This is a genomic window from Streptomyces sp. NPDC001406 (assembly GCF_042895285.1).
In the GTDB taxonomy this organism is placed as follows: Bacteria; Actinomycetota; Actinomycetes; order Streptomycetales; family Streptomycetaceae; genus Streptomyces.
On sequence record NZ_JBIAWG010000025.1, the window covers coordinates 26,980 to 109,605 of the forward strand.

Sequence of the window (82,626 nt, forward strand, 5' to 3'; positions counted from 1 at the left end):
GTCACGGCGCTCGAAGGAACGGCCACCACGGTCGTCACGGCGCTCGAAACCACCGCGCTCGCCACCACGGTCCGGACGACGCTCGTCACGGCGGAAGCCGCCACGGTCGTCACGGCGCTCGAAGGAACGGCCACCACGGTCGTCACGGCGCTCGAAACCACCGCGCTCGCCACCACGGTCCGGACGACGCTCGTCACGGCGGAAACCACCGCGGTCGTCACGACGCTCGAAACCACGGTCACGGTCGCGGTCCCGGTCGAAGGGGCGGCGCTCGTCACGGCGGAAGCCGCCACGGTCGTCACGACGCTCGAAGGAACGGCCACCGCGGTCACCGCGGTCACCGCGGTCGAAGCCACGCTCGTCACGCCGCTCCCGGCGCTCGTACGGCGCGGAGGCCGCCGGGCGCTCGGTGCGGTCGACGTCCTGCGCGACCGGGTGCTCCGGGACGGACGCCTCGATCACGGCCACCGCCTCGGCCGCCGACGCCTGGGCCTCGGCCACCGCGGCCTCGGGGTCCTCGCCCCGCTCGCGGGCGACCCGGGCGACCAGCCGGTCGGCCTCGTCGCGCAGCTCGACGGCGCGCCGCGTGGCCCGCTCCAGCTGCTTGGTGAGCTGGGCGACCTCGCGCTCGGCATGCTGGGCGGCGTTGCCCGCGGACTCGGCCTGGACCTCGGTCATGGAGCGGGCGCCGGTGATCTCGGCGACCTCCGGGTCGAAGGCGGCACCGCCCTGGATGATGTGGCGCCCGGCGTCGACGCCGGCGTCCTCCATGAGGCGGAAGATCTGGCGGCGCTGGTGCGGCAGGGACAGGGAAACGACCGTGCCGGTGCGGCCGGCGCGGGCCGTGCGGCCGGCGCGGTGCAGGTAGTCCTTGTGGTCGCCGGCCGGGTCCACGTTCAGGACCAGGTCGATGCCGTCGACGTGGATACCGCGGGCCGCGACGTCGGTGGCGACCAGGACGTTGACGTAACCGTCCTTGAAGTCCGCCAGCGTGCGGGTGCGCGCGCCCTGGGTCATGCCGCCGTGCAGCGCGTCCGCCTTCACGCCCGCGTCACGCAACTGCTCGGCAACACGGTCGGCGCCCAGCTGGGTGCGGACGAAGATGATGGTGCGGCCCTTGCGGGAGGCGATCGCGGCAGTGACCGGCGCCTTGTCCTTGGGCTTCACGATCAGGATGTGGTGCGACATCGTCGTGACCGCGCCCTGGGCCGCGTCCACCTCGTGCGAGACGGGGGACTGCAGGTAGCGGTCGACGAGGGTCTGGATCTCGTTCTCCATCGTCGCGGAGAACAGCATCCGCTGGCCGCCCGCCGGAACCTGGTCGAGCAGCTCGGTGACCTCGGGCAGGAAGCCCAGGTCGGACATCTGGTCGGCCTCGTCGAGAACGGCGATCTGCACGTCCTCCAGGGAGCAGGCACCGCGGTTGATGATGTCGCGGAGGCGGCCCGGGGTGGCGACGAGGATGTCGACGCCCCGCTCCAGGGCGTAGATCTGGTTGCCCATCGACGTGCCGCCGCAGACGACCTTCATCTTCAGGCCGAGGACGTCGCCGTACGGCTGGAGGGCGTCCGCCACCTGCATGGCCAGCTCACGCGTCGGCGTGAGGATGACGGCGCGCGGGCGCTTCTTCTCCGTGCGGCCACCGGCCAGCGTGGCCAGCGTCGGCAGACCGAAGGAGAGGGTTTTGCCGGAGCCGGTGCGGCCACGGCCGAGGATGTCCTTGCCGACCAGGGCGTCCGGGATGGTCGCGGCCTGGATCGGGAACGGGACGGTCACGCCGTTCTGCGCGAGCTTGCGCACCACGCCCTCGGGGAGACCGAGGTCGGCGAAAGTGATCTGAGGGGTGTCAGCGGTCTCGGTGACCTCGGTCGACTCGTCGTTCTCGAACTCGTTCTCGGACACGACGATGTGATCTGTGCTGGACACGGACATGCGAATGCGAAACCTTCCGGAGTCTCTTCGGCACGCGCCCGTCAACTCCGTGATTCGCAATACGACCGCCTCAATGCGGTCCGCCACGGCAAAGGAGAGTACGCGCCACACGGCGCGCTCTGCGTTGGCGCCGGGCAAATGGGATCAAACGATCTACCACCATACGCACCCACCGCCCCCCAAGGCAAACTCAACCCACGAGACGCTGGTCACGTACCCACACCAGCCCGTACCGACTACGCCGGAGACCCCGCCTCGGGCGCCGGCTCCCGATCCCCCAGCTGCGGCCCCGCCTCCTCGTGCGCCGAGGACGACGGCTCGGCCGTCGGCGGGGTCGACACGGGCGGCGGCGGGGTCGACGCCGGAGGCTCCGGCTCGGGAGGCGTCGGCGTGGGGGTCGGCGGCGCCTGGGTCGGCGCCGGAACCCCCGGCTTCTGACTGCCGCCCGGCCCGGCCGGCGACACGGAGGAACCGCCCGCCCGCGTCGGCGCCGCCGACGCCGACTCATGCTTCCCGTGCTTCGCCTTCCGCCCGCGCTTGTGCTTCTCGCCCTCGGCCCCGTCGTACCCCACACCACCCCCCGACACCACCGACCCCCCGTCGGCACCATCACCGCCCCGACGCCCCGACGAGTGCGAGGGGGTCGCCCGGCCGCCGTCCTCGCCCACGCTCACACAGCCGGCGGCAGCCGTCACGGCCAGCACCGCGGCGGCCAGACGGACGGGTACGTACTTGGGGCGCACGGCGGCCACCTCCGGGGGAGGATGAAGGAGTCGCCGTGCCCAACTCCCGCCGGACTCAAGAAGACACGCGCCCGGCCCTCACCCGTACCCGAGCGCATGCAGCCGCTCGTCGTCGATCCCGAAATGGTGGGCGATTTCGTGCACCACGGTGACCTCGGTCTCCGCGACGACGTCCTCCCGCGTGTCGCACATCCGCAGCGTCGGCCCCCGGTAGACCGTGATCCGGTCGGGCAGCACACCCGCGTACCACTCGCCGCGATCGGTCAGCGGCGTCCCCTCGTAGAGCCCGAGCAGCTCGGGATCGTCCGCCGGGGGCTCGTCCTCCACGAACACCGCGACGTTGTCCATCAGCCGCGTCAGCTCCGGCGGAATCCGGTCGAGCGCCTCGGCGACCAGTTCCTCGAACTCCTCGCGCGTCATCTCCAGCACACGGACATTGTCCGGTACGGGACGGCCACAGGAGCGTCGCGAACCGACGGACACGTCGGCCGCCAACACCCGCATATCCACTGCCGGGCTTGGGCATACGCGACCAATGGCCCGCGTCCCCGTCGCAGCCCGCAACCGGATCATCTGCACGCTCACCCGGCGTCGCCCGAACCGCCACGCCCCGGAACTCGCCGCCCAGCCACACCCCTGGAAGCGCGCCCTCGGCATGACGGTCGTCGTCCTCGTCGGCGCCTGGCTCGGCCTGCTGATCGTCGGCAACGTCAGAACCCAGGTCGGCCCGATGAACACGACGATGGCCCTGCGCCCGTCCCTCAGCGGCGGCACGAAGATCAACGTCTCACCGCTGGGCGCACTGACACTCGACAGCCATGTCGCACCCGTCCGCCTGGACGTGAACGTCGACCAACTCGACCCCGTCCGCTCACAGGCCCTGGTCGACCACCCCGAGCGCCTCGCCGGCCTCCAGGACGAGGTCGCCCGGGACGTCGAGCACGGCACGCTCGACCTGGCCCTACGGTCCTGCGTCGCCGTCGTCTCCGGCGCGACCGCACTCGGCCTGGCCGTCTACCGCCGCCCCCGCCGCGCCCTCGCGGCCGGCGGACTCGCCCTCACCCTGCTCGCCGCCTCGGGAGCGACGGCGTACGCCACCTGGAACCCCAAGTCGGTCCTGGAGCCGAAGTTCTCCGGCCTGCTCTCCTCCGCGCCCTCCCTGGTCGGCAACGCGCGCAGCATCGTCACCGAATTCGACGTCTACCAGAAGGAGTTGGCGCGCCTGGTGACGAACGTGACGAAGCTCTACGACGTCACCTCCACGCTCCCGGCCTACCGGCCCGACCCGAGCACGATCCGGGTCCTGCACGTCTCCGACATCCATCTGAACCCGGCGAGCTGGAAGATCATCGCGTCGCTCGTGACCGAGTACAAGGTGAACGTGATCGTCGACTCCGGCGACACGATGGACCACGGCACGGCGGCGGAGAACGGCTTCCTCGACCCCATCGCGGACCTGGGCGCGCCGTATGTATGGGTCCGGGGCAACCACGACTCACTTCTCACCCAGAGCTACCTGGAGCGGATGAAGAACGTGCGCGTCCTGGACGACGGACGGGCACAGACGATCGCGGGGCTGCGGTTCGCGGGCATCGGCGACCCCCAGTTCACCCCCGACCGCTCGGGCCGGCCGGGCGGCAACGCGGCGGAGGAACTGGCCGGGGACCGGCTGGCCACGGCCCTGCGCGACCAGCGGGCGGCGGGCACGCCGGTGGACGTGGCCGTGGCCCACGAGCCCTCCGCCGCCCGGCGCACGGACGGCGAGGTGCCCCTGGTGCTGGCGGGCCACCTCCACCACGAGCAGACGGAGGTCATGAAGCGGGGGACCCGGCTGCGGCTGGAGGGCTCGACGGGAGGCAGCGGGCTGCGTGCGGTGGAGGGCAAGTACCCCGATCCGGTCGAGGCGTCGATCCTCTACTTCGACCGGGCCACCCGGCGGCTCCAGGCCTGGGACGAGATCAGGCTGGGCGGCCTGGGTCTGACGACGGCCGAGGTCAGCCGTCATCTCCCGGAGGAGAACCGGCCTGGCGCGAATCCCACGCCGAGCGCCCCCACCACCCCATCGGGGACGGCCTCGCCCACGGGGCCGTAAACCGTTTTGGCGATACTCCCCGCCATCCCATATGCTTCTCACGTCCCCGACGCGCTGAGAAGCGCCCAGGCGGGCCGATAGCCCTCATCGTCTAGCGGCCTAGGACGCCGCCCTTTCAAGGCGGTAGCACGGGTTCGAATCCCGTTGGGGGCACGCAAGATCGTGTGCGACACTGTTGCACGCAAGCTTGGTCCTGTGGAGCAGTTTGGAGTGCTCGCCACCCTGTCAAGGTGGAGGCCGCGGGTTCAAATCCCGTCAGGACCGCTGAGGCTTCCTCGGAAGCTTCGTGGCTGGGTAGCTCAGTTGGTACGAGCGTCCGCCTGAAAAGCGGAAGGTCGCCGGTTCGACCCCGGCCCCAGCCACAACCGCCCTACCAGGGCATACACCCCCTCCAGGAAGTCCCGGAGGGGGTGTCTTCGTATCGGGCACGCCAAGCGGTACGTCTACGGATACGCCTACCGGTCCCTCGAATCGCCGGGCGCCGACGCGAGCTCGATGCCGCGGATTCTGCGCAGCCAGCCGACGAACAGCCGGAGCGCGACTCCGCAGCCGGCACACCAACCCCAGCCCTCGGTGACAAGGGCATGCAGCCCGTCCTCGTACTGGATGAACACCACCTGCGCACCGACGCCGAACGCGATCGTTCCGCGCGTGCGCGACTCGACCGACAGCAGCCAGTCGACAGGCACCCACAGCGGAGCAACGAGGTCACGAACCCGCATGCGGACCGCCGCCCAGAGGAAGCCGATGGCGTAGCGCATCCTGCGGCGCGGCGAAAGGACGATCCCGCTGTCAGGATCACCGGCAAGAACCGCGGCCCACTCCTCTCGCAGATCTGCCCTACGGCCGCCGACCACGAAGGAAGCCAGGCCGAGAGTCCCACGCGCAGCCCTGCCGATCCGGTGCCCCCTCCCCCCTGAGGCCTCGGGCTCCTCCTCCGCGGCCTCCGGAGAGGGCCGGTTGCGCAGGGCGGTGAGCAGCAGCCCGACGGCGGCGACGAGAATCGCGGCCGCGGTGACGACCCCGAACACCCACCCTGACGTGATCATGGTCTGGGCAAGCGCCTGCTGGGGATCGAGTATCCGCAGGATGTAACCCACGAGCAGGAAGATCGCTGCCAGCATGCCGGCCAGCACTGGTGCCAGCACCGCGACAACAGCCACGGCGCCGGCGGCCTCGACGCGCCGCTCATCCGCACTCACGCCGTGCCCCCTTCAGCCGCCGTGCGCAGCCCGAAGAATCGGGGCTTCCGTCGCCTGGCCTCCTGGGCGGCCTGCTGACCCGCGGCGGTGAGCTCGTAGTAGTACCGCTTGGGCCGCCCGGGATGCTCACCCTTCTCCTCGTACCTGGTGACCCAACCGGCGTCGACCAGGCGTTCCAGAATGGGGTAGACCGTGCCGGACCCGAGATCGGCTTCCTCGCAGATCTTCAGCCCCCAGGCCGGATTGTCGGCAGTGGACGCCAGCAACACCTTGATCACCTCAAGTGTTGGGCGCGTAAGGCGAATTGATGCCATGTCACGAGTGAAGCACTCGGCCGACCGTATGTCGAGAACGACAATCGGGCGGGCCGCCGGTGAGGCCCCGGAACCGGAGCAGAACGCGGCCGTCGACATCACTTGGCAGAAGCCCTGGGCGGCGCTACGTTCTGCCTGGTCGGCGTGGTGATGTGCGACCCGGGGGGGGCGGGGACGATGAGCCGGGACGAGTCGAGAGCCATTCGGGATACCGAGCTGGAGAAGGACCGGGCGCGGTACGGGCTGCTTGCCGTGGTCATCAGTAATCTCGCCATCGCGGGGGTCGCGATCTTCGGGGTGTGGCAGCTCGGCGGTGACAAGGCGGTGATCGTCGGTGTGCTGACGGCCGCGTTCACCGCGGTCAGCAGCATGACCACGGCCTACCTGGGGATCAAGGCCGTCTCCAACACCGCCAGGTCCATCGCCCTGGGCGACGGCTCCCGCGGGCGCGAGCCGCAGTCGGCTCCTCCGGTGCAGCGCACCCCCTGAAAACACCGTGGTGCAAAAGCGTTCGCCACGGATTTCCCCGGGGTGAGATCCTGGGCGGCGTATGTCTACGCATCCCGCCCCCGCCCTCGGCGCCCTCGCCCCCCGCCTGACCGAGCTGTCGCTGCGCGACGCGCACCGGCTCGGGCGCAGGCTGGAGGGTGCGCGCAAGATCCGTAAGCCCGAGGCCCGTGCCGCTGTTCTCGCCGAGATCGAGACCGAGGTCGCGAAGGCCGAGGCACGGATGGGCGAGCGGCGTGCCCGGGTGCCCGCGGTCGGCTACCCCGAGCAGCTGCCCGTCAGCCAGAAGAAGGACGTGATCGCGGCCGCCATCCGTGATCACCAGGTCGTGATCGTCGCCGGTGAGACCGGGTCCGGCAAGACGACCCAGATCCCCAAGATCTGTCTTGAGCTCGGGCGCGGGGTCAGGGGCATGATCGGGCACACCCAGCCCCGTCGTATCGCGGCCCGTACGGTCGCCGAGCGCGTGGCCGAGGAGCTGGACACCCCGCTCGGCGAGTCCGTCGGCTGGAAGGTGCGGTTCACCGACCAGGTGAACCCGGACGCCACCTTCATCAAGCTGATGACGGACGGCATCCTGCTCGCCGAGATCCAGACGGACCGCGAACTGCGCGCCTACGACACGATCATCATCGACGAGGCCCACGAGCGGTCCCTCAACATCGACTTCCTGCTCGGCTATCTGGCCCAGCTGCTGCCGAAGCGGCCGGACCTCAAGGTCGTCATCACCTCCGCGACGATCGACCCCGAGCGTTTCTCCCGGCACTTCGGCGACGCGCCGATCGTCGAGGTCAGCGGCCGGACGTATCCGGTGGAGGTGCGGTACCGACCGCTGCTGGAGGAGGACTCCGAGGACGCGGACCGGGACCAGATCACCGCGATCACCGACGCCGTCGAGGAGCTGATGGGGGAGGGCCGGGGCGACATCCTCGTGTTCCTCTCCGGTGAACGGGAGATCCGGGACACCGCGGACGCGCTGGAGAAGAAGAAGTACCGCTTCACGGAGGTGCTCCCTCTCTATGCCCGGCTCTCGCACGCCGAGCAGCACCGCGTGTTCCAGCCCCACAGTGGCCGCAGGATCGTTCTGGCGACGAACGTCGCCGAGACATCGCTCACCGTCCCGGGCATCAAGTACGTCATCGACCCCGGCTTCGCCCGTATCTCGCGCTACAGCCACCGCACCAAGGTGCAGCGCCTCCCCATCGAGGCGGTCTCGCAGGCCAGCGCCAACCAGCGCAAGGGCCGCTGCGGCCGTACGTCCGACGGCGTCTGCATCCGGCTGTACAGCGAGGACGACTTCAACGGGCGGCCGGAGTTCACCGACGCCGAGATCCTCCGTACGAACCTCGCCTCCGTCATTCTGCAGATGACCGCCGCCGGCCTCGGCGACATCGAGAAGTTCCCCTTCATCGACCCGCCGGACCACCGCAACATCCGTGACGGCGTGCAGTTGCTGCAGGAGCTGGGCGCCCTCGATCCGACGCAGAAGGACGTGCGCAAGCGGCTCACGGACACCGGCCGCAAGCTCGCCCAGCTGCCCGTCGACCCGCGGCTGGCCCGTATGGTCCTGGAGGCCGACAAGAACGACTGTGTCCGCGAGGTCATGGTGATCGCCGCCGCGCTGTCCATCCAGGACCCGCGCGAGCGCCCGGCCGACAAGCAGACCCAGGCCGATCAGCAGCACGCCCGCTTCAGGGACGAGACGAGCGACTTCCTCGCCTATCTCAACCTCTGGCGCTACCTCCGCGAGCAGCAGAAGGAGCGGGGCTCGTCCGCGTTCCGGCGCATGTGCAAGCAGGAGTACCTCAACTTCCTGCGCATCCGCGAATGGCAGGACATCTACACCCAGCTGCGCACGGTCGCCAAGCAGATGGGCATCCACCTCAGCGAGCAGGACGCCCCCGACGACCGCGTACACGTCTCCCTCCTGGCCGGGTTGCTCTCGCACATCGGCATGAAGGACGTGAAGGACGGCGCGAAGAACGAGTACTTGGGCGCCCGGAACGCCAAGTTCGCGATCTTCCCGGGCTCGGCCCTGTTCAAGAAGACCCCGCGCTTCGTGATGTCGGCGGAGCTGGTGGAGACGAGCCGGCTGTGGGCCCGGGTCAACGCGAAGATCGAGCCGGAGTGGGTCGAGCCGCTCGCCGGGCACCTCCTCAAGCGGACGTACAGCGAGCCGCACTGGGAGAAGGACCAGGCGGCGGTGATGGCGTTCGAGAAGGTCACGCTGTACGGCGTACCGATCGTCGCCCAGCGGAAGGTCAACTACGGCCGCATCGATCCGGAGGCCTCGCGCGAGCTTTTCATCCGCAACGCCCTGGTCGAGGGCGACTGGCGCACGCACCACAAGTTCTTCGCCGACAACCGCAAACTCCTCAGCGAGGTCGAGGAACTGGAGCACCGCGCCCGTCGCCGGGACATCGTCGTCGACGACGAGACGCTCTTCGACTTCTACGACCAGCGGGTCCCCGACCATGTCGTCTCCGGCGCCCACTTCGACTCCTGGTGGAAGCGCAAGCGGCACGAGCAGCCCGACTTCCTGGACTTCGAGCGGGAGATGCTCATCCGGGAGTCGGCGGAGGCGGTCACCAAGGCCGACTACCCCGACTCGTGGCGGCAGGGGCAGCTGAAGTTCCGGGTGACCTACCAGTTCGAGCCGGGCGCGGATGCCGACGGCGTCACCGTCCACATCCCGCTCCAGGTCCTCAACCAGGTCACGGACGAGGGCTTCGACTGGCAGATCCCGGGGCTGCGGGAGGAGGTGGTGACGGAGCTGATCCGCTCCCTGCCGAAGCCGATCCGCCGCCACTACGTGCCCGCTCCGAACTATGCGAAGGCGTTCCTGGAGAGGGCGGTGCCCTTGCAGGAGCCGCTGACGGTCACCATGGCCCGCGAGCTGAAGCGCACGGTCGGTGTGCCCTTCGAGGCCGACGACTTCGACTGGGCACGGGTCCCGGACCATCTGCGGATCACCTTCCGGATCGTCGACGAGCGGCGCCGCAAGCTCGCCGAGGACAAGGACCTGGAGGCGTTGAAGCTGCGGCTGAAGCCGAAGGCGCGCCAGGCCCTGTCCCAGGCCGCGGCGGCCACGGCCGAACGCCGGGGCGGGGAGTCCCTGGAGCGCAAGGGCCTCACGGACTGGACGATCGGCTCGCTCACCCGGGTCTTCGAGACCCGCCGGGCCGGCCAGCCGGTGAAGGCGTACCCGGCGCTGGTCGACGACGGGGACACGGTGTCGGTCCGGCTCTTCGACACGGAGGCGGAGCAGGCCGAGGCGATGTGGAAGGGCACCCGGCGCCTGATCCTGCGCAACATCCCGGTCAACCCGGCGAAATTCGCGAGCGATCGCCTGACGAACGCGCAGAAGCTGGCGCTGTCCGCGAATCCGCACGGTTCGATACAGGCCCTGTTCGACGACTGCGCGATGGCGGCGGCGGACAGGCTGATCGCCGACTTCGGCGGGCCGGTGTGGGACGAGGAGTCGTACCGGAAGCTGTACGACAAGGTGCGCGCGGAGATCGTCGACACGACGGTGCGTGCGGTCACGCAGGTGCAGCAGGTCCTCGCCGCGTGGCAGGCCTGTGAGCGCCGTCTGAAGGCCGTACGCAGCCCCGTCCTCCTACCCAACCTCACGGACGTACGCACCCAGCTGGACGCCCTCGTGAAGCCCGGCTTCGTGACGTGGGCGGGCATACGGCGGCTGCCGGACCTGATGCGCTATCTGGTGGCCGTGGACCGTCGTCTCCAGCAGATGCCGACGGGCGTCCAGCGGGACACCACCCGCATGGAGAAGGTCCACGAGATGCAGGACGAGTACGCCTGGCTCCTGGAGCAGCTTCCGCAGGGCCGTCCCGTACCGTCGTCCGTCCTGGACATCCGCTGGATGATCGAGGAGCTCCGGGTCAGCTATTTCGCGCATGCGCTCGGCACGGCGTACCCGGTCTCCGACAAGCGGATCGTGAAGGCGATCGACGCCGCGGTCTCGTAATCGCCCCTGCACGCAGGGTGAGTTCGACCGGCGGGCTCACCCTCCTGTACAGTCTCTTCTCGCAGCGCAACGCACAAAAGCGCCGCGAAACCTGGTCCTGTGGAGCAGTTTGGAGTGCTCGCCACCCTGTCAAGGTGGAGGCCGCGGGTTCAAATCCCGTCAGGACCGCAACGATGAAGGCCCGCACCGATACGGATGCGGGCCTTCGCCGTATCCCCACCCACTCACCACCCTGTCGAGGTGGAGGCCGCGCCCGCGGCGGAGCCGCAATCGGACAGGGCAAATCCCGTCAGGACCGCAACGATGAAGGCCCGCACCGACACGGATGCGGGCCTTCGCCGTATCCCCACCCGCTCACCACCCTGTCAAGGTGGAGGCCGCGCCCGCGGCGGAGCCGCAATCGGACAGGGCAAATCCCGTCAGGACCGCAACGATGAAGGCCCGCACCGACACGGATGCGGGCCTTCGCCGTATCCCCACCCGCTCACCGCCCACTCACCACCCTGTCGAGGTGGAGGCCGCGCCCGCGGCGGAGCCGCAATCGGACAGGGCAAATCCCGTCAGAACCGCGGCAACGAAGGCTCGCGCCGTTCACGGATGCGGGCCTTCGGCATACCCCCACCTCTCAGCGCCGGCCGGCACCGATCAGCCCGTCCGGCGTTTGAGGACGAGGCCGTTCAGGCCGAAGCGGGGGTCTGGGGGCGGCAGCCCCCAGCAGAGGCCCGCACCAACACCGGCGCCAAGAACAAGCACCGGCACCCGGAACAGCGGCCCACCCGGCGGAGCCCCCCGCTCTTGACGGCGTCACATTCCGTCGGTACCCAGAAAGCAGGCCCCGCTCTCGTGCGGCCCCCGGAGGTGGCGTATGGCGGCATCTGTCAGGCACGAGACGCGAGCCCTGCTCCGCGCGCACCTGTCGGCCGCCTCCTCCTACCGGCACCTCACCCGCCACTGTCCGATCTGCCACCGCCTGCTGCGGCTGGCGATGGACTCCGCCCCGCCGGGCGTTCAGGCCCCGGGGGGCGCCGTAGGGGACGAGGCCGCCCCGACGGCGTAGCGCTCGCGCACTCCCAACAACCGTGCCACAGTGGGATGCTGGAGCCCGTGCCTCCTCTAGCGCACATGGACCACCGGCAACAAGCCACCCGGCATGTGACGGGTGTCACCACATGATTTTCTGAAACCCCGGTACTTACTCCCGTCCTACAACGGGTCAATTTAATATGTGCAATTGCACCGCTCCCAGGGAACATCCACAGCGGATCCGACACCCCTCCCCAGACTCCGACAAGCCCGCGCACAGACCCTCCGCACCAGGGCTTTCGGCGCACAAAAAAGATCGCGCTGGACCCGGCGGAGTCCAGCGCGATCTACGACGCACCCTGTGTCACTTGCCTGAGAAGTTCCCGTTGGCCTGGGCGAGGGTCCTGTTGGGGCAGGTCCCGCGTCGCTTGGAGCTAGGGTCCGGGCACCTCGGCGAGTTGGGGGACCAGCCGTTTTGCCCGGTTATGCAGTTGTTCAGGCCTCGCTGCGCTGCTGCGGGATGCCCGCGAGAAGAGCGCGGACCTCGGCCTCGCGGTAGCGGCGGTGTCCGCCGAGCGTACGGATGGAAGTGAGCTTGCCGGCCTTCGCCCACCGCGTGACCGTCTTGGGGTCGACGCGGAACATCGTGGCGACCTCAGCCGGGGTCAGCAGCGGCTCGGCATCAGGGGTGCGAGCGGTCATGAGCGGCCTCCTCGGGAGAACCGAACCTTCTCGGTTCTTTCCTCTAAATTCTGCACCTTGACCCGCGTTGCCCGAAATGGTGGACGCGAGTCGAGTCGGTTATAGGACGAACGGCTTGTCCTCGGCACTACAACTACACCATCTGTCCAGCCGCGTCGGCCAAACCGATGGAATTGCCCTCCCAGGTAGTCATCAGCCGCGGAAGCCGATGGACCATGCCATAGCGGACAGTCACGCCACTGTGACGATCAGTCACAGGACGATCGGGAGGCACCAGACCCCCCAAAGCATTGCAATGCTGAGATTCCGCCCAGAACGGAGCTTAGTTGGGCGGACGGAGCCTTCCCCGGACTCCTTGTCCTATTTTGGCATGAGGAGCGGCAAGAGGCGCAAGGGCCGCGTAAGTGCGGTCCGTCACCCTTGACACAAAAGCCCGGATCGGAACCAACGCCCCGTCAGGCGACCTAAGTGGCGTAGACCGTACGTCGTCCGGGGCGGTTCGGGCCGTGACGTACGTCACTCAGTTCGCGGACCGCCGGTCCCGTACCGTCCGCCACCGCTCCACGAGCCGCCCGTACGCCTCCCCCGCCGCGGCCCCGTCGCCCCTGCGCAGCGCGTCGATGCCCTCGGCCACGTCCGCCGCCGAGTGGTCCCCCTCCAGCTCGCCGGCCGGCACCACATGCGCCAGGCCGCCGTAGTCCAGCTCCACCAGCGAGCGCGGGTGGAACTCCTCCAGCCATCGCCCCACGTCCACCAGGCCGTCGATCAGCGGCCCTTCCTCGATGGCGTCCTTGAGTGTCCGCAGTCCCCGGGCCACGCGCCGCCTGGCCTGCACCATGGGCGTGCGGTAACGCAGCAGGGGAGCCTCCTCGGCACTCCCCTTGGCGTACTCCCGCTCCTCGTCGGAGACCAGCACGAACCAGTTCAGCGGCACCTGCCAGGTGGCGGTGCGGATCCAGGGGCGGGCATCGGGGTTGCGGGTGAGCCAGCGCTCGTAGTCCTGGGCGGCCTGCCGGCGCACGACCGGCGGCAGCGCCGCGTCCAGGACGGACGGCGGGAACTCCTCGGGCAGCTCGCCCAGGGCCTGCCAGCCGCGCAGCCGGGTGCGCCAGGGGCAGACACAGACCACCCCGTCGACGTCCAGCACGAAGGCGTCGCCGCTCTCGTGCACCGGCACCGGGACCGGCGGGGTGGGCAGCAGATCGGCCAGGGAGCGGCGCAGCTCGTCCTGGTAGGAGGGGCGCTCGGGACGGCGGGCGTAGCGCGCCCAGTGAGCGCGCTCCGGCTCCGGGAAGGCGGCCAACGGCTCGTACACGCGTAGATACGCCGCGTAGGGGACGATCACCGAGGACACCTTGGGCACGCCTGCTCCCTCCCCACCGGATAGGGCTCGAAACCCGCACGGGACCTGTACGGGATCCGTACGAGGCGTCCCGAAACGGGCGGGAAACCACTGCAAATCGTGCCACGCGCACGCGTGCGCGCACGGCGCGAGAGAGTGATCCTGAACACTGCGCGGATGGTGGGTGGGCACAGGCTCTACGCTCATGCCACAGCACCCGCCACCCGCACGGGAGCTGGTCTTTCGACCGCCGCAACTTACCCGGGAGTCACCACCGTGACCGACGTAACCGGCGCACCTGCTGATGTACTGCACACCCTGTTCCACTCGGACCAGGGCGGTCATGAGCAAGTAGTGCTCTGTCAGGACCGCGCGACCGGACTCAAGGCCGTGATCGCCATCCACTCCACCGCTCTCGGCCCCGCGCTGGGCGGTACGCGCTTCTATCCGTACGCGAACGAGGCGGAGGCCATCGCCGACGCCCTCAACCTCGCGCGCGGGATGTCGTACAAGAACGCCATGGCCGGGCTCGACCACGGCGGCGGCAAGGCCGTGATCATCGGCGATCCGGAGCGCATCAAGACCGAAGAGCTGCTGCTCGCCTACGGGCGGTTCGTGGCCTCGCTCGGCGGTCGCTACGTCACCGCGTGCGACGTCGGCACGTATGTCGCCGACATGGACGTCGTGGCCCGAGAGTGCCGCTGGACCACCGGGCGCTCCCCGGAGAACGGCGGCGCGGGCGACTCCTCGGTCCTCACCGCCTTCGGTGTCTACCAGGGCATGCGCGCCTCCGCCCAGCACGTGTGGGGCGACCCCTCGCTGCGCGGCCGCCGGGTCGGCATCGCCGGTGTCGGCAAGGTCGGCCACCACCTGGTCCGGCATCTGCTGGACGAGGGCGCCGAGGTCGTGATCACGGACGTGCGCGAGGACGCCGTACGGCGGATTCTCGACCAGCACCCGGGCGTCACGGCGGTCGCCGACACCGACGCGCTGATCCGCGTCGAGGGCCTGGACATCTACGCCCCCTGTGCGCTGGGTGGCGCGCTGAACGACGACTCCGTGGCGGTGCTCACGGCCAAGGTCGTGTGCGGCGCGGCCAACAACCAGCTCGCCCACCCGGGTGTGGAGAAGGACCTCGCGGACCGCGGGATCCTCTACGCTCCGGACTACGTGGTGAACGCCGGCGGTGTGATCCAGGTCGCCGACGAGCTGCACGGGTTCGACTTCGACCGGTGCAAGGCGAAGGCGGCGAAGATCTTCGACACCACGCTGGCCATCTTCGCACGTGCGAAGGAAGACGGGATTCCGCCGGCCGCCGCGGCCGACCGGATCGCCGAGCAGCGGATGCACGAGGCCGCCGCGGCACGCTGACGCCGCGGTTCCGCGAGGTTTGCCGGTACCCGTCGGCGGACAGTTAGAGAGAACTCTCACGTTCGTCGGCGGGTCGGCCGCCGATAAGTGGTTAAAATCGCGGTTGACCAGCGAGGACGGGGCGCCTCGCGGGTTCTGGGCCGAGGCACGTGCTGCGGGCGACGTACCGTATGGGCGCGGGCTCAGGTACCGTGGAAGCCCTACGGACCGGTCTCTCCACGGAGAGCCCGTTCCAGATCATGAACGCGTGTCAAGACTCTGGGGCCGTCGAGCCCCGTCACCGAGGGGGTCGAGCCATGGGGCGCGGCCGGGCCAAGGCCAAGCAGACGAAGGTCGCCCGCCAGCTGAAGTACAACAGCGGCGGGACTGACCTGTCGCGTCTGGCCAGCGAGCTGGGCGCTTCGACTTCGAGCCAGCCGCCGAACGGCGAGCCGTTCGAGGACGACGAGGAAGAAGACGACCCGTACGCCCAGTACGCGGATCTCTACAACGACGACGACGAGGACGAGGACGACGAGTCCGGTCCCGCGTCGCATCGTCGCGGCGCTTGACGTAGCGCGCTTCGCGGTCTCAGCGTCTCAGCAGCGACTGCACTTCACCCGGTCCGGGGCCTCAGCGCCGGACCGGGTTTCGTGCTGCCTCCCGGGGCGCCGGGCCCGGAACTGCCGGGCCCTGACGGTCGCGGGGCCGTGCGGCCCGCGACCGTCAGGCGCAGTCACCGGGACCGTCAGGCGTAGTCACCGATCAGGGCCGCGCCCGAGTCGTGCTCGCCCCGGTCCGTGATCTCACCGGCGACCCAGGCGTCGACCCCGCGGTCGGCCAGTGTCGCCAGGGCCACGTCCACCGAGGCCTCGGGCACGATCGCGATCATGCCGACGCCCATGTTGAGGGTCTTCTCCAGCTCCAGGCGCTCGACGTCGCCGGTCCTGCCGACGAGGTCGAAGATCGCGCCCGGGGTCCAGGTGGAGCGGTCGACGACGGCGTGCAGCTGGTCCGGGATCACCCGGGCCAGGTTGGCCGCGAGGCCGCCGCCGGTGACATGGCTGAAGGCGTGGACCTCGGTGGTGCGGATGAGGGCCAGACAGTCCAGTGAGTAGATCTTGGTGGGCTCCAGGAGCTCCTCGCCGAGCGTGCGGCCGAGTTCCTCGATGTGCGCGTCGAGCGCCAGGCCCGCCTGGTTCAGCAGGACGTGACGGACCAGGGAGTACCCGTTCGAGTGAAGCCCGGAGGACGCCATGGCGATCACCGCGTCACCCTTACGGATACGATCCGCGCCGAGCAGCCGGTCGGCCTCCACGACGCCCGTACCGGCGCCGGCGACGTCGAAGTCGTCCGCACCCAGCAGGCCCGGGTGTTCGGCCGTCTCACCGCCCACCAGGGCGCAGCCGGCCAGCACACAGCCCTCGGCGATGCCCTTCACGATGGCGGCGACGCGCTCGGGGTGGACCTTGCCGACGCAGATGTAGTCCGTCATGAACAGGGGCTCGGCACCGCACACCACGATGTCGTCCATGACCATGGCGACCAGGTCGTGCCCGATGCTGTCGTAGACGCCCATCTGTCGCGCGATGTCGACCTTGGTGCCGACGCCGTCCGTGGCGGAGGCGAGGAGCGGACGCTCGTAGCGCTTGAGGGCGGAGGCGTCGAAGAGGCCGGCGAAGCCGCCGAGGCCGCCGAGTACCTCGGGGCGCTGGGTCTTCTTCACCCACTCCTTCATCAGCTCGACGGCGCGGTCGCCCGCCTCGATGTCGACTCCGGCAGCCGCGTAGGAAGCACCGGCGGAAGGGCCCGTCGCCGACGGCGACTGATCAGACACAGCAGACATTGTCTGGGATCTTTCGGGTTGGTTTCTACGGGGCTTACGGGCGACGGATCGCGTCGGCCGCGGCCGTGGCGGCGGGCCCTGCGGCCAGCTCGGTCTCCAGGAGCTGCTTGCCGAGCAGTTCGGGGTCCGGGAGCTCCATCGGGTACTCGCCGTCGAAGCAGGCGCGGCACAGGTTCGGCTTGGCGATCGTGGTCGCCTCGATCATGCCGTCGATGGAGATGTAGGCCAGGGAGTCGGCGCCGAGCGAGGTGCCGATCTCCTCGATCGTCATGCCGTTGGCGATGAGCTCGGCGCGGGTGGCGAAGTCGATGCCGAAGAAGCAGGGCCACTTCACGGGCGGCGAGGAGATCCGGATGTGGACCTCGGCGGCGCCGGCCTCGCGGAGCATGCGCACCAGGGCACGCTGGGTGTTGCCGCGCACGATCGAGTCGTCGACGACGACCAGGCGCTTGCCCCTGATGACTTCCTTCAGCGGGTTCAGCTTCAGCCGGATGCCGAGCTGGCGGATGGTCTGCGAGGGCTGGATGAAGGTCCGGCCGACGTAGGCGTTCTTCACCAGACCGGCGCCGAACGGGATGCCGGAGGCCTCCGCGTAGCCGATGGCTGCCGGGGTGCCGGACTCCGGGGTCGCTATCACCAGGTCGGCCTCGACAGGGGCCTCCTTGGCGAGGCGGCGGCCCATCTCGACGCGCGAGAGATAGACGTTCCGCCCGGCGATGTCGGTGTCGGGGCGGGCGAGATACACGTACTCGAAGACACAGCCCTTGGGCTTCGCTTCCGCGAATCGGGAGGTGCGCAGACCGTTCTCGTCGATCGCGACGAACTCGCCCGGCTCTATCTCGCGGACGAAGCTGGCGCCGCAGATGTCGAGGGCGGCGGACTCGGAGGCGACGACCCAGCCGCGCTCCAGGCGGCCGAGGACCAGCGGGCGGATGCCCTGCGGGTCACGGGCCGCGTAGAGGGTGTGCTCGTCCATGAACACGAGCGAGAAGGCGCCCTTGACCTGCGGGAGGATCGCGTGCGCGGCCTCCTCGATGGTCAGCGGCTTGCCGTCCTCGTCGACCTGGGCCGCGAGGAGCGCGGTCAGCAGGTCGGTGTCGTTGGTGGCCGCCACCCGGGTGGACCGGCCGTTGTTGTCCTTGGGGAGGCCCGCGACCATCTCGGCGAGCTGCGCCGTGTTGACCAGGTTGCCGTTGTGGCCGAGCGCGATGGAGCCGTGCGCGGTGGCGCGGAACGTCGGCTGGGCGTTCTCCCACACGGACGCGCCGGTGGTCGAGTAGCGGGCGTGACCGACCGCGATATGACCCTGGAGCGAACCGAGAGAGGTCTCGTCGAAGACCTGGGAGACCAGGCCCATGTCCTTGAAGACGAGGATCTGGGAGCCGTTGCTGACCGCGATTCCCGCGGATTCCTGACCCCGGTGCTGGAGGGCGTAGAGCCCGAAGTACGTGAGCTTTGCGACCTCTTCACCCGGAGCCCAGACACCGAAGACGCCACACGCGTCCTGGGGGCCTTTCTCGCCGGGGAGCAGATCGTGATTGAGTCGACCGTCACCACGTGGCACGGCACCGAGTGTAGGCGAGATCGACCACTGGTCCGAATTGGCCAATGCGCCGAAGTTATGCGTTCTCAACCGGTCACTCGTCGGCCACGGCGGTCACGGTCTCTCCGTTTTCGCTGGTCAGCGTGAGGTTTCGATGATCCAATCGGTAGCTGACGGTGCCGTCGAAGAGCCGCAGCAGACTCTTTTCCGTATGCATGAGTGAGGCGTCGCACATCATTCGGGTCGTCGCGGGAGAGCCCAGGGTGATACGGGTGTCGCTGACCGTGGCGCGCGCGGTGACGTGATTGCAGCCCAGGCGGCCGCTGACCTTTCCGCTCCTGCGGTCGAAGGTGAGATGGGCGTCGGCGCCCTTCGGCAGGGAGCTGACGGTGTCGCCACCGGCACCGAGTGCCGTGATCGTCCACTTGGTGCCGTAGAGCGGGGCGTCCTCCTCCTTGGTCAGCCGGACGGTGTCGCCCCCGGTGGTGGTGAGGGTCAGCCGGTCGCCGTTCACCCGGGTGGTGAGGGGGCCGGCGGCGAGGGTGCGGGCGAGGGTCCGCTCGAAGGCCATGGGCCGTGCCTCGCACGCCATCTCGGTCGCCGTGGTGTCGCTGAGCCGGACGCGGTCGCCCTCGAACGCGGCCCGCGCGGTGAAGTGGTTGCAGCCGTAGTTGCCCTCGGTCCTGCCGCTGTCGTCGATCGTCACGTTGGCGCCCGCCGGGGCACTGCGTGTCGTGCCGTCCACGGTGACGCTGTCGACGATCCAGTGGACGCCGGTCACCGGCTCCTGGGCTCCGGCGGATCCGCTGCCCGGGTGCCCGCTGCCACAGGCCGCCGCGAGCGGAACGACGAGCACGACGGCGGCGGCCGCCAGGATCAGACGCTCTTTGTGCCTGCGCATGTCGATTCGACGGACGGACCCGGAAGATCGGTTCCCTCCGCACGCGCCTCCTAGGACATCAGCGGCAACAGGGCCGCGAGATCCGCCCGCTCCCCGCTCGCGCTCACCTTCGCCGCCTCGATGGCGTCCTTCCAGAGCAGCCGCCCGGTGGCGAGCCGGATCCAGGTGAGCGGGTCGGTCTCGACGACGTTGGGCGGGGTGCCGCGCGTGTGCCGGGGCCCCTCGACGCACTGCACGACGGCGTACGGCGGGATGCGGACCTCGGTGGAGCCGCCGGGGGCCTTCACGGCGAGCGCGTCGGCGAGCAGGCGGGTGGTCGCGGCGAGGGCCTGGCGGTCGTAGGGCACGTCGAGGCCCGGTACGGCCGCGTTCAGGTCGTCGGTGTGGACGACGAGTTCCACGGTGCGGGTGACGAGGTAGTCGTCCAGGGGCAGGGCACCCGCGCTGGTCGCCAGCAGCCGGCTGCCGGGATGCTCGTCGAGAAGCCCGCGCAGGCTCCGGTCGACGTCGGCGAGATAGGCGTCGAGGTCGGGGTGCCGCTCGACCAGGCGCCGGGTGAAGTCGGCGATGGCGGAGGCATTGACGGCGGTGGCGAAGGGCCACTCGACGACGGTGACGTCCTGCCGGGGCGGCGCGGGCTCGTCGAGCGCCCGGTGGACGGCGGTGACGGCCATCCCGATGTGCGCGATCAGCTCCCGTACGGTCCAGTCCGCCAGCCGGGTCGGCAGCGCGAGTTGCTCGGAAGTGAGGGTGCGGACGGCCTTGCGCACGTTCCCGAACTGGGCCTGCACAGCGTCGCGGATCCTGGCGGGGTCGTACGTCCGTGCGCGCTTCTTGGGCGTGGGCATGGCGGTGAGCCTAGGGCCAAGCGGTGGTCACGCGCCCGCGCCCCGTAACGCGGTGCCGGTTATGTTAGAGTCCGTTCTAGTAGAAACTAGAATTTTCGTTTCTATTATCACCCATGTTTTCACTTTCGGTGGCAGCGGCCGCGCCGGAAAGGACCTCCCTTGCTCAGCGATGACGGCGTACGCAACCGGCTGGGCGAGGACTTCGACGAGACCGAGGCACAGCACATCCTCGACGGCATACTCATCCGTCTCGACTCGGCCCTCAAGAACGAGGCAGCCCATGTCCCCGCAGATACCATCTGAGTCAGCCAGGACGGTTGAGTCGGGCAGCACGGCCAGGGCAGCCGGGCCCCGTTCCGCCCCGGTCCGGCGCCGACGGCGCGGCCAGTGGGTTCCTCCGCAGCACGGCGCCTGGGCCTTGCTGCTGGTCCCCTACCTGGCCGGACTGATCGAGGTCGGCTTCTCCTGGGTGCAGATCCCGCTACTCCTGGGCTGGGTGGGCGGCTATCTGCTGTCCTACTTCGGCCTGCTGGCCGTCAAGACCCGTCGCCCCTCCCGGGTCCGCACACAACTCCTCGTCTACGGAAGCATCACGCTGACCGCCGGCGTCACGGTTCTGCTCGTCCGGCCACAGATCCTCCTCTTCGCCCCGGTCTTCGCGGCGGTACTCGCGGTCAACGGCTTCTTCGCCAAGGCCCGCCGTGACCGCGCCCTGGCCAACGGACTGGTCTCGGTCGTGGCGGCGACGCTGATCCTGCCGGTCGTGGCTGTGGCCGGCGAAGCGTCCCCCTGGCAGGTAACCGGCACATCCCTGGTGACGCTCCTCTACTTCACCGGCTCCCTGCTCTTCGTCAGAACGACGATCCGGGCCCGGGGCGACCGCGGGATGATGACCACGTCGCTCGCCTTCCACGCCGCGGCGCTCCTGGCGGCGGCCTGGCTGGCCCTCCCCTACGCGCTGCCCTTCACCGGCTACCTCCTCCGCGCGGCCACCCTGCCCCGACGCGGTCTCACGCCCAAGCAGATCGGCATCGTGGAGATCTTCAGCTCGCTCGCCCTCCTGGCGACGGTGATCTGGGTGGCGGTCTGACACAGCGGTGACGGCGCAGCATGAAGGCCCCGCTCAACGATGAGCGGGGCCTTCATGCTGCCGCGGGACGGTCCCGAAAGGAGATCACGCCCCAGGGACGGGGATCACGCCAGCAGCGCCGGGATCGTGCCCTCGTGGGCCTCGCGCAGCTCGGCCAGGGAGAGTGCGAACTCGCCCTGGACCTCCACCGCGTCGCCGTCGACGACGCCGATGCGGGTGGCCGGGAGGCCGCGCGCGCCGCACATGTCGTTGAAGCGGACCTCTTCCGAGCGCGGCACGGCGACGATCGCGCGGCCCGCCGACTCGGAGAGCAGGAAGGTGAACGCGTCGAGCCCGTCCGGTACGACCAGACGCGCGCCCTTGCCGCTGAGCAGCGCCGACTCCACGACCGCCTGGATCAGACCGCCGTCGGACAGGTCGTGCGCGGAGTCGATCATGCCGTCCCGGGAGGCGGAGATCAGGATCTCGCCGAGCAGACGCTCCCGCTCCAGGTCGACCTTCGGGGGCAGGCCGCCGAGGTGGTCGTGGACGACCTGGGACCAGGCCGAGCCGCCGAACTCCTCACGCGTGTCGCCGAGGAGGTAGAGCAGCTGGCCCTCTTCCTGGAAGGCGACCGGCGTGCGACGCGCGACGTCGTCGATGACGCCGAGGACCGCGACGACCGGGGTCGGGTGGATGGCCGCTTCGCCCGTCTGGTTGTAGAGGGAGACGTTGCCGCCGGTCACCGGGGTGCCGAGCTGCTGGCAGGCGTCCGCCAGACCGCGCACGGCCTCCGCGAACTGCCACATGACCGCCGGGTCCTCGGGCGAGCCGAAGTTCAGGCAGTCGGAGACGGCGAGCGGCTTGGCGCCTGTCGTCGCCACGTTGCGGTAGGCCTCGGCGAGAGCCAGCTGCGCGCCCGCGTACGGGTCGAGCTTGGCATACCGGCCGTTGCCGTCCGTGGCGATCGCGACGCCGAGGCCGGTCTCCTCGTCGACGCGGATCATGCCGGAGTCCTCGGGCTGGGCGAGGACGGTGTTGCCCTGCACGAAGTGGTCGTACTGCGAGGTGATCCACTTCTTGGAGGCCTGGTTGGGCGAGCCCACCAGCTTCAGGACCTGGTCCTTCAGCTCCTCGGAGGTCGCCGGGCGCGGCAGCTTGTTCGCGTCGTCCGCCTGGAGCTCGTCCTGCCAGGACGGGCGGGCGTACGGGCGCTCGTACACCGGGCCCTCGTGGGCCACGGTCCGCGGGTCGACGTCGACGATCTTGCCGCCGTGCCAGTAGATCTCCAGGCGGTCGCCGTCGGTCACCTCACCGATGACGGTGGCGATGACGTCCCACTTCTCGCAGATCTCGAGGAACCGGTCGACCTTCTCCGGTTCCACGACCGCGCACATGCGTTCCTGCGACTCGCTCATGAGGATCTCCTCGGGCGAGAGCGTGGAGTCGCGCAGCGGCACGTCGTCCAGCGTGACGCGCATACCGCCGGAGCCGTTGGAGGCGAGCTCGGACGTGGCGCAGGACAGGCCGGCCGCGCCGAGGTCCTGGATGCCGACGACCAGCTTCTCCTGGAAGGCCTCCAGGGTGCACTCGATGAGGAGCTTCTCCTGGAAGGGGTCGCCCACCTGGACGGCCGGACGCTTGGAGGGCTTGGCGTCGTCGAAGGTCTCGGACGCGAGGATCGACGCGCCGCCGATGCCGTCGCCGCCGGTGCGGGCGCCGTACAGGACGACCTTGTTGCCCGCGCCGGACGCCTTCGCGAGGTGGATGTCCTCGTGCCGCATGACGCCGATGGCACCGGCGTTGACCAGCGGGTTGCCCTGGTAGCAGGCGTCGAAGACAACCTCGCCGCCGATGTTGGGCAGGCCCAGGCAGTTGCCGTAGCCGCCGATACCGGCGACCACGCCCGGCAGGACGCGCTTGGTGTCGGGGTGGTCGGCCGCGCCGAAGCGCAGCGGGTCCACGACCGCGACCGGGCGGGCGCCCATCGCGATGATGTCGCGGACGATGCCGCCGACACCGGTGGCCGCGCCCTGGTAGGGCTCGACGTACGACGGGTGGTTGTGCGACTCGACCTTGAAGGTGACCGCGTAGCCCTGGCCGACGTCGACGACGCCCGCGTTCTCACCGATGCCCACCAGCATCGCGTCGCTCTGCGGGGCCTTCTCGCCGAACTGGCGCAGATGGACCTTGGAGGACTTGTACGAGCAGTGCTCGGACCACATGACCGAGTACATGGCGAGCTCGGCGCCGGTCGGGCGGCGGCCCAGGATCTCGACGACCCGCTCGTACTCGTCCTTCTTCAGACCGAGTTCGGCCCAGGGCAGCTCGACGTCGGGGGTCGCGGCCGCGTGCTCGACCGTGTCCAGAGGCGTCCGGCTCATGCGCCCACCAGCTTCTTGAGGATCGAGGTGAAGAACGGGAGGCCGTCGGTACGGCCCGTACCGATCAGCGGCTCGACGGCGTGCTCGGGGTGCGGCATCAGGCCGACGACGTTGCCGGCCTCGTTGGTGATGCCGGCGATGTCGCGGAGCGAGCCGTTCGGGTTGAAGTCCAGGTACCGAAAGGCGACCCGCCCCTCGGCCTCCAGCTTGTCGAGCGTGTACTCGTCGGCGACGTACCGGCCGTCCATGTTCTTCAGCGGGATGTGGATCTCCTGGCCGGCGCTGTAGTCGCTCGTCCAGGCGGTCTCCGCGTTCTCCACCCGCAGCTTCTGGTCGCGGCAGATGAAGTGGAGGTGGTTGTTGCCGAGCATCCCGCCCGGGAGAAGGTGGGCTTCCGTGAGGATCTGGAAGCCGTTGCAGATACCGAGGACGGGAAGTCCGGCCTTCGCCTGCTCGATGACGGACTCCATCACCGGTGAGAAGCGGGAGATGGCTCCGGCCCGCAGATAGTCGCCGTAGGAGAAACCGCCGGGCAGCACCACGGCATCGACCTGCTTGAGGTCCTTGTCCTTGTGCCAGAGGGCGACCGGTTCGGCACCCGCGTGGCGGATCGCGCGCCGGGTGTCGCGGTCGTCGAGACTTCCGGGGAAAGTGACGACGCCAATACGAGCGGTCACTTCGCGGCCTCCGCGACTTCCTCCACCTTGACGGTGAAGTCCTCGATCACGGTGTTGGCGAGGAAGGATTCCGCAAGATCGTGGATGCGGGCGAGCGCGGCCTCGTCGACCGGGCCGTCAACTTGAAGTTCGAATCGCTTTCCCTGACGTACGTCGGAGATGCCTTCGAAACCCAGTCGCGGCAGTGCGCGCTGCACCGCCTGGCCCTGGGGGTCGAGGATCTCCGGCTTGAGCATGACGTCGACTACGACGCGTGCCACTGGCACTCCCGGTGTGTGGTGCTGAGCAGGTTCCTTCAGACTACCCGCACAAAATTTCTACGCGAGTAGATTGTAGGAAACTACGTGACGGGCATCACGATCAGGTGTCGAACGGGTGCCCTCACCAAAAAATCTGGGAAAGTTCGGCGGTCCACCCGTGGCAGCTATTGCGCTCGGACACGCGGGCGGATTTAGTCGGGCTTCACTTTGCATTGCCGGGCACTGTACAAATGAATTGGCAATAGCCGATACTTTCCCCGTTAACAGGCGGACAGTCGACATCTCCCGGGCGTCTTGGCACGTCACCGCAGAGGGGGTGTCGCACGAAGGGACCGATATTCGTGGCGCAGAAGGTCGTGGTCACTCTCTTTGACGACATCGACGGCTCGGAAGCGGCGGAAACGATCGCCTTCGGACTCGACGGCAAGTCGTACGAGATCGACCTCAATCAAGCCAATGCCAAGAAACTGCGTAAGGCTCTTGAGCCGTACGTGGCGGCCGGCCGCAAGAGGGCGAAGTCGGGCAAGACCTACCGGCAGACCGAGGTCGCTCCCGATCCCGCGGCCGTCCGCGCCTGGGCCCAGGCGAACAAGATGGACGTGCCCGCGCGCGGCCGGATCCCCAAGAAGGTCTACGAGGCGTTCAGCGCCGCCCAGTGACGCCCGCGAGGGGTGAGTCCTCAGGGTCCGTCACCGGGCCCTGAGGACAGCCGACTTGGAAGCCGTCAGCAGCCGACTTGCGCTACCCCCCTGCTGATCAGCTAATGTCTGGAGCACGCCGAGGGGCGAGGCCGAAAGGCCGGATCCCACGGACTACATGCGGGTGTAGTTCAGTAGTAGAACATCCCCCTTCCAGGGGGAAGGCGCAGTGTGCGATTCCTGTCACCCGCTCTGGCACCACTACCGTCACAAGGACTCTTGTGGATCGGGTAGGCTGGTGCTCGCACCGATCGGTGGGAGCCGGTCGGGAGCAGTGCGGACGTAGCTCAGTTGGTAGAGCGCAACCTTGCCAAGGTTGAGGTCGCGAGTTCGAGCCTCGTCGTCCGCTCCAGAGAAGCCCCGGTCTTCGCGACCGGGGCTTTTTTATGTGCCGTCCGTCTGACATTTGTCATGCCGAGTGATGACACCGCGCACTGCTGCCAGGCCCCGCCCGCCGGGACGCTGAGGTCATGGACATCAACGAGCACGAGCACGTGATCGAGGTCACCGACCTCCGGCGTGTCTACGGGGGCGGGTTCGAGGCGGTGCGCGGAATCAATTTCTCCGTGGCCCGCGGCGAGATCTTCGCGCTGCTGGGCACCAACGGCGCGGGCAAGACATCGACGGTCGAGTTGCTGGAGGGCCTCACGCCGCCGGCGGGCGGACAGGTGCGGGTCCTCGGCCACGACCCCTACCTGGAGCGGGCCGCCGTACGGCCGCGCACCGGTGTGATGCTCCAGGAGGGCGGCTTCCCGTCCGAGCTGACCGTCGCCGAGACGGCGCGGATGTGGGCCGGCTGCACCAGCGGGGCCCGGCCGGAAGGCGAAGCACTGGCGCTGGTCGGGCTGGCCGGGAAGGCCGGTGTGCGGGTGAAGCAGCTGTCGGGAGGTGAGCGGCGGCGCCTGGATCTGGCGCTCGCGCTGCTCGGCGAGCCCGAGGTGCTGTTCCTCGACGAGCCGACGACCGGGCTCGACGTCGAAGGGCGCCGGGACACCTGGGAGTTGGTACGGGCCCTGCGCGACACCGGCACCACCGTGCTGCTCACCACGCACTACCTGGAGGAGGCGGAAGGCCTCGCCGACCGGCTCGCGATCCTGCACGAGGGCCGCATCGCCGCCTCCGGCACGCCCGCCGAGGTGACCGCGGGCCGGCCCTCCCGCATCTCCTTCGAACTGCCCCAGGGGTACTTCCTCGGCGACCTGCCGTCGCTCGCCGAGCTGGCGGTGTGCGGGCACGAGGTGGCGGGCAGGACCGTACGGCTGCGCACCCGGGAACTCCAGCGGACGGCCACCGGGCTGCTGGTGTGGGCCGAGCGGGCCGGGGTCGAACTGCGCGGCCTCGACATGCGGTCGGCCTCGCTGGAGGAGGCGTTCCTCGGCATCGCGCGGGAGCAGGAGCCCACGGCAGGAGCAGCGGCATGAGCACGCTCGCACACGCACCGGTGGCCCGGCGGCTGCGCGCCCTGGCCCGGGCCGAACTCACCCTGCTCGGCCGCAACCGCAGTGCCGTCCTCACGGCACTGCTCGTACCGCTCGCGCTGCCGTTCACCGTGCGGCCCGCGGTCGAGCAGATCGACCTCAAGGCCGAGGGGCTGACCGTCGGCACGGTGATGCTGACGGCCTCGATCGGCTTCTCCTTCCTCTTCTGCGTGTACACCGCCCTGGTGGGCTCCTTCGTCACCCGCCGCGAGGAACTCGTCCTCAAGCGGCTGCGCACCGGCGAACTCGGGGACCTGGAGATCCTCGTCGGCACGTCCCTGCCCGCGGTCTGCGTGGGACTCGCCCAGGCGCTGGTGCTGTCCGTGGGCTGCGCGGTGCTCCTCGACGCGGGGGCGCCCAGGGCGCCGCAGCTGGCCGTGCTCGGCGTCCTGTCGGGCCTGGTGCTGAGCGCCGCGTTCGCCGCCCTCACCTCGGCCTTCACCAGGACCACCGAGAGCGCCCAGGTCACCGCACTGCCCCTGGTGCTCGTGTCGATGATCGGCTCGGGCGTCGCGATCCCCACCGAGGTGCTGCCCGACCGCCTCTCCTCCGTCTGCGACCTCCTCCCGCTCTCCCCCGCCCTCCGGCTGGTCCGCGCGGGCTGGACCGGCCACCTCGGCGCGAACGAGGTGCTGGGCGCCGTACTGACCACGCTGGCCTGGACCGTTCTGGCGGTGTTTGCTGTACGGCGGTGGTTCCGGTGGGAGCCGCGGCGCTGAGTTCCGGGGAGCACATGGTGGGGCGGATACGGCGGTTGCACCAGCGTCACTGGCGGGAGCGCAGCAAGGCGGAGCGCGTCGAGCTGCAGAGCGTGGTCACCTGGTACGCCACCATCTGGGTACTTCCGTTCAGCTGGCTGATGCTGCCGCTGGTGGGCGGGCTCGACCGGCGGCCCGTGCCGATGGTGCTCGGCGGGCTGCTGGTCGCCGTGGACCTGCTGCAGTGCGCCGCCGCGGGCCGGCTCGTCCGGCCCGCGCTCGACCACTACCTGGGGCGCGCCGAACTGCCGCCCCGCTCCCAGCGCGCCGCCGCCGTCCTGCTCGGCCTGGCGCTCGCCCTGATCATGGCACTCGCCGCGGTCGACGGGACCGATCCGCTCACGGCCCGGCTGGCGATCGCGGCGGTGCTCGTGCCGTTCGGACTGCCCTACGCGCTCACTGTGTCCGTCCCGGTGTTCCTGCGCCGATCCGCGGTCCTCACGGCGCTGATCGTGGGCGCCCTCTCGATCGTGCGCCTGGACGGTCTCGGTGTCCTCGCCACGACGGTGGTGTGCGGCTTCGCCACCGGCTTCGCCCTGACGGCCGCGCGCTGCGGCGCCTGGACCCTGTCCGTGCTCTGGGAGGCGGAACGCGCCCGCGAGATCGAGGCCCGGCTCGCCGTCGCCGAGGAGCGGCTGCGGTTCGGACGGGATCTGCACGACGTCCTGGGGCGGAACCTGTCCGTGATCGCCCTCAAGAGCGAGCTGGCCGTGCAACTGGCCCGGCGGGGGCGGCCGGAGGCCGTGCAGCAGATGATCGAGGTACAGCGCATCGCACAGGAGTCGCAGCGGGAGGTGCGCGATGTCGTACGGGGCTATCGGGAGGCCGACCTCGATGTCGAACTCATCGGCGCGCAGGGCGTGTTGACGGCGGCCGGGATCGACTGCGACATCACCGGTGCCGCCGACGGGCTGCCCGCCGACGTGCAGTCCGCGCTCGGCTGGGTCGTGCGGGAGGCCACCACCAATGTGCTGCGGCACGGGGACGCCCGGCGATGTGCCGTGAGTCTGCGGGTGCTGGAGGGGCGTGTGGTGCTGACGGTGGAGAACGACGGAGCGTCCGCGGCCCCCGACGGGGGAGGGGGTTCCGGGCTCGCGGGGCTGCGGGAGCGGCTGGCCGTGGTGGACGGGACCCTGACGGCGGGCGGCGTCGGGGAGGACGGGTTCAGGCTGGTGGCAGAGGTGCCCGTGGCGAGTGTGAGTGGAGTTGCGTCATGAGTTCCCCGGTACGGCTGTTGCTCGCCGACGACGAGCATCTGATCCGCGGGGCGCTGGCCGCGCTGCTCTCCCTGGAGGACGACCTCGTCGTGGTCGCCGAGGCGGCGACCGGGCCCGAGGCGCTCGCCATGGCGCGGGCCCATGAACCGGACGTGGCGGTCCTGGATCTTCAGATGCCGGGCGCCGACGGTGTGAAGGTCGCCACATCCCTGCGGGCCGAACTGCCCGGCTGCCAGGTGCTGATCGTCACCGGTCACGGGCGGCCCGGCCATCTGAAACGGGCCCTTGCGGCAGGTGTGCGCGGGTTCGTCCCGAAGACCGTCAGCGCCCAGCGGCTCGCGGAGATCATCCGTACCGTGCACGCCGGAAACCGCTACGTCGACCCGGAGTTGGCCGCCGACGCGATCTCCGCCGGGGACTCGCCGCTGACCGCGCGCGAGGCCGAGGTCCTGGAGCTGGCCGCCGACGGGGCACCGGTCGCGGAGATCGCCGAGCGGGCCGCGCTGTCGCCGGGGACCGTGCGGAACTACCTCTCCTCGGCCGTGACGAAACTCGGGGCCGAGAACCGCCATACGGCGGTGCGTCTCGCACGAGAGCGAGGTTGGGTATAGTTGCTCTCGCGCAGCAGCGCAATGCGGACGTAGCTCAGTTGGTAGAGCGCAACCTTGCCAAGGTTGAGGTCGCGAGTTCGAGCCTCGTCGTCCGCTCCAGCAAGGCCCCCGGTCTCCCGGGGGCCTTTTGCGTTACGCCCATTGCGTTACGCCCAGCTCAGGCCCGTCAGGCGCTCGTAGGCCTCGATGTACTTCGCCCGCGTGGCGTCCACGACCTGCTGGGGCAGCGGCGGCGGGGGCTGCTCGCTCTTGCGGTCCCAGCCGGACTCGGCGGAGGTCAGCCAGTCGCGCACGAACTGCTTGTCGTACGACGGCTGCGCGCGGCCCGGCTGCCATTGGTCGGCCGGCCAGAAGCGGGAGGAGTCCGGGGTGAGGACCTCGTCGGCGAGGACGAGGGTGTCTGACTCGAAGCCGAACTCGAACTTGGTGTCCGCGAGGATGATCCCGCGGTCACGGGCGATGTCCCGGGCCCGGTTGTAGACGGCGAGGGTGGTCTGCCGCAGTTGGGCGGCAGTGTCCGCGCCGACCTGCCGGGCGACCTCCTCGTACGACACGTTCTCGTCGTGCTCGCCGACCTCGGCCTTGGTGGCCGGGGTGAAGATCGGGGCGGGCAGCTCGGAGCCGTCGACGAGACCCTCGGGCAGGGCGAGGCCGCAGACCGTACGGGACTCCTGGTACTCGGCGAGGCCCGAGCCGGTGAGATAGCCGCGGGCCACGGCCTCGACCGGGATCATTCGCAGGGACTTGCAGACCAGGGTGCGGCCCGCCCAGTCGGCGGGCGCGCCCGCGGGCAGCTCGGTGCTCAGGACGTGGTTGGGGACCAGGTCGGCGAGCTGGTCGAACCACCACAGGGAGAGCTGGGTGAGGACGCGGCCCTTGTCGGGGATCTCGGTCGGCAGCACCCAGTCGTAGGCGGACATGCGGTCGCTGGCGACCATCACGAGGTCGCCCGCCTCGTTCTGGTACAGCTCGCGCACCTTGCCGGTGTGCAGATGCACCAGACCCGGAACCTGGATCGGCTCGGGCTTTTCTACGAATCCGGACACGGTTCCTCCCCGTGGTTCTGTCCAATGGCTCGATTGTCCCGTATCGGACATGGACCACCGACAGGGGGTCAGTCTCGCTTGCAGATTCGGTCCAACAGGTTGGCGGTGGCCCGCTGGATACGGGGGTCCACGTGTCCCGGCCGGTCCAGGGCCGGTGACCAGGCGAAGGTCCCCGACGCGAAGACCAGGGCGCCGGAGGGCGCGCGGTACAGGGAGGTCTCCTGGTGGCGCTGGACGCCGTCGTTGTCGGTGTAGGGGGAGTGGGCGAGGAGGATGCGCTCCTCGTGGTCGGGGAGCGGGGTGCGCGGGAAGTAGCGGTCGGCCTCGCCGGCCACCAGGCCCGCCAGTTCGTCGCCCTCGCCGGCTCCGGTCGCCTCCCACAGCCAGTGGCCGGCGTTGCGGACGACCAGCGGATGGGGCTCGGGGACCCGGCCCGCGTACTGGATGCCGACCAGCTGCTGTTCGGGGCGGTCGATCTCGCGCCAGAGCACCGGCCTGCCCGGCCCCTTGCGCTTTCGGCAGGTGAGCAGGCGGTCCGGCACGCCGGAGGGGGCGGGGCCCAGCTCCACCTGCCAGTACATGGTGTTGGCGGAGAGGAAGACGAGCGAGGTGCCGCTCTCGCGGGCGATCTCCACCGTGCGGCGCATCTGGGTCGACCAGTACTCGTCGTGGCCGGGGAAGACCAGGCCCCGGTATCGGGTGGGGTCGACGCGTCCGGCGTGCAGATCGCGGGCGTCGGCGTAGGCGAGGTCGTAGCCGTACCGTTCCGCCCAGCGGATGAAGTCGTAGGCGTGGCCGACGTGCAGGGGCAGGCCCGCGCCCGCGTACGGGCGGTCGAAGGAGACCGTGGTCGCGGCGTCGGCCTCGCCGAGCAGCCGGCCCTTCTCGTCCCAGGCGTGGTAGAGGCTGGCGCCGGTGTGGCCGTCCTCCGGGTAGAGGTTGTAGGCCTGCCAGGTGATGTCGGGGAGCAGTAGGAGCAGATCCGCGGGGTGTTTGTCGCGAACCGTGAACGGCACGTGGGAGCGGTAGCCGTCGGCGGTGGTGAGGACGGCCACGTAAGCGCCGTTGCTCCAGTACGACGGGATCTGCAGCCGCCAGGACAGCCACCAGTGGTGGCAGGAGACCGTGCGGTCGGCGGTCAGCGGCGGGGGCTGGACGATGCCGGAGAGCCGGGGGCTGGTGGTGATCTTGGCGGCGCCGTCGCCGCCGTAGTGGCCGATGCGGTAGATGTCGACGCCGAACTGCTGGGGCGGGTCGACGGTGATGTGGAAGTCGACCGCCTCGCCGGGCGCGACCGCGCCGGTGGAGGTGAAGCCCTTGATCTGGCGGTGGACGTCGTCCGCCGAGCGGGGGCCGCCGGAGGGGCGCGGAGCCGGCACTCGCGGCCTGCCGGTGCCCGTCGGGGGCGCGTGCTGCTGGGTCGCGTCCACGTACCAGGGGACGACATGGCCGGTGTCGTCGAAGTAGGTCTCGCTGCCGCGCAGCCAGGGAACCGGTCCCAGGCCGAAGGGGTCCGTGACGGCGTGTGCGAGTGCCCCCGACTCCCAGCGGCGGATCTGCTCGGATCCCATGATCGCTCCCCTCCCTCGGGCCCCCGTGCTGTGCGTGCGATGCGGCTGTCGTATGTCGTAAGCCCTTGCCATGTGCGCGATCGGTCCCAGCACATCACATAACGCACGCGCACGGTCACTATTCGTTGCGAATTGACCTGAAATGGAAGAAGGCGCTCCGCTACGACGGACCATCGTCCGAGGTCAGACGAGCCGTACCGGCTTCTCCGGGCGTATCCCCGACTCGATCAGCCAGGCTCGAAGCGGGTCCGGATCGCCTTCCTCGGTCAGGCTGAGCACCCGGGAGGTCAGATCCGCGGCCCGCTCGCCGTTGATGAGGAGGGACGGGCCGTCGAGCCAGTCCAGGCCCGGGACCGCGCCCGCCGTGTCCATCGCGGCGCAGCACACCATCGCCGTGACGTGGTCGGCGAGCAGCTCGCGGGCGGTGCGCGGGGGCTGGAGGGGGAACAGGGGCAGGGCGCCGTCGTCCCACAGGCCGGTGTCGGGGCCCTGGCCGGGGCGGGCCGGGCCGGTCGGCGGTGCGGAGGCGCAGGCGGAGGCCTCCTCACGGGCCAGTTCCGCGCTGAGCCGCGCGGCGAGGGCGGCACCGTGCTGGTTCTCGGAGTCGCCGTCGGGCTCGTCGTCGTATGCGGCGGTGCCGGGGAAGGCCCGGTCGTACCCGGCGTCTTCGCCGGCTTCTTCGGCGCCCACGCCCTCGGGCGTCTTGTCCTCGTCCTCCGCGGCAATCGCGTCTCCCTCGCCGCACGCACCGGCCGGAGAGGGGTCACCGTCGGCCTCGTCCGGTGGATCCGACAGGTGGTCGAGGACGCGGGACAGGGTCGGGCCGTCGGGGGCCGGGGCGGTGGGGTCGGGGGTGGCGCGGACACCGAGGGAGTCCAGCACGCGGTGGAGACGGGCCGCGTCGGTGCGCCACTTCCGGTCCACGACCTCGTCCGGATACTCCTGCCAGTCCACCGGGGACCAGTCCGGGCCCTGCTCCGCGGGGCCGCCGTGGAAGAGGCGGGCGGCGAGCAGGGAGGCGGCCTCGTCCACAAGGCCGGGCTCTTCCAGCAGGTCGCAGGCGGGACGCTCGCCGAGCCGGGAGGCGAAGCCCTCGGCCAGGCGATCCCGCCGGGACAGCTCGGTCAGCGCCGCCACCACGCCCGCGTCCAGCCGGGAGGGCCAGCGGCCCATCCGCCAGGCCGGCAGCGCGACCCGGGTCAGCAGCCGGTCCCAGCCCGCGTACGCCAGCCCCACCTGTTCCTGGGCGACGATCCGCAGGCCGTAATCCACAGCCTGTGCACGCTCGGCGGCCGCGGCGGCCACGCCTCGCTCCATCTCGGCCGCGTGCTCCCGGCAGCCGCGCAGCATCAGTCGCGCCACCCAGCCGACGCCGGCCAGCACGGAGCGGGCGAGCGGGCCACGGCCGGGTGCGGAGGTCACGGCGACCGCCGCGTCCAGCCCCCGGACGAAACGCCGGGCGGCCGCTATGTCCGGGTGCGCCGAGGGGCCCGTACCGGCGACGACCGGAGCGAGCACCGCACGCAGCTCGCCGACCCGCATCCACCACAGGAACGGGGAGCCGATGACGAGGACGGGCGCGGCCGCCGTGCGGCGCTGGGCGCGTCGGCCCGGGTCCGCCAGCTCGTCGTGGTGCTCGGGCGGGGGCGGGCCGTGCGCGGGGTGGGTGCGGTCCTCCAGCCAGCTGTCGCAGTCCGGGGTGAGCGCTATGGCGGAGGGCGCGGGCACGTCGAGCCGGTCGGCGAGGTCACGCACCATCCGGTACAGGTCGGGGGCGGACTCCTCCGGGATCGCGACCGTCGGGCTCACGGCCGGGCGGGAGCGGGCCACGATCAGCGCGATGCCCGCGGCGGCCAGCAGCACCAGCAGGGCGACCCCGCTCATGGTCCAGCGGGCGAGGTCCCAGCCGCGGCCGGGCAGATGGCCCGTGGAACCGCCGGCCAGCAGGATCACGGCGGCGGCCGCGGGCAGCAGGGCCACGGCCAGCGCCCGGCCGCGGATCCGCAGCACGGCGAGGGCCCGGGACCGCGCCGCCTGCGCGCCCGCCTCCACACCCATTCCGGTCACGACCGGAGGTCACCCCCTCGCTGATGCCGCTGATGCCCTGGTGCTGTCCTGGCGTTGCTCACTCCCCCACTGTGGCACCCGCCGGAGACATCGCAATGCCGGTGGGCCAAGTGCCGGAACGCTTGCGCCGCACCCTAGTTGGGGCCTCGGCCCCCGTCAGCCGGATGGGGCATTGCTCACTCGATGGAATGGCTTTGGTCAGAGGTGTACGACAGACAGCAATGATCAGGCCCCGGATTTCTCCGGGGCCCGAGGCATGGCACGAGGACGGTGGCCGTCCAGCGTTTTGATCCAGCGTTCGTACGGCGGCTGCTCGGCGTTTGCCCGGCAGTCGTACGGCGTTTGTACGGCGGCTACGCGCCCGCCGCCGCCTTCGCGGCGATGTCCGTGCGGTGCTGCGAACCGTCGAGGCCGATGCGCTCCACGGCCGCGTACGCCCGCTCGCGGGCCTTGGTGAGGTCCTTGCCGGTCGCCGTGACGGACAGGACGCGGCCACCGGCGCTGACGACCGCCTCGCCCTCGCGCCGGGTGCCCGCGTGCAGCACGTACGCGTGCGGGGCGTCCTCGGCGGCGACCCGGTCGAGACCGGTGATCGGGTCGCCGGTGCGCGGGGTGCCGGGGTAGTTGTGCGAGGCGACGACGACGGTGACCGCCGCGTCCTCGCTCCAGCGCAGCGGGGCCAGGTCGTCGAGGGCGCCGTTCGCCGCGGCGAGCAGGACGCCGGCCAGCGGGGTCTTCAGGCGCGCCAGGACCACCTGGGTCTCCGGGTCGCCGAAGCGGGCGTTGAACTCGATGACCCGTACACCGCGCGAGGTGATCGCGAGACCGGCGTAGAGCAGCCCGGAGAACGGGGTGCCGCGCCGGCGCATCTCGTCCACCGTGGGCTGCAGAACGGACTGCAGGACCTCTTCCACCAGCTTGGGCTCGGCCCAGGGAAGCGGGGAGTACGCGCCCATGCCGCCGGTGTTCGGGCCCTCGTCGTTGTCGAGGGCCCGCTTGAAGTCCTGCGCCGGCTGGAGCGGGACGACGGTCTCGCCGTCGGTGATCGCGAAGAGGGACACCTCGGGGCCGTCGAGGAACTCCTCGATGACGACGCGCTCGCATTCCGCCGCGTGCGCCTTGGCGGCCTCGATGTCGTGGGTGACGACCACGCCCTTGCCGGCGGCCAGCCCGTCGTCCTTGACCACGTAGGGGGCGCCGAAGGCGTCGAGGGCCGCGGCCACCTCCTCCGCGGTCGTGCAGACGTAGGACCGGGCGGTGGGTACGCCGGCGGCCGCCATCACGTCCTTGGCGAAGGCCTTGGACCCCTCGATCTGCGCGGCCTCCTTGGAGGGGCCGAACACCGGGATGCCCGCCTCGCGCACGGCGTCGGCGACCCCGGCGACCAAGGGGGCCTCCGGGCCGACGACCACGAGGTCGGCCTCGACCTCTGTGGCCAGCGCGGACACGGCCTTGCCGTCCAGGGCGTCCACCTGGTGCAGCTCGGCGACCTCGGCGATGCCGGCGTTGCCGGGGGCGCAGTGCAGCGCGGTGACGTCGGGGTCGAGGGACAGGGAGCGGCACAGGGCGTGTTCGCGGGCGCCGCTGCCGATGACGAGGACCTTCACGGGGTCAGCCTATCCGGCGCGGGCCGGGGTGTTTGTACGGGCTTCCGAAGGCCGGGGGCGGAGACCGCTGTACGTTCCTCCGAACGACGGGCTCCGCGGAGCCGGTCCCGACCCCGCCCCTCCTATTCGTTCTATTCGTTTTCGTTCTATTCGTTCTATTCGTTCGAGAACTCCTCGACCACCGTCGCTCCCAGCTCCCGCACGATGAGGTCATGGCCGGAGAGGGCCGATTCGTCGAGGTCCGGGTCGTCGTCCTCCGGGATGTCGTCCTCGGGGGCCACCGGGGGCGGCTCCGGGGCGGCCGTCGGCCGGGGTGCCGGGGCCGGGGTGGGGGCAGCCTGGGCCGGGGGCTGGGCCTGGGGGGCCGGGGACGACTGGGGCGCGGCGGGGCGTTGCGCGGGGGCGCCCTGGTTGCCGTAGCCACTGGCGCTCTGATTGCCGTAGCCACCGCCTCCGCCGTAACCCGGGGAGCCGCCGGGCGGCGGGGGCGCCGAACCGCCCGACGGGTCGACGATCGCCTCGACCTTCCACTGCACGTTGAACTGCTCGGCCAGCGCCTGTCGCAGCACGTCCTCGCTGCCGCTGCTCGCGAAGTTGTCGCGGGCGCCGGCGTTGACGAAGCCGAGCTGGAGGGTGGTGCCGTCGAACCCGGCCACCTGGGCGTTCTGGCTGAGCAGGATCCAGGTGAAGCGACGACGGTTCTTGACCGCCTCCAGGATGTTCGGCCAGAGCATGCGGGGGTCGAGGCCGCCGGGGGCGGGGACCGCGGGGGTGACGGGTGCCGCGGGAGCGGCGGGCGCCGCCGGGGGCGCGGAGGCCGCGGGGCCGGGGGCGGCCGGAGTCTGGGACGACGGCCGGCCGCTGCCCGCCGGGGCAGCCGTCGGCCAGCCGCCGGGACGTCGGCCGGCGCCGGTGGGTGCGGCGGTGGGCCAGGCACCGGCGGCCGGGGCCTGGGCGGCGGGGGCGGGAGCGGGAGCGGATGGCTGCGGGGCGGATGGCTGCGGGGCGGATGGCTGCGGGGCGGATGGCTGCGGAGCGGCTGCCGCCGGGGGAGCCTGCGCCGGAGCCGGGTGCTGGACGCCCTGTTCACCACCGGAGTCCGAACCGCCGCCGGTGGCCCGCACGGCAGCCCTGGCCGCCGCCATGCCACCGCCCGGCGGAACGGGCATCGCACCGGCGGCCGGTCCCGCACCCATGTGCGCCTCGGGACCGGGAACGTACCCCGCCGCGGGCGCACCACCGCCGCCGGAGAAGTTGACGCCCCGCTCGATGCGGTCGAGGCGGGCCATCACCGAGCGCTCGTCGCCGTAGGCGGCGGGCAGCAGCACGCGCGCGCAGATGAGTTCGAGCTGGAGGCGGGGCGAGGTGGCGCCGCGCATCTCGGTGAGGCCCTCGTTGACGAGGTCGGCGGCGCGGCTGAGCTCGGCCGCGCCGAAGATGCCGGCCTGAGCCTGCATACGCTCGATGACATCCGCCGGGGCGTCCATGAGCCCCTTCTCCACGGCGTCCGGAACGGCGGCGAGGATCACCAGGTCCCGGAGGCGCTCCAGCAGGTCGGCGACGAACCGTCGGGGATCGTTGCCGCCCTCGATGACACGGTCGACGACCTCGAAGGCCGCGGCCCCGTCCCCGGTGGCGAACGCCTCGACGACGGAGTCCAGCAGCGACCCCTCCGTGTACCCGAGGAGGGAGGTCGCCATGGCATACGTCACACCGTCCGCGCCCGCACCGGCGAGCAGCTGGTCCATGACGGACATGGAGTCACGCACGGAGCCCGCGCCCGCACGCACCACCAACGGGAGCACACCGTCCTCGACGGGGATGTTCTCCTTCTGGCACACCTCGCCGAGGTAGTCCCGCAGGGTGCCCGGCGGGACGAGCCGGAACGGATAGTGATGGGTGCGCGAGCGAATGGTCCCGATGACCTTCTCGGGCTCGGTGGTCGCGAAGATGAACTTGAGGTGCTCGGGCGGCTCCTCGACGACCTTGAGCAGCGCGTTGAAGCCGGCCGACGTGACCATGTGGGCCTCGTCGATGATGTAGATCTTGTACCGGCTGCTCGCGGGGCCGAAGAAGGCCTTTTCGCGCAGCTCACGGGCATCGTCCACACCACCGTGCGAAGCGGCGTCGATCTCGATCACGTCGATCGATCCCGGGCCGTTCCTGGCCAGGTCCTGGCAGGACTGGCACTCACCGCACGGGGTCGGCGTGGGCCCCTGCTCGCAGTTCAGGCACCTGGCGAGGATCCGCGCGCTGGTCGTCTTGCCACACCCGCGCGGCCCGCTGAACAGGTACGCGTGATTGACCCGGTTGTTCCGCAGCGCCTGCTGCAACGGGGCGGTGACATGCTCCTGCCCGATGACCTCGGCGAAGGACTCCGGGCGATAGCGGCGGTACAGCGCGAGAGACGACACGCATACGAGGTTATAGGCGCCCACTGACAACCATCCCCGCCCGCAAACACAGACGCCCCCCACGCACCCGCCAGAGCCGACCTACCCTTGCTGCCTTCCGGCCCTGGGGGAGTTCAGTCAGATAGCGCCGCGTGAGGGGCTGCGCAAAGAGTACCCGATCCCGGCCAGCAGGAACGAGTTCGCGAGCACTCCCCTCGGTCATGTAATGTTTCCGGCGGAGGATTCGCCTAGAGGCCTAGGGCGCACGCTTGGAAAGCGTGTTGGGGGCAACCCCTCACGAGTTCGAATCTCGTATCCTCCGCCAGCCCAGAGGGCCGGACCAGGAAAGTGGTCCGGCCCTCTGGCGTTTGCCCCGTGCACGTGTGTCAAGGCTCACCGGACAGTGATCGTCACCGACGTGCGGTGGTGCGGCGGCGGGCGGTCTGTCGCCCGCCGGCCTCGCTGCTCACCGATTGCAGGTGATAGTCAGCATCGGCGTGGCGCCGGCGGAATCCAGCGCCCATGTCGTGCCGTTCCAGATGACGTGGGGATTCGCGGCGGCGCCCGCCCCGCTCGCCGAGCTGAAGTTCTGACCGGTGACGAAATTGCAGATGGCAATCGCTTCGGGAACCGCGAGCCGGACGTCGAGACCGTTGATCTTTGGCCCGTTGCACGTTGACAAGGACGTGGACGTGGACGTGCTCGCACAAGTAAGCGTCGCGCCGCGCACGATCTGGGTCGCGAGGAACTGGCCGAAGACCGGTTCGGGAACTGCCGGTCCCTGGGCGCCCTGAGCACCTTGAGCACCCTGAGCGCCTTGAGCACCCTGAGCGCCTTGAGCACCCTGAGCGCCCTGAGCACCCTGAGCACCCTGAGCACCCTGAGCACCCTGAGCACCCTGAGCACCCTGAGCACCCTGAGCGCCCTGAGCACCCTGCGCGCCCTGCGCGCCCTGCGCGCCCTGCGCGCCCTGCGCGCCCTGCGCGCCCTGCGGACCGATTACACCCTGCGGGCCGATGGCGCCCTGCGAGCCCTGCGGGCCGGTTGCACCCTGTGCGCCCTGCGCACCCTGCGCACCCGTCTGTCCGGGGTCGCCCTGCGAGCCCTGGGGTCCTTGCGGGCCGGTGTCGCCCTGTGGACCTTGCGGTCCCTGCGGGCCGGTTGCACCCTGTGCGCCCTGCGGCCCCCGCGGCCCCCGCGGCCCCCGCGGACCGGGAGGTCCGACCTTGCACTTGTCGTGCTTTCCGCGGCACTCGTCACCGCCGGTGGCATGTACCGAGCTCGTGGGCGCCGACAGTGTGCTCATCGGGGCCGCAAGCGCGGGTTCGGCGAAACCGAGCACCACGACGGCCAACGACGCCGCGGCACCGCCGACGCGCCATCTGCCCTGGCTGGGCAGCGGCCCCATGCCGGACCCGGGGCGGTTCTCAGCACTCATGCTCAATTACTCCTCAGAGAAGCGCGCGAATGGACGGGAGGTCCCGCCTTCGAGCACCCTCCGGCACCTTTTCGCCGGGCCGGGCGGCCTGGCGGCGGACGCGCCGAACGATCAAACGATCGGTCTAGCGGAGCGCTACCGCACGATCCGTACCGGCTTCGACACCGTCACCTGGTCCAGGTCCGACGCCCGCACGGTGACCTTCATCGTCCAGGTGCCGGGGATCGGCAGATTGAGGGAGTCGGTGGCCCAGTAGCCGCCCCTGTCGGCGACCTTGGCGTCGAGCGGGCCGATCTTCTGGGTGGCCAGGGTGAAGGAGAGGCGGAGTTCGGGGACGGTGGCCAGGCCGCCGTCGGGGCCGAAGACCACGGCCTCCACGGAGTTCCGGCCCACCCGGCCGGGGTCCAGGGTGATCTGCACCTTGCCGCCGTGGTTGCCGACCCGGAACGGCACCATCGTGACGGAGGCGGTCGGAATGCCGGTCGCCGCCGTGCCCGGGTCCGCCGCCTCGGCCGCCGCCCGGCCCGGCAGGGTGCCCGTCAGGAAGGTCGTGATCACCAGCACCGCGACGCCGACCGTCACCTCCGCGAGCACGGAGCGGCGCAGGCCCCGACGGTCGGGGTCCGGGTCGTCGGAGGACGTTGCGTCAGGCAGGCCCGGCTGTGCCGGCGGTGTCCCGGGCGGGCCTCCGACCGGCTCCGGTACGCGTTCCCGTACGGCCCCTGTCACCCGCGCGGCCACCAGCCGCGCCGTCCACCGGCGCGACCAACCCGCCGCCGCCAGCAGCAGCGTCACCGCGCCCAGCTTGGCGATCAGGAGGCGGCCGTACGACGTGTCCGTGAGCGCGTTCCAGGAGCCCAGGCCGCGCCAGGACTGGTAGACGCCGGTGACGACCAGGACGGTCACGGAGGTGAAGGCGAGGCGGGAGAAGCGGGTGACCACGGCGGGCGGCACCGGTTCGGCGGCGCGGTGCAGCATCGTGAGCAGAGCCGTGAGGCCGCCCAGCCAGACCGCCATCGCCAGCAGGTGCAGAACGGACGACGCCATCGCCACCGGCACCTGGATGCCCGCCGAGGCGTGCTCGGCGGCCGCCCAGGTCAGGGCCAGGCCGACGGAGAGGGCGCCCGCCGCGGTGAGGGCCGGACGGGACCAGCGCCGCACGCGCAGCAGCAGGGCGGCCGCGACGAGCAGCAGCGCCAGGCGGGCCAGCAGGGCCAGTCCCGGGCGGCCGGTCGCCGTACGGGCCAGGGCGGACAGGTCCAAGGCCGTCGCCGGGGCCGTGCCCTCCTCGTACGGGGCTCGGAGCACCAGCAGGATCACACTGGCCCCGAACACGGTCCACCAGCCCGTCACGACCGGCCTGCGCAGCGGGCCGGACTCCGGCGGGCGGCACAGGGCCAGGAACGCGAGCGTGCCGATGAGCAGGGCGACGGCGCCGTACGCGACGTAGCGCACGATGTTGTAGAGGCCGACGGTCGTGGGGTCCTCGGTGGCGCCGTCGGTCACGGTCGCCGTGGTCGGGGAGGGCTTGCCCACGGAGAAGGTGAACGCGCCGGAGACCGGGTGGCTGTCCGCCGAGACGACTCGCCAGGCCACGGTGAACGTGCCGGTGCCGAGCTTGCCGGGCAGGCTGACCCGGGCGGTGTCGGAGCTGCCGGGAGCGTGCCGTGCCTCGCCCGCGCGGACCCGGTGGTTGGCGGGGTCGTACACCCGGAAGGAGTCGTCGAGCAGGGCGACGGACTCGGTGAAGGTCAGGGTGACGTACTCGGGTGCGGACTTGAGGACGCTTCCGTCCGCGGGGTCGGTGGACCGGAGGGCGGCGTGCGCCGAGGCGGTGCCGGCTCCGCCGAGGAGGAGCAGGACCAGCATGGTGCCCAGCAGCACCAGCGCTTGAAGTCGCCGGTTTCCGCTGAAGACACCGCTACGCCAGAAGGCACCGCTACGCCCTTCGCCCACGTCCACCGCTCCGTCTTCACACTCGTGCTCTCGGATACGTACGGACGAACCACCCGCCCCGCTCACCAGGTGGGCCGCGCGAACACCCCGCAGCCCACCACCAGGTCGTCAGGCGTCACCGGGGAAGGCTACCTCCCGGGTGAGGAAGGCCAGTTGGGCGTGTTTTTCCGGCAGGTACACGTCCGGGATGTCGATTTCCGGCAGGACGACCGCCGGACCCTTCTCGAAGCCCTGCCGCACGAAACGGGCGATGGCCTTCTCGTTGCGCACGTCCGGGTCGACCACGATCCGGCGCCGGTCCAGGCCGAGCAGGCAGTACGCGGCGAAGGAGGTCAGCAGCGCCGAGGTCCAGCCGGGCCGCGGGCCGTTCTGCCCGGCGGGTGCGACGAGCAGATGCAGGCCGATGTCGCCGGGCCGGACCTCGTAGCACTCGCCGACCCGGTCGGCCTCCGGGTCGTAGGTCTGCAGCAGCGCGGCCGGTGTGCCGTCCACGACCGCCAGGAAGGCGTGGTGGGCGGCGAGCGTGTCCATGTGGGCGTAGATCTCCCGGATCCGCGCACGGCTCAGGCCGTTCATGCCCCAGAAGGCGGCCCGCTCCTCGCTGACCCAGGCGTGCAGGACGTCGGCGTCGGCCTGCGGGTCGAGGGGCAGGATGCGGACGGTCCCGAAGCCGTCGATCGGCCGCTCGTGCACGGCCTCGCGGGCAGGGGCGGCGTACGGGTCAGACATCGGTGTCCCTTTCGAGGCGGTCCCAGTCGGTGACGACCGGGGCGAGTTCTCCCCCGAGCCACAGGGGGAGTTGGTCACGGTGGTGCGGTGAGCCGGGGACCCCGCAGGCACCGAAGGGCACCACCCAGCGGCTGTCCTCGCGGCGGGCCAGGTCCCAGACGTAGCGGGCGGCCGGGCCGCGGGCGGCGAGGTCGGTGAGTCCGGGCACGGCGGAGGTGCACAGCACACAGTCGTGGTCGCCGGACAGACCGGGTTCGCGGGACGGGGAGTTCGGGGCGTACGGCTCCTCGGGCAACGCCCGCCAGGGGGCGAGGCGGTGGGTGTCGGCCCAGGTGCCCGTCGGCCGGCCGGCGGTGACCTCTTCGAGGGCGGCGCGGACCGTGGCGGGGCGGTCGATGCCGTACAGCTCCTCGGCGCTCAGCAGGTGTTCGAGAGCGAAGCCGACGCGGGGGACGAGGGCCAGCCAGGGGAGCAGGACCTCCGGGTACGCGGGTACCTCGGTCAGCGCGGCGAACGCCGGGTGGGCGGCGAGACGGCGTACGACCGCGCTGCGCACCGCCGCGAACACCGCCGCGCCGGCGCTGTCCGCGTCCATCCGGCGGTTCCAGGCCAGGAGGCGGTCCCGGAGCCGTGCGGCCTCGGGGGTGAGGTCGTCGAGGGCGGCCAGGTGGTCCAGCAGGGGCGCGGCGGAGCCGAGATGGGTGTCCGTGTGGATCGCGGGCATGTCGGCGGCGGACCAGGTGCGGCGCTCGTCGAGGAGGGCGCGGATGCGGTCGGCGCGGTGGGGCGGGGCGAACTCGGTGCCGAGGGGGGTGGCCGGGCCGCGCTGGTTCGCCATCACCGCGATGCCGTAGGTCAGCCCGGCGCGGGGCGTCTCGTGCCAGCCGGTCCACTCGTGGCCGGGCACCCAGGCCGGCACCAGCCGCGTCCGGTTGGCCACCGCCCGCACCGGCACCCGCCCGGCGACACGGTGCAGCAGACCGCCCTCGGTGTCGGCGGCCTGCACGACGTTGACCGGCTCGGCCCAGCCGTCGAGGGCCCGGTCGACGTCGGCGACGACACGGGCACGCAGGAGGGGGAGGAGGGCACTGAAGCCGAGGTCCTCGGTGACCCGGGGCGGATAGCGGAGGGCGAGGGCTGTGGGGATGGCGGGGACCGCGTACGGGGCGGCGGGGTCACCGCCGTACGGGTCGGCGCCGTCCAGCCCCTCCGGTCCCCCGGCGATCACCGGGCCCCGCTCCGTCTCGATCACCTCGATTTCGATCGGTGTCTCCCCGGCGACCTCCACGGTCTCCGTGTGCCGGGCCGCGCGCCCCCAGGTGCCGTCGGGACCGAGGGCCTCGACCCCGGCGCCGGTGCGGCGCAGGCGCTCCCGGTAGAGGTCCTGGTAGTCGGCCATGGCGTTGGTGATGGCCCAGGCGACCGTGCCGGTGTGGCCGAAGTGGGCGATGCCGGGGACGCCGGGGACGGCGAGGCCGACGACGTCGAACTCGGGGCAGGCCAGGCGGATCTGCTGGTAGACACCGGGGTCCTCGATGAAGCGGTGCGGATCGCCCGCGATGACGGCCAGCCCGGTGACCGTGCGCTCGCCGCTCACCAGCCAGCCGTTGCTGCCGGAGCTGCCGGGACCGTCGGCGGCGAACAGGGCGACCGCTTCCGGTCCGAGGTGCCGTGCGACCTGCTCCCGCCACAGCTTGGCCGGGAAGCCCGCGAACAGGATGTGGGTGCCGAGCCAGACGCCGAGCGGGGTCCAGGGGTGCCAGCGGCCAGGGGCGAGGCCGGTCCCGGCGAACTCGGGGCTGCGGCGGGCGCCTTCGGCCAGGCCCTCGTTGACGCCGTCGACGTACGCCCGTATCCAGTCCGCCGTCTCCGGGTCCCGGCCCTCCAGGGCCGCGAAGCAGCGCCGGGCGGTGTCGTCCAGGCGGGCGCGGCGGGCGAACACGTCCCAGGCCAGGGCCGAGGTGCCGAGGAAGGACGCCGAGGTGCCCTGGGACCGGTGCCGCTCGACCTCCAGCTGCCAGGCGCGGTCGAGGGCGGTGACCCGGCCCTGGGCGCGGGCGAGTTCGCGGGCACTGCCGGCGCGCACGTGCGGGATGCCCCAGGCGTCGCGGTAGATCTCGGTCGTCACCCCTGCGACACTCCTTTACTTTAGGTTAGCCTTACCTAACTTACCTGGTCGGGAATCGTATGCGGAGGGTGCCGCAGATGGTGCACGCGGCCGGTGCGTCGCCGACGGCACTGCCGCGCGACCCGAGCCCGCACGGGGGATCATCGACCCATGGACGTCACCCTGCACCTCGCCCAGGACCCCGAGGCCGACCGGCTTCTCGGCCGCAGTCCGCTCGCCGCGCTGACCGGCATGCTGCTGGACCAGCAGGTCCCGATGGAGTGGGCGTTCAAGGGCCCGGCGACCATCGCGGGACGGCTCGGCGCCGACGACCTGGACGCGCACGAGATCGCGGCGCAGGACCCGGAGGCGTTCGCCGCACTGCTCTCGCAGAAGCCCGCCGTGCACCGCTACCCGGGGTCGATGGCCCAGCGCATCCAGCAGCTGTGCCAGTACCTCGTCGAGCACTACGACGGGGACACCGAGGCCGTCTGGCGGGGCGTCGACAGCGGCCAGGAACTGCTGAAGCGGCTTCAGGACCTGCCCGGCTTCGGCAAGCAGAAGGCACAGATCTTCCTGGCGCTGCTCGGCAAGCAACTGGGAGTCCGGCCGGAGGGGTGGCGGGAGGCCGCGGGGGCGTACGGCGAGCCGGAGTCCTTCCGGTCCGTCGCCGACATCACGGGACCCGAGTCGCTGGCCAAGGTGCGGGCGCACAAGCAGGAGATGAAGGCGGCGGCCAAAGCGGCGAAGACGGCCAAGTCCGGGGGCAGGTCCGCGGGCAAGTGACCTCGCGGGCGCGGTGCGTCAGCCGGGTGGACTGTCCAAAGTGGCGCGGGCTCCGAGCCCGTTCACAGCATGGAGCATGACCGAGCCACCGAGCAGCGGCTCCCCCGAGGGCCGGGAGTACGACGACCGCAAGGTCCACTCCACCCAGCACACCCAGCACACCCCGCGCGGCCACCGCGAACCCGAGCCGCCCTTCGAAGGGCCGCTGCACGCCCTGTCCCAGGCCGCCTGGCAGATCGTCCTGCTCACCGGCGTCGCATCCCTCGTCCTGGGCGTCCTGGTGCTGATCTGGCCGGGGCCCTCCCTGCTCGCGGCCGGCATCCTCTTCGGCGTCTACCTCCTCGTCAGCGGCGTGTTCCAGCTGGTCTCCGCCTTCGGCACGCACAAGACGACCTCACTGCGGGTCCTGGCGTTCATCAGCGGCGCCCTGTCGATCCTGCTGGGCCTGTTCTGCTTCCGCGGCCCCATGCAGTCGATCCTGCTGCTCGCCCTGTGGATCGGCATCGGCTGGCTGATCCGCGGCATCACACAGACGCTGGCCGCGGCCTCCGACAGCGGCGTCCCGGCCCGGGGCTGGCAGATCTTCCTCGGGATCGTGACCTTCGTCGCCGGAATCGTGTTGATCGTCTCGCCGTTCCAGTCCATCGCCGTGCTCACCCTGATCGGCGGCATCTGGCTGATCGCGGTCGGCATCGTCGAGATCATCACGTCGATCCGGATCCGCAGCCACGCCGAGCAGGTTCCGCTCGCGCTGTGACCCGGCTCCGTACGCCGTGCGGGCGGAACTCGGCGCCGCCGCGATGAACGCCCTACATCCTGCGGGGAGATGACGTTCCATGAGCACCACGCGAAGCCTCCCGCGCGGCCGTGCCTGGCCGCGGGCGCTCGTGCTGCTGCTCGTCCTGCTGGTGCCGGGCGCCCGCGCCGAGATGCACACGGCGCCGGTCGTGGCCGTCGACTTCGCGGACCACGACGTCCTGGACACGGCCCTGCGGCCACCGTCCCGCACCGCTCCCCGTCCCGTCGAACCAGCGCGTACCGCGCCCGCACCCGACGCGGCGCCCGGCGTCTCGGAGGGCGGCTCGCCGTTCGCCGCGCCGTGGCCGCCGGCCGCCCTGCCCGCCCTGTGCTCCGTGGTCCTGCGCTGCTGACAGACCCCTGCCCCCAGCAAGGTCAGTCAGTACGACGCAAGGAGCACAGCCATGCCCTCAGATCCGTATGCGGTCCTGCGTGCCCTGCTGCGCGCGGAGGCCGTGCGCAGCACGCCCAAACCGGAGGCGAAGAAGACGCAGGCGCAGCAGCCCCGGAAGGACGGGGACCGCTGACCGGCCGGCGGAGGCGGGCCTACCGCCTCCGCCGGGCCGTACCGAAGAGCGAACGGGTGACCTCACGGCCGAGCTGGGTGCCGATCGACCGCGCCAGGGACTGGAACATCCCGCTCCCGATGACCTGTTCGACGACCGACGGCTTCTCCTCGCCCCCGGCCCTCTTCCCGGTCCTTGCTGCCGCGGTCATCTCGTCGAGTCCCTCGGCGCCACGCCCGGCCTGCGTCAGCTCGTCCGGCCCCTTGGCCCCGCGCCCGGCCTCCGTCAGCTTCTCGTACGCCGACTCGCGGTCCACAGCCTGTGCATAACGCTCGTGAAGCGGGGACTGCCGTACCGCCGCGTCCAGGACGGCCGCGCCGACCGGGCCCATCAGGGACTCCGGTGCGCGCAGCCGGGTCGCGGCGACCGGGGTGGGGGCGCCCTTCTCGCTCAGGACCGTCACGACGGCCTCGCCGGTGCCGAGCCCGGTGAGCAGTTCCTCCAGGTCGTACGCCGAGTTGGGGAAGGTCTTCACCGTGGCCCGCAGAGCCTTCTGGTCGTCGGGGGTGAAGGCGCGCAGGGCGTGCTGGACGCGGTTGCCGAGCTGGGCGAGGACGTCCGACGGCACGTCGTTCGGCGTCTGTGTGACGAAGAAGACGCCGACCCCTTTCGAGCGAATGAGGCGCACGGTCTGGGCGATCGAGTCGAGGAACTCCTTGGAGGCGCCGTCGAACAGCAGATGCGCCTCGTCGAAGAAGAAGACCAGCTTCGGCCTGTCGGCGTCACCGACCTCCGGAAGGTCGTGGAAGAGGTCGGCCAGCAGCCACATCAGGAACGTCGAGAACAGCTGCGGCCTGTCCTGTACGGCGGGGAGTTCGAGGACGGAGACGATGCCGCGCCCGTCCGGTGCCGTACGCAGGAACTCGCCCGTGTCGAACTCCGGCTCCCCGAAGAAGTCCGCCATGCCCTGTGCCTCGAAGGCGGTCAGGGAGCGCAGGATCACCCCGGCCGTGGCGCTGGACAGGCCGCCGATGTTCTTCAGCTCGGCCCGGCCCTCGTCGGAGGTGAGGAAGGCGACGACGGCCCTGAGGTCCTTGAGGTCGATCAGCTCCAGGCCCTTGGTGTCCGCGTAGTGGAAGATCAGCCCGAGGGACTGCTCCTGGGTCCGGTTGAGCCGGAGCACCTTGGACAGCAGCAGCGGGCCGAAGCTGGTGATCGTGGCCCGCAGCGGGGTGCCCCGGCCGATGCCGCCCAGGGCGAAGAACTCGGCGGGGAAACCGGCCGGAGCCCACTCCTGGTGGACGTCCGCCGCACGGCCCCGCACCGGCTCGTTCGGCTGCCCGGGTGCCGAGATCCCGGACAGGTCGCCCTTCATGTCCGCGAGGAAGACCGGCACGCCCTGCGCCGAGAGCTGCTCGGCGATCAGCTGAAGCGTCTTGGTCTTGCCGGTGCCGGTGGCGCCCGCGACCAGGCCGTGGCGGTTCAGCATGGCGAGGGGGATGCGGATCTGTGCGTCGGGCAGGCACACGCCGTCCCAGACCAGGGCGCCCAGATCCAGCGCGGGACCGGTGAAGGCATAGCCGGACGCGATCTTCAGGGCCTCCTGCGGGAGGGCGGGAGCGCTGCCCGGTGCCTGGGGAACGGTGGCGGGAGGCACGGTCTCGCTGTCACTCATCTCGGACCCCTGTTCCCGGTTTGCCCTGCTTCGTTGCGTCTTTTCCAGCGTCGCACTCGCTCGCCATGGCTGCGCCCGGAAGGTCTTGACCGGTAGGCTTTCCGTGTGATCTTCAAGCGCATCGGAAACGGCCGGCCGTACCCCGACCACGGCCGGGAGAGCACCCGGCAGTGGGCGGACGTCGCACCGCGCCCGGTCCGCCTCGATCAGCTCGTGACGACCAAGGGGCAGCTCGACCTGGAAACCCTCCTCGCCGAGGACTCGACGTTCTACGGCGACCTCTTCGCGCATGTCGTGAAGTGGCAGGGCGACCTGTATCTGGAGGACGGCCTCCACCGCGCGGTCCGCGCGGCCCTGCAGCAGCGCCAGGTGCTGCACGCGCGCGTGCTCGAACTGGACTGAGACCCCTCGGGCAGGTCCCCCGGACGGTCCCCTCAGGACACCCGTACGGACACGCCCCGGTAACAGGTTGGCCCTTTCGGGTTCTCCGGTACGGCGTCGAATGATCATCTAGTAGGAATCGTCGCCGGTCCGCACTACGCTGCGCCCATGAGCATGCTGACTCCCCCTGGCATGGGTGGCCAGTACCGGATCACGGGGGACAAGTACCCGCGGATGCGCCCTCCCCGGCGGCGCGGCAGGCTTGTGTTCGGGCTGGTGTCCTCCGTCGCTGTGCTCGGCCTGGTCGGCTGGGGAACCCTGCAGCTCATCGACGTGTTCACGGGCGGTGGCAAGAAGGCCGCGGCGGCCGGTTCCAAGGCGGACTGCGCGACCAAGGCGAGCCCCTCGGCCACGCCCGCGGTCGCCCTGCCCGAGCCGGGCGGGATCACCGTCAACGTCTACAACGCGACGAAGCGCTCCGGGCTCGCCAAGTCGACCGCCGACGAGCTCAAGAAGCGCGGCTTCCGCATCGGCGAGGTGGGCAACGCCTCGGCGCAGCTCGACGGAAAGATCAAGGGCACCGGGCTACTGATCGGTCCCGCGTCCGCCGTGAACAGCTCACTGCCCGTGCTCGCCACCCAGCTCGCCTCGGCGGAGCGACGCATGGACGCCGGCCGCAAGGGCACGGACCTCGACTTCGTCATCGGCACGGACTTCAAGAGCCTCACGAAGCAGACGGACGCCGACAAGGCCCTGACCAAACTGACCACGCCCCGCACGACGTCCGCCGCATCGAAGAAGAACTGCTAGAGAAACCACCGACAGGCCACCGGCCGCAAGCGCCACCGAGCGGGTCGCACAGCCTGCTCTGCCGCCCCCGCACCTCGGCCTCGTCATCGGCGCGGACTTCAGGGGCCGCGCGCGGCAAGCAGATGCCGGACCGCCAGGAGACCCGCCGGAAGGTCGCCGGAAGCGCTGCCGAACGGGCCGCACAGCCAACACAGCCACCCCGAACCTCGGCCTCTCCATCGGCACGGACTTCAGAGGCCCCGCGAGGCAAGCACATGCCGGACCGCCAGGAGACCCGCCGGAAGGTCGCCGGAAGCGCTGCCGAACGGGCCGCACAGCCAACACGGCCACCCCGGACCTCGGCCTCTCCATCGGCACGGACTTCAGAGGCCCCGCGAGGCAAGCACATGCCGGACCGCCAGGAGACCCGCCAGAAGGTCGCCGGAAGCGCTGCCGAACGGGCCGCACGGCCTGTTCGGGCGTGCCGTACAAGCGGTCGGCCTACTCGGCCGCCCCGTACAGCCGGTCGCCCGCGTCTCCCAGGCCGGGGACGATGTAGCCGTGGTCGTTGAGGTGGTCGTCGACGGCCGCTGTCACGACCGTGACCGGCGTGCCCGCGAGTTCGCGCTCCATGAGTTCGACGCCCTCGGGGGCGGCGAGCAGTACGACCGCGGTCACGTCGTCGGCGCCGCGCTTGATCAGCTCCTGGATCGCCGCGACCAGCGTGCCGCCGGTGGCCAGCATGGGGTCAAGGACGTACACCTGGCGGCCGGAGAGGTCCTCGGGCATGCGCGAGGCGTACGTGGAGGCCTGCAGCGTCTCCTCGTTGCGGATCATGCCCAGGAAGCCCACCTCGGCGGTCGGCAGCAGCCGGACCATGCCGTCCAGCATGCCGAGCCCGGCGCGCAGGATCGGCACCACCAGCGGACGCGGGTAGGAGAGCTTGACGCCGGTGGTGGGGGAGACCGGGGTGCGGATGTCGACGGCCTCGGTACGTACGTCCCGCGTGGCCTCGTAGGCGAGCAGGGTGACCAGTTCGTCGGCGAGCCGCCGGAAGGTCGCGGAGTCGGTGCGCTGGTCGCGCAGGGTGGTGAGCTTGTGGGCGACCAGGGGGTGGTCGACGACGTGGAGACGCATGCCCATAACAGTAACCGCGCCGCGCCACACCTGGCTCTGGCATCAAACCGCCCGACCGGGGGAAAGTGGGAGGGACCGACTGGGGTGGTGAGCCGATGCCTGACCTGCCTGACCGCGACTCCGAGGCCTCCGGCGAGACCGGTGCGGGTGTGTCGCCGCCGGAGACGGACGCCGAACGCCGACGGCGCCGCGCGCGGTTCCTGCACGAGCTCGCCGAAGCCCGACAGCTCCGTGACCGCGTCCAGCCACGCCGCGCCAAGGCCGCCCGGCTCCGGCACGCGATGCGCATGCGGACCTTCCGCTGGTAGGAATCCGGTAGGGAAGATCGGGTGTTGGTGAGACGTTCCCGGTAAGGCCGTGCGTGAGCGACACCCAAAGCCGCGTACGATCCGCAGGTGGCGGCAACAAGTGCGCCGGTGATACCTGCACGGACGCACGGGTTGGTCCTTTTGCGTCGTGCGATCAAAACTGCCGGACACAGGGAGCCGAAGACGTCCCCTGAACGCCTTGTTTCTGCCACGATTCCGAGTGGGTGGGGCTCGGAGCACAGCTCTCCCCGCCCAAGAACCTCCGCCGGGGGGACCCCCAACCGGCACGCCTATGACCAGTGGGAGAGTCACGGTGTACTTCGCCGCACTGCTCGCGCGCACCGAAGACGGGTGGGAAGCGAGCGACACAGAGCTCGACGATGTGGAAACCCTGTCGGATCTGGCCGACCTGGCCCGGGAAGCCAATCCCGATGAGGACACGGTGCTCGTCCTGATCGAGCAGGAGGACGCCTGGTTCGGTGTCGTCCGCGTGGACGGCGAGGACGACCCTCGCATCTACGTCTCGGACGCCGCCGCCGCCGCCCGCAGCGCGTACGGCGAGCTGCTGCTCACGGACGAACTGCTGGGCCGCGAGCCCGGCTCCGACGGCCCCGACCTGGACGCCCTGGACCTCGACGGCACCGAGGACGGTGAGTCCGAGGACGGGGACGACGAGGACGGCACCTCCGCCGACGCGGTGCCGCACAGCCCGGTGGGCGACAGCGAGATCCTCGACGACCTGGGCGTGAGCGAGAAGGAGCTGCGCGCCCTGGACGCGGAGGACGCGCTGGGAGCGATCGCCGAGGCCCTGGGCGCCTCGGAGGTGCTGGAGACCGTCCGCTGACCGCCCCGGAGCCGGGCGGGGCCCCGGACCCGGTACGCGACCGCTGGCGGGCCGCGATGCGGCTCGCCCTGGACGAGGCCGGGCAGGCCGTCCGGGGCGGGGACGTCCCCGTCGGTGCCGTCGTGCTGTCCCCGGACGGTACGACGGTGCTCGCGACCGGCCACAACGAGCGCGAGGCCACCGGTGACCCCACGGCCCACGCGGAGATCCTCGCGATCCGGCGGGCCGCCGCACGGCTGGGAGAGTGGCGGCTGACCGGGTGCACCCTCGTGGTCACCCTGGAGCCCTGCACGATGTGCGCGGGAGCGCTGGTCCAGTCCCGGGTGGACCGTGTCGTCTACGGCGCCCGCGACGAGAAGGCGGGCGCGGCCGGCTCCCTGTGGGACGTCGTACGGGACCGTCGGCTCAACCACCGTCCCGAGGTGATCGAGGGCGTGCTGGCGGCGGACTCGGCCCGGCTGCTCACGGAGTTCTTCCGGGATCGGTGAAGCCCGCTTCCGGGGAGCCGGGAAACGGATTTCGGACCATGGCCCACCGTGCTGTAAGGTCTCCCTCGGTAGCGTGTCCGAGCGGCCGAAGGAGCTCGCCTCGAAAGCGAGTGTGGCGCAAGTCACCGAGGGTTCAAATCCCTCCGCTACCGCTGAAGATGGGCCCCGTCGGAAGACGGGGCCCATCGTGCATTCGGCAGAAAAACAAAGAACGTTACACTCACCGCCGGCGACAAGGGGCCCAAAGGCCCCGGCGAGCAGCAGAGACAGGGGAGGCCGCGGTGGCGGTGAACGGCAAGAAGATCGCCGTGTACGTGCTCGTGGTCTTCGTGCTCTATGTGATCATCACAGACCCGGCCAAGGCCGCGGACTACGTCCAGATAGGCTTCGAGGGCATTTCGGACGCCGCCAAGGCCATCGGCGACTTCTTCACATGGATCGTCGACGGAGCAAAGAGCTGAAGAGCTGAAAGAGCTGAGGGAAGGGCCCATGATCCGGCACCTGGTGCTGTTCAAGCTCAACGAGGGCGTCGAGCGCGACGACCCGAGGGTCGTGGCGGGCGTCGAGGCCTTCCGGGCGCTCGGCGGGCAGATCGAGGAGCTGCGCTTCTGGGAGTGCGCCTGGAACATCAGCGACCGGCCCATCGCGTACGACTTCGCGATCAACTCGGCGGTCGAGGACCGGGACGCCCTCAAGCGCTACCTGGAGCACCCGGCCCACCAGGCGGGCGTCGCGCTGTGGCGGGAGTTCGCCACGTGGGTGATCGCCGACTACGAATTCTGAGCCGTACACCCCAGTGGCCCTCCGCCGGAACGGCGGGGGGTCTTTATGCGTCTTTAGTCCCAACTTGCCCTCAACACGGCGTTATGCGGTGCTTGCACACAGTGCACATGTCTTGTGATGCTATGACCGCTTTTGACGGATGATTGACCGATGAAGAGGTGGCGTTGACCGTGTCGGCCAGTACTGCGCCGCCCCAGGAAGAGGCGCCCGTCCCCGCCCCCGCATCCACGCCCACCTCCACCTCCACGCCCACGTCCACGTTCGCCTCCACGCCCACGCCCACGTCCACCTCGGCCACCACACCCGCGCCCGCACCCGCACCCGAGAAGCGCCGCGGCGCCGACACCCGCGCGCTCACCCAGGTACTCTTCGCACAGCTCAAGGACCTCCAGTCGGGCACGCCGGAGCACAACCGGGTGCGAGGGGCGCTCATCGAGGCCAATCTGCCGCTCGTGCGCTACGCGGCCGCCCGGTTCCGCTCCCGCAACGAGCCCATGGAGGACGTGGTCCAGGTCGGCACGATCGGCCTCATCAACGCCATCGACCGCTTCGACCCGGACCGGGGCGTGCAGTTCCCGACCTTCGCCATGCCGACGGTGGTGGGCGAGATCAAGCGGTACTTCCGGGACAACGTCCGCACGGTCCACGTACCGCGCCGGCTGCACGAGCTGTGGGTCCAGGTCAACAGCGCGACGGAGGACCTGACGACCGCCTTCGGACGCTCCCCCACGACCGCCGAGATCGCCGAGCGGCTGCGCATCAGCGAGGAGGAGGTGCTGTCCTGCATCGAGGCCGGACGCTCGTACCACGCGACCTCCCTGGAGGCCGCCCAGGAGGGCGACGGGCTGCCGGGCCTGCTGGACCGCATCGGCTACGAGGACCCGGCCCTGGACGGCGTGGAGCACCGCGATCTGGTCCGCCACCTCCTGGTCCAACTCCCCGAACGCGAACAGAGAATCCTTCTCCTGCGCTACTACAGCAATCTCACCCAGTCTCAGATCAGCGCGGAACTCGGCGTGTCGCAGATGCACGTCTCACGGCTACTCGCGCGTAGCTTCCAGCGGCTGCGGTCGGCGAACCGGATCGACGCGTAACCGCAAACACGATCGAGCCATCACCGGCGTGAGCGATTCGCTCACCAGGGCCGTTCCCGACAGTTGTGCGTCGAAAAACCGTCAGACCCCCTTTTTCCAGGGCTGATTCGTAACTCACATGTCGACATGTCACTACAGCGTGTTGCCGACATGTGACATTCTGCGGGAAGCGCGTTTGCCGTGGCTCCGGCTCCGGTATTCAGGTGAGGGCTGCGTTCCTCGAAAGGATCGCCGCCGCGACCGTCCCGCGACCCAAAGGGGGTGGCATGTCCGCAGACCAGGGCAGCTCGAAGGTGCTCACGCCCACGAAAAGCGAGGCAGCGCCCAAGGAGCTCGACGCTATCGACGTGCTCGACGACGTCACGGCCCTCCAGGCCCCTCCGGCCCCGGAGCTCCCGGCCGCCGCAGATGTCCAGGCCTTGCCGGCCTCGGCGGACATCGACACCCGCACCCTGTCCCGCTCCCTGTTCCTGCGGCTCGCCGCACTCGACGAACACAGCCCCGAGCGTGTCTACGTCCGGGACACGCTGATCGAGCTCAACCTCCCGCTCGTGCGCTACGCGGCGGCCCGCTTCCGCAGCCGCAACGAGCCGATGGAGGACATCGTCCAGGTCGGCACCATCGGCCTCATCAAGGCGATCGACCGCTTCGACTGCGAACGCGGCGTGGAGTTCCCGACGTTCGCGATGCCGACGGTCGTGGGCGAGATCAAGCGCTTCTTCCGCGACACGTCCTGGTCGGTCCGCGTCCCGCGCCGGCTCCAGGAGCTGCGGCTGGCCCTCACCAAGGCCAGCGACGAACTCTCCCAGAAGCTGGACCGCTCCCCCACGGTCGCCGAACTGGCCGCCGTACTGGGCGTGTCCGAGGAGGACGTGGTCGACGGCCTGGCGGTCGGCAACGCCTACACGGCCTCCTCACTGGACTCCCCGGCCCCCGAGGACGACGGCGGCGAGGGCTCGCTCGCGGACCGCCTCGGCTACGAGGACACCGCCCTGGAGGGCGTGGAGTACCGCGAGTCGCTGAAGCCGCTGCTGGCCAAACTCCCGCCCCGCGAACGGCGGATCATCATGCTCCGCTTCTTCGCCAACATGACCCAGTCCCAGATCGGCGAGGAGGTCGGCATCTCCCAGATGCACGTCTCGCGTCTTCTGACCCGCACCCTGGCCCAGCTGCGCGAGGGACTCATCTCCGACTGATCCGATCGACGATCGATCCGACCGATCCGCACGGAAGCCCCGCACGGAGCTTCCTATTTGACGGAGTGTCAGCCACCATGGCGCGATGCTCCGGACGACATGGGCTCCATGGACGAGTGGCCGCCGAGGCGCCGTTACGGCAGCGTCGGCGGCCGTCGTCTGTCTGGGCGGACTGCTCGCGTCCTGCGCGGGCGGCAGCGGCGCCGGCGGCTACACGGCGGTGGGCCCGGCAGGCACGTCACCCCGGACGGCGGTGAGTCCGACCGGAAGGGTGACACTGACGCCGCTCGACGGAGTGACGGACGGCGGACACAACGCGCCGTCCACGCCCGGGACTTCCGAAGCGGCCCCGTCAGTAGCCCCGTCCCAGGCGCCCACCCTCGGTGAGACTCCCGGCGGCGACATCCCCGGCTCCCCGGGCACGGCCGGGACGCCACCCGGCCGCGGGACGGGTCGGCAGACATCGCCTCGCCCGTCGACGCCCGCTCCAGCTCCTGATCCGACCGAGGCACCCCCGTCGCCGGCGGCCCTCACCTGGGACCCGCCGTCCCGCGAGGCGACGGACCGGCGCTGGTGCGAGAAGGTGACGGTCACCTTTCACAACTCGGGCGGAACCGCGGTCCGTTCGGGCGAGGTGACCTTCGGCACCCACATCATCGGCGCCCTCGGCATCGACTGGGCCACGATCGAGTCGACGGAGGACCTCCCGGCCCCGATCGAGGCGGTCGCGCAGAAGAAGCACACGTGGACGGTGTGCGTCGACGCCTGGCGCGTACCGCTGGGGATGCACATCGAGACGCGGGACGTGGCCGTCGACTGGAAGTAGCCGCGCTACTTCAGCGCCAGCCAGGCAACCGCCGCCACGACCGCCACCGCGACGATGACGCCGATGATCAGTCCGATGCGCGGGCCCGCCGGGGCGGAAGCCTGCTGCCTGCCCCCCTGAGGGGACTCGTCGACGAACGCGCGGAACATCTGAGTGCTGCCTGCGGGGTCGTAGTTGCCCTGGGGGCCCTGGGTGTTAGCCATGGCCCGAGACACTAGCGAATCCGGGGATGCGGCCCAAGTGGGGGGCCACCCGCATATACGGGCCATCCGCACCCACTCCCACCAGCGCATTTACGTTCGCAATACTTGTCTTTGCCAAGTTTTTGTCCCCGGCCACCCCGATTTGTTTGCCTGCAGCAACCAAACATCCCTTACAGTTGCCTCAAGCAACGAATCTGGGAGGTGTGATGGCGGAGCAGGCGCAGTTCGAGGAGCTGGCGCGTCAGCTCAGCGCCGTCGGAGCGGTCAAACGGGACCTGGGGCGGATCCTTCCGCACGACTGCCCGGCCGGATCCGCAGCCGTACTGACGCTGCTCGGCGGTCACGGGGACATGCGCATGAGCAAGCTCGCCGAGCTGCTGGCCGTGGACATGTCCGTGACCAGCCGGCATGTCGCGCATGTCGCCGAGCGGGGCTGGATCGAGCGGTCCCCCGACCCCGCCGACAAGCGCTCGCGCATCCTGCGCCTCACCCCCGCGGGCAGGGCCACCCTCGTCGAACTGTCCCGGCGCACTGCCGAACTGCTGGCAGAGCGCCTGAGCGACTGGACCGACGAGGAGGTCGCCCAGCTGATCCGGCTGATGACCCGGCTGCGGGCGAGCTTCGGCGACTGCCGGTCCGCCCATCCCCGCCTGACCGCCCTCGCACCCGTACTCGACACGACCACCCGTACACCCGCATAACCACGTAAGAGAAGGAAACCCATGGCAACGACCACACCGGCCGGTGTGCGGGCCCACGCCAAGCACGGGGGAGGCCACGGCCACGGCCCCGGCCACGCCCCCATGTCGCACCGGCAGATCATGGAGGCGCTCTCCGGGCTGCTGCTCGGCATGTTCGCCGCGATCCTGTCGTCCACGATCGTCTCCAACGCCCTGCCCGAGATCATCAAGGACCTCGGCGGCGGCCAGAGCGCCTACACCTGGGTCGTCACGGCCGCGTTGCTGGCGATGACCGCCTCCACCCCGCTCTGGGGCAAGCTCGCCGACCTGGTCAGCAAGAAGGCGCTCGTCCAGATAGCCCTGGTCATCTATATCGCGGGCTCGGTCGTCGCCGGTCTGGCGCAGAACCCGGGCATGCTCATCGGCGCCCGTGTCATCCAGGGTCTGGGCGCCGGCGGTCTGACCGCGCTGGCCCAGATCATCATGGCCGCGATGATCTCGCCGCGGGAGCGGGGCCGCTACAGCGGTTACCTGGGTGCCACCTTCGCGGTCGCCACCGTCGGCGGCCCGCTCGTCGGCGGCGTCATCACCGACACCGACTGGCTCGGCTGGCGCTGGTGCCTCTACGTCGGAGTGCCCTTCGCGCTGATCGCGCTGGTCGTGCTGCAGAAGACGCTGCACCTGCCCGAGCACAAGCGTGCGGTCAAGGTCGACTGGGCCGGTGCCTTCTTCATCACCGCCGCCGTCAGCCTGCTGCTGATCTGGGTCACCTTCGCCGACGACAAGTACGACTGGCTGTCCTGGCAGACCTACACGATGGTCGGCGGCGCGCTTGTCCTGGCGCTGATCTTCCTCCTCATCGAGACGAAGGCCGACGAGCCGATCATCCCGCTGCGCCTGTTCCGGAACCGCACCATCACGCTGGCCTCGCTCGCCTCCCTGTTCGTCGGCATCGCGATGTTCGCCGGCACCGTCTTCTTCAGCCAGTACTTCCAGCTGGCGCGCGACAAGTCCCCGACGATGTCGGGCGTCATGACGATCCCGATGATCGCCGGTCTGTTCGTCTCCTCCACCGTCTCCGGCCAGATCATCACCAAGACCGGCAAGTGGAAGGCGTGGCTGGTCACGGGCGGTGTACTGCTGACGGCCGGCCTGGGCCTGCTGAGCAGCATGCGCTACGACACCGACTACTGGAAGATCGCGATCTTCATGGCGGTCATGGGCCTGGGCCTCGGCATGATGATGCAGAACCTGGTCCTGTCCACCCAGAACCAGGTCGCCCCGCACGAACTCGGCGCCGCCAGCTCGGTCGTCACCTTCTTCCGGTCCCTCGGCGGTGCGATGGGCGTCTCGGCGCTCGGCTCCGTGATGGCCACCCGCATCACCCACTACGCCACGGACACGATCGGCCGGCTGAAGCCCAAGGAGCAGCTGGCTGCCGCCAAGGCCACGGGCACCGGTCAGCTGCCGGACATGGACCTGCTGCCCCCGCACATCCGCACCTGGCTGGAGGGCGCGTACGGGCACGGCATCGCCGACATCTTCCTGTACGTCACGCCGGTCGCCCTCCTCGCCTTCCTGGTCACCCTGTTCATCAAGGAGGTCCCGCTGCGGACCGCGGGCGCCCTGGCCCAGGCCGCCGAGGCCAAGGCCGAGGCCGAGACCCCGGCCGCCGTCGCCGTCGCCGCCGAGGCCCCCGCCGAGGAGACTCCCACCGAGGCGCAGGTGCCCAGCTGGGCCACCCCGGTCGTGGACCCGGAGGCCGACACCGAGGCGGCCGGCACCCGGCAGCTCACCGCCGTCGCCACCGTGCCCGTCCCCCGGCAGCCCGAGCAGGGCGGTGTCCCGGTCCACGGCTTCGTCCGCGGTGCCGAGAGCGCCCCGGTCGCGCAGGCCGCGGTCACCCTGATCTCCCTCTCCGGCCGCCAGCTGGGCCGCGCGGTCGCCCAGGCCGACGGTTCCTACGGGGTGGAAGCGCCGGGCGCGGGCTCGTACGTCCTGATCGCCTCCGCGGACGGCTACCAGCCGCAGGCGTCCACGGTCGTCGTGGGGGACGACCCGGTGTCGTACGACATCCTGCTCAGCGGCACCAGCGGCCTGAGCGGCACCGTCCGGGCCGCCGGGAGCGCGCTGCCGGTCAAGGACGCGATGGTGATCGTCACCGATGTGCGCGGGGACCTGCTGGCCACCGGGATCACCGGTGAGCAGGGCGAGTTCGGCTTCGCCGAGCTGGTGCCGGGTGCGGTGACCGTGGCGGTGAACGCGGCCGGGTTCCGGCCCCGCGCGCTGCCGGTCGAGATCGGCGCCACCGGTGTCACCCGGATCGCGGTCGACCTGGACGCCGGCGCCCAGCTCCAGGGCGTCGTACGGGCCCCGCACGGCCCGCTGGCCGACGCCCGGGTGACCCTCGTGGACGCGGCGGGCAACGTGGTCGGCTCGGCCACGACCGGGACGGACGGGGCGTATGCCTTCGCCGACCTGAACAGCGGCGAGTACACCGTCATCGCGACGGGCTACCCGCCGGTGGCCACGGCCCTCACGGTGAACGGCACCGGAGTCGACGGCCACGACATCGAACTCGCCCACCCCGGCGAGTAGTTCGGCCCCGGCCCGGGCCGGGCGCGCTCCGAGCGGAGGCGCGTCCGGCACGGGCCGGTCGCATAATGACCAGTTTCTTATGTTTTGGGGAGAAAACGGGATGGCACTGACCGCGAGGATCCGTACCCGGGACGGATGGGCCGTGTCGCACGCGGTCGTCACGGTGGCCGATGGGACGGGCAGGCAGGTACTGCGCGCCGAGGCCGACCCGGAGGGGGCCGTACGGGACACGACCGAGCTCGCGCCGGGGGCGTACACGGTGATCGTCACGGCCGTCGGGTACGCGCCCGCCGCCGCCGGCGCGATCGTCACCGCGAGCGGGCGGGCCGAGGTCGGCACGGTGACACTGGCCCGGCAGGGCGGCACCGAGCTGCCCCCGCCCGGCCCGTGGACCGTCGACCCGGCCCACTCCAGCGTGGGCGCCGTCGCCCAGCACCTCGGGATCTCCAGCGTGCGCGGCCGGTTCACGGAGTTCGCGGGCACGGTCGAGATCGCGCCCGACGACCTCACCGAGTCCCGGGTCCGGGCCGTCATCCGGGCGGCCTCCATCGACACCGGCAACGACATGCGCGACACGCATCTGCGCTCCGCGGACTTCCTGGACGTCGAGCGCCACCCCGAGATCACCTACCGCTCGACGGGCCTCGCCGCGGCCGGCGCCGACCGCTGGACGGTCCACGGCGAACTGTCGATGCACGGTGTCGTACGACCCGTCGACCTGGACCTCGCCTACCTCGGCACCGGCTCCGACCCCTGGGGCGGCACCCGCGCGGCCTTCCGGGCGACGGCGGAGCTGCACCGCGAGGACTTCGCGATGAACTACAACCAGGTCGTCCAGGCGGGCATCGCCGCGATCGGTACGACGCTGAAGGTGGAGCTGGACATCCAGGCGGTGCAGGGCGGGTCGCTGCCACAGGCGTAGGCACAGCAGGGTCAGCCGGATCCGGGTCCGCTGCCTCTAGGCTGCCCCCATGGCACCGAACATCGCGACCAACACGTCCGTCTCCCTGGACGAGTTGCTGGACTTCGTACGCCCCCGTCACCGCGCCATCCTGCTGACCAGGCGGGCCGACGGCGGACCCCAGGGCTCGCCGCTGACCTGCGGGGTCGACGACTCGGGGCGGATCGTGGTCTCCACCTACCCGGAACGCGCCAAGACGCGCAACGCCAAGCGGGACCCACGGGTCAGCCTGATCGTACTGAGCGACGACTGGAACGGCCCGTGGGTCCAGATCGACGGAACGGCAGAGGTCATCGACTCCCCCGACTCGGTGGAACCGCTGGTGGAGTACTACCGCAACATCGCCGGCGAACACCCGGACTGGGCCGAGTACCGCGAGGCGATGCGCAAACAGGGCAAGTCGATCATCCGCATCACTCCGGACCGCTGGGGCCCGGTGGCCACGGGCGGCTTCCCGGCCCGGCTGGTGACCGAGGACTGACCACCAAGGCACGGCAAGCCGGCTGCCCGGGCCACCCCGGAGCGCCGGGGCCCGGTGACCACCGGCAGCTTCCCGGGCCGGCTGGTGGCCGGGGACTGACCACCAAGGCGCGGCAAGTCGATTGCCCGGGCCGCTCCGGAGCGCCGGGGCCCGCGGCCACCGGCGGCTCCCCGCACCGCTGGTGGCCGAAGGCCGACCATCACGGCACACCACCACTCGGCGGGCGGAGTCCTGCACAGCGCTCCGGAGCCTGCGGAGCAGCGCGAGGAGCGCAGGCGAAAGGGCCCGCGAGGCCATGGGCAAGCAGGGCAAGTCGATCACCGGGTCCCCCGCCGCGGTGGGGGTCGTGAGCGGGGGCCGGGCCCCTCCCGGTCAGCCGCGGGTGACCATCGCCTCGATTCCTGACACCAGTAGGTCCAGGGCGAAAGTGAAGTCGCGGTCCAGCATCTCCTCGACCGTGTCGCCGCCGCGGGCCGCCATGATGTCCTTGGACTCCTTGATCACGCCGGCGGTCTGCGGGGCCTCGGACACCGCGCTCATGGCGGTGCGGAAGTACTCGTCGGGGGTCAGGCCCGCGGCCTCGACCCGCGCGGCGAAGTGGCCCTCGACCGTGCCGAAGCCGTAGACGAACTGGAAGACGGCGGAGATGGCGCCCGTGACGCCGTGCGCGGGCAGCCCGGTCCGGCGGATGACCTGCTGCACCGCCCGGGAGAACGCGAGCGAGTTCGGGCCGATGTTGAGATACCGCCCTGCGAGCGGCGACAGCCAGGGGTGCCGGACGAGAAGCGCACGGTATTCCGTGGCCAGCGTGCGCAGCTGGTCGCGCCAGTCCTCGTCCCCGGCCTCCGGATCGGGCAGCCGCAGCTCGCCGTAGACCGCGTCCAGGGCGAGTTCCAGCAGGTCGTCCTTGGTGTCGACGTACCAGTACACGGACATCGCGGTGACGTGCAGTCCGGCCGCGAGCCTCCGCATCGAGAACTTGGCCAGACCCTCGGCATCCAGCAGCCGCACGGTCACCTCGGTGATCCGCTCACGATCGAGACCGGAGGGCTGCCCCGCGCGCCCGCTGCGGCGGGCCTTGCCCTCCAGCCAGACGCTCGACCGCACCGACCGCTCGGCTGCCTTGACCATCGGCGCACCTTCCTCGAGAACTCCGGCCACTCAACGAAATGCTAGAACCGCAACACCCCCATAAGGGACGCGGGACTGCGCCGATATATCGCTCCGCCATGCGGGCCCGAGCGGAACCCGAAGGGCGGGCGGCCGCAGCCACCCGCCCTTCTCCTGCCCGGCTCTGCCCGGCCCTGCCCGGCGATCGTCAGCTGCCGGTCTTCTGCGTGAGGTCATAGAACGTGGCCGAACCGACCGTCACCTTCTTGAAGTTGCTCTGCACCCACGAGGTGATCTGCGAGGACGTACCGCTGGACCTGCCGCCCATGCCACCGCCCATGCCACCGCCGGAGATGAAGTAGTGGATCTTGCCGTCCGCCACGTACTTCTTGAACTGGGCCGGCGTCGGGGACGGGTCGGTGCCGTTGAAGCCGCCGATCGCCATCACCGGCTCACCCGTGGCCAGCTGGTAGCTCGCGGCGTTCTGTGAGCCGATGGACGCGGCGACCCAGGTGTATTTCCCGGCGTCCGTCTCCAGCAGCTTCTTGGCCTCGGAGGAGACGCTCGCGCCGTTGAGCAGGCCGCCGACGCCACCTCCGCCGCCCATGCCGCCGCCTTCACCCGGCTGACCGCCACCGGGGAAGCCCTGGCCCTGCTGGCCCTGGATGGTCCCGTTGCCGTTCTGCCGGCCCTGCTGACCTTGCGGGTTCTGCCCCGGCATTCCGCCGCCGGGGAAGCCGTTCCCGTTCTGCCGGCCCTGCTGCCCCTGCTGGTTCTGGCCCGGCATGCCGCCGCCGAAGCCGCCGACACCGCCGCCCGTCCCACCGCCGGGACCGCCGCGGCCGCCGCCCATCGTGCTCGCGCCGGCCGGGCCGGCCGTGACGATGGAGCCGCTGTGGCCCTCCCGCAGCGTGCTGAGGGTGTACGCCGTAGGACCCGCCAGCGCGGCGACGAGACCGAGCGCGGCCGCACCGAGCGCCAGCCGACGCGACACGCGGCCCGCGAAGACGAGGCCCAGGGCGGCGGTCAGGCCGCCGATCAGGACCAGCCACTTCAGCCAGGGCAGATAGTCGGAGGTGCGGTTGAGCAGGACGTAGCCCCAGGCCGCGGCCGCGACGACCGACACGGCGAGGGTGATCGACGCCCACAGCTCGGCGCGCTTCTCCCACAGCAGTCCGGCACCCATGCCGATGACGGCCGCCAGGTAGGGGGCGAGGGCCACCGTGTAGTACTGGTGGAAGATGCCCGCCATGTAGCTGAAGACGACCATGGTCATCAGCAGCGAACCGCCCCAGACCAGGAACGAACCGCGGGTGACGGAGGTCCGCCGCAGCCTGCGCGTCGCCACCAGGCCCGCGACCAGCAGGATCAGCGCGGCCGGCAGCAGCCAGGAGATCTGGCCGCCGATCTCGGAGTTGAACATCCGGTCCCAGCCGGTCTCGCCCCACATGCTCGTGCCGTTGCCGCCACCGCCGCCGCCCACGCTGCCGGTCTCGTCGCCGTTGAGCCGGCCGAGGCCGTTGTAGCCGAAGGTCAGCTCCAGGAAGGAGTTGTTCTGCGAGCCGCCGATGTAGGGGCGGGAGGACGCCGGCCACAGTTCGACGATCGCGACCCACCAGCCGCCGGAGACGACCAGCGCGAGCGTGGCCAGGGCCAGCTGTCCGAAGCGCTTCTTCAGCTGCACCGGCGCGCACACCGCGTACACGATGGCCAGCGGCGGCAGGATCAGGAAGGCCTGCAGGGTCTTGGCGAGGAAGGCGAAGCCGATCGCGACACCCGCCCAGACCAGCCACTTCGTGCGGCCGTCCTCAAGGGCGCGGACGACCATGTAGCAGGCGACGGCCATCAGCAGCGCCAGCATCGCGTCCGGGTTGTTGAACCGGAACATCAGCGCCGCGACGGGGGTGAGCGCGAGCACGGCGCCCGCGATCAGGCCGGACGCGGGGCTGAACCGGCGGCGTACGGCCGCGTAGACGACGGCGACCGTGAGGACGCCCATGATGACCTCGGGGACCAGGATCGCCCAAGAGTTGAGACCGAAGATCCGCACCGACAGGGCCATCGGCCACAGCGAGGCCGGGGGCTTGTCGACGGTGATGGCGTTGCCCGCGTCCAGCGAGCCGAAGAAGAGCGCCTTCCAGGACTTGCTGCCCGCCTGGACGGCCGCCGAGTAGAAGGAGTTGGCGTAGCCGGAGGCGCTCAGGTTGTACAGGTAGAGCAGGAAGGTGGCGGCCAGCAGGCCGAGGAAGGCCGGGCGCACCCAGCGCGGGTCCTCGGGCCGGCCGCGCCACAGTCTCCGTACGAAGGGCTGCCGGGGTTCGCCGGACTCGGGTGCAGGGGCCGCGGGGTGGGTCGTCCGGTCGTACTGGATGGTCATCGGGCATCCCCCGGGTCGGTGTCGTGAGGGCGCACCGGCTGCAACCGCATGGTGGCGTCCCTCCAGTTGCCGTCCGCGGCTTCACCGGCGCGGAACTGGGTGGTCTGGTACGGCGTGTGCTGCGGCGGGCGCTGCGGGAGCGGCCTGCCGCCCGGCCGGTACGGAACCGTCGTCGCGTAGGTCGGCGAGGACGGGTTGTGCGCGGCCACGACCGTCGACACCTGGTCGGTGTCGCCGCGGTCCGGGAAGACCCACGCGCGGAAGAGCAGGAAGCGCAGCACCGTCGCCGCGAGGTTGGCGGCGATCAGCACCGCCAGTTCGGTGGCGTGCGCGGGGCTGCCGGTGGCCGCGTTCAGGGCGGCCAGCGAGCCGCTGGTGAGGGCGAGGCCGATGCCGAAGACGACCAGGCCCTGCGCCTGGTGCCGGACGGCTCCGCCGCGCCCGCGCACCCCGAAGGTCAGGCGCCGGTTGGCCGCGGTGTTCGCGACGGCCGAGACCAGCAGCGCGAGCGCGTTGGCGACCTGCGAGCCGGAGAACTGCCGGAAGCCGCTGTAGAGCAGGAGGTAGAAGAGCGTCGAGAGACCGCCGACGACACAGAATCCGACGAGCTGGCGGGCCAGCCCCTTGGGCACGTCCTTGATCTCGCGGTCGCGCGGGTCGTCGCCGAACGGGCGGGTGATCCGGTCCAGCGGCAGCGACCCCGTGGCCAGGGCCTTGCCCACCCGCCACACGCCCTTGAGGTCGTCGGTCGCCGTCTTCGCGATGTGCACGGTCGAGTCCGGGTCGTCGACCCAGTCGACGGGCACCTCGTGGATACGGAGCCCGGCCCGTTCGGCGAGGACCAGCATCTCGGTGTCGAAGAACCAGCCGGTGTCCTCGATCAGCGGCAGCAGCACCTGGGCGACATCACGCCGGATCGCCTTGAAGCCGCACTGCGCGTCCGAGAAGCGGGCCTGCAGCGAGCCGCGCAGGATCAGGTTGTACGAGCGGCTGATGAACTCCCGCTTGGCGCCGCGCACCACGCGCGAGCTGCGGGTCAGCCGGGAACCGATCGCCAGGTCCGAGTGACCCGAGATCAGCGGTGCCACCAGCGGCAGCAGTGCGTTGAGGTCGGTGGACAGATCGACGTCCATGTAGGCGAGGATCGGGGCGTCCGAGGCGGACCAGACGGTCCGCAGCGCACGCCCGCGGCCCTTCTGCTCCAGCCGGTACGACCTCACCTCGGCGATCTCCGCCGCCAGCCGCGCCGCCACCCGCGGGGTGGTGTCCGTGGACGCGTTGTCCGCGACGGTGATGCGGAACGCGTACGGGAAGGTGCGCTCGAGGTGCTCGTGCAGTCTGAGCACGCAGGGCCGGAGGTCCTTCTCCTCGTTGTAGACGGGGATCACTACGTCCAGGACAGGCGTACCGGCGTCGCCGGCCGGGAGGTGCTCCCGCGCCGGCAGGGTGCCGGGAGAAGAGTCGGTTCGCATGGGAACGACTCTGGTCACGTGCCCTGTTGCACCCATGTGGTGGCGCTGTGCTGTGCCTGTGAGTGCGACTGCCAGTTCGTTTCCGGGTCGGGCTGCGGCGGCACGGGGCCGAGCGCGGGCAGATGCACCGTGAACACGGTCCGCCCCGGGATGCTGTCGACGGTGACGGCACCGCCGTGCGCGGTCGCGACGGCCTGCACGATGGCGAGCCCCAGACCGGTGGACCCGGTGGACCGGGACCGCGCGGAGTCACCCCTGGCAAACCGCTCGAAGACGTGCGGCAGCAGCTCGGGCGGGATGCCCTGGCCGTTGTCCTCCACGTCGACGCACATCCACGGCCCGCGCCGCTGGACGCGTGCGGTGACCGTCGTACCGGGTGGGGTGTGTTTGCGGGCGTTGCCCAGCAGATTGACCAGCACCTGCTGGATGCGTGCCGCGTCCGCCGACACCAGCGCCGGTTCGTCGGGCAGGTCGAGCCGCCAGTTGTGGTCCATGCCGGCCGCGCGCGAGTCGCTGATGGTGTCCACGACCAGCGGAACGAGGTCGGTGTGCTCGAACTGGAGCGGCCGCCCGGCGTCCAGGCGCGCGAGCAGCAGCAGGTCCTCGACGAGCAGTGTCATCCGGCCCGCCTCGGACTCGATACGGCCCAGGGCGTGCCGGGTGTCGGGCCCGACCTGCTCGCGTCCGCGCCGGGTGAGTTCGGCGTACCCGCGGATGGAGGCGAGGGGGGTTCTGAGTTCATGGCTCGCGTCGGCGACGAACTGCCGCACCCGCATCTCGCTCTGCTGGCGGGCGTGCAGGGCGCCGTGCACATGGTCGAGCATCCGGTTGAGCGCGGCACCGACCTGCCCGACCTCGGTGTGCGGATCGGTCTCGGACTCCGGCACCCGCTCGCTGAGGTTCACCTCGCCGGTGTGCAGGGGGAGTTCGGAGACCCGGGTGGCGGTGGTGGCGACGCGGCGCAGGGGGCGGGTGGCCAGGCCGACGAGGACGTAACCGGCGATGACGGCGGCGCCCAGGCCTGCGGCGGTGACGCTGACCTCGACGAGGATCAGGGTGTTGATGGTGTTGTTGACCTCGGTGGTCGGCAGCGCGACGTAGTACGAGTCGCTGCCATCCTGGCTCGTGACGTACTGGACGCGGTACTCACCGAGGCCCGGGACGTCCACGGAGTGCGCCTCGCGGTCCCTCGCCACGGAGGCGATGGCCGCCTTCTGCGCGGCGTCGAGGTTGTCGGCGCGCATCTTCGTGAAGACGCCGTAGCTGTTGTTCTGCTGCTCGGAGACGGCAGCACTGACGATCTTGCCGTCTTCCACGTACGCGGCGATGGTCTTGGCCTGCGTCGGGGGCAGCTTGACGAACTTCGCGGCCTTGGCGCTCGCCGGCGTCTCGTCGTCCGCGCCGGGACGGGCGTCCGGGACGGTGCCCTGGTCGCCCGGCGGCTGCTTGCCGTCCATGCGGCCGCCGACCGCGCGCATGGCGACGTCGTGCACCTTGTCGTCCAGCTGGCCGTACAGGTGGTCGTGCAGAGCGAGCGTGGTCACGGTGCCGATCACCGCGCACACCACCGCGATCAGCACCACCGACGCGACGACGAGCCGCGTCCGCAGGCTCCGCGGCTGTCCCTTCCCCGCTCTCAGCTTCGTTCGAGCGGGGGGACCCCCATGTCTCTTCTGCGCACGCGGCCGTCGTTGCCCGCTCATACCGCTGCGGGCTTGATCAGATAGCCGGCCCCACGCCGGGTGTGGATCATCGGCTCCCGGCCTGCGTCGATCTTCCTGCGCAGATACGAGATGTAGAGCTCGACCACATTGGCCTGGCCGCCGAAGTCGTACGACCACACACGGTCGAGGATCTGCGCCTTGCTGAGCACGCGCCGCGGGTTGCGCATGAGAAAGCGCAGGAGTTCGAACTCGGTGGCGGTGAGGTGGATGTTCTCCCCGGCCCGCGACACCTCGTGGCTGTCCTCGTCCAGGGTGAGGTCGCCGACGACGAGCACGGAGTCGGACCGCCGGTCGGCGGCACCGGAGCGGCGGATGAGCCCGCGCAGCCGGGCCACGACCTCCTCCAGGCTGAACGGCTTGGTGACGTAGTCGTCGCCGCCGGCGGTGAGCCCGGCGATGCGGTCCTCCACCGCGTCCTTCGCGGTCAGGAAGAGGACGGGTACGTCGGGCAGCTCGCGCCGCAGGCGTCCCAGGACCGCGAGGCCGTCCATGTCGGGCAGCATCATGTCGAGGACGACGGCGTCGGGCCGGAACTCCCGGGCGGTCTGGACGGCACCGTGGCCGTCACCGGCGCTCCTGATCTGCCAGCCCTCGTAACGGAGGGCCATGGAAAGGAGTTCGGTGATCGACAGCTCGTCGTCCACCACAAGCACTCGGACGGGGCTCCCGTCCGGCCTCAGCAGTTCGGTGCGCCCCTGGGGCGAGGTCGTGGTCATGGGGACACCTTGTCCGGGTCCTCTGAGAACACGCTTTCCCTCATCTGTGTTTTCCCTGAGAAACACACAGGCGTTTCTCAGGCAACGCCTGGGAAACGCTTGCCGGGAGATCAGGAACGGTCGCGCCTTCAGAACAGCCCGTCCTGGACTCCCGCCGCCTCCTCCTTGAACTCCCTCAGGGGAACGGTGAATCCGTCGCCCGCGCCGGGGCCGGGGCACAGCTCCCAGCCGGTCATCAGCCGTGTGTCGAGGACGACGACCCCGCGCGCCCCGGCCGCGATGTGCAGGTCGGGCCCGGCGGCCGCGACCAGTTCACCGCTCACGGTGCCGCCCGGGACCAGTTCGACGACCTCGCCGAAGGCGGTGGGCAGCCGCTGGAGCCCGAACACGCCCACGTGGTCGACCGGTTGGCACGGCTCGCGGGAGAGCGACTCGGGCCAGCCGCCGAGTGCGACGGCACGCTCGTACAACTCCTCGATCTCAGCGGTCCGTTCGGCCTCCGTCGCGGGCAGCGCGGACCGTACGGCTCGCTTCTCGGCGTAGGGGATCCGGTCGGGCACGCCGAGCGCGGCGCGCAGCAGTTCCTCCGTCCGGCGCGCGGCCATGAGCGGCCCGGCGCCGAGCCAGCTGAAACAGACGGCTCCCTGTTCGAGCAGGCGCGCGGACCCCCGCTCGACGGCGGTGATCCCGACCTTGACCATGCCGGGCCCGAACCAGGCCAGATACACGTGGTGCGGCCGCGGGTCGTCCGCGATGGTGTCGGCGGCCACGGAGTGCGCCCGGTCCAGCCGCGCGCACTGCTCACACCGCGCGCCGGTGCTCCGCCCCGACACCACCGCCCGCACGGGACAGGGGTGCCCGCGGGCACCCACACACGTCCGCACGCCCCCGTCCACGACCCCGAAGGCGACCCGCTTCCCCCGAGGCAGCGCGCTGTGCCGCCCCCCGTCCCACACCAGCACGGGACCGTCCCCCGACCACCGCAGTCCCGAGCATTTCCACACCTGTGCCATCACTCTTGAGGGTAGGCCTGGGCACTGACAACGGGGTCGGGCGGTGGAACGCGATACGGTACGCGAAGGCCCGAAGCCGCAACCTTTTTTTGCGACTTCGGGCCTGTCTCGTCACCGGCTACGGCAGTACATAGACCGGCGCACCGTCCGCGGCGCACCCGCTCTGCCGCATGCAGCCCCGCTTGAGCAGCATGCGCACGCAGTCGTGGACCCGGTCGAGTGTCAGCCCCGTACGGCTCGCGACGTCCTCCAGCCGGCAGCGGACCGGGCCCCGCACCAGCGAGGGAGCGAGATAGGCCGCCACCGCGTGCACATCGTCCGTGACGACCAGGTTCTTCGCCCGCCAGATGCCCAGCAGCTGCTGGGGCGACATGGCCGGGGCCTCCTCCGCCGGGGAGGCGGGCTGGAAGCGATCGGCGATGCGGTCCAGGGTGTCGGCGATGCGGTGGAGGGCACCGGCCATCGAGTCGTGAGCCCTGGCAATGGAGTCCTGCGCCCTGGCCATCGTGTCCTGGGCTTTGGCCATGGAGTCCTGGGCCCTGGCCATGGAGTCCTGGTGGCGGCACAACTCCGTCTGCCGGGCGAGCAACGCCTCGTCCGCCCGGATGTTCCGCTCTTCCAGACGGACGATCGCGTCGGCCACCTGCTCGGGCATGAGGTAGGCGGTGCCGCCGCTGGGCGCGGGCTGCACCGGGGCCGGTTCGAGGCTGTAGGAACCGTCGCGCTGGATGGTTGCGATGACCTCGGAGACCCAGGCTTTGAAGGGTTCGCACTCGGGCTTGGTGCAGCCGTTGACAAGCTGGATCAGCCCCTTGAGGTTGACCAGTTTCATCGACTTCTGCAGCCTGTGAGCTGCAAGTTTGCTCAAGGTGTCTGCTGTACAGACGCCTTGTGCAATCTCACGGAGAGTCCTCTGCCAGTTTGCAGAGACGTGCGCGTTCAACGCCTGACGGGTGTTTGCGTACCCCAGTTTTCCGGCCACGTCCGTCGCCGGAAACCAGTGCTCCCCGTCCGGCAGCGTCAGCCTCCGTACCCGCGCCCCCGTGGCCGCGAACACGAAGTCGTTGACGTCGATCGCGTCCTGCTTCCATTCCGCCGACTGTTCCGGCGGCGTGTCGTTGTGCTCGTACATCGAGCATCACCTCCACCACGGAAGCTAGGGATCTCCGTACACAACTCCCCTGCATAGAAGGTATGTTCACCTAAAAGGTGACAGAGGGATCGATTCTCCCCGGCTTCCCGCAGGTGTGCACGCCCCGCCGGATCAGCCCCCGGCCTCGGCCGAAACCGGCTCCGGTTCGCCACCGGTGGACGCGGGGCGTACGGCGGCGGTCGTTCGTCGGCCCCGACCCGCCAGTCGGCAGCCGACGCAGCCGGGATGACCCTCCCGTGCGCTCATGTCCCGTATCCGCATTCCCCACTCCGCCCTCGGGCGGCGTCCCGGCGGCTTGCCCCAGCCGGTGAGGTGGAGGTACCAGGTGACGAGGACACCGACGGCGACCGTCGCCAGGCCCCCGGCGATCAAGGGGACCGACACCATGGCCACCCCGGCTCCCGCCCCCTGTTTCGCCTACGTCCTGGAGGCCGGCGAGGACCTGCTCACCGCCGGTGACCTGGCGGCCCGCGCCCATGTCACCACCGGCGAGGCCGTCTACGCGTGCCACTACAAACGCCTCACGGCCCTGTTCGCCGACTACTCCGCCGAGGAGCTCGCCGTCCTCACCGACTGGTTCACCCGCGCGACCGAACTGGCCCACGCGTACCTGGAGAAGCTCAACCGGAACGACCCTCAGGAGGAGTGCTGACCGTCCGCGGACGGCAGCAGCTGCTCGGTCCAGATGATCTTTCCGGTGGCCGTGTAGCGCGTGCCCCACAGGTGGGTCAGCTGGGCGATGATGAACAGTCCCCGGCCGCCTTCGTCGTCGCTCGCGGCGTGCCGCAGGTTGGGGGTGGTGTGCCCGGTGTCCGAGACCTCGCAGATCAGCGTCCGGTCACGGATCAGCCGCACCTGGATCGGTCCGCCGACATAGCGGATCGCGTTGGTGGCCAGCTCGCTGACGACGAGCTCGGTGGTGAACGACAGCTCGTGCAGCCCCCAGTCGTCGAGCTGCTTGCTGACGGTGGTGCGCAGCGAGCCGACCGCGGCCGGGTCCGGGGCCACCTCCCACTGGGCGAACTGGTTCCGGTCGAGCATGCGGGTGCGGGCCAGGAGCAGCGTCGCGTCCTCGTCGACCGCTCCGGGCAGCAGGGTGGCCACCGCCTGGTCGCACAGTTCGTCCAGCGGCCGCCGGTGCTCGGCGAGGACGTGGGCGAGCTGTCGCAGCCCGGCGGCGGAGCTGTCGGCCGACTGCAGGAGGCCGTCCGTGAGGAGGGCGACGACGCTGCCCGGCGCGAGCCGCAGTTCGGTGCTCTCATAGGGCGGGCCGGCGACTCCCAGCGGGGGCCCGGGCGGCAGTTCCGGGGTGTCGGTGGCGCCCGTGCGCGCATCGACGACCACCAGCGGCAACGGGCCCGCCCGCGCCAGGCTGCACTGTCCCGAGACCGGGTCGTACACCGCGTACAGACAGGTCACCCCCCGGGCCTCGTCGGCATGCGACCGTGCGTGGACACGCGCGGGCCCGCGCTCGGGTCCACGCTCGGGTCCACGCTCGTGCGCGGTCTGCTCGACCAGGTCGTGCAGACGGGTCAGGACCTCGTCCGGGGCCAGGTCCAGCCGGGCCAGCACCCGTACCCCTGTGCGCAGCCGCCCCATGGCCGCGGCCGCGTGCAGCCCGTGGCCGAGGACGTCCCCGACGACCAGACCGATCCGGGTGCCCGACAGCGGGATGACGTCGAACCAGTCACCGCCCACGCCGGACCCGCTGTCGGCGGGCAGATAGCGTCCGGCCGACTCAAGGGCTGTCTGCGGCGGCAGACTGCGCGGAAGCAGGCTCCGCTGGAGTTTGAGGGCCGCGCTGTGCCCGCGGGTGACCAGGGGCATCAGCACGAAGCCGATCAGCAGCGCGCCGAGCCCCACGACCACGACCCCGCCCGTCGGTCCGATCAGCGGCAGGTCGACGGTGGTCGCGCCGTACCCGGGCGCCGCGTAGACGACGACGGCATAGACGAAGAGGAGGAGCATCATCAGCCCGCCCAGCCCCGGCAACACGCCCTTGAAGACCAGGTCCTTGGCGCTGCGGCCGAGGATGTTGCGGTAGTACCAGAGGCAGGCGAATCCGGTCAGCCCGTACTGGAAGGTGATCGCGAGGCCGACCGAGTCGATCGAGTCCACCAGGATGTCCTCGCTGAACGACGTCAGCAGGACCAGAAAGGCGATCGAGGCCGCGCCCATCGCGATGGTCGACCAGGTCGGGGTGAGGAATCTGCGGTGGACCCGGGCGAGGTGGGAGGGGAGGGCCTTGTGGACCGCCATGGAGAAGACGGTCCTGGCCAGGGGCAGGATGGTGGTCTGGGTGGAGGCCAACGCCGAGGTCAGCACCATCAGGATCAGCAGTCTCAGCAGGACGAGCCCCGCACTCTGGCTCCCGAACACGGCCTCGCCCAGTCCGGCGAGCACGTCGTCCCAGTTGCCGGGGTTGGCCAGCCCGATGCCCGAGGTGCCGACCCCCGCGAAGGCCTGCGCCGACGTGGACACCAGCGCGTACATGGCAAGGAGGATCACCGTGGACATGACCGCGGCGCGCCCGGGGATGCGCGTGCTGTCCATGGTTTCCTCGTTGACCGAGACGGCGCTGTCCCAGCCCCAGTAGATGAAGACGCCCGCGAGGATGCCCGAGGTCAGGGCCTTTGCCGAGGGCACCTCGAAGGGGTTGAACCAGGAGGCGGACACATGGATCGCCGTCGCGGGAGGGTCGGTGTAGACCCTGACCAGTGCGGCGATGGCGAACAGGGTCAGCATCACCACTTCCAGACACAGCAGCACGCGCTGGATCGCGGCCGAGAACTGGATGCCGACGTAACAGACCGCGGTCATCACGGCGATCCAGGCGATGCCCGCCACGGTGGTCCACAGCCGGCTCTCCGCCAGGCCCACCAGGCCCACCAGCCGGAAGCCGTAGGCACCGGCGAGCACGGCGAGGTTCGCCATGACGATGATGTTGGCGACGATGAGGCCCCAGCCGCCCATCCAGCCGGTGCGCGGACCGAAGGCGCGCGTGGCCCAGGTGAAGGTGGTGCCGCAGTCGGCGTTGCCCGCGTTGAGCTCCCGGAAGGCATACGCGATCAGCAACATCGGGACGAAGGCCAGCATGGTGACGATCGGGGCCTGCGGTCCGACCGCGGCCACGATGATGCCGAGCGTGGCGGCGATGCTGTACGCCGGGGCGGTGGAGGCCAGGCCGATGACGACCGAGGAGAACATGCCCAGCGCGTTGTTCTTGAGCCCTTTCCGGCCGGACCCCGTGCCTGGGGCGGGGCGGTCTGCGGACGCGGCGTCGCCGAAGAGCCTCACACTCGATTCCAACCCCGCGCCTCACCCGCCCGCAACAGCAGCGGACAGCCGCACCCTTCGCCGCGTCACACCCGCGTGGCGCTGGAGCTAAGCCGCCTCGGGTCGCGCGGCAGGCATGCCCGGGGCGGGCTCTTGCTCCTCCTCGAGCAGGAGGGTCATGTCTTCCCCGAAGTCCGGGGCCTGGAAGGGGTTTGTCGCCGGAGGCGGTGATGCCGCGGTGGCGCAGCGGGGTTGCCCTTCCAGGGCGGAGAACAGCGACGTCGTGTCGATGGAGAGGTCTCGCTTTCATTACAGGTCCCTGAAGGGGCCTGGCGTGCCGTGACGGGCACAGCGGTCCTATAGCTTGGTCATCTTTGCGTACGGGCTCAAGATCCGCATTTGCGACGAGCCGAAATCCACGAGCGCCGCGATTCCGTCCTCGATGCCGATCACCCGGCCGAGGCCGTACATGTCGTGTGTGACCTGGTCGCCCACGGCGAAGTGCTTGGGAGCCGGGGTGACCGGGGCCTTGAAGGGGCTGGTGGGCAAGTGACGCTTCGGTGCAGCAGGCTTTGTCATTGCCCCCCAGTATGCGCCAACGAACCGCACTGGTGGCTGACTCCCGGGGCAGAAGTGGTTGACCGTTGGACTTCGCTCCATCAAGCGCTTGACCCTCCGACCGACCACAGACGGGCGAGGTCGGGCGGTTCGCCCTCGTCGGCGGCCGAACCGCCCGTACCCTTCGTGGTGTCTACGGCGTCACATAGCGGGCGCCAAACACTGGAGGCAATACCTCGTGCTGATTGCTCAGCGTCCCTCGTTGACCGAAGAGGTCGTCGACGAGTTCCGCTCCCGGTTCGTGATCGAGCCGCTGGAGCCGGGCTTCGGCTACACCCTCGGCAACTCCCTTCGCCGCACCCTTCTGTCGTCGATCCCCGGTGCGGCTGTCACCAGCATCCGCATCGACGGTGTCCTGCACGAATTCACCACCGTGCCGGGCGTCAAGGAGGACGTCACCGACCTGATCCTCAACATCAAGCAGCTGGTCGTCTCCTCGGAGCACGACGAGCCGGTCGTGATGTACCTGCGCAAGCAGGGTCCGGGTCTGGTCACCGCCGCCGACATCGCGCCCCCGGCCGGTGTCGAGGTGCACAACCCCGACCTGGTCCTCGCCACGCTCAACGGCAAGGGCAAGCTGGAGATGGAGCTGACGGTCGAGCGCGGCCGCGGTTATGTCTCCGCCGTGCAGAACAAACAGCTGGGCCAGGAGATCGGCCGAGTCCCGGTCGACTCGATCTACTCGCCGGTGCTGAAGGTCACGTACAAGGTCGAAGCGACCCGTGTCGAGCAGCGCACCGACTTCGACAAGCTGATCGTCGACGTCGAGACCAAGCAGGCGATGCGGCCGCGTGACGCCATGGCGTCGGCCGGCAAGACCCTGGTCGAGCTGTTCGGTCTCGCCCGCGAGCTGAACATCGACGCCGAGGGCATCGACATGGGCCCGTCCCCGACGGACGCCGCCCTTGCCGCCGACATGGCGCTGCCGATCGAGGAGCTGGAGCTCACGGTCCGCTCCTACAACTGCCTCAAGCGTGAGGGCGTCCACTCGGTGGGTGAGCTACTGGCGCGCTCCGAGGCCGACCTCCTCGACATTCGCAACTTCGGTGCGAAGTCGATCGACGAGGTCAAGGCGAAGCTGGCCGGCATGGGCCTGGCCCTGAAGGACAGCCCGCCCGGATTCGACCCCACCGCCGCCGCCTTCGACGCGGACGACAACGGGGGCACGGGTTTCATGGAGACCGAGCAGTACTGAACACTGCGCCGGGTCGCGGGCGCGGCGGGACGAGATGGTCACCCAGCTCGTCCGGCTCGCCCGCTCGACAAGCGGCCCAAGGCCTGAATGTTGGTGCCGTACACCCCTCAAACGCAAGAGGCCCCGGATCTCTCCGGGGCCTCTTGCCTGTGCGCACTCGGCAGGATTCGAACCTGCAACCTTCTGATCCGTAGTCAGATGCTCTATCCGTTAAGCTACGAGTGCCTGTTTTTTGTTTTCTTGCCTTCGCTCCCGGCCCTTCCGGCCCGCTCGCGGCGACAGGAAGAACATTACATGACTGCCGCCGCCATGTGAAATCCATTAGCCGCACCCCTTGTGACCTGCGGAAACTCCAGAAACGCCAGGACCGGCCGGGGACGCCGGGAACGCCGGGAACGCCGAAGCCCCGGTCCACAGGGACCGGGGCTTCGGTGATCGAGCGCGGAGGCGGAGGGATTTGAACCCTCGATGGGCTTTAAGGCCCAAACCGCATTAGCAGTGCGGCGCCATAGACCGGACTAGGCGACGCCTCCAGCACAACCTCCCACGCGAGCGCGTGAGTGGCGCGTGCAGATGATGACACAGTCGAGCGTGCTGTCACCAATCGCCCCCCACGGTACTAGGCACTCGGGCCACAGGGCAAAGTCCTTCTCCCCGGCGGGGCGGGGGCGCAACGTCCGGGGGCCACGGGCGTTGATCAGGGCATGTTGCCGGTCTTCTCCCGAGCCGCCCTGGCGTCCATGACGTCCGCGGCCTCGGTCGCCTCCGTCGCCGTCGTCACCGCGCTCTGCGCCACCGCCACCGCCCCCGCCGTGGCCCTGCCCGCCGCGTCCGTCTCCGCGCCCCCGCCCGTTCGGGCCAAGGACCGGCCGGCCGGACCCGGCGACCGGCTGACCGTCACCGTCCGGCACGCGGGCGCCGGGCGGAACGGGACGTACGTGCTGTCCTGTCATCCTGCCGTCGGCAGCCACCCGAACGTGGGCGGCGCGTGCCGGGCCGTGGACCGGAACACCCGGTGGGGCCGCGAAGCCTTCGCGCCGGTGGCGCCGGGCAGCGTCTGCACGATGGTCTACGGCGGCCCGGCCACCGCCCATGTCACCGGGACCTGGGCCGGACGCCCGGTCGACGCGACGTACGACCGCAGCAACGGCTGCGAGATCGCGCGGTGGAACCAGATGGTGCCGCTCCTGCCGGACATCCGTTCGTAGGAGTCCCCCGGGGTTCACGATCGACAGTCATTTCATGGCGGAATCCCAGGTCCCGTAAAAGTCCCGCGAAGGTCTTACGCAGCCGGAGCACGTGGTCACACGTTCCCCCTCACTTCCTCGTGCGACCTCCCTCTCATCCGGCGCCGATAGCGCAATCGCTGCCCTTAGACTCCCTCGCGTGACACGTTGCGGGCCGGTTGGCAAGATGGCCCGAGCGGTCGGCAAGGTGCGGTAACAGGGAGGAAGCGTCTCGTGAGCAGCAGGCCATCCCGAGGCGCTGCTCGCCTCGCAGCCATACTCGACGCGCTTCCCGACGCGTTGGTACTGGTCAACGCCAATGGGACGGTCGTCAACGCGAACACGATCGCGCTGGAGGCGTTCGAGACTCCGGGTACGGCTCTGGTCGGGCGCGGGCTGCTGGATCTGCTGCCCCAGTTCGACTCCAAGCTGATCCCGGGCTCGATGAGGCGGCCGGACCACATGGACCCGCGCGGGCGGACCAAGCCGACGCGGATGATCGCCCGCCGGACCGACGGCACCGAGTTCCCGGTCGAGGTCACCAGCGCGAACCTGGAGAACGGGCAGCAGGCGTACGACGGTTACGGCTACACCGGCGACGAGCTGCTGATGCTCGTCGTGCGCGATCTGTCCGGGACCGTCGACACCGAGGCCGAGCTCGCCCGTTCGCAGCGGCAGACCGAGATGATCCTGCGGGCCGCGTCCGAGGGCGTCGTCGGCACGGACACCGACGGGCGGATCGTCCTCGTCAACCCGGCCGCCGCCCAGATACTGGGTTACCGGGCCGGTGAACTCGGCGGCAAGGAACTGCACACCCTCGTCCTGCACTCCCGCGCCGACGGCTCGCCCTTCCCGTACGAGGAGTCCCCGCTCGCCGACACCCTGCGCTCCGGACGCAAGCACCGGGTGCGCGGCCAGGTGCTGTACGCGAAGAGCGGCGACAAGGTGTCGGTCGACCTGACGACCGCGCCCGTACGCGACGGCGACCAGCTCGTCGGCGCCGTGATGACCTTCACCGACCGGCGGCCCTACGACACCCTGGCCGACGAGAAGGCCGCGCAGGAGAAGACGTACGCCGAGGAGCGGGAGCGGCTCTCCGAGGAGCACGCCTCCGACCTCACCGCGCTGCGCCAGAAGCACGTGGCCGAGCTCGACGGGCTGCGCGAGCAGCACGCGGAGGAGCTCGCGGCCGGCGAGGAGCGGTACGCCGCGCTCGGCGAGCGGGAGAAGGACCGGTACGAGGCCCTGGCCGGGCGGCACGAACAGCTGCTCACGCTGCTCGCGGGCTCACTGCGCGGACCGCTGGACGAGCTGCGCCGCGAGCTGGCCGCCCTCGCCGCGGACGACGCGGGACAGCTGTGGCCCGAGGCCAACCAGGTGCTCCACCACCTCTCCGCCGGCTATTCGCGCATCACCCAGCTCATCGACAACGTCCTCGGCTACCAGCGGCTGGACGCGGGCACGGAGGACATCACCCGTACGAAGGTGATGCTCGACGCCGTCGTCGCCGCCGGAGTCGAGGGGGCCGTCGACCTGATCGGGCCGGGGCGGGTGCAGTTCGCCGTGCACGCGCCGCCCATCGAGGCGGAGGTGGACCCGCGGCGGCTCGCCACCGCGCTCGCGCATCTCGTCGCGGACGTGGCCGGTGTCGACGCGACCGGCAACGCGCCCGTGTCGGCGGGCGGTTACATGGACAACACGGTCGTCGTGGCGGCCGCGCAGCGCGGCGAGGTCGTACGCATCGAGGTGCGCGGGCCGTACGCCGGGGGAGACCCGGTGCACGAGCCGATCGTGCGCGGGATCGTGCGGGCGCACGGTGGTGTGCTGCAGACGCACGAGGTGCCGGGCATGAGCGGCAGCGCGTATGTCCTTGAGGTGCCGCTCGGGGGCGGCGCCGGGGCCGTCGCGGCTCCGGCGCCCGCCGTGGCGGCTCCCGCCGTGGCGGCTGCCGAGGAAGGTGGCTCCGAGGCGGGCGCCCCGGCCGGGCAGACCTCCGGCGGAGGCCGGCGGCGGGCCCGGCGGAACTCCGTGGACGCCTTCCTGGAGAGCGAGGTCCCGGGCCGGTCCGGCACCGCCGAGGCGGATGCGCCCGCGCCGACCGGGCGGCGCAGGAGGCGTGCGGCCGAGGAGCAGGTCGCGGCCGAGGCCACGGAGGCCTCCGGCGGCACCGGGCGACGGCGCGGCAGGCCCGCCGATGACGCCGCCGGTGGCCAGGGCGAGGACGTGGCCGAGGGTGCCGTCGTGACGGCGGCCGAGCACGCGGCGGGAACGGCCGCCGTGGGCAGCGGGCTCGGCGGGACCGTACCGCCGCAGGGCGTGCCCGTGCCCAGCGGACGGCGTGCCCGGCGCGACGCCGGGGAGGCGCAGGCCGCCCTGCCGCCCGCGCTGCCCGCGCCCTCCGCCGCCCCGGAGGCCGCAGCGGAGCCCGTCCCGGCCGACGGTGCCCAGCCCAGCGGGCGCCGCCGTCGGGCCCTGGCCGCCGCGGCGGAGCGTGCCGCCGCGCAGGAGGCGGGGGCCCGTACGGTCTTCGCGCTGCCGCCGGCCGAGGCCGACCGTTCGCCCGGGTCCGAGCCCACGCCCGTGCCCGTCGCCGAGGGCGCGGACGGGCAGGTGCCCGCCCCGGTTCCGGCCCCGGTCCCGGTCCCGGCCCAGATGCAGGCTCCGGTGCCGGGCGAGGGCGCCCCGGTCGCCGTTCCGGGCGGTGCCCCCGGCGACAACGGGCGGCACGACGCCGTACCGCACGACCAGGCCGAGGACCACACGCCGCCCCAGCCGCACCCCACCACCGCGCCGACGGGCCGCCGCCGACGGGCCGTGGCCCAGCCGGCCGAGATGTCCGGGACGCCCGCGCAGGGCGTGCCCGCGCAGGGCACCGTCGGCCAGGCCCTGCCGCTCCCCGCGGAGGCGGGCGGCACACCGGCCGCCCCCGGTCAGACCCCCGCGGTGCCCGCGGCACCCGTGGCCCCCGCCGCCCAGGCGACCCCGGCCCCGGGCACACCGATCGGTGCCGCCGCCGTTCCTCCGAACGGCACCGACACCCCCGGCGCCGGCACTCCGCTCCCCCCGGCGCACCCCGCCGCGCAGCAGCGTGCCGCCCAGCCGTTGCCCGCCGAGGCGGCCGCACCCGTCGACCCGAACTCGACGCAGGGACGGGCGATCAGCGTGCGGACCCTGGGGCAGGGCGTGCCGTTCAGCCGGCAGGCGGCGCAGGTGCAGCAGCCCACGGCCACCCCGCCTCCGCAGACGCCGACCGGCTCCGGCCGCCGCCGCAAGCTGGGCACACCGCCCGACCCGGCCGCACGCCAGGAGCAGCGCCAGGAGCAGGGTGCCCGCCCGCACCCGCCGGCCGAGCAACCGCCCGCGCAGCCGTCCCTGGCCGGACAGTCCCTGGCCGGGCAGTCCCTGGCCGGGCAGTCCCGGCTCGTCCCGGCCACCACCGAGGGTGCCGGACGGTCGTACGCCATAGGCGCCCCGGACGAGAACGCCGCCGAGGGTCCCGAACCGCTGGACGGGCCGGGCGGCGCGATCGAGGTCGCCGACCCGCCGCGCCCTCAGCCGATGGACGACGAACTGCCGCCGGAGCCGCTGGACAACCCGCGCCGGCTGCTGGTGTGGCCCGCGCCGGACGTCACCACCCAGCAGGCGCTCAGCGACCGCGGCTACCGTCCCGTGATCGTGCACTCCCGCGAGGAGGTCGACGCGCAGATCGCCGCGTTCCCGGCCGCGCTGTTCGTCGACCCGCTGACCGGGCCGATCACGCGTACCGCGCTGCAGTCGCTGCGGCAGGCCGCCGTGGCTGCGGAGGTGCCGGTGCTGGTGACGGCCGGGCTCGGACAGGCGACGCGCGAGGCGGCGTACGGCGCCGATCCCGCCGTACTGCTGAAGGCGCTCGCCCCGCGGGACAGTGAGCAGCACCCGCCGCGGGTCCTGCTCATCGAGGAGCACGCGGAGATCGCGCTGGCGCTGACCTCGACGCTGGAGCGGCGCGGGATGCAGGTCGCGCGGGCGGCGAGCGATGCCGACGCGGTGACGCTGGCCGGGCAGCTCAGGCCGAACCTGGTCGTGATGGACCTGATGCAGGTGCACCGGCGCCAGGCCGGGATCGTGGACTGGCTGCGCACGAACGGGCAGCTCAACCGCACCCCGCTCGTCGTCTACACCGCCGCCGTCGACCAGGCCGACCTGCCGAGGCTGGCCTCCGGCGAGACGGTGCTGTTCCTCGCGGAGCGGTCGACCAGCGGCGAGGTGCAGAGCCGCATCGTCGACCTGCTGTCGAGGATCGGTACGAACTAGTGCCGCATCAGGCAATGTTCGCCCTGTCTTGAGTTGGCCTGTGCGCCTTGTGGTTTTGGCAGGCCGGGTGGAAGGCTCTTGACCTATGTCGATCTTGGTCAGGGCTGCCGAGCGGGACGACGTGCCCGCACTTGTCCGCCTGCGTCTCGCGAATGCTGAAAGGCATGTCCAACTCGATGCGGCCGTCTATCGCGTGCCCGACACCGAGGCCGTGCGAAGGCACTTCGAGGAGGTGCTTTCGGTCGAGTCCAAGGTAGTGATCCTCGTCGCCGAGGTGGTGGGTGAGGTGGTGGGCATGGTGGAGGTGGTCCTGCTGGCCGATCCCCCGGACCATCAGATTCTGGCTCCCTGCCGCGCGGCTGACATCCACACCGTCGTCCTGGATGGGCATCGCGGCGAGGGTGTTGGGTCGGCCTTGCTGATCGCGGCGGAGCAGGCCGCCGCGGAGCGCGGTGTCTCGATCATCTACGCCGGCATCTTCGCGCCGAACAAGGGAGCCGTCGGCTTCTACTCTTCGGCTGGCTTCAGGCCGCGCGGAACCTTGCTGAGCAAGGAACAGGTGGCGCCCTCAGCAAGTTGATGAGCCTGAGGCGGGAGAGCGGGTGACCAGCGGCTATGCAACGTTCGCCCGGGTCACGATGTCGCGGAGGCGTTCGTCTGCTGCGTGCTTGTTCCGCCAGATCATGTAGCGGCGGATCATGCTGCCCTGCTCCTTATGACTGGCGTGGTCGGTGCCGTTCAACGCGAAGTAGCGCAGGGCGGTGAACTGGGCCTCGATCCGGTTCAGCCAGGAGGAGTTGGTCGGCGTGTAGGCGAGCTCGACGTTGTTCGCCTCGGCCCAGTCGCCGACCCGGGTGTCCCTCTTCGTGGTCAGATGCGGGGAGAAGTTGTCGAGCACGATCGCGATCCGCATCTCCGGCGGGTAGAGGCTGCGCAGGTAACGGCAGAACTCCAGGAACTTCGTCCGGTTCTTCTTTTGCTTGATGTGGCCGTAGAGCTGGTCCTTGGCCAGGTCGTAGGCGGCGAACAGGTGCCGGACACCGTGCGGGCGGGTGTAGGTCGCCCGCCGTCGGGGCCGGGGCTCCCGGTCGGGGTCCTTATGCCGTCCTCCCCGCTCGGCCCACTGCCGTCCCGGGTGGGGCTGGAGGTTCAGCGGGCCGAACTCGTCCAGGCAAAACACGATGTCGGGCTCGTCTTCTTCAGGTATGACCTCGTTGTCGGCGATCGCGTACAGGTGCTCGACGCGGGCCTTCTTGGCCTCGTAGTCGGGATCGCGGGAGGTTTTCCAGGTCTTCACGCGTTGAAATGAGACGCCCTCCTCGCGGAGCAGGGCCCGAAGACCCTCGTGACTGATGTCGTCAACCACCCCCTCGGCGACCAGGAAGTCGGCTAGCTTGGCCAGGCTCCAGGTCGAAAACGGCAGGCGGGTCTGATGCAGGTTCGGGTGACAGGTGTGGTCACGCGGCCTGGAGGGCCGACGTGGTCATGACGGTCTCGAATTCGATGGGGGTCAGCCGGCC

General features: G+C 70.8%; 69 protein-coding genes, 11 tRNA genes, 1 other RNA gene and 3 pseudogenes. 45 read left to right on the top strand and 39 right to left on the bottom strand.

Annotated elements, in window-relative coordinates:
• The 3 genes from ACFY1J_RS41675 to ACFY1J_RS41685 form a co-directional block, all read right to left on the bottom strand.
• On the bottom strand, window positions 1–1,932 hold a 1,932-nt coding region (locus ACFY1J_RS41675; protein WP_390733039.1), incomplete at its 3' end, for a DEAD/DEAH box helicase.
• A 236-nt stretch (window positions 1,933–2,168) separates the two neighbouring features.
• Window positions 2,169–2,675 (bottom strand): hypothetical protein, encoded by a 507-nt coding sequence (locus ACFY1J_RS41680; protein WP_390712294.1) that lies wholly within the window; start codon window positions 2,673–2,675, stop codon window positions 2,169–2,171.
• A 78-nt stretch (window positions 2,676–2,753) separates the two neighbouring features.
• Window positions 2,754–3,104 carry a metallopeptidase family protein gene (locus tag ACFY1J_RS41685; protein WP_030989320.1) on the bottom strand — a complete coding sequence of 117 codons (351 nt, stop codon included), beginning with the start codon at window positions 3,102–3,104 and terminating at the stop codon, window positions 2,754–2,756.
• A gap of 106 nt (window positions 3,105–3,210) precedes the next feature.
• On the opposite strand from ACFY1J_RS41685, the gene ACFY1J_RS41690 reads away from it, so the two are divergent.
• The 4 genes from ACFY1J_RS41690 (at window position 3,211) to ACFY1J_RS41705 (ending at window position 5,129) form a co-directional block, all read left to right on the top strand.
• Window positions 3,211–4,767: a metallophosphoesterase gene (locus ACFY1J_RS41690; protein ID WP_390733040.1), complete on the top strand. Its 1,557-nt coding sequence runs from the start codon at window positions 3,211–3,213 to the stop codon at window positions 4,765–4,767.
• Between the two features lie 80 nt (window positions 4,768–4,847).
• Window positions 4,848–4,920: transfer RNA gene (locus ACFY1J_RS41695), tRNA-Glu, on the top strand.
• Window positions 4,921–4,956: 36 nt separating this feature from the next.
• A tRNA-Asp gene (locus ACFY1J_RS41700) sits at window positions 4,957–5,031 on the top strand.
• 24 nt (window positions 5,032–5,055) lie between these two features.
• Window positions 5,056–5,129: transfer RNA gene (locus ACFY1J_RS41705), tRNA-Phe, on the top strand.
• A gap of 579 nt (window positions 5,130–5,708) precedes the next feature.
• Here the strand turns inward: ACFY1J_RS41705 and ACFY1J_RS41710 are convergent.
• Window positions 5,709–5,939, bottom strand: a pseudogene (locus tag ACFY1J_RS41710) (hypothetical protein); the annotation flags it as partial.
• A 26-nt stretch (window positions 5,940–5,965) separates the two neighbouring features.
• Window positions 5,966–6,283 carry a PadR family transcriptional regulator gene (locus ACFY1J_RS41715; RefSeq protein WP_390712296.1) on the bottom strand — a complete coding sequence of 106 codons (318 nt, stop codon included), beginning with the start codon at window positions 6,281–6,283 and terminating at the stop codon, window positions 5,966–5,968.
• A 177-nt stretch (window positions 6,284–6,460) separates the two neighbouring features.
• On the opposite strand from ACFY1J_RS41715, the gene ACFY1J_RS41720 reads away from it, so the two are divergent.
• The 4 genes from ACFY1J_RS41720 to ACFY1J_RS41735 all read left to right on the top strand — a co-directional run bounded on the left by ACFY1J_RS41720 (window position 6,461) and on the right by ACFY1J_RS41735 (window position 11,835).
• Window positions 6,461–6,772: a hypothetical protein gene (locus ACFY1J_RS41720; protein ID WP_263210376.1), complete on the top strand. Its 312-nt coding sequence runs from the start codon at window positions 6,461–6,463 to the stop codon at window positions 6,770–6,772.
• 61 nt (window positions 6,773–6,833) lie between these two features.
• On the top strand, window positions 6,834–10,778 hold the full coding sequence (gene hrpA, locus ACFY1J_RS41725; protein ID WP_390712297.1) for an ATP-dependent RNA helicase HrpA: 3,945 nt from the start codon (window positions 6,834–6,836) through the stop codon (window positions 10,776–10,778).
• Window positions 10,779–10,871: 93 nt separating this feature from the next.
• A tRNA-Asp gene (locus ACFY1J_RS41730) sits at window positions 10,872–10,946 on the top strand.
• A 697-nt stretch (window positions 10,947–11,643) separates the two neighbouring features.
• Window positions 11,644–11,835, top strand: a complete 192-nt coding sequence (locus tag ACFY1J_RS41735) for a DUF6274 family protein (RefSeq protein ID WP_390712298.1) — start codon at window positions 11,644–11,646, stop codon at window positions 11,833–11,835.
• 461 nt (window positions 11,836–12,296) lie between these two features.
• On the opposite strand, the gene bldC is transcribed toward ACFY1J_RS41735, so the two are convergent.
• Both bldC and ACFY1J_RS41745 read right to left on the bottom strand, forming a co-directional pair.
• Window positions 12,297–12,503 (bottom strand): developmental transcriptional regulator BldC, encoded by a 207-nt coding sequence (bldC, locus tag ACFY1J_RS41740; protein WP_003949541.1) that lies wholly within the window; start codon window positions 12,501–12,503, stop codon window positions 12,297–12,299.
• Between the two features lie 520 nt (window positions 12,504–13,023).
• Window positions 13,024–13,866: a hypothetical protein gene (locus tag ACFY1J_RS41745; protein WP_363299608.1), complete on the bottom strand. Its 843-nt coding sequence runs from the start codon at window positions 13,864–13,866 to the stop codon at window positions 13,024–13,026.
• A gap of 255 nt (window positions 13,867–14,121) precedes the next feature.
• Between ACFY1J_RS41745 and ACFY1J_RS41750 the strand changes: the two genes are divergently transcribed.
• Together ACFY1J_RS41750 and ACFY1J_RS41755 are read left to right on the top strand one after the other, a co-directional pair.
• Window positions 14,122–15,216 (top strand): Leu/Phe/Val dehydrogenase, encoded by a 1,095-nt coding sequence (locus ACFY1J_RS41750; RefSeq protein ID WP_390712299.1) that lies wholly within the window; start codon window positions 14,122–14,124, stop codon window positions 15,214–15,216.
• Window positions 15,217–15,512: 296 nt separating this feature from the next.
• Window positions 15,513–15,767, top strand: coding sequence for a DUF3073 domain-containing protein (locus ACFY1J_RS41755; protein WP_390712300.1), 255 nt, complete (start codon window positions 15,513–15,515; stop codon window positions 15,765–15,767).
• A gap of 176 nt (window positions 15,768–15,943) precedes the next feature.
• Here ACFY1J_RS41755 and purM read toward each other — a convergent pair whose 3' ends face one another.
• From purM to ACFY1J_RS41775, 4 genes are all read right to left on the bottom strand, one after another.
• Window positions 15,944–17,041: a phosphoribosylformylglycinamidine cyclo-ligase gene (gene purM / locus ACFY1J_RS41760; RefSeq protein ID WP_390733041.1), complete on the bottom strand. Its 1,098-nt coding sequence runs from the start codon at window positions 17,039–17,041 to the stop codon at window positions 15,944–15,946.
• A gap of 34 nt (window positions 17,042–17,075) precedes the next feature.
• A complete protein-coding gene (purF, locus tag ACFY1J_RS41765) occupies window positions 17,076–18,605 on the bottom strand; it encodes an amidophosphoribosyltransferase (RefSeq protein WP_363299603.1) in 1,530 nt (509 codons plus the stop codon).
• A 73-nt stretch (window positions 18,606–18,678) separates the two neighbouring features.
• A complete protein-coding gene (locus ACFY1J_RS41770) occupies window positions 18,679–19,485 on the bottom strand; it encodes an META domain-containing protein (RefSeq protein WP_390733042.1) in 807 nt (268 codons plus the stop codon).
• 50 nt (window positions 19,486–19,535) lie between these two features.
• Window positions 19,536–20,333 carry a sterol carrier family protein gene (locus ACFY1J_RS41775; protein WP_390712303.1) on the bottom strand — a complete coding sequence of 266 codons (798 nt, stop codon included), beginning with the start codon at window positions 20,331–20,333 and terminating at the stop codon, window positions 19,536–19,538.
• A 159-nt stretch (window positions 20,334–20,492) separates the two neighbouring features.
• Between ACFY1J_RS41775 and ACFY1J_RS41780 the strand changes: the two genes are divergently transcribed.
• Both ACFY1J_RS41780 and ACFY1J_RS41785 read left to right on the top strand, forming a co-directional pair.
• Complete coding sequence (locus ACFY1J_RS41780) at window positions 20,493–20,636, top strand: hypothetical protein (protein WP_390712304.1); 144 nt, start codon at window positions 20,493–20,495, stop codon at window positions 20,634–20,636.
• Window positions 20,614–21,423 carry a YwiC-like family protein gene (locus ACFY1J_RS41785; RefSeq protein WP_390712305.1) on the top strand — a complete coding sequence of 270 codons (810 nt, stop codon included), beginning with the start codon at window positions 20,614–20,616 and terminating at the stop codon, window positions 21,421–21,423. Before ACFY1J_RS41780 ends, ACFY1J_RS41785 begins: the two co-directional genes overlap by 23 nt.
• 104 nt (window positions 21,424–21,527) lie before the next feature.
• Here the strand turns inward: ACFY1J_RS41785 and purL are convergent, their stop codons facing one another.
• Genes purL through purS form a run of 3 tightly spaced genes read right to left on the bottom strand, consistent with a single transcriptional unit; the run spans window position 21,528 to window position 24,723 of the window.
• Complete coding sequence (gene purL / locus ACFY1J_RS41790) at window positions 21,528–23,786, bottom strand: phosphoribosylformylglycinamidine synthase subunit PurL (protein ID WP_390712306.1); 2,259 nt, start codon at window positions 23,784–23,786, stop codon at window positions 21,528–21,530.
• The gene (gene purQ, locus ACFY1J_RS41795) at window positions 23,783–24,463 is read right to left on the bottom strand and encodes a phosphoribosylformylglycinamidine synthase subunit PurQ (protein WP_390712307.1); all 681 of its coding nucleotides are present in this window, start codon (window positions 24,461–24,463) and stop codon (window positions 23,783–23,785) included. Before purQ ends, purL begins: the two co-directional genes overlap by 4 nt.
• A complete protein-coding gene (gene purS / locus ACFY1J_RS41800) occupies window positions 24,460–24,723 on the bottom strand; it encodes a phosphoribosylformylglycinamidine synthase subunit PurS (protein WP_363299597.1) in 264 nt (87 codons plus the stop codon). Before purS ends, purQ begins: the two co-directional genes overlap by 4 nt.
• 341 nt (window positions 24,724–25,064) lie before the next feature.
• Here purS and ACFY1J_RS41805 point away from each other — a divergent pair, with 341 nt between their 5' ends.
• The 8 genes from ACFY1J_RS41805 to ACFY1J_RS41840 all read left to right on the top strand — a co-directional run bounded on the left by ACFY1J_RS41805 (window position 25,065) and on the right by ACFY1J_RS41840 (window position 29,584).
• Window positions 25,065–25,382, top strand: coding sequence for an Lsr2 family protein (locus ACFY1J_RS41805; RefSeq protein ID WP_263210394.1), 318 nt, complete (start codon window positions 25,065–25,067; stop codon window positions 25,380–25,382).
• A 159-nt stretch (window positions 25,383–25,541) separates the two neighbouring features.
• Window positions 25,542–25,613, top strand: a tRNA-Gly gene (locus ACFY1J_RS41810).
• 84 nt (window positions 25,614–25,697) lie between these two features.
• A tRNA-Gly gene (locus ACFY1J_RS41815) sits at window positions 25,698–25,773 on the top strand.
• Between the two features lie 118 nt (window positions 25,774–25,891).
• Window positions 25,892–26,842 carry an ABC transporter ATP-binding protein gene (locus tag ACFY1J_RS41820; protein ID WP_390712308.1) on the top strand — a complete coding sequence of 317 codons (951 nt, stop codon included), beginning with the start codon at window positions 25,892–25,894 and terminating at the stop codon, window positions 26,840–26,842.
• The gene (locus ACFY1J_RS41825; protein ID WP_390712309.1) at window positions 26,839–27,618 is read left to right on the top strand and encodes an ABC transporter permease; all 780 of its coding nucleotides are present in this window, start codon (window positions 26,839–26,841) and stop codon (window positions 27,616–27,618) included. The genes ACFY1J_RS41820 and ACFY1J_RS41825 overlap by 4 nt, the downstream gene beginning before the upstream one ends.
• Before the next feature lie 14 nt (window positions 27,619–27,632).
• The gene (locus tag ACFY1J_RS41830; RefSeq protein ID WP_390733060.1) at window positions 27,633–28,874 is read left to right on the top strand and encodes a sensor histidine kinase; all 1,242 of its coding nucleotides are present in this window, start codon (window positions 27,633–27,635) and stop codon (window positions 28,872–28,874) included.
• Entirely contained in the window at window positions 28,871–29,485 is a 615-nt protein-coding gene (locus tag ACFY1J_RS41835; RefSeq protein ID WP_390733043.1) for a response regulator, read from the top strand. Before ACFY1J_RS41830 ends, ACFY1J_RS41835 begins: the two co-directional genes overlap by 4 nt.
• A gap of 23 nt (window positions 29,486–29,508) precedes the next feature.
• A tRNA-Gly gene (locus tag ACFY1J_RS41840) sits at window positions 29,509–29,584 on the top strand.
• 47 nt (window positions 29,585–29,631) lie between these two features.
• On the opposite strand, the gene ACFY1J_RS41845 is transcribed toward ACFY1J_RS41840, so the two are convergent.
• The 6 genes from ACFY1J_RS41845 to ffs form a co-directional block, all read right to left on the bottom strand.
• A complete protein-coding gene (locus tag ACFY1J_RS41845; RefSeq protein WP_390733044.1) occupies window positions 29,632–30,531 on the bottom strand; it encodes a phosphoribosylaminoimidazolesuccinocarboxamide synthase in 900 nt (299 codons plus the stop codon).
• Window positions 30,532–30,599: 68 nt separating this feature from the next.
• Window positions 30,600–32,102 carry a N,N-dimethylformamidase beta subunit family domain-containing protein gene (locus ACFY1J_RS41850; RefSeq protein WP_390712312.1) on the bottom strand — a complete coding sequence of 501 codons (1,503 nt, stop codon included), beginning with the start codon at window positions 32,100–32,102 and terminating at the stop codon, window positions 30,600–30,602.
• Between the two features lie 183 nt (window positions 32,103–32,285).
• Window positions 32,286–34,160 (bottom strand): hypothetical protein, encoded by a 1,875-nt coding sequence (locus ACFY1J_RS41855; protein WP_390733061.1) that lies wholly within the window; start codon window positions 34,158–34,160, stop codon window positions 32,286–32,288.
• Between the two features lie 362 nt (window positions 34,161–34,522).
• Window positions 34,523–35,776 (bottom strand): phosphoribosylamine--glycine ligase, encoded by a 1,254-nt coding sequence (purD, locus tag ACFY1J_RS41860; protein ID WP_390733045.1) that lies wholly within the window; start codon window positions 35,774–35,776, stop codon window positions 34,523–34,525.
• Between the two features lie 155 nt (window positions 35,777–35,931).
• On the bottom strand, window positions 35,932–38,190 hold the full coding sequence (locus tag ACFY1J_RS41865) for a DNA polymerase III subunit gamma and tau (RefSeq protein WP_390733046.1): 2,259 nt from the start codon (window positions 38,188–38,190) through the stop codon (window positions 35,932–35,934).
• A gap of 48 nt (window positions 38,191–38,238) precedes the next feature.
• Window positions 38,239–38,333: signal recognition particle sRNA small type (gene ffs / locus ACFY1J_RS41870), an RNA gene on the bottom strand.
• Between the two features lie 73 nt (window positions 38,334–38,406).
• Between ffs and ACFY1J_RS41875 the strand changes: the two genes are divergently transcribed.
• Window positions 38,407–38,494: transfer RNA gene (locus ACFY1J_RS41875), tRNA-Ser, on the top strand.
• A 1,248-nt stretch (window positions 38,495–39,742) separates the two neighbouring features.
• Here the strand turns inward: ACFY1J_RS41875 and ACFY1J_RS41880 are convergent.
• The 3 genes from ACFY1J_RS41880 to ACFY1J_RS41890 all read right to left on the bottom strand — a co-directional run bounded on the left by ACFY1J_RS41880 (window position 39,743) and on the right by ACFY1J_RS41890 (window position 44,420).
• On the bottom strand, window positions 39,743–41,491 hold the full coding sequence (locus ACFY1J_RS41880) for a copper resistance CopC/CopD family protein (RefSeq protein WP_390733062.1): 1,749 nt from the start codon (window positions 41,489–41,491) through the stop codon (window positions 39,743–39,745).
• Window positions 41,492–41,671: 180 nt separating this feature from the next.
• Entirely contained in the window at window positions 41,672–42,292 is a 621-nt protein-coding gene (locus ACFY1J_RS41885) for a GNAT family N-acetyltransferase (protein ID WP_390733047.1), read from the bottom strand.
• Window positions 42,285–44,420 carry a penicillin acylase family protein gene (locus ACFY1J_RS41890; RefSeq protein WP_390733048.1) on the bottom strand — a complete coding sequence of 712 codons (2,136 nt, stop codon included), beginning with the start codon at window positions 44,418–44,420 and terminating at the stop codon, window positions 42,285–42,287. Before ACFY1J_RS41890 ends, ACFY1J_RS41885 begins: the two co-directional genes overlap by 8 nt.
• A 150-nt stretch (window positions 44,421–44,570) precedes the next feature.
• Between ACFY1J_RS41890 and ACFY1J_RS41895 the strand changes: the two genes are divergently transcribed.
• The 4 genes from ACFY1J_RS41895 to ACFY1J_RS41910 all read left to right on the top strand — a co-directional run bounded on the left by ACFY1J_RS41895 (window position 44,571) and on the right by ACFY1J_RS41910 (window position 46,510).
• On the top strand, window positions 44,571–45,185 hold the full coding sequence (locus ACFY1J_RS41895; RefSeq protein WP_390712318.1) for an HhH-GPD-type base excision DNA repair protein: 615 nt from the start codon (window positions 44,571–44,573) through the stop codon (window positions 45,183–45,185).
• Between the two features lie 76 nt (window positions 45,186–45,261).
• Complete coding sequence (locus ACFY1J_RS41900) at window positions 45,262–45,942, top strand: HdeD family acid-resistance protein (protein ID WP_390733049.1); 681 nt, start codon at window positions 45,262–45,264, stop codon at window positions 45,940–45,942.
• Between the two features lie 79 nt (window positions 45,943–46,021).
• The gene (locus ACFY1J_RS41905; protein WP_390733050.1) at window positions 46,022–46,336 is read left to right on the top strand and encodes a hypothetical protein; all 315 of its coding nucleotides are present in this window, start codon (window positions 46,022–46,024) and stop codon (window positions 46,334–46,336) included.
• Between the two features lie 51 nt (window positions 46,337–46,387).
• Window positions 46,388–46,510, top strand: coding sequence for a hypothetical protein (locus ACFY1J_RS41910; RefSeq protein ID WP_263210422.1), 123 nt, complete (start codon window positions 46,388–46,390; stop codon window positions 46,508–46,510).
• Between the two features lie 19 nt (window positions 46,511–46,529).
• Here ACFY1J_RS41910 and ACFY1J_RS41915 read toward each other — a convergent pair whose 3' ends face one another.
• Window positions 46,530–48,164: a helicase HerA-like domain-containing protein gene (locus ACFY1J_RS41915; RefSeq protein WP_390733051.1), complete on the bottom strand. Its 1,635-nt coding sequence runs from the start codon at window positions 48,162–48,164 to the stop codon at window positions 46,530–46,532.
• A 105-nt stretch (window positions 48,165–48,269) separates the two neighbouring features.
• On the opposite strand from ACFY1J_RS41915, the gene ACFY1J_RS41920 reads away from it, so the two are divergent.
• A complete protein-coding gene (locus ACFY1J_RS41920) occupies window positions 48,270–48,566 on the top strand; it encodes a type II toxin-antitoxin system VapB family antitoxin (protein ID WP_003999914.1) in 297 nt (98 codons plus the stop codon).
• A gap of 147 nt (window positions 48,567–48,713) precedes the next feature.
• The gene (locus ACFY1J_RS41925; RefSeq protein ID WP_390733052.1) at window positions 48,714–49,355 is read left to right on the top strand and encodes a LytR C-terminal domain-containing protein; all 642 of its coding nucleotides are present in this window, start codon (window positions 48,714–48,716) and stop codon (window positions 49,353–49,355) included.
• A 480-nt stretch (window positions 49,356–49,835) separates the two neighbouring features.
• On the opposite strand, the gene upp is transcribed toward ACFY1J_RS41925, so the two are convergent.
• A complete protein-coding gene (gene upp / locus ACFY1J_RS41930) occupies window positions 49,836–50,471 on the bottom strand; it encodes a uracil phosphoribosyltransferase (protein WP_390733053.1) in 636 nt (211 codons plus the stop codon).
• Between the two features lie 95 nt (window positions 50,472–50,566).
• Here upp and ACFY1J_RS41935 point away from each other — a divergent pair, with 95 nt between their 5' ends.
• The 9 genes from ACFY1J_RS41935 (at window position 50,567) to ACFY1J_RS41975 (ending at window position 56,010) form a co-directional block, all read left to right on the top strand.
• The gene (locus ACFY1J_RS41935) at window positions 50,567–50,779 is read left to right on the top strand and encodes a hypothetical protein (RefSeq protein WP_363299567.1); all 213 of its coding nucleotides are present in this window, start codon (window positions 50,567–50,569) and stop codon (window positions 50,777–50,779) included.
• Between the two features lie 313 nt (window positions 50,780–51,092).
• Window positions 51,093–51,623, top strand: coding sequence for a hypothetical protein (locus ACFY1J_RS41940; RefSeq protein WP_363299697.1), 531 nt, complete (start codon window positions 51,093–51,095; stop codon window positions 51,621–51,623).
• A 56-nt stretch (window positions 51,624–51,679) separates the two neighbouring features.
• Complete coding sequence (gene tadA, locus ACFY1J_RS41945; RefSeq protein ID WP_390712324.1) at window positions 51,680–52,111, top strand: tRNA adenosine(34) deaminase TadA; 432 nt, start codon at window positions 51,680–51,682, stop codon at window positions 52,109–52,111.
• Window positions 52,112–52,178: 67 nt separating this feature from the next.
• A tRNA-Ser gene (locus tag ACFY1J_RS41950) sits at window positions 52,179–52,263 on the top strand.
• Window positions 52,264–52,392: 129 nt separating this feature from the next.
• On the top strand, window positions 52,393–52,572 hold the full coding sequence (locus tag ACFY1J_RS41955) for a hypothetical protein (RefSeq protein WP_263210427.1): 180 nt from the start codon (window positions 52,393–52,395) through the stop codon (window positions 52,570–52,572).
• 28 nt (window positions 52,573–52,600) lie between these two features.
• Window positions 52,601–52,894 (top strand): Dabb family protein, encoded by a 294-nt coding sequence (locus tag ACFY1J_RS41960; protein ID WP_390712325.1) that lies wholly within the window; start codon window positions 52,601–52,603, stop codon window positions 52,892–52,894.
• A gap of 170 nt (window positions 52,895–53,064) precedes the next feature.
• Window positions 53,065–53,988 carry an RNA polymerase sigma factor SigF gene (locus tag ACFY1J_RS41965; RefSeq protein WP_390733054.1) on the top strand — a complete coding sequence of 308 codons (924 nt, stop codon included), beginning with the start codon at window positions 53,065–53,067 and terminating at the stop codon, window positions 53,986–53,988.
• A gap of 266 nt (window positions 53,989–54,254) precedes the next feature.
• Window positions 54,255–55,184, top strand: a complete 930-nt coding sequence (locus ACFY1J_RS41970; RefSeq protein ID WP_390712327.1) for an RNA polymerase sigma factor SigF — start codon at window positions 54,255–54,257, stop codon at window positions 55,182–55,184.
• A 583-nt stretch (window positions 55,185–55,767) separates the two neighbouring features.
• The gene (locus ACFY1J_RS41975; protein ID WP_390712328.1) at window positions 55,768–56,010 is read left to right on the top strand and encodes a hypothetical protein; all 243 of its coding nucleotides are present in this window, start codon (window positions 55,768–55,770) and stop codon (window positions 56,008–56,010) included.
• A gap of 5 nt (window positions 56,011–56,015) precedes the next feature.
• Here ACFY1J_RS41975 and ACFY1J_RS41980 read toward each other — a convergent pair whose 3' ends face one another.
• Window positions 56,016–56,213, bottom strand: a complete 198-nt coding sequence (locus ACFY1J_RS41980; protein ID WP_363299561.1) for a hypothetical protein — start codon at window positions 56,211–56,213, stop codon at window positions 56,016–56,018.
• Window positions 56,214–56,419: 206 nt separating this feature from the next.
• Between ACFY1J_RS41980 and ACFY1J_RS41985 the strand changes: the two genes are divergently transcribed.
• From ACFY1J_RS41985 to ACFY1J_RS42000, 4 genes are all read left to right on the top strand, one after another.
• Window positions 56,420–56,914, top strand: coding sequence for a MarR family winged helix-turn-helix transcriptional regulator (locus tag ACFY1J_RS41985; protein WP_390712329.1), 495 nt, complete (start codon window positions 56,420–56,422; stop codon window positions 56,912–56,914).
• A gap of 21 nt (window positions 56,915–56,935) precedes the next feature.
• On the top strand, window positions 56,936–59,491 hold the full coding sequence (locus tag ACFY1J_RS41990) for an MFS transporter (RefSeq protein ID WP_390712330.1): 2,556 nt from the start codon (window positions 56,936–56,938) through the stop codon (window positions 59,489–59,491).
• A gap of 100 nt (window positions 59,492–59,591) precedes the next feature.
• On the top strand, window positions 59,592–60,413 hold the full coding sequence (locus ACFY1J_RS41995; RefSeq protein WP_390733055.1) for a YceI family protein: 822 nt from the start codon (window positions 59,592–59,594) through the stop codon (window positions 60,411–60,413).
• Window positions 60,414–60,462: 49 nt separating this feature from the next.
• Window positions 60,463–60,933 (top strand): PPOX class F420-dependent oxidoreductase, encoded by a 471-nt coding sequence (locus tag ACFY1J_RS42000; RefSeq protein WP_390712332.1) that lies wholly within the window; start codon window positions 60,463–60,465, stop codon window positions 60,931–60,933.
• Between the two features lie 372 nt (window positions 60,934–61,305).
• Here the strand turns inward: ACFY1J_RS42000 and ACFY1J_RS42005 are convergent, their stop codons facing one another.
• The 8 genes and pseudogenes from ACFY1J_RS42005 to ACFY1J_RS42040 all read right to left on the bottom strand — a co-directional run.
• Window positions 61,306–62,064 carry a TetR/AcrR family transcriptional regulator gene (locus tag ACFY1J_RS42005; RefSeq protein ID WP_390712333.1) on the bottom strand — a complete coding sequence of 253 codons (759 nt, stop codon included), beginning with the start codon at window positions 62,062–62,064 and terminating at the stop codon, window positions 61,306–61,308.
• A 187-nt stretch (window positions 62,065–62,251) separates the two neighbouring features.
• Window positions 62,252–64,420 carry an ArnT family glycosyltransferase gene (locus ACFY1J_RS42010; protein ID WP_390712334.1) on the bottom strand — a complete coding sequence of 723 codons (2,169 nt, stop codon included), beginning with the start codon at window positions 64,418–64,420 and terminating at the stop codon, window positions 62,252–62,254.
• Window positions 64,417–65,892, bottom strand: coding sequence for a glycosyltransferase (locus ACFY1J_RS42015; protein ID WP_390712335.1), 1,476 nt, complete (start codon window positions 65,890–65,892; stop codon window positions 64,417–64,419). The genes ACFY1J_RS42010 and ACFY1J_RS42015 overlap by 4 nt, the downstream gene beginning before the upstream one ends.
• A 14-nt stretch (window positions 65,893–65,906) precedes the next feature.
• A complete protein-coding gene (locus ACFY1J_RS42020; protein ID WP_390712336.1) occupies window positions 65,907–67,595 on the bottom strand; it encodes a sensor histidine kinase in 1,689 nt (562 codons plus the stop codon).
• Window positions 67,592–68,332, bottom strand: a complete 741-nt coding sequence (locus ACFY1J_RS42025) for a response regulator transcription factor (protein ID WP_390712337.1) — start codon at window positions 68,330–68,332, stop codon at window positions 67,592–67,594. Before ACFY1J_RS42025 ends, ACFY1J_RS42020 begins: the two co-directional genes overlap by 4 nt.
• 128 nt (window positions 68,333–68,460) lie before the next feature.
• On the bottom strand, window positions 68,461–69,345 hold the full coding sequence (locus ACFY1J_RS42030; RefSeq protein ID WP_390733056.1) for a DUF2797 domain-containing protein: 885 nt from the start codon (window positions 69,343–69,345) through the stop codon (window positions 68,461–68,463).
• A 118-nt stretch (window positions 69,346–69,463) separates the two neighbouring features.
• Window positions 69,464–70,477, bottom strand: a complete 1,014-nt coding sequence (locus ACFY1J_RS42035) for a BRO family protein (protein ID WP_390712339.1) — start codon at window positions 70,475–70,477, stop codon at window positions 69,464–69,466.
• 132 nt (window positions 70,478–70,609) lie between these two features.
• Window positions 70,610–70,903, bottom strand: a pseudogene (locus ACFY1J_RS42040) (HGxxPAAW family protein); the annotation flags it as partial.
• On the opposite strand from ACFY1J_RS42040, the gene ACFY1J_RS42045 reads away from it, so the two are divergent.
• The gene (locus ACFY1J_RS42045) at window positions 70,884–71,150 is read left to right on the top strand and encodes a hypothetical protein (RefSeq protein WP_390733063.1); all 267 of its coding nucleotides are present in this window, start codon (window positions 70,884–70,886) and stop codon (window positions 71,148–71,150) included. The pseudogene ACFY1J_RS42040 and the gene ACFY1J_RS42045 sit on opposite strands and share 20 nt — an antisense overlap.
• Here ACFY1J_RS42045 and ACFY1J_RS42050 read toward each other — a convergent pair.
• Window positions 71,135–73,795, bottom strand: a complete 2,661-nt coding sequence (locus tag ACFY1J_RS42050) for an amino acid permease (protein ID WP_390733057.1) — start codon at window positions 73,793–73,795, stop codon at window positions 71,135–71,137. The two genes, ACFY1J_RS42045 and ACFY1J_RS42050, sit on opposite strands and share 16 nt — an antisense overlap.
• Before the next feature lie 336 nt (window positions 73,796–74,131).
• The gene (locus ACFY1J_RS42055; RefSeq protein ID WP_363299549.1) at window positions 74,132–74,353 is read right to left on the bottom strand and encodes a hypothetical protein; all 222 of its coding nucleotides are present in this window, start codon (window positions 74,351–74,353) and stop codon (window positions 74,132–74,134) included.
• A gap of 217 nt (window positions 74,354–74,570) precedes the next feature.
• On the opposite strand from ACFY1J_RS42055, the gene ACFY1J_RS42060 reads away from it, so the two are divergent.
• A complete protein-coding gene (locus tag ACFY1J_RS42060; protein ID WP_390712341.1) occupies window positions 74,571–75,587 on the top strand; it encodes a DNA-directed RNA polymerase subunit alpha in 1,017 nt (338 codons plus the stop codon).
• Between the two features lie 152 nt (window positions 75,588–75,739).
• Here the strand turns inward: ACFY1J_RS42060 and ACFY1J_RS42065 are convergent.
• Together ACFY1J_RS42065 and ACFY1J_RS42070 are read right to left on the bottom strand one after the other, a co-directional pair.
• Window positions 75,740–75,812, bottom strand: a tRNA-Arg gene (locus ACFY1J_RS42065).
• 217 nt (window positions 75,813–76,029) lie between these two features.
• Window positions 76,030–76,120, bottom strand: a tRNA-Ser gene (locus tag ACFY1J_RS42070).
• Between the two features lie 207 nt (window positions 76,121–76,327).
• Here ACFY1J_RS42070 and ACFY1J_RS42075 point away from each other — a divergent pair.
• From ACFY1J_RS42075 to ACFY1J_RS42085, 3 genes are all read left to right on the top strand, one after another.
• Entirely contained in the window at window positions 76,328–76,795 is a 468-nt protein-coding gene (locus ACFY1J_RS42075) for an SSI family serine proteinase inhibitor (protein WP_390733058.1), read from the top strand.
• 252 nt (window positions 76,796–77,047) lie between these two features.
• A complete protein-coding gene (locus ACFY1J_RS42080) occupies window positions 77,048–81,106 on the top strand; it encodes a PAS domain-containing protein (protein ID WP_390733059.1) in 4,059 nt (1,352 codons plus the stop codon).
• An 85-nt stretch (window positions 81,107–81,191) separates the two neighbouring features.
• Window positions 81,192–81,686 carry a GNAT family N-acetyltransferase gene (locus ACFY1J_RS42085; protein WP_390712344.1) on the top strand — a complete coding sequence of 165 codons (495 nt, stop codon included), beginning with the start codon at window positions 81,192–81,194 and terminating at the stop codon, window positions 81,684–81,686.
• A 33-nt stretch (window positions 81,687–81,719) separates the two neighbouring features.
• Here the strand turns inward: ACFY1J_RS42085 and ACFY1J_RS42090 are convergent.
• Window positions 81,720–82,529, bottom strand: a pseudogene (locus tag ACFY1J_RS42090) (IS630 family transposase); the annotation flags it as partial.
• Window positions 82,530–82,626 lie beyond the last annotated feature (97 nt).

Coding starts and splice junctions, on each gene's coding strand:
- purM (WP_390733041.1), bottom strand. CDS start 17,041: ATGTCTGCTGTGTCTGATCAGTCGCCGTCGGCGACGGGCCCTTCCGCC.
- ACFY1J_RS41690 (WP_390733040.1), top strand. CDS start 3,211: ATGGCCCGCGTCCCCGTCGCAGCCCGCAACCGGATCATCTGCACGCTC.
- ACFY1J_RS42055 (WP_363299549.1), bottom strand. CDS start 74,353: ATGACAAAGCCTGCTGCACCGAAGCGTCACTTGCCCACCAGCCCCTTC.
- upp (WP_390733053.1), bottom strand. CDS start 50,471: ATGCGTCTCCACGTCGTCGACCACCCCCTGGTCGCCCACAAGCTCACC.
- ACFY1J_RS41925 (WP_390733052.1), top strand. CDS start 48,714: ATGAGCATGCTGACTCCCCCTGGCATGGGTGGCCAGTACCGGATCACG.
- ACFY1J_RS41915 (WP_390733051.1), bottom strand. CDS start 48,164: ATGAGTGACAGCGAGACCGTGCCTCCCGCCACCGTTCCCCAGGCACCG.
- ACFY1J_RS42085 (WP_390712344.1), top strand. CDS start 81,192: ATGTCGATCTTGGTCAGGGCTGCCGAGCGGGACGACGTGCCCGCACTT.
- ACFY1J_RS42025 (WP_390712337.1), bottom strand. CDS start 68,332: ATGACCACGACCTCGCCCCAGGGGCGCACCGAACTGCTGAGGCCGGAC.
- ACFY1J_RS42015 (WP_390712335.1), bottom strand. CDS start 65,892: ATGCGAACCGACTCTTCTCCCGGCACCCTGCCGGCGCGGGAGCACCTC.
- ACFY1J_RS41905 (WP_390733050.1), top strand. CDS start 46,022: ATGAGCACCACGCGAAGCCTCCCGCGCGGCCGTGCCTGGCCGCGGGCG.
- ACFY1J_RS42010 (WP_390712334.1), bottom strand. CDS start 64,420: ATGACCATCCAGTACGACCGGACGACCCACCCCGCGGCCCCTGCACCC.
- bldC (WP_003949541.1), bottom strand. CDS start 12,503: ATGACCGCTCGCACCCCTGATGCCGAGCCGCTGCTGACCCCGGCTGAG.
- purL (WP_390712306.1), bottom strand. CDS start 23,786: ATGAGCCGGACGCCTCTGGACACGGTCGAGCACGCGGCCGCGACCCCC.
- ACFY1J_RS41850 (WP_390712312.1), bottom strand. CDS start 32,102: ATGGGATCCGAGCAGATCCGCCGCTGGGAGTCGGGGGCACTCGCACAC.
- ACFY1J_RS41775 (WP_390712303.1), bottom strand. CDS start 20,333: ATGCCCACGCCCAAGAAGCGCGCACGGACGTACGACCCCGCCAGGATC.
- ACFY1J_RS41885 (WP_390733047.1), bottom strand. CDS start 42,292: ATGTCTGACCCGTACGCCGCCCCTGCCCGCGAGGCCGTGCACGAGCGG.
- ACFY1J_RS41910 (WP_263210422.1), top strand. CDS start 46,388: ATGCCCTCAGATCCGTATGCGGTCCTGCGTGCCCTGCTGCGCGCGGAG.
- ACFY1J_RS41895 (WP_390712318.1), top strand. CDS start 44,571: ATGGACGTCACCCTGCACCTCGCCCAGGACCCCGAGGCCGACCGGCTT.
- ACFY1J_RS42000 (WP_390712332.1), top strand. CDS start 60,463: ATGGCACCGAACATCGCGACCAACACGTCCGTCTCCCTGGACGAGTTG.
- ACFY1J_RS42030 (WP_390733056.1), bottom strand. CDS start 69,345: ATGGCACAGGTGTGGAAATGCTCGGGACTGCGGTGGTCGGGGGACGGT.
- ACFY1J_RS41785 (WP_390712305.1), top strand. CDS start 20,614: ATGTCCCCGCAGATACCATCTGAGTCAGCCAGGACGGTTGAGTCGGGC.
- ACFY1J_RS42035 (WP_390712339.1), bottom strand. CDS start 70,477: ATGTACGAGCACAACGACACGCCGCCGGAACAGTCGGCGGAATGGAAG.
- ACFY1J_RS42045 (WP_390733063.1), top strand. CDS start 70,884: ATGGCCACCCCGGCTCCCGCCCCCTGTTTCGCCTACGTCCTGGAGGCC.
- ACFY1J_RS41995 (WP_390733055.1), top strand. CDS start 59,592: ATGGCACTGACCGCGAGGATCCGTACCCGGGACGGATGGGCCGTGTCG.
- ACFY1J_RS41820 (WP_390712308.1), top strand. CDS start 25,892: ATGGACATCAACGAGCACGAGCACGTGATCGAGGTCACCGACCTCCGG.
- tadA (WP_390712324.1), top strand. CDS start 51,680: ATGCGGCTCGCCCTGGACGAGGCCGGGCAGGCCGTCCGGGGCGGGGAC.
- hrpA (WP_390712297.1), top strand. CDS start 6,834: ATGTCTACGCATCCCGCCCCCGCCCTCGGCGCCCTCGCCCCCCGCCTG.
- ACFY1J_RS41960 (WP_390712325.1), top strand. CDS start 52,601: ATGATCCGGCACCTGGTGCTGTTCAAGCTCAACGAGGGCGTCGAGCGC.
- ACFY1J_RS41720 (WP_263210376.1), top strand. CDS start 6,461: ATGAGCCGGGACGAGTCGAGAGCCATTCGGGATACCGAGCTGGAGAAG.
- ACFY1J_RS42075 (WP_390733058.1), top strand. CDS start 76,328: ATGACGTCCGCGGCCTCGGTCGCCTCCGTCGCCGTCGTCACCGCGCTC.
- ACFY1J_RS41715 (WP_390712296.1), bottom strand. CDS start 6,283: ATGGCATCAATTCGCCTTACGCGCCCAACACTTGAGGTGATCAAGGTG.
- ACFY1J_RS41900 (WP_390733049.1), top strand. CDS start 45,262: ATGACCGAGCCACCGAGCAGCGGCTCCCCCGAGGGCCGGGAGTACGAC.
- ACFY1J_RS41970 (WP_390712327.1), top strand. CDS start 54,255: ATGTCCGCAGACCAGGGCAGCTCGAAGGTGCTCACGCCCACGAAAAGC.
- ACFY1J_RS41935 (WP_363299567.1), top strand. CDS start 50,567: ATGCCTGACCTGCCTGACCGCGACTCCGAGGCCTCCGGCGAGACCGGT.
- ACFY1J_RS41855 (WP_390733061.1), bottom strand. CDS start 34,160: ATGGGTGTGGAGGCGGGCGCGCAGGCGGCGCGGTCCCGGGCCCTCGCC.
- ACFY1J_RS41755 (WP_390712300.1), top strand. CDS start 15,513: ATGGGGCGCGGCCGGGCCAAGGCCAAGCAGACGAAGGTCGCCCGCCAG.
- ACFY1J_RS41825 (WP_390712309.1), top strand. CDS start 26,839: ATGAGCACGCTCGCACACGCACCGGTGGCCCGGCGGCTGCGCGCCCTG.
- ACFY1J_RS41770 (WP_390733042.1), bottom strand. CDS start 19,485: ATGCGCAGGCACAAAGAGCGTCTGATCCTGGCGGCCGCCGCCGTCGTG.
- ACFY1J_RS41990 (WP_390712330.1), top strand. CDS start 56,936: ATGGCAACGACCACACCGGCCGGTGTGCGGGCCCACGCCAAGCACGGG.
- ACFY1J_RS41830 (WP_390733060.1), top strand. CDS start 27,633: ATGGTGGGGCGGATACGGCGGTTGCACCAGCGTCACTGGCGGGAGCGC.
- ACFY1J_RS41985 (WP_390712329.1), top strand. CDS start 56,420: ATGGCGGAGCAGGCGCAGTTCGAGGAGCTGGCGCGTCAGCTCAGCGCC.
- ACFY1J_RS42020 (WP_390712336.1), bottom strand. CDS start 67,595: ATGAGCGGGCAACGACGGCCGCGTGCGCAGAAGAGACATGGGGGTCCC.
- ACFY1J_RS41980 (WP_363299561.1), bottom strand. CDS start 56,213: ATGGCTAACACCCAGGGCCCCCAGGGCAACTACGACCCCGCAGGCAGC.
- ACFY1J_RS41835 (WP_390733043.1), top strand. CDS start 28,871: ATGAGTTCCCCGGTACGGCTGTTGCTCGCCGACGACGAGCATCTGATC.
- ACFY1J_RS42005 (WP_390712333.1), bottom strand. CDS start 62,064: ATGGTCAAGGCAGCCGAGCGGTCGGTGCGGTCGAGCGTCTGGCTGGAG.
- ACFY1J_RS41735 (WP_390712298.1), top strand. CDS start 11,644: ATGGCGGCATCTGTCAGGCACGAGACGCGAGCCCTGCTCCGCGCGCAC.